Source organism: Streptomyces sp. NPDC051286, assembly GCF_044455345.1.
GTDB lineage: Bacteria > Actinomycetota > Actinomycetes > Streptomycetales > Streptomycetaceae > Streptomyces.
In genome coordinates, this window is the sequence record NZ_JBITER010000020.1 from 1 (window position 1) to 115,343 (window position 115,343).

90 protein-coding genes and 7 pseudogenes are annotated in these 115,343 nt (G+C 68.9%); 42 read left to right on the top strand and 55 right to left on the bottom strand.

Going from position 1 to position 115,343, the window contains the following annotated elements; translation table 11 throughout:
• Positions 1-641: 641 nt before the first annotated feature.
• Complete coding sequence (locus ACIBB8_RS20860; RefSeq protein WP_398954352.1) at positions 642-1,925, top strand: phosphatase PAP2 family protein; 1,284 nt, start codon at positions 642-644, stop codon at positions 1,923-1,925.
• Positions 1,926-2,415: 490 nt separating this feature from the next.
• Here the strand turns inward: ACIBB8_RS20860 and ACIBB8_RS20865 are convergent, their stop codons facing one another.
• Genes ACIBB8_RS20865 through nthB form a run of 3 tightly spaced genes read right to left on the bottom strand, consistent with a single transcriptional unit; the run spans position 2,416 to position 4,057 of the window.
• The gene (locus ACIBB8_RS20865) at positions 2,416-2,778 is read right to left on the bottom strand and encodes a nitrile hydratase accessory protein (protein ID WP_398954156.1); all 363 of its coding nucleotides are present in this window, start codon (positions 2,776-2,778) and stop codon (positions 2,416-2,418) included.
• Positions 2,775-3,374: a nitrile hydratase subunit alpha gene (gene nthA / locus ACIBB8_RS20870; RefSeq protein ID WP_398954158.1), complete on the bottom strand. Its 600-nt coding sequence runs from the start codon at positions 3,372-3,374 to the stop codon at positions 2,775-2,777. The genes ACIBB8_RS20865 and nthA overlap by 4 nt, the downstream gene beginning before the upstream one ends.
• Complete coding sequence (nthB, locus tag ACIBB8_RS20875) at positions 3,371-4,057, bottom strand: nitrile hydratase subunit beta (protein ID WP_398954160.1); 687 nt, start codon at positions 4,055-4,057, stop codon at positions 3,371-3,373. The genes nthA and nthB overlap by 4 nt, the downstream gene beginning before the upstream one ends.
• 671 nt (positions 4,058-4,728) lie before the next feature.
• Here nthB and ACIBB8_RS20880 point away from each other — a divergent pair.
• Complete coding sequence (locus ACIBB8_RS20880) at positions 4,729-5,109, top strand: NUDIX domain-containing protein (RefSeq protein ID WP_398954162.1); 381 nt, start codon at positions 4,729-4,731, stop codon at positions 5,107-5,109.
• 133 nt (positions 5,110-5,242) lie between these two features.
• Here the strand turns inward: ACIBB8_RS20880 and ACIBB8_RS20885 are convergent, their stop codons facing one another.
• From ACIBB8_RS20885 to ACIBB8_RS20915, 7 genes are all read right to left on the bottom strand, one after another.
• The gene (locus ACIBB8_RS20885) at positions 5,243-6,169 is read right to left on the bottom strand and encodes a sugar kinase (RefSeq protein ID WP_398954353.1); all 927 of its coding nucleotides are present in this window, start codon (positions 6,167-6,169) and stop codon (positions 5,243-5,245) included.
• A gap of 71 nt (positions 6,170-6,240) precedes the next feature.
• On the bottom strand, positions 6,241-7,110 hold the full coding sequence (locus tag ACIBB8_RS20890; protein ID WP_398954164.1) for an SMP-30/gluconolactonase/LRE family protein: 870 nt from the start codon (positions 7,108-7,110) through the stop codon (positions 6,241-6,243).
• The gene (locus ACIBB8_RS20895; RefSeq protein ID WP_398954355.1) at positions 7,107-7,754 is read right to left on the bottom strand and encodes a bifunctional 4-hydroxy-2-oxoglutarate aldolase/2-dehydro-3-deoxy-phosphogluconate aldolase; all 648 of its coding nucleotides are present in this window, start codon (positions 7,752-7,754) and stop codon (positions 7,107-7,109) included. The genes ACIBB8_RS20890 and ACIBB8_RS20895 overlap by 4 nt, the downstream gene beginning before the upstream one ends.
• 384 nt (positions 7,755-8,138) lie before the next feature.
• A complete protein-coding gene (gene dgoD, locus ACIBB8_RS20900) occupies positions 8,139-9,284 on the bottom strand; it encodes a galactonate dehydratase (protein ID WP_398954166.1) in 1,146 nt (381 codons plus the stop codon).
• On the bottom strand, positions 9,281-10,024 hold the full coding sequence (locus ACIBB8_RS20905) for a FadR/GntR family transcriptional regulator (RefSeq protein ID WP_398954168.1): 744 nt from the start codon (positions 10,022-10,024) through the stop codon (positions 9,281-9,283). The genes dgoD and ACIBB8_RS20905 overlap by 4 nt, the downstream gene beginning before the upstream one ends.
• A 40-nt stretch (positions 10,025-10,064) precedes the next feature.
• Positions 10,065-10,823: an SDR family NAD(P)-dependent oxidoreductase gene (locus tag ACIBB8_RS20910; protein ID WP_398954357.1), complete on the bottom strand. Its 759-nt coding sequence runs from the start codon at positions 10,821-10,823 to the stop codon at positions 10,065-10,067.
• Positions 10,824-10,867: 44 nt separating this feature from the next.
• Entirely contained in the window at positions 10,868-11,389 is a 522-nt protein-coding gene (locus ACIBB8_RS20915; protein ID WP_398954170.1) for a hypothetical protein, read from the bottom strand.
• 1,138 nt (positions 11,390-12,527) lie between these two features.
• On the opposite strand from ACIBB8_RS20915, the gene ACIBB8_RS20920 reads away from it, so the two are divergent.
• Positions 12,528-13,613 (top strand): PP2C family protein-serine/threonine phosphatase, encoded by a 1,086-nt coding sequence (locus tag ACIBB8_RS20920; RefSeq protein ID WP_398954172.1) that lies wholly within the window; start codon positions 12,528-12,530, stop codon positions 13,611-13,613.
• A 934-nt stretch (positions 13,614-14,547) separates the two neighbouring features.
• Here the strand turns inward: ACIBB8_RS20920 and ACIBB8_RS20925 are convergent.
• Both ACIBB8_RS20925 and ACIBB8_RS20930 read right to left on the bottom strand, forming a co-directional pair.
• On the bottom strand, positions 14,548-14,889 hold the full coding sequence (locus ACIBB8_RS20925) for a hypothetical protein (protein ID WP_398954174.1): 342 nt from the start codon (positions 14,887-14,889) through the stop codon (positions 14,548-14,550).
• Positions 14,890-15,566: 677 nt separating this feature from the next.
• Positions 15,567-16,982: a glycosyltransferase gene (locus tag ACIBB8_RS20930; RefSeq protein WP_398954176.1), complete on the bottom strand. Its 1,416-nt coding sequence runs from the start codon at positions 16,980-16,982 to the stop codon at positions 15,567-15,569.
• A gap of 763 nt (positions 16,983-17,745) precedes the next feature.
• On the opposite strand from ACIBB8_RS20930, the gene ACIBB8_RS20935 reads away from it, so the two are divergent.
• Positions 17,746-19,029: a DUF6056 family protein gene (locus ACIBB8_RS20935; protein ID WP_398954178.1), complete on the top strand. Its 1,284-nt coding sequence runs from the start codon at positions 17,746-17,748 to the stop codon at positions 19,027-19,029.
• Between the two features lie 256 nt (positions 19,030-19,285).
• On the opposite strand, the gene ACIBB8_RS20940 is transcribed toward ACIBB8_RS20935, so the two are convergent.
• The 3 genes and pseudogenes from ACIBB8_RS20940 to ACIBB8_RS20950 all read right to left on the bottom strand — a co-directional run.
• Entirely contained in the window at positions 19,286-19,735 is a 450-nt protein-coding gene (locus ACIBB8_RS20940) for a HEAT repeat domain-containing protein (protein WP_398954180.1), read from the bottom strand.
• Positions 19,732-20,982, bottom strand: a complete 1,251-nt coding sequence (locus tag ACIBB8_RS20945; RefSeq protein WP_398954182.1) for an IS256 family transposase — start codon at positions 20,980-20,982, stop codon at positions 19,732-19,734. Before ACIBB8_RS20945 ends, ACIBB8_RS20940 begins: the two co-directional genes overlap by 4 nt.
• A 124-nt stretch (positions 20,983-21,106) precedes the next feature.
• Positions 21,107-22,291 (bottom strand): annotated as a pseudogene (locus tag ACIBB8_RS20950) (APC family permease); the annotation flags it as partial.
• Positions 22,292-22,771: 480 nt separating this feature from the next.
• Between ACIBB8_RS20950 and ACIBB8_RS20955 the strand changes: the two are divergent.
• Positions 22,772-24,049, top strand: a complete 1,278-nt coding sequence (locus tag ACIBB8_RS20955; protein ID WP_398954184.1) for a PIG-L family deacetylase — start codon at positions 22,772-22,774, stop codon at positions 24,047-24,049.
• On the opposite strand, the pseudogene ACIBB8_RS20960 reads toward ACIBB8_RS20955, so the two are convergent.
• Both ACIBB8_RS20960 and ACIBB8_RS20965 read right to left on the bottom strand, forming a co-directional pair.
• A pseudogene (locus tag ACIBB8_RS20960) lies at positions 23,951-24,268 on the bottom strand (transposase family protein); the annotation flags it as partial. The gene ACIBB8_RS20955 and the pseudogene ACIBB8_RS20960 overlap by 99 nt on opposite strands.
• Positions 24,160-24,804, bottom strand: a complete 645-nt coding sequence (locus ACIBB8_RS20965; RefSeq protein WP_398954186.1) for a dihydrofolate reductase family protein — start codon at positions 24,802-24,804, stop codon at positions 24,160-24,162. The gene ACIBB8_RS20965 and the pseudogene ACIBB8_RS20960, both read right to left, overlap by 109 nt.
• Before the next feature lie 436 nt (positions 24,805-25,240).
• Here ACIBB8_RS20965 and ACIBB8_RS20970 point away from each other — a divergent pair, with 436 nt between their 5' ends.
• Positions 25,241-26,188 (top strand): ion transporter, encoded by a 948-nt coding sequence (locus tag ACIBB8_RS20970; protein WP_398954188.1) that lies wholly within the window; start codon positions 25,241-25,243, stop codon positions 26,186-26,188.
• Positions 26,189-26,583: 395 nt separating this feature from the next.
• On the opposite strand, the gene ACIBB8_RS20975 is transcribed toward ACIBB8_RS20970, so the two are convergent.
• Positions 26,584-28,995 (bottom strand): ricin-type beta-trefoil lectin domain protein, encoded by a 2,412-nt coding sequence (locus ACIBB8_RS20975; RefSeq protein ID WP_398954191.1) that lies wholly within the window; start codon positions 28,993-28,995, stop codon positions 26,584-26,586.
• Positions 28,996-29,422: 427 nt separating this feature from the next.
• Between ACIBB8_RS20975 and ACIBB8_RS20980 the strand changes: the two genes are divergently transcribed.
• Positions 29,423-30,232, top strand: coding sequence for a DeoR/GlpR family DNA-binding transcription regulator (locus ACIBB8_RS20980; RefSeq protein WP_398954193.1), 810 nt, complete (start codon positions 29,423-29,425; stop codon positions 30,230-30,232).
• A gap of 252 nt (positions 30,233-30,484) precedes the next feature.
• Here the strand turns inward: ACIBB8_RS20980 and sigJ are convergent, their stop codons facing one another.
• Positions 30,485-31,336, bottom strand: coding sequence for an RNA polymerase sigma factor SigJ (gene sigJ / locus ACIBB8_RS20985; RefSeq protein ID WP_398954195.1), 852 nt, complete (start codon positions 31,334-31,336; stop codon positions 30,485-30,487).
• Positions 31,333-31,911 carry a carboxymuconolactone decarboxylase family protein gene (locus tag ACIBB8_RS20990; RefSeq protein ID WP_398954197.1) on the bottom strand — a complete coding sequence of 193 codons (579 nt, stop codon included), beginning with the start codon at positions 31,909-31,911 and terminating at the stop codon, positions 31,333-31,335. The genes sigJ and ACIBB8_RS20990 overlap by 4 nt, the downstream gene beginning before the upstream one ends.
• A 65-nt stretch (positions 31,912-31,976) precedes the next feature.
• On the opposite strand from ACIBB8_RS20990, the gene ACIBB8_RS20995 reads away from it, so the two are divergent.
• From ACIBB8_RS20995 to ACIBB8_RS21040, 10 genes and pseudogenes are all read left to right on the top strand, one after another.
• On the top strand, positions 31,977-32,243 hold the full coding sequence (locus tag ACIBB8_RS20995) for a hypothetical protein (protein WP_398954199.1): 267 nt from the start codon (positions 31,977-31,979) through the stop codon (positions 32,241-32,243).
• Positions 32,244-32,417: 174 nt separating this feature from the next.
• Positions 32,418-32,933 (top strand): annotated as a pseudogene (locus tag ACIBB8_RS21000) (oligopeptide/dipeptide ABC transporter ATP-binding protein); the annotation flags it as partial.
• A gap of 103 nt (positions 32,934-33,036) precedes the next feature.
• Positions 33,037-33,849 (top strand): ABC transporter ATP-binding protein, encoded by an 813-nt coding sequence (locus ACIBB8_RS21005; protein ID WP_398954201.1) that lies wholly within the window; start codon positions 33,037-33,039, stop codon positions 33,847-33,849.
• Positions 33,850-34,186: 337 nt separating this feature from the next.
• A complete protein-coding gene (locus tag ACIBB8_RS21010) occupies positions 34,187-34,906 on the top strand; it encodes a cupin domain-containing protein (protein WP_398954203.1) in 720 nt (239 codons plus the stop codon).
• Positions 34,903-35,967 (top strand): hypothetical protein, encoded by a 1,065-nt coding sequence (locus ACIBB8_RS21015; protein ID WP_398954205.1) that lies wholly within the window; start codon positions 34,903-34,905, stop codon positions 35,965-35,967. Before ACIBB8_RS21010 ends, ACIBB8_RS21015 begins: the two co-directional genes overlap by 4 nt.
• A complete protein-coding gene (locus tag ACIBB8_RS21020; protein WP_398954207.1) occupies positions 35,964-37,160 on the top strand; it encodes a hypothetical protein in 1,197 nt (398 codons plus the stop codon). The genes ACIBB8_RS21015 and ACIBB8_RS21020 overlap by 4 nt, the downstream gene beginning before the upstream one ends.
• On the top strand, positions 37,157-38,068 hold the full coding sequence (locus ACIBB8_RS21025) for a hypothetical protein (RefSeq protein WP_398954209.1): 912 nt from the start codon (positions 37,157-37,159) through the stop codon (positions 38,066-38,068). The genes ACIBB8_RS21020 and ACIBB8_RS21025 overlap by 4 nt, the downstream gene beginning before the upstream one ends.
• Positions 38,069-38,167: 99 nt before the next feature.
• On the top strand, positions 38,168-38,704 hold the full coding sequence (locus ACIBB8_RS21030) for a hypothetical protein (RefSeq protein ID WP_398954211.1): 537 nt from the start codon (positions 38,168-38,170) through the stop codon (positions 38,702-38,704).
• A gap of 82 nt (positions 38,705-38,786) precedes the next feature.
• Positions 38,787-40,562 carry an asparagine synthetase B family protein gene (locus ACIBB8_RS21035; RefSeq protein WP_398954212.1) on the top strand — a complete coding sequence of 592 codons (1,776 nt, stop codon included), beginning with the start codon at positions 38,787-38,789 and terminating at the stop codon, positions 40,560-40,562.
• A 37-nt stretch (positions 40,563-40,599) separates the two neighbouring features.
• Positions 40,600-41,961: an aldehyde dehydrogenase family protein gene (locus ACIBB8_RS21040; RefSeq protein WP_398954214.1), complete on the top strand. Its 1,362-nt coding sequence runs from the start codon at positions 40,600-40,602 to the stop codon at positions 41,959-41,961.
• A gap of 45 nt (positions 41,962-42,006) precedes the next feature.
• Here the strand turns inward: ACIBB8_RS21040 and ACIBB8_RS21045 are convergent, their stop codons facing one another.
• Positions 42,007-42,690, bottom strand: coding sequence for a YoaK family protein (locus tag ACIBB8_RS21045; RefSeq protein ID WP_398954216.1), 684 nt, complete (start codon positions 42,688-42,690; stop codon positions 42,007-42,009).
• Positions 42,691-43,258: 568 nt separating this feature from the next.
• Between ACIBB8_RS21045 and ACIBB8_RS21050 the strand changes: the two genes are divergently transcribed.
• The 4 genes from ACIBB8_RS21050 to ACIBB8_RS21065 all read left to right on the top strand — a co-directional run bounded on the left by ACIBB8_RS21050 (position 43,259) and on the right by ACIBB8_RS21065 (position 48,871).
• Positions 43,259-44,698, top strand: a complete 1,440-nt coding sequence (locus ACIBB8_RS21050) for a cytochrome ubiquinol oxidase subunit I (protein ID WP_398954218.1) — start codon at positions 43,259-43,261, stop codon at positions 44,696-44,698.
• The gene (locus ACIBB8_RS21055) at positions 44,695-45,693 is read left to right on the top strand and encodes a cytochrome d ubiquinol oxidase subunit II (RefSeq protein ID WP_398954220.1); all 999 of its coding nucleotides are present in this window, start codon (positions 44,695-44,697) and stop codon (positions 45,691-45,693) included. The genes ACIBB8_RS21050 and ACIBB8_RS21055 overlap by 4 nt, the downstream gene beginning before the upstream one ends.
• Positions 45,694-46,152: 459 nt before the next feature.
• The gene (gene rox, locus ACIBB8_RS21060; protein ID WP_398954222.1) at positions 46,153-47,580 is read left to right on the top strand and encodes a rifampin monooxygenase; all 1,428 of its coding nucleotides are present in this window, start codon (positions 46,153-46,155) and stop codon (positions 47,578-47,580) included.
• 316 nt (positions 47,581-47,896) lie between these two features.
• The gene (locus tag ACIBB8_RS21065) at positions 47,897-48,871 is read left to right on the top strand and encodes an alpha/beta fold hydrolase (RefSeq protein ID WP_398954224.1); all 975 of its coding nucleotides are present in this window, start codon (positions 47,897-47,899) and stop codon (positions 48,869-48,871) included.
• A gap of 166 nt (positions 48,872-49,037) precedes the next feature.
• On the opposite strand, the gene ACIBB8_RS21070 is transcribed toward ACIBB8_RS21065, so the two are convergent.
• From ACIBB8_RS21070 to ACIBB8_RS21085, 4 genes are all read right to left on the bottom strand, one after another.
• Complete coding sequence (locus ACIBB8_RS21070) at positions 49,038-50,240, bottom strand: alpha/beta hydrolase (protein WP_398954359.1); 1,203 nt, start codon at positions 50,238-50,240, stop codon at positions 49,038-49,040.
• 546 nt (positions 50,241-50,786) lie between these two features.
• Positions 50,787-52,358, bottom strand: coding sequence for a N,N-dimethylformamidase beta subunit family domain-containing protein (locus ACIBB8_RS21075; RefSeq protein WP_398954361.1), 1,572 nt, complete (start codon positions 52,356-52,358; stop codon positions 50,787-50,789).
• Positions 52,359-52,522: 164 nt separating this feature from the next.
• On the bottom strand, positions 52,523-53,815 hold the full coding sequence (locus ACIBB8_RS21080; RefSeq protein WP_398954227.1) for a hypothetical protein: 1,293 nt from the start codon (positions 53,813-53,815) through the stop codon (positions 52,523-52,525).
• Between the two features lie 74 nt (positions 53,816-53,889).
• Positions 53,890-57,282 (bottom strand): PQQ-binding-like beta-propeller repeat protein, encoded by a 3,393-nt coding sequence (locus tag ACIBB8_RS21085; RefSeq protein ID WP_398954229.1) that lies wholly within the window; start codon positions 57,280-57,282, stop codon positions 53,890-53,892.
• Positions 57,283-57,946: 664 nt separating this feature from the next.
• Between ACIBB8_RS21085 and ctaD the strand changes: the two genes are divergently transcribed.
• A complete protein-coding gene (gene ctaD, locus ACIBB8_RS21090; RefSeq protein WP_398954231.1) occupies positions 57,947-59,677 on the top strand; it encodes a cytochrome c oxidase subunit I in 1,731 nt (576 codons plus the stop codon).
• 6 nt (positions 59,678-59,683) lie between these two features.
• Positions 59,684-60,046, top strand: coding sequence for a hypothetical protein (locus ACIBB8_RS21095; RefSeq protein WP_398954232.1), 363 nt, complete (start codon positions 59,684-59,686; stop codon positions 60,044-60,046).
• A 531-nt stretch (positions 60,047-60,577) separates the two neighbouring features.
• Here ACIBB8_RS21095 and lpdA read toward each other — a convergent pair.
• The 4 genes from lpdA to ACIBB8_RS21115 form a co-directional block, all read right to left on the bottom strand.
• Positions 60,578-61,990 carry a dihydrolipoyl dehydrogenase gene (lpdA, locus tag ACIBB8_RS21100; protein ID WP_398954234.1) on the bottom strand — a complete coding sequence of 471 codons (1,413 nt, stop codon included), beginning with the start codon at positions 61,988-61,990 and terminating at the stop codon, positions 60,578-60,580.
• A 378-nt stretch (positions 61,991-62,368) separates the two neighbouring features.
• Positions 62,369-63,589 carry a cytochrome P450 gene (locus tag ACIBB8_RS21105; RefSeq protein WP_398954236.1) on the bottom strand — a complete coding sequence of 407 codons (1,221 nt, stop codon included), beginning with the start codon at positions 63,587-63,589 and terminating at the stop codon, positions 62,369-62,371.
• Between the two features lie 12 nt (positions 63,590-63,601).
• Positions 63,602-64,984 carry an NAD(P)/FAD-dependent oxidoreductase gene (locus ACIBB8_RS21110; protein WP_398954238.1) on the bottom strand — a complete coding sequence of 461 codons (1,383 nt, stop codon included), beginning with the start codon at positions 64,982-64,984 and terminating at the stop codon, positions 63,602-63,604.
• The gene (locus ACIBB8_RS21115) at positions 64,981-65,190 is read right to left on the bottom strand and encodes a ferredoxin (protein ID WP_398954240.1); all 210 of its coding nucleotides are present in this window, start codon (positions 65,188-65,190) and stop codon (positions 64,981-64,983) included. The genes ACIBB8_RS21110 and ACIBB8_RS21115 overlap by 4 nt, the downstream gene beginning before the upstream one ends.
• A gap of 762 nt (positions 65,191-65,952) precedes the next feature.
• Here ACIBB8_RS21115 and tkt point away from each other — a divergent pair.
• Positions 65,953-68,151 carry a transketolase gene (gene tkt / locus ACIBB8_RS21120; RefSeq protein WP_398954242.1) on the top strand — a complete coding sequence of 733 codons (2,199 nt, stop codon included), beginning with the start codon at positions 65,953-65,955 and terminating at the stop codon, positions 68,149-68,151.
• An 84-nt stretch (positions 68,152-68,235) separates the two neighbouring features.
• On the opposite strand, the gene ACIBB8_RS21125 is transcribed toward tkt, so the two are convergent.
• The 7 genes from ACIBB8_RS21125 to dnaK are packed head-to-tail and all read right to left on the bottom strand — an operon-like array spanning position 68,236 to position 76,638.
• Positions 68,236-69,939 carry an FAD-dependent oxidoreductase gene (locus ACIBB8_RS21125; RefSeq protein WP_398954244.1) on the bottom strand — a complete coding sequence of 568 codons (1,704 nt, stop codon included), beginning with the start codon at positions 69,937-69,939 and terminating at the stop codon, positions 68,236-68,238.
• A gap of 39 nt (positions 69,940-69,978) precedes the next feature.
• The gene (locus ACIBB8_RS21130) at positions 69,979-70,242 is read right to left on the bottom strand and encodes a UBP-type zinc finger domain-containing protein (protein ID WP_398954246.1); all 264 of its coding nucleotides are present in this window, start codon (positions 70,240-70,242) and stop codon (positions 69,979-69,981) included.
• A complete protein-coding gene (gene clpB, locus ACIBB8_RS21135) occupies positions 70,239-72,866 on the bottom strand; it encodes an ATP-dependent chaperone ClpB (RefSeq protein WP_398954248.1) in 2,628 nt (875 codons plus the stop codon). Before clpB ends, ACIBB8_RS21130 begins: the two co-directional genes overlap by 4 nt.
• Positions 72,857-73,240: a chaperone modulator CbpM gene (locus ACIBB8_RS21140; RefSeq protein WP_398954250.1), complete on the bottom strand. Its 384-nt coding sequence runs from the start codon at positions 73,238-73,240 to the stop codon at positions 72,857-72,859. Before ACIBB8_RS21140 ends, clpB begins: the two co-directional genes overlap by 10 nt.
• Positions 73,237-74,211, bottom strand: coding sequence for a DnaJ C-terminal domain-containing protein (locus ACIBB8_RS21145; protein WP_398954252.1), 975 nt, complete (start codon positions 74,209-74,211; stop codon positions 73,237-73,239). The genes ACIBB8_RS21140 and ACIBB8_RS21145 overlap by 4 nt, the downstream gene beginning before the upstream one ends.
• 6 nt (positions 74,212-74,217) lie before the next feature.
• Positions 74,218-74,739 (bottom strand): nucleotide exchange factor GrpE, encoded by a 522-nt coding sequence (locus tag ACIBB8_RS21150; protein ID WP_398954254.1) that lies wholly within the window; start codon positions 74,737-74,739, stop codon positions 74,218-74,220.
• A gap of 9 nt (positions 74,740-74,748) precedes the next feature.
• The gene (gene dnaK, locus ACIBB8_RS21155) at positions 74,749-76,638 is read right to left on the bottom strand and encodes a molecular chaperone DnaK (protein ID WP_398954256.1); all 1,890 of its coding nucleotides are present in this window, start codon (positions 76,636-76,638) and stop codon (positions 74,749-74,751) included.
• Between the two features lie 289 nt (positions 76,639-76,927).
• Here dnaK and ACIBB8_RS21160 point away from each other — a divergent pair, with 289 nt between their 5' ends.
• The gene (locus tag ACIBB8_RS21160) at positions 76,928-78,709 is read left to right on the top strand and encodes a PucR family transcriptional regulator (protein WP_398954257.1); all 1,782 of its coding nucleotides are present in this window, start codon (positions 76,928-76,930) and stop codon (positions 78,707-78,709) included.
• 304 nt (positions 78,710-79,013) lie between these two features.
• Here the strand turns inward: ACIBB8_RS21160 and ACIBB8_RS21165 are convergent, their stop codons facing one another.
• Positions 79,014-80,180, bottom strand: a complete 1,167-nt coding sequence (locus ACIBB8_RS21165) for a hypothetical protein (protein WP_398954363.1) — start codon at positions 80,178-80,180, stop codon at positions 79,014-79,016.
• A gap of 340 nt (positions 80,181-80,520) precedes the next feature.
• Here ACIBB8_RS21165 and ACIBB8_RS21170 point away from each other — a divergent pair, with 340 nt between their 5' ends.
• From ACIBB8_RS21170 to ACIBB8_RS21180, 3 genes are all read left to right on the top strand, one after another.
• The gene (locus ACIBB8_RS21170; RefSeq protein WP_398954259.1) at positions 80,521-81,195 is read left to right on the top strand and encodes a formylglycine-generating enzyme family protein; all 675 of its coding nucleotides are present in this window, start codon (positions 80,521-80,523) and stop codon (positions 81,193-81,195) included.
• 395 nt (positions 81,196-81,590) lie between these two features.
• On the top strand, positions 81,591-82,040 hold the full coding sequence (locus ACIBB8_RS21175; protein WP_398954261.1) for a DUF2871 domain-containing protein: 450 nt from the start codon (positions 81,591-81,593) through the stop codon (positions 82,038-82,040).
• A 569-nt stretch (positions 82,041-82,609) separates the two neighbouring features.
• The gene (locus tag ACIBB8_RS21180; protein ID WP_398954263.1) at positions 82,610-84,109 is read left to right on the top strand and encodes a glutamate synthase subunit beta; all 1,500 of its coding nucleotides are present in this window, start codon (positions 82,610-82,612) and stop codon (positions 84,107-84,109) included.
• Between the two features lie 139 nt (positions 84,110-84,248).
• Here the strand turns inward: ACIBB8_RS21180 and ACIBB8_RS21185 are convergent, their stop codons facing one another.
• On the bottom strand, positions 84,249-85,664 hold the full coding sequence (locus ACIBB8_RS21185; protein ID WP_398954265.1) for a DEAD/DEAH box helicase: 1,416 nt from the start codon (positions 85,662-85,664) through the stop codon (positions 84,249-84,251).
• A 331-nt stretch (positions 85,665-85,995) separates the two neighbouring features.
• The gene (locus ACIBB8_RS21190; RefSeq protein WP_398954267.1) at positions 85,996-86,559 is read right to left on the bottom strand and encodes a PadR family transcriptional regulator; all 564 of its coding nucleotides are present in this window, start codon (positions 86,557-86,559) and stop codon (positions 85,996-85,998) included.
• Positions 86,560-86,615: 56 nt separating this feature from the next.
• Between ACIBB8_RS21190 and ACIBB8_RS21195 the strand changes: the two genes are divergently transcribed.
• Positions 86,616-87,017, top strand: a complete 402-nt coding sequence (locus ACIBB8_RS21195) for a nuclear transport factor 2 family protein (protein ID WP_398954269.1) — start codon at positions 86,616-86,618, stop codon at positions 87,015-87,017.
• A gap of 79 nt (positions 87,018-87,096) precedes the next feature.
• On the opposite strand, the gene ACIBB8_RS21200 is transcribed toward ACIBB8_RS21195, so the two are convergent.
• The 4 genes and pseudogenes from ACIBB8_RS21200 to ACIBB8_RS21215 all read right to left on the bottom strand — a co-directional run bounded on the left by ACIBB8_RS21200 (position 87,097) and on the right by ACIBB8_RS21215 (position 91,300).
• Positions 87,097-87,492, bottom strand: coding sequence for a DUF2267 domain-containing protein (locus ACIBB8_RS21200; RefSeq protein ID WP_398954271.1), 396 nt, complete (start codon positions 87,490-87,492; stop codon positions 87,097-87,099).
• A gap of 96 nt (positions 87,493-87,588) precedes the next feature.
• Positions 87,589-87,984 (bottom strand): annotated as a pseudogene (locus ACIBB8_RS21205) (Hsp20/alpha crystallin family protein); the annotation flags it as partial.
• Positions 87,985-88,222: 238 nt separating this feature from the next.
• Entirely contained in the window at positions 88,223-89,443 is a 1,221-nt protein-coding gene (locus tag ACIBB8_RS21210; RefSeq protein ID WP_398954272.1) for a cysteine desulfurase-like protein, read from the bottom strand.
• A 237-nt stretch (positions 89,444-89,680) separates the two neighbouring features.
• Positions 89,681-91,300, bottom strand: coding sequence for an APC family permease (locus ACIBB8_RS21215; RefSeq protein WP_398954274.1), 1,620 nt, complete (start codon positions 91,298-91,300; stop codon positions 89,681-89,683).
• A gap of 354 nt (positions 91,301-91,654) precedes the next feature.
• Here ACIBB8_RS21215 and ACIBB8_RS21220 point away from each other — a divergent pair, with 354 nt between their 5' ends.
• From ACIBB8_RS21220 to ACIBB8_RS21250, 7 genes are all read left to right on the top strand, one after another.
• Entirely contained in the window at positions 91,655-92,800 is a 1,146-nt protein-coding gene (locus ACIBB8_RS21220; RefSeq protein ID WP_398954277.1) for an ATP-binding protein, read from the top strand.
• Positions 92,797-93,207 (top strand): roadblock/LC7 domain-containing protein, encoded by a 411-nt coding sequence (locus ACIBB8_RS21225; RefSeq protein WP_398954279.1) that lies wholly within the window; start codon positions 92,797-92,799, stop codon positions 93,205-93,207. The genes ACIBB8_RS21220 and ACIBB8_RS21225 overlap by 4 nt, the downstream gene beginning before the upstream one ends.
• Positions 93,204-93,584 carry a DUF742 domain-containing protein gene (locus tag ACIBB8_RS21230; RefSeq protein WP_398954281.1) on the top strand — a complete coding sequence of 127 codons (381 nt, stop codon included), beginning with the start codon at positions 93,204-93,206 and terminating at the stop codon, positions 93,582-93,584. Before ACIBB8_RS21225 ends, ACIBB8_RS21230 begins: the two co-directional genes overlap by 4 nt.
• Positions 93,559-94,149, top strand: coding sequence for a GTP-binding protein (locus ACIBB8_RS21235; protein WP_398954282.1), 591 nt, complete (start codon positions 93,559-93,561; stop codon positions 94,147-94,149). The genes ACIBB8_RS21230 and ACIBB8_RS21235 overlap by 26 nt, the downstream gene beginning before the upstream one ends.
• 9 nt (positions 94,150-94,158) lie before the next feature.
• Entirely contained in the window at positions 94,159-95,526 is a 1,368-nt protein-coding gene (locus ACIBB8_RS21240) for a cytochrome P450 (RefSeq protein ID WP_398954284.1), read from the top strand.
• Between the two features lie 657 nt (positions 95,527-96,183).
• Complete coding sequence (locus ACIBB8_RS21245) at positions 96,184-96,882, top strand: cytochrome P450 (RefSeq protein WP_398954286.1); 699 nt, start codon at positions 96,184-96,186, stop codon at positions 96,880-96,882.
• A 51-nt stretch (positions 96,883-96,933) separates the two neighbouring features.
• Positions 96,934-97,698, top strand: a complete 765-nt coding sequence (locus ACIBB8_RS21250) for an enoyl-CoA hydratase/isomerase family protein (protein ID WP_398954289.1) — start codon at positions 96,934-96,936, stop codon at positions 97,696-97,698.
• 193 nt (positions 97,699-97,891) lie between these two features.
• Here the strand turns inward: ACIBB8_RS21250 and ACIBB8_RS21255 are convergent, their stop codons facing one another.
• Together ACIBB8_RS21255 and ACIBB8_RS21260 are read right to left on the bottom strand one after the other, a co-directional pair.
• Positions 97,892-98,350 (bottom strand): hypothetical protein, encoded by a 459-nt coding sequence (locus tag ACIBB8_RS21255; protein WP_398954291.1) that lies wholly within the window; start codon positions 98,348-98,350, stop codon positions 97,892-97,894.
• Positions 98,347-101,304, bottom strand: a complete 2,958-nt coding sequence (locus ACIBB8_RS21260; RefSeq protein WP_398954365.1) for a hypothetical protein — start codon at positions 101,302-101,304, stop codon at positions 98,347-98,349. The genes ACIBB8_RS21255 and ACIBB8_RS21260 overlap by 4 nt, the downstream gene beginning before the upstream one ends.
• Positions 101,305-101,325: 21 nt before the next feature.
• Here ACIBB8_RS21260 and ACIBB8_RS21265 point away from each other — a divergent pair.
• Positions 101,326-101,409: pseudogene (locus tag ACIBB8_RS21265) on the top strand (DUF779 domain-containing protein); the annotation flags it as partial.
• Positions 101,410-102,035: 626 nt separating this feature from the next.
• Here the strand turns inward: ACIBB8_RS21265 and ACIBB8_RS21270 are convergent.
• From ACIBB8_RS21270 to ACIBB8_RS21305, 8 genes and pseudogenes are all read right to left on the bottom strand, one after another.
• Entirely contained in the window at positions 102,036-102,230 is a 195-nt protein-coding gene (locus ACIBB8_RS21270) for a hypothetical protein (protein ID WP_366691268.1), read from the bottom strand.
• 134 nt (positions 102,231-102,364) lie between these two features.
• Entirely contained in the window at positions 102,365-103,255 is an 891-nt protein-coding gene (locus ACIBB8_RS21275; protein ID WP_398954293.1) for a phosphatidylinositol-specific phospholipase C/glycerophosphodiester phosphodiesterase family protein, read from the bottom strand.
• A 329-nt stretch (positions 103,256-103,584) separates the two neighbouring features.
• Positions 103,585-104,700: an acyl-CoA dehydrogenase family protein gene (locus tag ACIBB8_RS21280; RefSeq protein ID WP_398954295.1), complete on the bottom strand. Its 1,116-nt coding sequence runs from the start codon at positions 104,698-104,700 to the stop codon at positions 103,585-103,587.
• On the bottom strand, positions 104,697-105,884 hold the full coding sequence (locus tag ACIBB8_RS21285; RefSeq protein ID WP_398954297.1) for an acyl-CoA dehydrogenase family protein: 1,188 nt from the start codon (positions 105,882-105,884) through the stop codon (positions 104,697-104,699). The genes ACIBB8_RS21280 and ACIBB8_RS21285 overlap by 4 nt, the downstream gene beginning before the upstream one ends.
• Positions 105,881-106,846: an NADPH:quinone oxidoreductase family protein gene (locus tag ACIBB8_RS21290; protein ID WP_398954299.1), complete on the bottom strand. Its 966-nt coding sequence runs from the start codon at positions 106,844-106,846 to the stop codon at positions 105,881-105,883. Before ACIBB8_RS21290 ends, ACIBB8_RS21285 begins: the two co-directional genes overlap by 4 nt.
• Positions 106,847-107,100: 254 nt before the next feature.
• A pseudogene (locus tag ACIBB8_RS21295) lies at positions 107,101-107,478 on the bottom strand (beta-N-acetylglucosaminidase domain-containing protein); the annotation flags it as partial.
• 41 nt (positions 107,479-107,519) lie between these two features.
• Positions 107,520-107,948, bottom strand: a complete 429-nt coding sequence (locus ACIBB8_RS21300) for a TIGR03668 family PPOX class F420-dependent oxidoreductase (protein WP_398954301.1) — start codon at positions 107,946-107,948, stop codon at positions 107,520-107,522.
• A gap of 87 nt (positions 107,949-108,035) precedes the next feature.
• A complete protein-coding gene (locus tag ACIBB8_RS21305) occupies positions 108,036-108,860 on the bottom strand; it encodes an LLM class F420-dependent oxidoreductase (protein ID WP_398954303.1) in 825 nt (274 codons plus the stop codon).
• A gap of 506 nt (positions 108,861-109,366) precedes the next feature.
• Here ACIBB8_RS21305 and ACIBB8_RS21310 point away from each other — a divergent pair.
• From ACIBB8_RS21310 to ACIBB8_RS21320, 3 genes are read left to right on the top strand one after another with little or no spacing between them, the layout of a single operon-like run.
• Positions 109,367-110,779 carry a rhodanese-like domain-containing protein gene (locus ACIBB8_RS21310; RefSeq protein ID WP_398954306.1) on the top strand — a complete coding sequence of 471 codons (1,413 nt, stop codon included), beginning with the start codon at positions 109,367-109,369 and terminating at the stop codon, positions 110,777-110,779.
• 51 nt (positions 110,780-110,830) lie between these two features.
• Positions 110,831-111,190, top strand: a complete 360-nt coding sequence (locus ACIBB8_RS21315; protein WP_398954368.1) for a rhodanese-like domain-containing protein — start codon at positions 110,831-110,833, stop codon at positions 111,188-111,190.
• The gene (locus tag ACIBB8_RS21320) at positions 111,187-111,969 is read left to right on the top strand and encodes a sulfite exporter TauE/SafE family protein (protein ID WP_398954308.1); all 783 of its coding nucleotides are present in this window, start codon (positions 111,187-111,189) and stop codon (positions 111,967-111,969) included. Before ACIBB8_RS21315 ends, ACIBB8_RS21320 begins: the two co-directional genes overlap by 4 nt.
• Before the next feature lie 27 nt (positions 111,970-111,996).
• On the opposite strand, the gene ACIBB8_RS21325 is transcribed toward ACIBB8_RS21320, so the two are convergent.
• A complete protein-coding gene (locus tag ACIBB8_RS21325; protein ID WP_266978054.1) occupies positions 111,997-112,275 on the bottom strand; it encodes a metal-sensitive transcriptional regulator in 279 nt (92 codons plus the stop codon).
• A 120-nt stretch (positions 112,276-112,395) separates the two neighbouring features.
• Here ACIBB8_RS21325 and ACIBB8_RS21330 point away from each other — a divergent pair.
• Positions 112,396-112,922, top strand: a pseudogene (locus ACIBB8_RS21330) (rhodanese-like domain-containing protein).
• Between the two features lie 76 nt (positions 112,923-112,998).
• On the opposite strand, the gene ACIBB8_RS21335 reads toward ACIBB8_RS21330, so the two are convergent.
• Positions 112,999-114,294, bottom strand: a complete 1,296-nt coding sequence (locus ACIBB8_RS21335) for an alpha/beta fold hydrolase (protein WP_398954310.1) — start codon at positions 114,292-114,294, stop codon at positions 112,999-113,001.
• A gap of 384 nt (positions 114,295-114,678) precedes the next feature.
• Here ACIBB8_RS21335 and ACIBB8_RS21340 point away from each other — a divergent pair, with 384 nt between their 5' ends.
• Positions 114,679-115,134, top strand: a complete 456-nt coding sequence (locus ACIBB8_RS21340; RefSeq protein ID WP_398954312.1) for an SRPBCC family protein — start codon at positions 114,679-114,681, stop codon at positions 115,132-115,134.
• Positions 115,135-115,343: the final 209 nt, after the last annotated feature.

The window sequence follows — 115,343 nt, forward strand, 5'->3', positions numbered from 1 at the left end:
GACGGCAGCCGCCTGATAGCCACACCCAGCACCCCTGGGCGACCCAACCCTACGAATGGCTCGATCAACCCGATCAAGACGGTAGAGCCGCCTGAACCAAGAGCGGTCGTGATCCGCTGGTCCATGAGGCCCTGGAAGGGCCGGACAGCTGGGCGTTGCGACCAAGGACGAACATACCGACAGCCACGGTCGACGTGACCGTTGTCCCAGGCTTCGTCACGAAGGGAGAACTGAGCGCTGTATTCGGCGTGTTGGCGGTATGCCAACGCCTCTGCCCACGCCGCCGCCTCACGGCTCTTTGCAGACGCTTCAAGGCCGCTGGGTAGCCCGGGTCGCCCTCGACGCCGCCGGGCGTTCGAGAGTTCCGTGGTCATTCCCGAGACGCTGGGCCATCGAGCCAGGATCGACGGGCCGTCGCACCACCCGCGACCATCGACCCACCCGCACCACCCCGATAGCATGTTCGAACTCACGACGAGCGCCATCGCCCGTCCTTCACCGGAAATCCATGCGTCCGGCACGAAGAGTGTCTTTAACCAACGTCTAACAAATCGGCCAAACAATTGATACCTATAGCATCGCGGGTTCTTTCACGAAGAAAAAACAGAATTACGTTCGCCGTGTGGCGTCAACCACGGGCGATACTGTGGGCCACGGCGGCGACGGTGACCCTCGGATTCCTCATCGCGTTGGAGATCGCCGCGCGTCACTACGGCCTACCGGGACCGATCACCACCCAGGCGCAAGAAGTGGTATTCGCCCCCCAATCGGGTTTCCTGTTGTACGCCAGCATGGCACTGATGATGGTGGTGCTCACCTGGCGACAACGGTTCATCGCGGCTGGTGTCGCGATCGGCATCGACCTCACCTTCCTACTGGTGCGGTGGGCGGCCGACGCCAAAGTGACCGACGGTCACCCCTTCGGCAACGGCGCGTTGTGGGTGATTTTGGGCTATGCGGTCATCGCGCTCACGCGCCGCACGGGCCGGGAACGTGTGTTGCTGCTGAAGGGTGTCGGGCTGGGCCTGCTGCTGGTGACCGGCCGTAAGACTGGCGACACCTGGCTACTCATCACGTCGAAGACGCGCCCGGAGGTGCTTGACCAGTACGTGGCAACCGCCGATAACGCGCTGGGCAACCCGTCGTGGCTGGTGGGCCGGATCGTCACAGCCACTGGCCCGATCGGCACCCATTTTCTCGACTACGTCTACACTCTGCTTCCGGTGGCCGCGGTCGTCGTCACGGTGTACCAGCTACGTAGCGTGGCGGTCGAGCGTCGCTTCCCGAGCCACCATCTGGTGCGCACCTTTCTGGTCATCGGCCTCCTCGGGCCGGGCATCTACATGATCTTCCCCGTGGTCGGGCCGATCTTCGCCTACGGCGCCGACGGCGGGCACTGGGCGGTGGCCAACCTGTGGCCGGACACGCCGCCGCCGATCACTACTCCGCACCACATGCCATTCGACGAGATCACTCCACGCAACTGCATGCCCAGCCTGCACACAGCGTGGGCTACCGCGATCTTCATCCATTCCCGCAAGGGCCCACGGATTCTGCAATTCGCAGGCGCGTGCTGGCTGATTGCCACGCTCGGTGCGACGCTGGGCTTCGGCTACCACTACGGCGCGGATATCGTTGCCGGCGTGGTGTTCACGTTTACGATCGAGGCGGCGCTGCGGTCGCTCGAACGTGGCTGGGACCGGTCAGGAATCCAGCTGGTCACCTACGGTGCAACGGTCTTCACTGCACTCTTGGTGTCATATCGCTATCTGCCGATGGAGATGGCCGAACATCCGTGGGTGTTTGGGCCACTTCTTCTTCTGTCGATGGCCTCAGTGGTCCACAGCTACGTACGGACCACCAAACTGTGGGAATCGAAGGCCGCACCAGCTCCGCAACCGGAACCGCAACCCGAACTGGTTTGAGTCATGTTTCATCGAGAAGCGTGCAAGCTCCAGGTGCGACTCATAGATCACGTGACTGTGCGTCGTTGCCAACCAGCAGGCTCCCGAGTAGCGCTTCAGACCCTTTTACCAGCGAAACGTCCGTCACTGAGTAGCCGGATCTGAGATCCCACACTTAACGAACCTGGCGTTGCGCTGAGTCGGCCGCGGTCTTCGGCATCTCGAAGTCCGCGGCCGACCGGATCATCGACCAACCATTCACTGAAGCGCCGGAACCGCCTCGGCCACCGATGAGGCTGCGCGTCCACTGAGCCGCAGACGAGCCACGTAGAGATCCTCGGCTCGCGCCCCTTCTGGTGCGGCGGCATCCGGGTGTCGCGTACGTGATCACGGAGTAGCTGGACGAGAACCATGTCGGTCAACTGCTCACCGAGTCGGTGTGCGAGCCGGCGTTCCTCTGTCTGCCCCAGCATCTCCCCCGGCATCCGCCGTCGGCGGAGGTCGCTGCGGATCAGTGTGAGTGCGGATGCTCGTGATCGTGACGGTGGTCATGGCCCTCGGGGCGCTGCGCCAGGGCCTCGGCGCGTGCGATGACCTCGTCCGTGGACACGGTGCGCAGGTCGACGAGCACGTCCTCCAGGGCACCCAGCCAGAGCAGGTAGTAGTTGTAGGGCTCCTCCCGCGCCGACGCACTCTCCCAAGCAGCGACCCGGGCGATCAACGCGGCCTGGAATTGCGGCCAGGCGAACGCGCCCGCCTCGTACAAACTGACGGCCATGCCGAAGGCACGGCTCTCCCACGGCTCGGCGAACACCAGCTCGCCGTTGGAGCGGGGCGGTGCAGTCGGGCCCTCGATGTCCAACGGCGCGCTCATGAGGCCTTGACCTTCGCCACGCCCACCATCGCGTCCCTCGTCACCAGCGGCACGAGCTCTTCCTCGGACAGGTGCTCGGTGCCGGCCGGACGTTCGGGCAGCACCAACCAGCGCACTTCGCTAGTGGAGTCGCGGACGGTGATCCGCACGTCGTCGGGGAGTTCGAGTCCCATCTCGGCCAGCACCGTCCGCGGCTCCCTGACGATCCGAGCACGGTAGGCGGGGTCCTTGTACCAGCTCGGCGGCAGGCCGAGCACCGGCCACGGGTAGCACGAGCACAGCGTGCAGACCACCACGTTGTGGGTGGTCTCGGTGTTCTCCACGACGACGATGTGCTCACCCTGCTGCCCCGAGAAGCCCAACTCCTTGATGGCGGCGGTGCCGTCCTCGAGCAGCCGCCGTCGGTACTCCGGGTCGGTCCACGCCTTGGCGACGACCTTGGCCCCGTTGAGCGGGCCCACGTTGGTCTCGTAGGTGGTGATGATCCCGTTCATCACCTTCGGATCGATCAGGCCCCGCTCGGTGAGCAGTTGCTCGAGCGCCTCGGTGCGCAGGGCCGCAGGTAGCCTCTCGCCCGGTCCGCCGATGGTGGTCATGAGGTTGCCTCCAGGTAGCTCTCGTACAGCTCTGCGGTGAGCGCGAAGGGTTCGGCGTCGGCGCCCCACAGCTCGTTCGAGTCGAACCGCACCGAGTAGACGTGCTGCGGGTTCTCGCCCAGGAAGTGCGCGTTGGTGTCGGGCAGCACCGCGGCAGGCTGGATGAGCTCAACGATGCCGGTATGGCCCCGCACATAGCCCGGCAGCCGAGTGTGCCCGGGCGGCGACATGTCCTTGGCGCGCACACGCTCGCCGACGGCGAAGACCGGGGCGGCGTCCACGGTGCGCAGCCAGCCCTCGGCGGTCGGCGTGTAGTCGGGCCGGGCGGCCTCCGGGATCGGCGGTTCCTCGACGCGTTCACCGCGCAGGTTGCGGGCGCGGGCGTCGATCGCGCCCGGCGCCAGGATGGCGCTGTCGGTGAGCATCAGCTCCCCGGCGTTGAGCCAGCGCCCGTAATAGCCGTCGTCCAGGTAGGCGGCTCGGTCCAGACGCTCCAGCGCGTGCCGGAAGGCGTCCGTGTTGATGCCGCCGCACGCAACGCGACTGGAGAGGATCGCAAGCGCAAATGCCTTGCGCTGCCAGGACTCCTCGAAAACAGGTTCATCGCATCTCGGCGGATGAACGGGACCCCATCCCTGGGTTCCCCCCATATCGGCAATACCATCCATCACATAAGCTCTCATATATCTGCAATGGTGGACATATTCACTGGAATTGTACGCGGATGGAGCTCTCGGCGTCGCGGCATCGGCCGCATGTGAACCCGCCCGGCGGCAGGAACCAGCCGCACGAGGAGAGCAGCGTCGCGTGACAACGAAGTAGTCGAGCCTGGTCAGAGCACTGAAGTCGACTGACTTCAGTGCCGAAGGACAGAGCTGCTGTCCCCTGCCATCCCATCGTGTCCTGTCTCCGTAATGTGCAGGCAATCCCGCTCTTCTGTAGGCATGTGCGCCTCCGTCCCGGTCATCTGCAGGTCTTCTCCGCCCTGCATACCGACAGCGACGACGGCCGAGGCCCGTCCAGCACCGTGGCACCGCGCGAGCGGCTCATCCGGCTACGGGACGAGGAGCCCATCGCACCCCCAGACGCGGGTGCTCACTCCGCAGCTGAGGAAGGACCTGCTCACCGGTCACGGCTTCACCGTCGAAGCAGTGGACCTGTTGCGGGCGCCGCACGACGACAGCCCCGTCGTGATCCAGCTCGTCCGGGCAAGGCGCCTGCCACGTCGGCAGCCGACTCGTATCTCCAGCCGCCCTCGCACGCACCGAGCGCCGGTCCCGCACGCGGCCGTAGGGGGTGGGAGCCGTCGTCGTCGGCGAGCAGGGTCCGCTGCTCGGCCGGCACCGCCGAGGACGTGGGAACCCCCCGGGTCACGGTGGAACCCGGTGAGAGCTTCGAAGAGGCTGTCATGCGCGAGCTGGCCGAGGAAGCGGGTCTCGCAGCAACCGGTCAGGACGTCCCCCTCCTGGGGACGCTGGTCGACCGCGTGGACGATGTGCTGCGCGTCACCGTCGGCGCCGTCGTCAGAGCCTGGGAGGGTGGACCCGCCAACCAGCCGCGCGAGTGTGTTGGCGACTGGAGGTGGTACAGCCTGGTCGCCCTCCCACAAGGGCTGTTCGTCCGCTCCGCTCAGATCCTCACGACCTGGCGTCCGGACCTGCCCATCGATCGCCCCCCGGCGCACTTCACCCCGTTCCGCACGGGCACCACGACAGGTCGCACTTCCGCGTCCTGACGTCAAATGTCAGTACGGACGAACTCAACGAGTCTCAAACGCACTTGATGGTCCCGGCGGTGGGTGACCGGGCCGGGCGGCGGAACTGCCAGGCACCGGTACGGACTCGGCGACGGGTGGCCGGATCGCCAGGTCACCCGCCTCCTGACCATTCCTCGGGCGCCGCGTCCAGTAGCTCAGCCAGGCGAGCGCGGTCCGGCAGCGGGCCGTGGTCGCCGGTGACCCGCAGCGCGGCGCCTGCCGTGAGATGCCCCAGCCGCAGCGCCCGCACGGTGTCCTCGCCGCGCAGCAGCCCGGCGAGGAACCCGGCCGCGAACGCGTCACCGGCGCCCACCGGTTCGACAACCTCGACCCGCGGCGCGGGCACGGTGTGGACCCGCGAGCCGTCGAAGGCCGTGGCCGCCCGCCCGCCGTCCTTGACGACGAGGATGCGCGGTTCCGGCAGCAGGTCCCGCACGGCCCAGACGTCGGCCAGTCCGCCTCCCCACAGGGCCTGGGCCTCGTCGAGGCCGACGAACGTGATGTCCGCCCGCCGGGCGAGCCCGAGCAGGACGGAGGCCGCCGTACCGTCCGTCCACAGTGCGGCCCGGTAGTTGACGTCGAAGCTGACGGGGCAAGGGCGTTCACCGGTCGCCGGCTCCAGCAGCGCGGTGACCAGATCCCGGCAGCCCGCCGAGAGCGCCGGGGTGATGCCGCTGAGGTGGACGAGCGCGGCGGTGCGCACGGTGTCGTCGTCCAGAAGGTCCGGGGTCAGGGCCGAGGCGGCGGAGCCGCGGCGGTAGTAGTGGACCCGGGTGCCGTCGATGCCGGGGTCCTTGACGAGCAGTCCGGTCGGGCGGTGCCGGTCGGTGCGTACGCCGCTGATGTCGACGCCGGACGCGGCCACTTCGGCGCGGATCCGGCGTCCGAACGGGTCGTCACCGAGCGCGGAGACCCAGCGGGCGGGCACCCCGTGGTCGGCGAGATACATCGCCACATTGGACTCGGCGCCCGCGATCCGGACCCCGAGCAGACCGGCGCCGTCCAGCGGGGCGGCGGGTTCCGGGACCAGCGCGGCCATGGTCTCACCGATACAGGTCACCGGTCCCGGGGCGGGCCGCCCGCCGGTTTCGCGAGACGCGTGGATCGCGGTCACTCGGCCCTCCCGGGTCGGTAAGGGGAATGCGGCAGGCCGGGCACCCCGACCCGCACAGCGAAGATGGCACCGTCCATCGGTCCGGGTGCGGCGAGGCCGTGCCGGGCGCTGGTGACGTACAGGGTGTCCCCGTCGAGGCACAGCCCGGCGGGCTGCGTCGCGGGGAACCTGATCTGCTGGTCCAGAGTGCCGTCGGCGCGGTAGCGGTGGACGGTGCCGGAGCCCCAGACCGCGGCCCACAGGGCTCCCTCGGCGTCCACCGTCATGCCGTCGGGGCTACCTCGGTCGAGCACGGCGAAGGTGTCCGGCGTACCCGGCAGCCCGGTGCCGGGGTCGACCGGGTAGCGGCGGATGACCCCCTTCGCGCTGTCGGCGAGGTACATCACGGTGCCGTCCGCGCTGAACGCCGGGCCGTTGGGCACGGTGAGGCCGTCCAGCACCCGGATCACCGTGCCGTCGTGGTCGATACGGTAGAGCGAGCCCGCCCCGTCCTCGGCGCCGTAGGCCATGCTGCCGGCCCAGAATCTGCCGAACGGATCGGCCGTCGCGTCGTTCATCCGCATGGCCGACGCGGCCCCGTCCTCCGGTCGTGAGAGCCACTCGGTCCGCCCGTCCAGAGAAATCAGGCAGACCCCCGTTCCGGCGGCCGCGATCCAGGTGCCCGGGCGTCCGTGGACGCTGGCGACCGCCCCCAGGGGTACGGACAGCCTGGCGAGTTGCGTCAGCGGAGCCTTGCGGTCCGCCGGTCCGGCCAGCAGCCGTCCGGTGAGGATGTCTACGAGGACGATGCCACCATCGACCGCGCGTATCCCTTCCCCGAGCCCGAGCCGGTCCTGCCAGCACACGGCGGGCGTACCGGCGGTCATCGCCCGGGATCCGCAGGGGCGGTGGCACGTACGGTGTCGCGGAAGGCGCGGGCCCGCTCGCGGAGCGCGTCGAGGCTGCCACCGTCGGCCGCGTCGCCGATGAGCGGTGAGCCGACGCCCACCGCGACGGCGCCGTGCGCGAGATAGGTACCGGCCGCATCGGCGTCCACTCCCCCGACCGGCACGAACGGCGCGTCCGGGAACGGGCCGCGCAGCGCCTTCAGATATCCGGGGCCGCCGGCCTGCGTCGCGGGAAATATCTTGAACGCGTCCGCGCCGAGCCGTAGCGCGGCAACGATGTCGGTCGGGGTCATCACCCCCGCGAGCACGGGCAGCCCGAGGCGCTTGGCCTCCGTGACAGCCGCGCAGACGGCCGGAGTGACAACGAAGTCGGCTCCCGCGTCGCGTACCGCCTGTGCGTCCTGTGCCGTGAGAACGGTGCCCGCGCCGAGCGGAGCACCGGACCCGAGGGCGGCGCGGGCCCGGCGGAGGACGTCGAGTGTGTCCTTGCCGCTGAGGGAGACCTCGATGAGCGGGAGGTGCTCCTCGGCCAGGGTCAGTACGGTCCTGAGTGCGGCGTCCGCGTCGTCGCCGCGCACGATGGCGACGATCCGATGGGTGCGCAACTCGGTCAGCAGATCCACGTGCGAGTTCCCTTCCCTCTCTGTATTGCTGTCACTGTGTCTGTTTCCGGCTCTGTCTCCGCTTCCGCGGTCACGGTGAGACGCCGGCGGACCTCGCCGCTGCGCGGTCGCCAGATCGAAGACCGGGCCGAGCATGGGCTCGACCCCGACGGACCGGTACGGCTCCTGGTCGGGGAAGCCGCCCAGGTTGCGCCAGAGCGCGACGGACACCGGCCGGCCCTCGGCCTCGACGGCCATCCGCAGAGTGGCCGCGCCGTCGTGGACGCACACCGGAGCGGCGCGGCTCGCCGCGGTGCCAGAGCCATTCGCGGCCGGCGGCCCGCAGCGACGTCCACCGTCCGCCATGGACCGGGGCGGTCTCGATGCCGACATAGGTCAACGTGCTCACCACTCGGCGAAAGCGCCGTCGTCGTGCCGCCACACCGGATTGCGCCAGGCGTGTCCGGTCCGGTCGGCCGCGCGCACGGCGTTCTCGTCGACGGTGATGCCGAGCCCCGGCAGGAGCGTGCGCTGCGCCCGTCCACCGACGAAGCGGAACGGGCCGGTGTCGACGACGTACGACAGCAGGTCCGCGTCCCTGTTGTAGTGGATGCCCCGGCTCTGCTCCTGGATGAGGAAGTTCGGGGTGGAGAAAGCGATCTGGAGACTGGCGGCGAGCGCGATGGGGCCGAGGGGACAGTGCGGGGCGAGCTGCGCCCCGTAGGTCTCGGCGAGCGAGGCGATGCGGTGGACCTCGGAGATGCCCCCGGCGTGCGAGAGATCCGGCTGGGCGACCGCGATGCCGGCAGCGAGCGCGGGCAGGAACTCGGCACGCCCGTAGAGCCGTTCGCCGGTCGCGATGGGTACGGAGGTGGCGCCGACGAGCGCGGGCAGCAGGTGTCCCTGTTCGGGAAGGAGGGGTTCCTCCACGAACAGCGGGTGCAGGGGCTCGATGGCGTGCAGGACCCGGCGGGCGCCGGCCGGTCCGAACCTGCCGTGCATGTCGATGGCGACATCGCGGCTGGGGCCGAGCACCTCGCGGGCGGCGGCCACCCGTTCCACCACGGCGGCGGTCTCGGCGGGGGTGGTGAGGGGTGAGGTGCGGCCCGCCGCGTTCATCTTCACGGCCGTGAACCCGGCCTCGACCTGCGCGGTGATCTCCTCGGCGAGCTGGGCGGGTTCGTCGCCGCCGACCCAGGCGTAGACCCGGACCTCGTCGCGGACCGGGCCGCCGAGCAGAGCGTGCACAGGTGCGCCGTACGCCTTTCCGGCGATGTCCCACAGGGCCTGGTCGATGCCGGCGACAGCGCTGGAGAGTATCGGGCCGCCCCGGTAGAAGCCGCCCTTGCTGAGCACCTGCCAGTGGTCCTGGATGCGCAACGGGTCCTGGCCGACCAGGTATTCGGCGAGGACGTCGACGGCAGCGCGGACGACCTCGGCCCGCCCCTCGACCACGGGTTCGCCCCAGCCGACGACTCCTTCGTCGGTCTCGATCCGGCAGAACAGCCAGCGCGGCGGTACGAGAAAGGTCTCGATGCGGGTGATCCTCACCGGGCCCCGGCCCCCTCGTCGTTGGCCGGTTCGGTGCCGTGGGCGCGGTCCAGGTCGCGTACGGCCTGGTCGAGCAGGGCCCGCATGGCGCGTTCGGCGGCAGCCGGGTCCTGGTCGTGTACGGCGTCCAGAACGGCACGGTGGCTCGGAACGGGGTCCTCGCCGTGCAGCGAGCTGTGCACGATCTCGTCGCGGTGCGCGAGGCCGGACTCGATGACCATCTCCATCCGTTCGAGCAGTTCGTTGTGGGTGGCCGCGAGGAGCGCGCGGTGGAAGGCGAGGTCCGCCTCGACCGCATGGGCCGCGCCGCCCTCCTGCTGGCCCATCGCGGTCAGGGCCGCTTCGAGCGCGTCGAGGTCGGTGTCGGTGCGGCGTTCGGCCGCCAGCCGGACGGCGGCCGGCTCGATGATGCCGCGCACTTCGCCGAGGTTGCGCAGCAGCGCCAGGTCGGTGCCGGAACCGGTGCCGCCTGCGAACTGCCAGCGCAGAACGTCCGCATCCAAGAGGTTCCAGTCGCAGCGGGCTCTCACGTAGGTGCCGCGCTTCTGCCGGGCGTCGACCATCCCTTTGGCCGCGAGCACCTTCAGGGATTCCCGCAGGGCGGTCAGGCTGACGTCCAGCTCGCCCTGGAGCGCCACGAGGTCGAGTGTCGCCCCTTCGGGGATCTCGCCGCTCAGCACCCGGCGCGCAAGAGTCTCCACAGTCTGGCCGTGCACTCCGCGGCGCGCGTATGGCGTCATGTCTGTGTGCCTTTCTGATCTGCGATGGGTACGGCGGCGGTCAGGCCGAGGCCTTGACGACGGACCAGCCGCCGTCCACGAGCAGGCTCGACCCGGTGATGTAGGACGCTTCGTCGGCGGCGAGGAACGCGATGGCCGCCGCTGCCTCCTGGGGGGTTCCGAAGCGCTGTGCGGCGGTCTCGGTGACGCTCTTTCTGCGGTCCTCCTCCGAGACCCGGTCCCATGCCGCGGTGAGGATGGGACCCGGCAGCACGGTGTTGATCCGCACCTCGGGTCCGTACTCCACCGCGAGCTGTCCGCACAGGGAGAGCAAGGCGCCCTTGGACGCCGCGTAGGCGGAATGTCCGGGGATGCCCTTGTAGGCGTGGACCGAGGAGGTGAGCACCACGGCGCCGCGGCGTTCGCGCAGGTCGGGCAGTACGGCCCGGAAGCCGAGGAACGCGCCGGTGAGGTTGACGGCGAGCTGGCGCTCCCACGATCCGAGGGTCATCTCGTGCGCGGGGGTGACATCGACCGTGAAGGCGTTGCTCACCAGGACACCGACAGGGCCGAAGGTGTGCGCCGCCGAGACAATCCGTTCCCAGTCGCCGTCGTCCGCGACGTCCGCGCGGACGAAGAGGGCCCGGCCTCCCTGTGCGCGGATACCGGCGGCGGCGCTCTCACCGGGACCTGCGGCAATGTCCGCGAGGATCACCGCGGCGCCTTCCGCGGCGAGTCGTTCGGCGGTGGCCGCGCCGATGCCCGAGGCGGCTCCCGTGACCACGGCCACCTTTTCGGCGAAGCGGGTGTTTCCGTTCATGGGGCGGGTCGACTCCTCGGTGTTCGTGAACGCTGTCGGCGACTTCATTGACGGTTCCGTCGAGCAGACGGCTCCTGCCTGACCAGGACGACGGGTTCCGCTTCGTCCTGCGCGGTCCAGGCGAACAGCGGTCCGCCGTGCAGCAGATGGACCCCGCTGTGGACCGTCTTGGTGTGCTGGTCGGTGCAGCGGGCGGCCGAGTCGCTGACGTCGAACAGCAGGTCCTTCATGGCGTGCGACTCCGCGACGGATCGCGGGCACGAGGTGCAGAGGCCCGGCGGGGTGGCGGAGGTGAGGTACATCGGCAGGTGCGTACGGAAGGTCTCCGAGGCGACGGCGTTGAGCGAGCCCTTCGCCCCGCCCCGCTTGTTGAAGGCGTCGACGACCTCCTGCGCCGCCGAATTGGCCTGCGGCAAGGAGAGGTTGGACTGCAGGGTGACCGCACCGCCCGAGGCGCCCTTCCCGTGCGTCGTCGACGAGGCGGCGCAGCCGCTCATCAGCGCGGTGGCGCCGCCGGCCGCGGCACCCGCGAGGAAGCTGCGGCGGCTCCGTGCTGTGGTGTTCATGGGACTTCCTCTGCGCCCATGGAAGGGGGCCTGTGGCCCTGACGGCCGGCCCCTCGTTCGGCTGATACAGCGTGACGTGGCAACCTAGTCACCGTCAAGATTAATTACTAATTTATTTTCCAGGGCGTTGACCAGGTACTTTTCCTGCCCTGAGGCAAGGCCACGCCACGGAAAACCGTGAGCACGGCGCCGTCCGGCCCGGACACGACGCTGGGCTCCCCGTCGAAGGCCCCGCCGGCGAAGCGCTTCCCCGGGAGCCAGTCGCCCCAGCCGTCGCCCATGGCGTAGGTGCGCTGCCAGGGGGGCGTAGTCACCGGCACGTGCGTAAAGCCGTACCTGCTCCCCCGTCGGCGTCGAGCGTGGCTGCTGCTCATGGCCCCGCCCAGCGACGACCGCTCGGACCGGTTGCCGAACGCGTCGCGCACCCGGGTCACGACCGAGTCGTCGTCGGTGCCCGGACGAAGACGTCCATGTCTCCCTGCCCGGCCAGGTCGGCGACGGGCGATCCCAGCGCGTGGGCCCGCCGAGATCGGTGGTCCGCGCGTCCCGGCGGCCGTCGCGCCAGGCCTGCTGCCGCAGCGAGCTGTCCGCACCCCGGGTGAACACACTCAGCCGGTCGCCGTCCCGCACCATGGCGGGGCTCGCGTCGGACCGCACCCCGACAGTGGCGCACTGTGCGGACTCGGCCGACGGCTGCCACCCCCGATCCGGCAGTCGCCGGCCCTGCCCGACGTGCCGGAGCACCGCCTCGCCACCCCGGGCGAGGAGACTCCGCCCTTCGGGAACCGATGGCGCCCACCACTCACACCTGCGGACGCCGCCGCCTCCCGGCAGACCGACCCCGCACAAAGGTCCTGACATGCCATGGGCTGGAGCAATGGCCGACCCGAAGCGCCGCAACGCAGCAAGATGGACCTCTCGACCACCTCATGTGCCAGGAGTCCCGCGTGTACAGGCTGTGTGAGTGGAGCCACCAGGAGCGCCGTCCGCGTGCAGGCCACACAGTAGCTCCGTCCTGCGACCGGGCAGCGTCCGTACTCGCGCCGCTCACTCCGCGACGGAGTGAGCGGTGAGGTGGCCGGGCCGCCGCGGAGCAGCGAGCGGCTCGGCAGTGCGGCCTGGCGATGGGGGCCCGCAGGTGCCGGCCGCGCCCGCCTGGATGCGCTGGCTGCCCGCCTTCTACGTCGCGGGCATCCTGGTGCTCGAACCCGTTACGCCCGTGGAGTGGCCGGTGAGCTTCATGCTCATCGCTCTCCCCGTGATCGCAGCCTTCGCCCACGGCCCCGCTGCCGTCGCCGCCGTCACCGTGTTCGCGATCGCCTTCGAAGCGGTCCTGGCCGGCACCCCGTGCTGCGCGGGCCGCCCGGTGGCATACGTGTGGGAGCGCCACTACGTGGCCGCCTACCTGTGCACCGCTCTGCTCGGCGTTCTCGGAACAATCCTGGCTGCCCACCGCGTGCGCCGGGAACGCACCCTCGCCACCGTGCGTTTCGTGGCCGAAATCGCGCAGCATGTCCTGCTCAGCCCGGTCCCTCACCGCATCGGCCCCCTTCTGGTGGAAGACCTCTACCTGTCCGCCGCCGCGGAAGCACGCATCGGCGGTGACCTGTACGAGGCCGTCCCCACCACGTACGGACTCCGCCTCGTCATCGGCGACGTCCGTGGCAAGGGACTAGCTGCCGTCGAGACGGCCGCCACCCTCCTCAGCGCCTTTCGCGAGGCCGCCCACGACGAACCCGACCTCGCCGCCGTTGCCCGCCGGGCGGAGACGAGCATGAATCGCAGGGCCGCCCGCCTGGCCGGAGACGACGTGGGGGAGCGCTTCGTCACTGCTGTCTTCGCGGAGATCCCCCGCCAGCACGTGGTCCGCATCGTCAACTGCGGCCACCCCCCACCCCTCCTCATCCGCTCCGACGAGGTCACTGAACTGGAGACGGCCGACCCCGCACCGCCCCTCAACCTCGGCATGCTCCTCACGGAGGCCTACCGCGTCGACGAATACCCATTCCGCCCCGGCGAGCAGTTGCTGTTCTACACCGATGGCGTCACCGAGACACGCGACCCCACCGGGGCCTTCTACCCGCTCCGCCAACGTGTCCTCTCCTGGGGCCTCCTCCAGCCGCGGGAACTCCTCGATCGTCTCCATCACGACCTCCTCATCTACAGCAACAACCGCCTCGACGACGACACCGCGGCCCTCGCCGTCTACCACCTGCCCGACTAGGAGGCACTGAAGATCTTCGTGGATCGGCCCGGGGCGTCCAGTGCGGTGCATCGCAAGGCGGAGAATCGTCCTCGTACTGGACGTACGTGGGCGACTGACGACAACGCAGCGAGGTGCCGTTCCAGGCGTTCCGGGCCCACGAAGACCGGCAGGACAGGACCTAAGGGCTGTCCTGTCATCCCTGGTGGATCAGCGCACGGCGTCAGAAGCGGTGCATCGCAAGGCGGAGGAGCACCCTCATACTGGGCGCATTCGGGCGTTCCGACAACGCGGCGAGGTGCCGTAGCTGTCGTCGTGCGCCCACCAGGGATGACGGGACAGCCCTTAACGTGGCCCCCCGGTGCGTCCACCCTCCATTCCAGGTTCCTTTTCTTGATCAATTCGAAAGCTGAGTCGCGTGTGCGAAGGAAGCACAGGGCGTCTTGCGGGCTGACGACCAAACGCCATCCGCATCGGATGGGTCGCACCGGGTACCCCGGTCGCATTCACCCTGGCCGGCGCTGCCGTCGCGCGCCTCCCACGCGGATTCGGCCTCTGCGCGGCAGCTTGAGCCGGGATCTGACCCTCTCTCGGGTCGACGTCAGGACGCGCTCGCAGCCGAGACCGACACCTCAACTACACCTGAGGGAGGCGGCCACGCCGTAGCCGGCGGAGCAGGGAGCGCTGTTTGTGACGTGGGAGGTTGGAAAAGACTCACTCTTGACCATCACCGGATGACTTGTTGTCCGCAAGACTGTCCGGCTTCCTGCGGGGCGCGCCTGACCCGATGCGAGAGACTCAGACTTTCTCCGGCCGCCGGTTCGAAGCGTGTGCAGTCCGCCCGCTGCCCGGGCGTGGCTATCAGGAACAGCCGACGGCAGCGGCCGTTTGCGTTCAGGTGGAGCTTGATGATGAAGCCGCCGCGTGAGCGGCCGAACCACCCTTGAGCCATTTCTCATTTTTCGGTTCGCCGGATCCAGTGGGACCGGCGTTGACGAGGCGCAACTGAATTCGATTGAACCTCGCCGGATTCCCGGGCTTCCGTAACGGGGCGATCCGTCGGGACTCTGAGGCTGCCTACGGTGTAATCCGTCGCTGCAATGCTGTTCACGAGCTGGTCTTCGGTGAAATTCTCCGAACCGGGAACATGTGGGATGAAGCCGACGAGCACGCCTTCGCTGACGATCTCCGCGTCAAGACCGGCAGCTCCGTCAAGGTCCCACAGAGCTTCAAGATCTTCGTCGAGCACGACCCTGATACCGAACTCGTACACGCCTGCCTCGACCACATGCGCCATGACTCCGCGAGCGCGAAGTCTCGACACCATCCGATCTGCACGATCTGACTCCATACGCGTACACCTCGTCACTCCGGGCTCAGCGAAAACGGCAGGTCGCTCGCTGCGTCAACGCTACTCCGCAACAAATCCATCCGTCCATCAGCTAAACGTGACGGCTCCCGTCGGCGCAATGCCCTTCAACGCTTTTGAAGCAGCGGTACACGATTGACTCGCAGTCGGTGAAGAAATTCCGACAGGATTCCTCATCTCATTTTCACCAAATCAAGGAGATTCCCCGGACCCATTCCGAGTACGCGGGCCCAGCCTCAGCCACCCAACAAGTAGATTCTCTTCCGAATTCATTCGAAGGCTTTCACCATGATCGATCACCGACCCCCTTATCATTACGCTGCGGAATTAAATTTCTCCACGCCCGGCCGCGCCCGGACCCCGGGAAAATCGCCGCCGGGATGTCACCGTGTCCAGCGTGCGAGGAACGGTCACCTACGGGGCAGCGCTGAGCCCATCGGTGTCGTCGGATGGCCTGGCTCCGTTCGGGGAAACCGGGGCGAGTAGGTGATGCGCTTGAGGTGGTACCACTGAGCAACGCACTTGGCCGGCCACGGCCTCTGACCGTGCCGGCCGAACGGTTCGGCCAGTTCGCTGACCGAGACCGGTGCGGCGCGGGTTCCCGATCAGCGGGCCCGTTGCTGGGCGAGGGCGGTGCCGGAGTTGATGGCCCATCGAGCGAGCAGGAACGAGAGCGGGGTGGCAAGGAGTCCCGCCGCCAGGGCGGCGACGTTCTTGCCCATGCCCAGGGTATGGACACCCGCAAAGAGGAGAACGCCGGTGAGCACGAGGTTGACGAGGCTCGAGACGGGGTACCGGAAGAATCCGTGCCACGTCGGTTTCGTACGGCAGGTGATGTACGTATTGAGGAAGAACGACCCCACGATACTGACCGCGAAACCGATGACGTGGGCGATCAGATAGGGGATCCATCGGTTCAGGGAGGCGTACACCGCCAGATAGACCCCCGTATTGACGATTCCGATCGACGCGAAGACGAAGAACTGGCGCACGGTGCGCCCCTTGGACGATCCGATCGCGGAGGCTCCCGCATCCGTCGCTGACAGCATGTCGGACGGATGACGGTCCGCAATGGTGTGGCGTTCCTCCCGCACACTTACCTCCGTCTCGCGCACCACGTAGAGCGGCCGGTGCTTCGTTTCGCGGTAGATGCGCCCGACGTACTCACCGATAATGCCGAGCGTGGCCAGCTGGACCCCGCCGAGTGCTACAACAGCGGTCAGCAGGGTGGCGAATCCGGGGACGCGCACACCGTGCAGGGCGACGTCGATGACGATGCATAGCGCGTACGCCAACGCTGCGGAGAAGAGCGTGAGACCGATGTAGACGGCCAGACGCAACGGTCGGCTGTTGAAGGAGATCAGACCGTCGATGCCGTAGTTGAGCAGGCGTCTTCCGCCCCATTTCGAGGTACCGGCGGCGCGGCTGACGTTGTGGTAAGTGAAGCTGACGGTGTCGAAGCCGATCCAGGAGAAGATGCCCTTGGAGAACCGGTTGGCTTCGGGCAGGGCGAGCACCGCTTCGACGGCAGGACGGGAGAGCAGCCGGAAGTCTCCCTCTCCGTCGGTGATGTCGACATCCATCCAATGCCCCATCGCACGGTAGTAGGCCGTGCTGACGACGCTGCGCAGCACGCCGTCCCCCGAACGGTCCCGACGCGCGACGACCTGGTCGTAGCCGTGCTGCCGCAGCTCCAGTATCCGGGGAACGAGTGAGGGTGGATGCTGAAGGTCGGCGTCCATGAGAATCACGGCGTCCCCCCGGGACATACGCAATCCCGCAAGCATCGCGGCCTCCTTGCCGAAATTCCGGCTGAAGGAGGTGTAGCGAACCCGCGGATCCGCGGCAGCGAGAGCGCGCAGCTGCTCCCTGGTCGCGTCCCGGCTGCCGTCGTCGACGTAACAGACTTCGAAGCTGCGTCGAGTCGTTTCGAGGACGACAACCAGTGTTTGGTGAAATCGCTCGATCACCTCGTCCTCATTGAAACAGGGAACTACGATCGAAACCTGGCACTCTGTCATTCGGATCCCTGGCAGGTGTGGTCACGGCATCTCGGAAGCATGCTTCTGTGTCCTCTTGATGCGTCTCAACCCGAGGCATCGTCAAACAAATTGTGCAGGCCCCATCGTTCTCCGCGATGCCTTCCGGCCGAATCACGCCACGGGATGGCACCGAATGGGTGAAGCATCCGTCTCGTCGCTGCCCGAACGGTCCTTGGTGATGCGCCTGGCCGGTCTGCTCCTGATTCCTCCCTGCTCCGTTGCAGTGTTCTTCGAGCAGAGAGTTGTGCAGACTCGGCTCTGTTCAATGGCACGTGCGCTCATGTTCTGCTGAACTGTGTGGCACTCAGCCGTCTTCCGGGGCGGTTCGGAGCTGTCCGGCCCTGTTTGCCCTGACCGCTGCCGGTGAACAGTAGTGCCCGGCCGGACAGCGAGGGGGCGTGGGCTGTGGGGGCCGGCGTTTCCTACCGGTTTCGGCGCCCCGAGGGCTGACACGCCGGAGCGAGCTGGTCCCGACCGCGCCGGCCTGTGGGCGGGCCCGGACGCGAGGGCCGCGGCGCGGTGTCGGACCCGAGCGAAAGGAATACCGGTCGTGGAACGTCCCCCAGGTGAATCCGTTCAGGAGCGACGGAGGGACGGTGTTCCGGACCGCGGGGCAGCTCGGTGGTGGGGATCTCTGTGGGTCGGTTCACTCGCGATTCTCCCCGTCGCTCTGCTGGCGGCCGCGGCCTGGTTCGGCCGTTGGGTGCGTCCATCCGGTGATGACTGGTGCTTTCTGCCCGTCGTGCGTGACGGGGGGCTGTCCGCGATCGTCGGGAAGTTCTACTACCTGGACAACGGGCGCATCATGAACGCTGTGCTGGTCTGGTGCTATGCGCGATTCGGTGTCACCGGGCATCAATGGTTCGGCCTGATCAGCGGTGTGCTGATGCTCGGGCTCCTCTGGGCCGCTGTCGCCGGTGCTCTGCCCAGGGCGGGTATGACGGTGCCACGGGGAGTCCCCCTCCTGTTGGCATCAATGGTGACAGTGATTTTCCTGTTCGGGTCCCCCAACACCTACAAGACGTTCTACTGGCCGGCCGCGTCCGTCTCGCACACCCTGCCGCCCGTGTTCGCCTGCGCTGCGGCCCTTCCCCTTCTGCGGGCCACATCACGACGGGGCAGAGGTTTCGCGCTGCTCACTGTCTTCGTGGCGGGGCTCCTTATGGGCACGCTGTCGGAGGAGACCTGTGTCGTCGGTGTGGTCGTACTGAGCTGCTTGCTGCTGATCAGCGGCCGGGTCTTCCCGCAGGAGCGACGTACCTTCTTCCGCGGCTGGTGCATCGCAGGGATCACCGGAATCGTCATCGGAAGCCTGGTCCTCCTCGGTTCTCCGGGCTCACGGCATCGGCGTGAAAGTCACCATGCCGCGACGATACTCACTCCCGAATCGCTCCTCGGTTCGCTGCGCGGTTTCGCGCACATCGCAGCCATCATTCTCACGACATGGCAGTACCTGGGGGCCTTCGTGGCCGGCCTCCTCCTGGGTCTGCTGGCCCGACAGCACGAAGGCCGCCTTCCCTCGATGAGAAACGGGACGCTGCTCGCCTGGACCGGCGTCTGCGCCCTCCTCGTCTCCGGCTACCTGTGCACGGTCATCACCTACCCGGCCTTCGGGAAGACCGTCGCGACGTCCACACGACTCTGGAACGACTACCTGCTCCTCTATATCCTGCTGCTTGTCCTCGTGGGCGCCCTCCTCGGTCGCGCGTGGAGAGAGCGCGGGCGCCCCACCGGGCCGCCGCAGGCCGCCGCCGCAACCATGTACGCCCTGGTCTGCCTCGCGCTTGCCGTCTCTCTCGTGCATCTCGGCGCCGACATGGCGGTACGCGCTCGGAAATGGGACCACCAGGATCACTGGTTGCGCAGCCAGTCCGCAGCCGGCGCGAAGGTACTCCCCTACACACGGCTGCCCATCAGCAAAATGACAGAACCGTTCGCTGACGACGGACGCAAGGCGTGGCCCGCGTCATGCGTGGCCCGCTACTACCATGTGGAACGCGTGTTCTCGGCGACAGAACTCCCCTGAGCATCGGCACGGGCAGACTGTACGGTCCGAGCACGGGCGGCGCACAACGACCTCACGTACTGCTCAACCCGCGGTCAGTCCGACGGCAGATGAAACGGGACCGAGGTAATGACGATCTTGGGCAGTGGGCGCAGAGCACGGCGCAGGCGGATGGCCGTGCGACTGTGCAGGAGCTGGTGTCGCCGCCGCGAGGTGATGATCTCTGGGACAATCACCGTAAGGGTGAGTTCTGGATGCTGTCGGCGAAGAGCAATAGTCAAGAGTTGTGGTTGGGGCTCTCCGGCTTGGTTGCGGTGATCTCGGCTGCCGCGAGCCGGGCTTCTTCTCGCACCTCTGGGTCGGGGTGGTGGAGGAACGGCTCGATCAGCGGGCTCGCCAGCGGGTCGTGGGTGGCGCCGAGGATGTAGAGGGCGTGTTCGAGGAGTTCACGCTCCATCGTCGGCATGTCGGCGGTCAGCGGTTCGACGAGGTCCAGGGGCAGGCTGTGGTGGTTGAACGCTTCGCTGATCGAGTTCAGTGCGGACTCGCGGACCTTGATCACGGGTTCGTTGATGGCCAGGCTGACCAGGCGTCCGACGACGAGGCGGGTGGTGTCCGCGTCGAGTGTGGTGCCGCGCAGGAGGTCTCCGAGGACGTCGGCGGCGACGTCGCGACGGTTCGGATCGCGGTCGGTCAGTGCTTCAAGAGCGGCAAACATCTCGTTCATGCCGCCACCTCGGACCGCTCGACCAGGACGCCGTTCTCGAAGCGTGCGCCAGCGCGGACCAGGGGCACCAGGTGGGCTCCGGTGATCGCGCGCCACCGCGCCTGAGCGGACTCGACCAGCTTGAACACCATCGCGAGCGCGGCCGCCGGGCTGCCCGCACCGCGAGTGACCTTGGTGCGGAGCTTGACGGTCGAGAAGGTCGACTCGATGGGGTTCGTGGTCCGCAGATGGATCCAGTGCTCTGCCGGGAAGTCGTAGAACGCGAGCAGTTCGTCCCGGTCGTCGGTGATCTTCGCGACCGCCTTCGGGAACTTGGCGCCGTAGGTCTTCGCGAACGCCTCGATCGCCTTCTCGGCGTGGCCGCGGTCCTCGGCGTTGTAGATCTCCTGCATGGCCTTCGTCGCCCCGGGTTGGGCGGACTTGGGCAGGCAGTTGGTGACGTTGCGGGCTTTGTGAACCCAACATCTCTGCGGCCGTGCGGCAGGGAAGACCTCGGCGAGTGCCCGCCAAAGGCCCATGGCGCCGTCGCCGACCACCAGCTCGGGGTCGCGCATGCCGCGGCGGCGGCAGTCGCGCAGCAGGTCGGCCCACGACTCGGTGGACTCCCGCAGGCCCTCGGCGATCGCGATGAGCTCCTTGGTGCCGTCGAGTCGGACGCCGAGCAGGACCAGGACGCACGAATGGGCCTGGCCGAGGCGGACCTTGGGGTGCACGCCGTCGGCCCAGACGTAGACGTAGTCGCGGTCGGACAGGTCACGGGTCTGGAAGGCGGCGTGGTCGTCGCTCCACTGCTTGGTCAGCCGGGTGACGGTGGCGGGCGATAGGCCGGCGGTGCCGCCGAGGAACTGCTCCAGGGCCGGGATGAAGTCCCCGGAGGACAGTCCGTGCAGGTAGAGCAGGGGCAGCACCTCGGAGATCTTCGGCGACTTGCGGCACCACGGCGCGAGGATCTTCGAGGAGAACCGCTTGCGCTCGCCGGTGGCGTCGTCGACGCGTCGGTCGTTCACTCGTGGGGCCCTGACCTCGACCGGGCCGGCGGCGGTGACCACGGTGCGGGTCCGGTGGTGGCCGTTGCGCACCACCAGCCGGCGCCCTTGCTCGTCGGTCTCCGCGGTCAACTCGGCTATGTACTGGTTGACTTCCGCCTCCAGCGCGGCGGCCAGCATCCGGCGGGCGCCTTCGCGGACGATCTCGTCGATCAGGGAGCCGGACGGGGTGGAGCCGTCGTCGGTGACTACGCTGAGCACGGGCGTGCCTTCCCGACCCGCGCTGCGAACGCGGGCCTACTCGGAGACCATCAAAGGATCATTCGGGAAGGTACGCCCTCCGCGTCCCTGCCGGAACCGATCCACAGGTCTCCAGCATTGCTCGTCGGCGAAGTGCCTCAAGGTAGCGGACCAGGGGTGCGACGACCGCGCGGTAAGGAGAGACAATCACCTCCAGCGGGAGATGGTCGCCCCACAGTGACCAGTAGTCGCGGAAGCGCTGTGCTTCGTCCTCGGCGACGCTGATGTGCAGGGCGAGAACAGGCTGCTGGAGTGAGGCGGCGTACGCAAGTGCGCGCATGCTGGCGAGGTCCAGCGTCGCGATGGCGACGACGCACAGGTGACGGACCTCTTCGGGGAGTTCTTCGCTCTCCCGGTTCATCTCGGCGGGAGGAATGCCGTGTTCGTGCTGGACCGGGGGCTGCCCTTGCGCAACCGGCCCCGCAAGGGCGTGTGCGGGCAGCTCGATGGCGTGCGGATGCAGTTGAAGGGCGGCACGGGCGGCTTCGTAGTGCCGCCGGATCCGAGTGGTCGCCAAGAGGAACAGCACGACAGCGACGATGGCCACCCAGGCACCTGAGGTGAATTTACTGATGCCCGCAGTAATGAACACAACCGCCGACAGCAGCGCGCCCATGGCATTGAACAGCAGACTCTTGCGCCAGTGGCGACTTCGCCGTCGCCACCAATGGACGACCATTCCGGTCTGCGACAGGGTGAAAGCGAGAAAAACACCGAAAGCGTAGAGCGGAATGAGCGAGGCGGTTTGGCCGTTGAAGGCAACGAAGACGAGGGCGGCGGTAACGGACAGCATGATGATCCCGTTGCTGTAGGCCAGACGGTCGCCCAATCGCATGAAGATGCGTGGTGCGTAGTCGTCGCGCGCCAGAAGGGACAGCACCCGAGGGAAGTCGTTGTATGCGGTATTCGCCGCGAGGAGAAGTACCGCGGCCGTGGCAGCCTGAATGCAGACGTACATCCACCCCGAGCCGAAGGTCAGACGCGCGAGCTGGGAAAGAACGGTCTCGCGGGCGCTCGGCACCACGCCGGTGCAGTAGATGAGGACGACGATTCCCGCGAACATCGCAATGAGCAGGCCGACCATCCAGGTCAAGGTGGTGCGGGCATTGCGCCACTCGACGGATCTGAACGCCGGTACGGCATTGGAGATCGCCTCGATCCCGGTCATCGCCGTGGCCCCCGAGGAGAAGGCACGCATGATCAGGAGCAGGCCGACCGTCTCGGTGACGGGTACGGTCGGTGCGAGACGCGGCTGAAAGTCCTGGTTGGCCCATGGGTATGGCCTTCGGTGGACGGCTGGTTGCTTCACGTGCGCTGGGGGTCTGTTCAGTCGGGCAGATTCGTGGCGTAGATCCACTTCACTCACTGGATATTCGGCCGTTCCGGCGAGTCGGTCGTTTTGCGCAGTCCAACTACCGGTACCCCTATGAGTTGTGCGCTTCGGCGAAGCCCAAGGGACCTCGCGGGGGTGTCACACTCGCGACCACGATTCGCCCCGGACCACCCCCGAGCCTGGACAAGATGCGACCCAAAAGGATGAGAAGGGCGGAGTGGTCGAGTGGAGTGCACGAAGGGCAACAAGAGAAGTGGCTCTGCGCACCGGCTGATTCCCGCTACGGCGCTGGTGATTTTCGCAATTCTGGGATCATCGTGCTCTTCGAGTGATTCCCCTCTCGCAAACAGGGTCGCGGGCCCCACGTCGCACCAGACGTCGAAGGCTGCGCAACAACCTCATGGATGCCAACGCACCATGGTCGGTGTCGCGCATCCCGACGACGACCTCTACTTTGTCGACCCGGAGATCAGGAAGACGATCCATGCCGGATGCGCGGTCACCACCGTTTATCTCACCGCGGGCGATGACGGGAAGAGCTCACAGGCAGCCCGGAACTACGTCGTGAGAAGAGAGAACGGGGTGCGCGCGGCCTATGCGGAGCTTGCAGGGGCCCCAGATCGCTGGGCCGAGGGCAGCACACGGGTCAACGGCCGCAGCATCAGATCCTTCAGCCTCGAAAGCGGTTCGCAATCACCCGTCAAACTGGTCTTCCTGGGACTGCACGACGGCCTTCCCCACGGACAGGGAAGTGAGAGCATGCTCAAACTGTTCCTGGCAACCCGTAAACGGATTCAGCTGTTCCAAAGCATGGAAAGCTACACCGAGGACCAGCTCCTTCGAACCCTGTCCGACCTCGCCCGGCAGGAAAGAGCGCAACGTATTCTCACGCTGGACTACGACAACGCTTCCTTCGCCTTCGGCCTCCGCGGCAAGGTCGACCACAGCGATCACGGCATCGGAGCCAGATACTTCAGAAAAGCCGGATACCTCTCCGGCATCCCCGTCGCGTCCTATCTCGGATACACCGTGTCGTCACTTGAACCCAACCTGCTCCCTGCGCAAGTGGCTGAAAAGGAAGCGGCTGTCAGACGCTACATCGCGCATACCAATTGCCATACCAAGAGCATTTGCACCCTGACCGGGACCTACAAGGGGCCGCTCCCACTCGACGATTCGGACTGGGTTCATCGTCAGTACCAGCAAGAGCACCGGAACCCGCGCCTCGGAGAAATCATCGGAGACATTGGGAGAACTACCGAGTTCAGCAGCAGGGATCCGGAGCAGTGCCTCGAAGCGGTGAACAAACAGACGAAGTACGACGCAGTCCGGATCAACAGCTGCAATGGAACCAGCGCACAGAAATGGGAAATCAGGAACGACGGAACGATCAGAACAAGACTTTACAGAGGATATTGCCTCACCGAACTGACCAGCAGCGCCGGCCTGGCGCTGTGTGACGCATCACGCCCAGAACAGAAATGGGCTCCCCAACCGTGGAAAAGTACCACCTGGAAGCGCACGGCATGGCGAATCGCGGGAGAGAAAGGCATGTGCCTCTACCAGAACGACCGCTCACTCCCCCCTCACTGGAATTCAAGGACGGTGCAGCACCCCCGACTCGGTCTCGTCAGCTGCAACAAGCAGCCTGAGCCGGAGCTCTATTGGCGCTGGACAGCAGGAACGGCACAATAACGTTTTCTGGACGCCGATGCCGGCGCCGGTGTAGCCGAGGTCGGCCAGGGTGGGCAGGCCGTCGGCGGCAGCGCGGTAGAGCGCGGGTAGCGCGTGGATGCGGGCGGCGGTCAGGCCGTGAACCGAGCCGGGCTCGACGTCGGATACCCGCAGCGGGGTGCCGTCCGGAGCAGCGATGAACTGCAGGTTCCCGGCGAAGTGTTTGGCCTTGCCGGAGTACCAGAGGTCGGTGCCCTGCTCAGTGGTGCCGGTGACGGCGTCGCAGCGAATGAGGGTGCACGCACATCTGCGGCGTTGCCAAAACGGCCTGATAGCTCCGCTATGAGGCCGCTTCGGCGCCTTGCAGCTGCACGCACGGCCGCCTCTGCGGCGAGAGCCGCGCCGCCGATGGCGATGTCGCCCTCCCCCGGCTCGGCTCGCAACCGCTCGATCTCCTCCGCCAGGCCGCCGGAGGCCAGGCGGGCATTGCCCTTCACCGCGGACAGCGTGGTGGAGAACACCACCTTTGGCAGAGGATTCCAGAGCGCGGCCCACTCGAGCATTGAGTCGTCGAGCGATGGATCCTGCTCGGCGGTCTCCCAGTACAGCATCGTCTCGTACAGCCGTCGTCCCAACAGGTGGACGCCGACCTGTCGAATCTCGTCGATGGAGAAGCGAAAGACGTCCTCGTCGGGCGCCGTCCAGTCGAAGCCGCCGTCCGGCCCGACGATGTAGCCATCAAGTGAGCTGGCCATCGAATAGGTCACTTTGCGCATCAGAAGTCCTCCTCGGTGACGGGTTCGACAGTACGACCGCCAAACGCCGCAGGGCTCATCGCGACTCGCGGGATCCCCCTGAGGCGAGTCACCTCACGAGCTCATCTCGTAGAGAAAACCTCAATGACCCAAACATCACATAGAGGACCCAGCGCAACGCAATCAGACGTGGCGACGTGTCGAGTTGACGCGTGGCGTCTTGTGCCGCTGAGACAGGACTCGATACGGCGATCTGTTGACTGGTCCCCTCTGTCGGTGAGCCCGGGCTCATTCCGGCTCCCGAGGATCGGACGTTGCGTATCCAACAAGATCAATAGAGGATGCGGAGGCGGCGGAAACGGGGTGTTGCCCGGTCAGCCGTGTTCACGGGCGAGGCCTGCGGACGCTGCGGAGGCGGCGGCCGGGAACAGTGTGCTGCACGGAGGAACAGAGCAGGATGACGGACGGCGGCCCCACGGCCCGAGTGACCCCAGCCCGGGTATCCCTGGCGCGCCGGTGCCGCGCCCTCACGGAAGCGCGCTGGTTCGCCGTCACCGTGTTCACCCTGATCCTCACCAACGCCGCGCTACTCGGCCTGGAGACCTACAGCGGACTGGTTGACGACTGGCACCGGTGGCTTCATCTTGCCGAGCACGCCTGCGTCGCCGCCTTCACGGTGGAGATTGTCCTGCGCCTGGCCGCCCACGCCGACCGCCCGCGCTCCTTCTTCCGCGATCCGTGGAACCTTTTCGATCTCGTCGTCGTCCTCAGTGCGTTCCTGCCCGTCGTGCGGGAGAACACCACCGTGCTACGGCTGTTGCGGCTGGCCCGTGTTCTGCGTTCAGCCCGCTTCCTGCCGCAGCTGCGCGTCTTCCTGATCGCGGTCGGCCGCAGCCTTCCCGGCACACTCAGCTTCCTGGTCGTGGGCGCGCTGCTGCTGTACGTCTACGCGATGGTGGGCTGGGTCTTCTTCTCGCACCACGACCCCGAGCACTTCGGCTCAATCGGTCGCGCCGTCCTCACCCTCTTCCTCCTGATGACCCTGGACGGCATCGGTGACGCCGTCCGCACCGGCCTGGAGATCTCCCGCTGGAGCATCGTCTACTACGCGTCCTACGTCCTGCTCGCCTCCTTCGTCCTGGTCAACGTCCTCATCGGCGTGGTCATCACTTCACTCGACGAGGCACGGGACATGGAGACGGAAGGGCCACCGACGCAGCAGGGACCGGAGGACGCGAATCTGCTGCGAGAACGCATCGCCACTGCCCGCCGCGCCCTCGACGACCTCGAGGACGAGCTCGCCCACGCGGCTGTGCACTTCACAACATCCGGCGAAGAGCGGGAAGTCGTCGCAGCCCGGCCGCTGGCAGGAAGGGCGCCGGCATCACGAGTGGGACACCAGTGACCTCTACGGCGAGTCGGAGCCGATGCCGGCTGTGATCGCCGACTTGAGGTGGCGGCGGCAATACGTTTACGCAGCGGGGGCAGCACGCCAGCCTGAGGTATGGGTCGCTCGGCAAGGGTGGAGGCAAGCTCTGTGCCGGTCAGGATGCTTGCGCTCGCCGACTCCGCCATCCCAGTACAACCACTCCGCTTCTGCCCCCGCCCACACCAGCAGATGACGGCATAACAGCCAAAGTCCGCGCACCGCCTTCTCGGATCCCCAAGCACGATCCGGTCCATCAGAGAAGCAGTTCAGCGGACACCACCCCTGGTGTCCGCTGAACTGCTGGCTCAGGCCCATTCAACGGCATCGAGGTCGAAGGACGAGCTCACAGACCCATGGGTACGAGCGGACGGCTACGGGAGCGTCCACCGCTGGTTGGCACCGCCAGTGCAGTCCCAGATCACCAGCTGGGTGCCGTTGGTCGTCGTGGATGCGGGGGCGTCGAGGCAGCGGCCCGACTGAACGCCCTTCAGGGTGCCGTCGGGCTGTGGCGCCCACTGCTGGTTGGCGCCGCCGGTGCAGTCCCACTGAATCACCTGCGTCCCGTTGGCGGTGCCCTGGCCGGTGACGTCCATGCACTTGCCGTTGTGGGTCAGGGCGCCGTTGGACCAGGTCCACACCTGCGCGCTCCCCCCGTTGCAGTCCCACAGCTGCACCGGGGTGCCGTTCGCGCTGGAGTCGTCCTTGGCGTCGACGCATTTGTCGGCCAGGCCCGAGGTGATCGGGCCGACGTGGGACGAGACCGTGCCCGGGGCGAGGGCGAAGTTGTCGAACTGGTCGGTCTGGTATCCGGTCACGCCGAGGCCGGCCTGCCCGTTGGTGTAGCTGGAGTCGGTGGCGGTGCCGACGGTGACGCCGTCCACCACTGCTGAGAGGGTCGAGCCCTCCAGGGCGAACGCGACAGTGTGCCAGCTGCCGGTGCCGAGCGCGGTGGTCCTACCGCTGGCCAGGGTGGTGAAGGTCCACTTGGCGTTGCTCTTGTCGATGGACCAGGCGCCGGTGTCGCTCACGCGCAGGTGATAGGCGTTCAGGCCGTTGTTGTTCTTGGCCTGCTGGTTGACGCGGCCGAGCAGTTCGACGCTGCCTTCCTTCTCAAGCATGGTGTCGACGGTGACGGTGTAGTTGCTCCACGTGCCGTCACCCATGAACGTGTACGGGGCGTTGTAGGGCTCGTCGGTCCATCGGATCGGCGTCGTCGGGGCCATCTGGCGCAGGCAGGTTCCCGAGCGGCCACCACCGCAGGCCACGGTCTGGAACGCGCCGTTCATGTCGGAGAAGTACTTCGGCGATGTGGTGGTGGCGGGTGTCTCGAAGGTGTCCGCATACGGCAGGTCGAGTGCGCCGGGTGCCGGCGGGGTCGCGGTGCCCTTGCCCTGGCCGGTCGTGGTGGTCACGGTGTAGACATAGCCGGGCTGGAGAGTGAGGTTGAACTTGCCACCGCGCGGGGTGATGTCCTGCTGGCGGACGAACCAGCTCGCCGAGTCCCCCGACTTGACGTCGGTGGCCCAGACGTGGACCCGGCCCTTGGACAGGCCGCCCTTGACGGTGAACCCGGCGCTCTGGGCGTCGGTGGCGTCCATGGTCTCGATGACCGTGCTGTAGTCGGAGTTGTTCGTCGACTTCATCGTCACGTAGCTGCCGTTGGTGCGGTTTCCGCCGAGGTATCCGCCCGCGGAGTCGATGTAGTGCCAGCCAGGTTGGGTGAACTGTGTGGTGTGCGCGGTCACCCATGCGGTCTTGCCGATTTTGTAGTTGCCGGACCAGGGCTGGTTGGCGATGGACATCCCGTCGGTGGAGAAGTTGAGGTTCGGGTAGAGCGCGGCGATGACCGGCCAGTTGAAGTAGGCCGTCATTCTCCCGTCGAGGTAACCGCGGTTGATCGACCGCGCCACGGCGGGCGCGCCGGCGTCGGTGTCCTGGGAGCCGTTCTCGCTGGCCCACAGCGGCTTGCCGAGACCCTGTGCCGTGGCGGTGCTGGAGCAGGTGGTGTAAGCACCCAGGTAGCCGCACGGATAGTGGACGCCGACGACGTCGACAGCGTCGTTGAACGCCGGGTCCTTGGCCATGTCGTCCGCTACTTCCCAGCCGCTGTCCGAGGCGACGACCTTGGTCGCATACCCGCGCGAGGTGAGTGTGGCCTTGAGTTCCTTGTACCAGGCCTCGTCGTAGCCGCGCTCGTTCCAACCGCCGAGGTAGTCGATCGTCAGGTCGTGCTTCGCCGCGCAATCCATATAGGACATCAGATAGTCGATGGTGTCCTGGGACCAGAAGTTGCCGCCGCCGATCCAGCCGGGGGCGCCCCAGGACAGCGCGGCAAGCTTGATACCGGGGTTGCGGGCCTTGGCCTGCTCTGCCATCCACCACTCGTAGCCCTGGTTGCAGTCGACGGTGCCGGCCGTGTGCATGTGACTGGGCTCGGCGCCGTCGGTGGAGTTGGTGTCGCCGCCGATCTCCAGCTTGAGCAGTTGGAGCGAGGCGCCGTAGCCGGGCTTGAAAAGGTAGTCGAGGAGATCGCTTCGCTGCGGCTCCGGGTAATCGGCCAGGAGCCGGGAGTTTCCGCCGCCGCCGGAGATGGCGCCGACACCGTCGAAGGCCAGGCCCGGCTTGGTGCCGTCGATGGTGATCGAGGTCTGCGGCGTGACCGTGGTCTGCGGCGTGGGCGCGGCTTGCGCGACGGTGGGAGCGGCCAGGCCGGTGAGCGTGCTCAGCAAGAGGCTCGCCACTGTGGCGAGCGTGCGCCAACGACGCACTGGTCCCCGAGTCATGCTGACTCCTTCGGGATTCGGATGCCTGTGAGCCCACGGCGCGCTGAAGACCTGAAGAGAACCCGAACTGCCGGGAGAATCACGCCGCATCCCCACGAGGCGCATGGGCAGGAAGTTGCTCGAACACGCCAAATATGAAGTCTGAATAAACAGATGTCAACGGTTAGTAACAGAATCGCGCACAGCTGTGCAGGTGAGCCGTAACGCCCCGACAGGGGCACTGCCGTGATTGCCAGCCGTCCGCACGCACGGCCGGCTGCGCACACGATGGGTGCCGGCCGGATCGGCTGACGAGGTCCGCACCGGACGGCCGGGGTCACGTTGCCCTGCCTTGCGGTAGTCTGCATTTGTTGAATTGTGATGCTTTCCGTGTGTCTACCATGACGTTCATGGTGGAGTCGACACACAGACGATCAGGGATGGGCTTGTGACGGACGCAGGACTGCTCGCACCCCAGCGCAGGGCACTGATTCTCGACATCGTGCGCCGCGAGGGAGCCGTGCGTGTGGCCGACCTCGTCGACCAGCTCGGGGTCTCGGACATGACCATCCGCCGCGACCTGGACGCCCTGGCCCGCGCCGGCTCCGTGGAGAAGGTGTACGGCGGCGCCGTGGCGACATCCGGGACCACCGCCGACGAGCCGGGGTTCGAGGCCAAGTCCAGACTCGAATCCACGGCCAAGGCGGCCGTGGCCACGGCCGCGGCCGCCCTCGTGGAACCGGGAAGCGTGGTCGCAATCTCCGCGGGGACGACGACCTACGCCGTGGCGGAGCGACTCCTGCACGTCCCCCGTCTCACGGTGGTGACGAACTCACTGCCCGTCGCCGATCTCCTGCGGGCCGCAGGCCGGGAACAGGGCGCCGCTGCTCCGACACTGCTGCTGACGGGCGGCGCCCCCACCAGGTCGGCCGCCCTGGTCGGCCCGCTGGCCGACCAGGCCATCCGCTCCTTGCATGTGGATCTGCTGGTCATCGGGGCCCACGGCGTGTCCGAGCACGCGGGTCTGACGACTCCGAACCTCGCCGAGGCACAGACCAACCAGGCCTTGATCTCCTCCGCCAGGCGGGTCGCCGCGGTCGCGGATCACAGCAAGTGGGGCGTCGTGGGCCTCAGCCGGTTCGCCGCCCTGGCCGAGATCGACTACTTCGTCTCGGACGACGGCCTCGACGAACAGGCGCGGTCAGTGCTCACCGAGTCCGTGGGCGAGCTGATCCTCGCGGACACCAGCAGGCCCTGACCACTCCTCCGCTCCGACCGCCGCGGTTCAGTGCGTCTCGACGCTGCCGAGCCGTAGGGCACCGCGCCCGTCATGCCGTCGGTGGCGCACACCGTGGGCCGGTAGTTCCGTTTGCGGGATCGTCCCGATGCGGCTGCGACCGCGTCCGTACGAGTGCGCCCTGTCCTTCGGCGTCCGGCCACTGCGTGGTCGTGAGTGATCCAGGCGGTCCACGCCACCTGGAACACTCACAACGCCAGCGCAGCAGCGGGCTTACCTGGCGAGTTCGGCCGGTTCATCCAGCCGCGTCAGCTTCCGCGGGTTTGCCATCGCATGGATCCGGGCGACTTTCCCGTTTTCCACCACGAGGCTCACCGCGGCCAGTCGGCCGTCGATCTCGATCCGGCCCGCAGGCGCGCCGTTGAGCCACACGGCCGACACCACCCGGTCCGGTCGAGCGAGCATCTTCGCCACGAGTTCGGCCCCGTGGATCGGAGCCGGAGCCGCGGCCGCAAGCCCGCCACCGTCGGCGATAAGAACCACGTCCGGTGCCATGACGTCCAGCAGTTCCTGCAACTGGCCCGTGCGCAGCGCGGTCAGGAACCGTTCCACCACGGCCTGCTGCTCCGACCGGCTCACCTGCACCCGCGGCCGCCGAGCAGCCACATGCTCGCGTGCCCGCCGCGCGATCTGCCGCACTGCGGCCGCGGACTTCCCGATGGCCTCGGCGATCTCGCCGTACGGCATCTCGAAGACCTCGCGGAGCACAAACACTGCCCGCTCGGTGGGCCCGAGCGTTTCCAGCACGGTCAGCATCGCGATCGAGACGCTCTCCGCGAGCTCGGCGTCCTCGGCGACGTCGGGGCTGGTCAGCAGCGGCTCCGGCAGCCACTCGCCGACGTACTCCTCGCGGCTGCGCGACAACGTCCGCAGACGGTTGAGCGCCTGCCGTGTGACGGTTCGGACGAGGTAGGCCCGCGGGTCACGCACCTGCGACCGGTCGACATCGGCCCACCGCAGCCAGGACTCCTGCAGCACGTCCTCCGCGTCGGCCGCCGAACCGAGCATCTCGTAGACGACCGTGAACAGCAGGCTGCGATGGGCGACGAACGGGTCCTCGGTCATGCCGTCGATGCCACGCCGGACGTCTCAGGACACGCGGCCAGCGGAATCTCGCAGGCATCGGAGTAGCCCTGCGACGTGATCCCGTGCGCCGTATTGCACCTGGTCGCCATGTTGGCGAAGCCGATGACCGTGGTGAGTTCGACCAGCGCCGCCGGGCCGAGCCGGTCGAGCAGACGCTTCGACAGCTCGTCGGTGACGGTCGGCGGCGTGTTCGTCATGGCCTCGGCGTACTCCAGCACGTCGCGCTCCAGCGGCGTGAACACCTCCGACTGCCGCCAGCGCGGCACCTGGCTCGCCTTGGCCAGGTCCAGGTCCTGGTTCAGCGCGTGGAAGTAGTTGACGTCGAGGCACCAGCTGCAGCCGACCTGTGCCGCGACGGCCATGTGCGCGAACGTCTTGAGGCTCGCTTCAGCCGCGTCCCACTGGCCCACCTTGGCCGCGAACTCCTTGTTGGCCTCGGCAAGTTTGGGGTTGTTCCACAGCACCTCGTCGGGCTCGGGCACGGCGCCGAGGTGCTTGATCATGTTTTCCCTCATCTCGGTGGGGAGCTCCGCCTTCGGGATGCGCAGTGTCATGGTGTTCTCCTTATCCGTTGGCCTGTCGGCCTGTTCGACATGAAGACACCAGCGGATCCACGAATGTGACAACCACCGCCATCGCGCATGGACCGTCAGCACGCACAGGCCCGTGGCCGCTCTCGGAGACACCCACCCGAACACCCAGCATCCTGGACGGACGGGCCGCATGGGACCTGGTGCCGCCGGTCATCATCGCCGAGAACTTCACCGCCGCGATGACCCTTCCATACCTCGACGGCTGCGGCTGCGCCGCCGCCAACAGCGGTCTGAGCTTTGTCGACCCGCACGCGATGCGCGGCCATGTCACACGGCCGGCAGCGCTCATGTGAACGGCTTGGACGACGCCGGCAGCCTGCTCCCAAACAATCCGGCCAACCCGGTAGTCCTGGACCGCGACATCTTCACCGCGCCGCCGGAGGAGATCGCCGAGGCACGGGTCCTGCGGACGTACGCGCGCCCTCCTCAATCCGCTGCGCAGCGTCGGCGACTTCCTCACCGAAGGGCTGCGCGCGGCCGGCAGTCCCGCCGCCGCGGCCGGCGCACGGGCCGAGGAACTCCTCGACGCCGTGGGCATCCGCGATCCACGGGGCGCGCTGCGCCGCTATCCACACCAGTTCTCCGGCGGAATGCTCCAGCGGGTGGTCATCGCCGCGGCTCCGGCGGCCGAGCCCGCCCTGCTGGTCGCCGACGAGCCGACCACCGCCCTCGACGTCACGACCCAGGCGGAGATCATCGCGATCCTCACCCGGCTGCGGGCCGATCAGGGCACCGGGCTTCTCTTCGTCACCCACGACCTCGAACTGGCCTCGGCCATCTGCGACCGCGTATACGTGATGTACGCGGGCCGGATCGTCGAGACCCGGGACACCGACGAACTGTTCGACCGGCCCCGCCATCCGTACACGGCGGGACTCCTCGCCTGCACCCCCCGCATCGAACCGGGCGCACCGGCCCCGCGGCCCATCCCGGGCCGCCCCGTCTCCCTGGCCGAGGCACCTTCGGGGTGTGCCTTCACGGCCCGCTGCGCCCACGCACAACCGCGCTGCTCGGAGGAGCCTCCGTACTGGCGCGGTACGGCGACGAACTCGCCGCGTGCCACCGCTCCGACGAAGGGATCACACTGTGACCGGCACGAAGAAGGGGCTGGTGGTCGAGGGGCTGCGCAAGCGGTACGGGGACCATGCGGCGGTCGACGACGTGTCGTTCACCCTGGCACCAGGGGCTTCGCCGGCAATCGTCGGGGAGTCCGGCAGCGGCAAGACGACGACTGTACGGATGCTGGTGGGCCCGGCACGGCCGGACGGCGGCACCGTCCGCCTGGACGGCCGGGACCGCTCCGCCCGCGCCCGAAGCCGGGCCGAACGGCTCGCGCGCGCCCGCGAGATGCAGATGGTCTTCCAGGCTCCGTACCTCTCGCTGGACCCACGGGTGACGGTCTCCGACGGCGTCGACGAGTTGCTGCGCCTTCACACCCGGCTGGACGCGGCCGCCCGTCGCTCGCGGGTCGCCGAACTCCTGGACCAGGTGGGCCTCGGCGAACGGGAGGCCGGGGCCCTGCCCCGGCGGCTCTCCGGCGGACAGCGCCAGCGCGTCGCCGTCGCCCGGGCCCTGGCGGTCGAACCCCGCGTCCTCATCCGCGACGAGGCGGTCGCGGCGCTCGACATGTCCATCCAGGCACAGATCCTCGACCTGCTCGCCACGATCCGGCGCGAGTCGGGCATCGGCTACCTCTTCGTCACCCACGACCTCGCCGTGGTCCGGCACATCGCCGACGTCGTCCTGGTGCTCAGGTCGGGCCGAGTCGTCGAGGCGGGCCCGACGCATCGCGTGCTGGACACCCCGGAGCATCCGTATACCCGTCTGCTCCTCGACTCCGTACCGCGTCGCGGCTGGGACCCGAGCCCGGCGACGGCCGGCCGCCGCGCCCTCGACTGACGTGGTCCGGCCGTACACAGAAGCGTCCACACAGGTGCCGGCCTCGTTCCGCAACAGCCGACCGTTCGGCGTCACGCCACAGCGCTCGATGTGCGTACGGAGCATGCACACGAACGGTGTTGGGACGGGCACAGGTCGCGTGCTGCAACCGCGCCGCTTCCACAAGTGCACTTCGTGGTCTGCGCGGTCATCCGTCCACTCCGTGCCACGCGCGTTCGTCCACCGTTTCCTCGCGCTTTGCCCAAGAGCCAGTCCAAAGGCTCCCGTTGTTATGGATCAAGGCCATACGATGCGCTTGCGAAGCGCGCGCCGCGCACAGGAAGACGGGGGAGGCGCGATGTCCGGAAGACCGCATGACGGTATGTCCGACGCCATGCCGGGCGGAGTATGGGGCACGCTCCCCGGCTCCGTGGAGCTGTACCACCTGAGGCTGGACGGTAGCATCGGGCTGGCCGACCGCGAGGGCGCCCGCGAGCTGGGACCCGAGCGGGAGTTTCTCCGCTTCATCGATGACGGGCAGTTCGCCCACTACCTGGTGGGCGACGCGGCAACCTCCCCCGAGCGTCCCTCGAACGCCACGGTCAAACTCGGTGTCGTGGGGCCGCGCAGCGCCTTCACCCCGCATGCCCACGGCGGTGAACACTTCGTCCTCAGCCTCGGCCACGCGGCCTGCGGCCTCTACGACGCGGACCGCGACCTGGTTACCGAAGTCCCGCTGAGTCCCGGGATGTTGATACGGATTCCGGAGATGATGCCGCACTCCTTCGCGAACAGGGGCACCGATCCGCTGACGATCCTCGCGGCCAACACCGGTTACGGGATCGACCACGAGGACTACGCGATCACCGCCGGGGAGGCCGAGCGCCGCGCCGCGGGCGACACCCCCACAGCCGGCCAGGTGGCCGTAGCCGCCGCAACCGACTATCGCACCCTCGCCGCCGCCCTGCGCGACATCGAGCGGCATCAGCAGGACCGCGGCATTACCACCACCACCGTCCGCGAGCGCCTGGCCGCACGACTGCGCCGTGTGGCCACCGCACTTGAGGTCCGCCGGTGATCTGTCCACACTGCGAGAAGAACCTGCTCCGCAAGGAGCGCCCCAACAACACCTGCTCCCACTGCGGGCGCACGTACGCGCTCGACCCCAAGACCAACTCCCTCGGCCTCAGCGACCTGCGGGTGCGCAGGATCGCCGTCAAGGTGACGGAGGAGGGCAGGATCGCGGTGACGCCGGACCAGTTGTGGTACGCGCTCTCGCGCAGGCGCCTCAAAAAGGGCACGTTCGCGCCGGGGTGTACGGAAATCTCACTCTTCGTGGGCCTGATCGTCGGCGTCTTCAGCATCTTCACCGGGTCCGTGCACCTGGCCCTCATCGCGGGCACCCTGCTGCTCGTCGCCGCGGGCTTGGTCCTCGCACGAGCCGCCGGTGCGGGCCGGGGCTTCCCGGTCATGAGCCGTGCGGCGTTCCGTTCGGAGGCGCTCGCGCCCTGGCGATACGTGTACGGCGGGTTGCCGCCCGGGGTGGTCGACGACGCCCCTCCCGTTCCCTCTCCGGCCAGGACTCGCGCGCCCTCCGGTGCTGAGCCGGGGGCCGTACTCCTGTGCCCCGACCGCTCCATCACGGCCTTCCTCGACGCCGACGGCCTGCCCGCCCGTTACGGGATCGCGCTCGCCGAGGATCTCGACGCGGTCCGCGCCCTGTCCACGCGGGGCCCGGTGATCGTGCTCCACGACGCCGACGCGCACGGGGAGCTTCTCGTCCGGCGCGTCCGCGCGGATCTCGGGCAACGCACCGTGATCAACGCCGGGTTGCCGCTGCGCACGGTCCGCGGTCTGGCGCAGGCCGTGCCCTACCGCGACAAGGAGGGGAAGCCCGACAGAGAGACCATGGCGCTCCTCACCGAGCTGGGCGAGTTCACCAAGGCGGAGCTGAAGTGGCTGGGAAAGGGTTGGTGTTTCCCGCTCGTCGGCATGCCCCCCGCCCGGCTGCTCGCCGCCGTCACCCGGGTCGCCGAACAGGTCACACGGAGCGTCGATCCGGAGCGGCGTCGCGCCGCGTCCGTGGGGTTCATGACCTGGCCGGGTCCAGGGGCTCAGGACCACGCGGGTGAGCAATGATCTGCCCCCGCTGCGCCGCCTCGCTGACGGCCAAGCAGCGCAACGGCAGAATGTGCGCGCAGTGCGGGAAGCGCTTCGCGCTCGACCCCGCGGTGCACGGCAAGGGTATGCATGACATCCGTATCCGGGGCATCGCGGAACGCGCCACCGACCACGGCCGCCTGAAGATCACCCTCACCCAGCTCTGGTACCTGTCCCGTAGCCGTAACTACGCCTGGGCCGGGCGGGATCCGCAGGGTGTGCCGGCGAGAATCCGCTGGCTCGTGGCCCTGCCGGTGGCCGCCGCCCTCGTCGCGTGCGCCGTCCTGACCGGCGGAGTGCTCGCGGTCCTCGCCGGCGCCGCCGCGTGCGCCTGCGTCGTCGTCGCGTCGTCCATGCGGCACCGTCCCGGCCAGTCGCCCCATGCGCAGATCATTCCCGCCGAACAGACCTTCCGTGACCTGATGAACGGCTCATGGTCGGCGGTGTACGGGGGGCTACCGGAAGGCGTCGTCGACGACGCCCGCCCCGTGCCCCGGCCGCGCGGAGCGAACCGCTCCGGTGCGTCCGTTCCGGTGTCCCCGCCCAAGGCCGCGATCCTCTGCACGGACCGCGTGGTCGCGCTCTTCCTCACAGCCAATGGCATCCCCGCCCGTCTGGAGGCCGTCCTCGTGGAGGTCGCCGACGCCGACGGAACCAAGGGGCGCCCCACCGTCCTGGCGGCGGCGCTCAGCGCGATCGCCCAGTATCGCAGCGGGCTCCCGGTAGTCGTCCTGCACGACGCCGATCCGCAGGGTGCCCTGTTGGCGCCGCTCATCCGTGGCGCACAGCCCGACCGGGTCGTGGTGGACGCGGGCCTCCCCGTCTCCGCGGCCAGGAACAGACTGGGCGTCGTGCGGCTCGTCCGGCACGATCGGCTCGCCGACGCGGAACAGCTCCGCACGGTCGCGGGCCTGCCCGAGGCCGACGCGGAGTGGCTCGGCGAGGGCTTCTGGAGTCCGCTCGCCGCCGTCACGCCGCGCGTCCTTGAATCGATCGTCGTACGGGCGGTGGAACGGGCGCTGGCCGCCCCGCGGCCCACCCACCATGAGGCCCTCACGCACGGCTTCCTCACCTGGCCGCAGGCGCCACGGTCCCCGAGGACCTCGCGGGCACCTGGCACCCGCCCACCCGGCACCGGCACGTACAAGAAGAAGGGCACCAGCTCCGCATGACGCCGCGACGCCTCCAGGCCCCCGGAATCGGGACCTCCACGGCTCGGGACCCCCGTACCGGCCCCGGGCCGGGCGCCCGCCTCCTCGACCTTGCGATCACCGGCGCCGCCGCGCGCGCCGCGGGCCCGGGCGGCATCAGGTTCACGGAACGGCAGCTCTATTACGAGACCTGCCGTGTCCTGAGCCCGGCCGCGACCCTGCTCCCCCGCATCCCGCGTACCCCGGCCCCTCCTCTGCGGCTGCCCACGTTCACGCGTGCGCTGGAGGCACGGGGCCGGGAGGCCGTGAAGGGGCTGCTCCCACCGGTCCCGTCCGCGCCGTCACGGTCTCTGTCCGCGCCCGATGCCGCCGAACCCGACCTCTACGCCTACGGGCTCCCCCGTCTTCTCGTCTGCCAGGACGGCTCGATCGCCCGGATGCTGCTCGCCAACCATGTGCACCTGGAGGCGGCTTGCCCCGTCCTCGCGGCACCCGACGCCCTGCCGCTCGACCCGCGCCTCGTCGCGGCGCTGGAGCGGGCCGAGGGTGCGACGGTCCATGTGCTGCACGACGCGAGCCCGGCAGGCGTCGGGCTCCCGGCGCAGGTCAGGGCCGCTCTCGGCCCTGTCCCCGGCGTGCGGGTCGCATCGATCGGGCTCGTGCCCCGGCATGCGGCAACCCTGCGCCTTCCGACCGGCCGCGGCCCGGCACCGGATCCGCCGCAGGTGCCCTGGCCGCCCGGGCTGCGGCCCGAGGAGGCCGCATGGCTGGCGCGGGGACGGTTCACGCAGGTCGCGGCCGTGTCACCGCCCCGCCTGGTGCGTACGGTGCTGCGCCTCACGCGGGGACCGCGACCGCCCCGGAATTCCATGTGGTCCGACCTGCGCGGGCTGCGCACCACGGGTTTCCTGACCTGGCCCGCCTCGTGATCCGCCGCGTCACCCGCCCGTGAACCGCGCGGCGACTGGTCCCAACGAGCCCCTCTTCCCGCGGCCACGACCGCCCCACAGACCCGAGGAACGCAGACGATGATCCGACCTCAAGAGATCGGCTACTCCGACGAGCTGCTCGCCGACGGCAGCGTCCACCGGCGTTACGAGGACGGCCGGCAGGAGTGGCGCCACCGCGAGAGCTCCTCCCCTCACCTCGTGCGCTGGCACGACAACCGGAATGCCTCCGGCACCGACGAACTCCTCGGCAACCACATCGTCAAGCGGGTCCTCGCCGACGGCACGGCGACATACGCCCGGGACATCGGATACGGCCGCACCCTGTGGGGCCGCGGCGAGACGGTGATGGTCAACCGGACGTCGTTCGGCGGCAGGATGGGCGTCATGCTCGCGGGCCTGGGCATAGCGGGCCTCGCCATCACCGCCGCCCAGCTTCCGCCGCTGAGCATGAGCCCGGAAGAGGAAGAGGAGCTCCGCCAGCAGCAGGCGCAGAGCCAGTCGGCGTCCTCGGGCGACTCGGGCGGGGGCGGCGATTCCGGTGGCGGCGGGCCGGACGACTGGGACGCGGGCTGGGACGACGGCGGCGACACCTGGAGCGACGACGACTTCGGCTGAGCCTGCCGCGTAGGCACCACCAAAAGCCGTAGGAGCGGCGGCAGCAGTACGGAACACGGAACACCGAGGAAAGGAGCCGTTCATGGCACGCTTCTGCGTCTGCCTGTCCCCGACCACCCGGCAGGCCCGGGCCCATGTCGAGGCGATGGGTGCGGCCGGGACCGGCCGGGCATCCGCGGACGTCCCCGGGGCTGCCCTGGGGCGGATCGCGAACGAACCCGGCCGCGCCGACGGCCCGTTCACGGCATTCGGCCTGACGGCGATAGGCGAGGTCACCCTCCACAACCGCCCGGCCCTCCTGTCCGCGCTGCATGCCGAGGGGACCCCCGTACCTGCCCGCTGCTCCGACGGTGAACTGCTGCTGCGCTGCTGGGCGCGGCTCGGCGACGCGGGAGTGGCGTTGGCCGAAGGCATGTTCGTGCTGGCCGTGCTGGACGGCACGGACCTGATCCTGATCCGCGACCACGTGGGCGCCCGGACGCTCTTCTACGCCCGCGCCGAAGGATCTTGGGCGGCCTCGACCTCGCTGCGGGCGCTGCGGCGCTGGCCCGCGCTCGGCACCTCGATGAATCTGTCCGCGGTCCGTTCGTTCCTCACCTTCGCCTATCTGCCGGGCGAGGAGACGCTCCTGACGGGCGTGCGGGAAGTCCTGCCCGGGCGGGTGCTGCGGCTGGCGGAGGACGGCGCGGTCACCGAGACCGTGCACTGGGAGCCCCGCGAGCACATCGCGGAGCCGGTGCCGCAGGATCCGACGGAGCATGTCCTGGCCCTGCGGGCGCTCCTGGAACAGGCGACGGCCGAGAGGCTCCCGGAGGCGGAGCCGGCAGCGGTCCTTCTCTCCGGCGGGATCGACAGCTCCCTCGTCACTGCGCTGGCGACGAAGCTCCACAGCCATCCGGTGCACACGTACTCGATCAGTTTCGGCGACGAACTCCCCAACGAGCTGGGCTACTCGGGCCTGGTGGCCGCCCACTGCCACACCCGCCACCGGGTCCTGAACGTGTCGGGGAAGACGGTCGCCTCACGGCTCGCGGAGGCGGCTGCGCTCCTGGACAGCCCGGTGGGCGATCCGTTGACGGTCCCGAACCTGTTGCTCGCGGAGACCGTGGCTGCGGACGGCGCGTCGGTGGTCCTCAACGGCGAGGGCGGCGACCCTGTCTTCGGCGGCCCGAAAAACCTGCCGATGCTGGTGCAGGAAATGCACCGTGAAGCGGGGGCGCCCTGGGACGAGGACCGGGCGACGGCGTATCTGCGCTCGTACCGCAAGTGCTGGACGGACCTCCCCACGCTACTGACCCCGCAGACGCTGGACGCACTGCGGGATGCCCCGCGCCCCCAGCGGTTCGTGGAGCCTTATCTGACACCGGGCGTCGACAGCCCGCACCGCATGGGCCACCTCCTCAACCAGCTCCTGCACTGCAATCTTCGGACCAAAGGCGCACACCACATCCTGACCAAGGTGGAGCGCCTGACGGCGTCGCAGGGCATCGAGGGCCGGTCACCGCTCTTCGACCGCCGGGTCGTCGACCACGCGTTCGCGACGCCGCCGACGTACAAACTCCGTGGCTCCGCGGAGAAGTGGATCCTCAAGGAGGCCGTGCGCGACCTCCTCCCGGACACAGTCGTCGACCGCCCGAAGAGCGGGATGCGGGTGCCGGTCCAGCAGTGGCTGACGGGTCCGCTGCGCGACCTCGGAAACGATCTGCTGCTGAGCCGGCAGTCGGCCGACCGGGGCCTGTTCCGCCCGGACACGATCCGCGCCTGGATGAAGGGCGAGGGCACGCTCCTGCCCCGTCACGGCGGCAAGCTGTGGCTGGTGCTGACACTGGAACTGTGGCTGCGGTCATACGCGTTGTGAGAAACGAGCAGCAGGAAGCGACGAGCGGGAAGCAACGATGAACACGGAACTCACCGACCCTCGCACGGGTCGTCCTCGCGGCACCGCTCCCGTGTCCCGCGAGCCCGAGGTGGCTGCGGCCGTGGCAGCAGCCCGTACGGCGCTCGGCCCATGGAGCGCCCTGACCCCCAAGGACCGGGCGCGGCGCCTGGACCGGCTGGCGACGCTGATCGAGGACAGCGCGGCGGAGTACGCGGCTCGTGAGCGGTCCGGTACGGGCAAGCCGGATGCGGAGACGGCGGGCGAGATCGAGCAGGTGGCGGATCTGTTCCGCTTCTACGCGACGGCGGCACGGACCCGGACAGCCCCGGCGGCGGGCCGACTGGTGACCGGGCACGAGAGCTGGGTGCGCTGGGAGCCGATGGGCGTCGTCGGGGTGATCGTCCCTTGGAACTACCCGCTGATGATGGCGGCCTGGCGCTGCGCCCCGGCACTCGCCGCGGGCAACACGGTGGTGGTGAAGCCGGCGGAGACCACCCCGGACACGCTGGAACTGCTGGCGGAGCACGCCGCGCGGACCCTGGGCGAGGGCGTGCTCCAGTCCCTTCCGGGAGACCGGCGGACAGGCCGGCTGCTGGTCGAATCCCCGGTGGACATGGTCGCGTTCACGGGCAGCGGGCGGGCGGGCCTGGGTGTGGCGGCGCGGGCCGGGACGCGCCGGATCAGCCTGGAGCTGGGCGGCAACGCCCCGGCCGTCGTTCTCCCGGACGCCCCGGCGGACACGTATGCGTCGCTCGCGGAAGCGGCCACGTACAACGCGGGCCAGAGCTGCGCGGCGCCGGCCCGGGTCATCACGCTCACGGAGAACTACGAGTCGACGGTCGCCCGTCTGACGGAGGCGATGGGGGCCCGGCTGGCAGGCCGTGACTTCGGCCCGCTGAACAACCCTGACCAGGTGGCGCGTTACGACGCCCTGGTCGCCTCCTCGGCCGCGAAGCGACTGCTGGTGGCGGACATCGCCACCTCGCCCGGCGAGGAGCACGGCCACTGGCGCGCGGCCCTTGTCCTGGCGGATCTCCCGGACGACGACCCGGCGGTCACCGAGGAAGTCTTCGGACCGCTCCTCACGGTCCAGCACGCGGACACGGTGGAGGCAGCCCTGGGCCTGGCAAACAGTGTTCCCCAGGCCCTGGCGGCCAGTGTCTGGACGACCGACCTCGGCACGGGGCTCGATCTCGCGGCCCGCCTCGACGCGGGCGAGGCCTGGCTCAACTGCCATCTCGTGCAGACGGCGGAGCTCCCGCACGGCGGGCGCGGCTCGTCCGGCCACGGTACGGACTTGAGCATGCTCGCACTTCAGGAGTACCAACGGCCCAAGACGGTGACGGTGCGGCTGACGCCCGGCCTGCGCGAGAGCTGAGGCAGAGGGCCACCGTGTGACGGGGCAGGCAGGCCGGGAGAGACGTTAGTGGGGCACTGGGCGCCGGAAGGACAGCGTGAGGGCCGACGTCAGCAGCGCCAAGGGCAGGGCCAGAGCAGCCGCCCGTGCGTGGGTGACAAGAAGCGCTGCCAACCCTGCCCCTGTCGGCAGCATCACGATCACCGCAATGTTGTATCGCTCAACCTCTTTTCTGACGGCAAGTGCAACCAGCGCGCCGGTGAGCGCGCCAGTCATGTAGGTGGTCGAGAGATTCGGCCCGCCGGCGACACGGATCATGCCGCCCTGGCAGCCCATGCACACGGCCATGGCCGCCAGGAGAACCAGTTGGCCGGTGCCGGCTGGCTTGCCGTCCAGAGCGGCCCAGGCCGGCATCGCACCGGTCATGACGATCACCTCTGCGAGCAGTGCGATCCGGGCACCGCTCCATCGTGAACGGCCCGGGAGGGAAGCAACCAGACTGCCGAGAAGCACGCCGCAGGTGTACGCGATGATCGCCAGTGCCGCGTGACCGGCCAGCAGCGCGTCGTGGGTGGCGATGGCGAGACCGAACAGAGCAAGGTTCGCGGTCATCACACTGGTGAACACACCGCCGAGGGTCATGAAGCTGATCGCGTCGACCGCTCCCGTCGCCATGGCCAAAAGCAGAACGGGAAAGGAGGACTTGAGGTTTCGTGGCTGAGCGAGCCACAGCTCGGGGGCCTGCGTCATGCATCGACTCCACATCGAGGTCGGATTCATGTGTGCACCGCAGAACGTCCGACACTGCGCGGCAGAGTCGGTACGGACGTCATCGGGCTGTGCGCGGCGCACGGCGAAGCCGGACACTGCGCCGTGAGTCTAGGGCCTGTTCTGAGTTCCCCGTCGTTCGCGCGAAGCGCGGGCGCAGCGGCGGTCGGTGCGTGCGATCGGCGTGCGGTGTCGCAGGTCATGTGGCGGAGCCACCTGTCCTGCGGGGCCGTGCGGCGAGCGTGCGTGCCGGGCGTCGGGGCGCAGGCGGGGAACTCAGAACAGGCCCTTAAGGGTTGTCCCGTCATCCCTGGCGGGGCAGCGCGCGGCGTCGGATGCGGTGCATCGCAAGGCCGAGGGGCGTTCGCATGCGGGATGTATGCGGACGTTCCGACAACGCGGCGAGGTGACGTAGCGGCGCCGCATCAGTCGTAGACCGCCAACGGACGTGACGTGGCCGGACCCCACCCCCTGGGCCGACCGGGTGGAGTGTCCGCACTACCCGTGTCGGACGACACCAGCGTCGTCTCTGCGCCAGAACCATGCGGGGATGCTGTCCCCTTTTGTCCCTTGCCCGCTCACCTTGCACGCCTTGGCCTCGGCGGGTGATCCGCCACAACTGCTTCCCGCACGTGAGCAGATGGCCTTCACCCTCGGCTTCCACATCATTCTTGTGCCATTTGGTGTAGCTCTGACCTCCCTCATGCTGATCGCGAACTACCGCGGACTGCGCCACGGCGACCATGACGCCCTTCTCCTCGCTCAGCGCTGGTCGAAGGTCGCTGCGGTTCTCTTCGCTGTGGGCGCCGTGACCGGCACCGTACTGACGTTCGAGCTTGGCATCCTGTGGCCGGGCCTGATGGGCAGGTACGGCGCCGCTTTCGGCTTCCCCTTCGCCATCGAGGGGATCTTCTTCTTCCTCGAGGCGATTTTTGTATCGATCTACATCTACGGCTGGAAGAGACTGCCGCCGTGGGTCCACTTCTGGACCGGTGTGCCGGTCGCACTGTCCAGCATCGGCGGAGCTGCGGCCGTCGTCGCTGCGAACAGCTGGATGAACCAGCCCGGCGGCATCACCGTGCGGAACGGACATGTGGTGGAAGTGGAGCCGGTCGCGGTGTTCTTCAATGGAGCCTTCTGGTTCGAAACGGTCCACATGCTGCTTGCGGCATACATCGTGGCGGGCTTCATGGTGGCGGGCGTGTATGCGGTCGGCATGCTGAGGGGGCGGCGTGACCACTACCACCGTGTCGGTTTCCTCACCGGTTTCCTGGTGGCGGCTGTCGCGCTGCCCGTGCAGATCTTCGTTGGCGACCTGGTGGCCCGGCAGGTGTTCACCAAGGAGCCGGCAAAGTTCGCGGCAATCGAAATGCTCCCGACTACTGGGACTCACGTGCCGGAGACAATGGGCGGGATCCTCGTCGATGGCCGGGTGAAGTACGGGCTCCAGATCCCTGACATGGCATCCCTGCTGGCCGGCTTCAGACCGTCAACGGAGATCCATGGGCTCGACGCGATTCCTGAAGCCGTTCGGCCGACCGACCGCGGCGTCAGCATCGTGCATCTGGCGTTCGACGTGATGGTGGGCACTTCGTTCGTACTGCTCGGCCTGGCGGTGTGGTTCGGGTGGCTGTGGTGGCGGCGGCATGAAGTACCCCAAAACCGCTGGTTTTTGCGTGGCGCCGCGCTCAGCGGGATCGTTGCCCTTGTCTCGCTCGAAAGCGGTTGGGTAGTCACTGAGGTCGGCCGACAGCCGTGGACTGTAGTCGGGTATTTGCTCACCCGGGATGCCGTGACCACGCAAGGAAACCTCTGGTTCTTCTTCGCCGTTGTCCTGGCCCTCTACCTGGCCGTCGGAAGTGGCGTCCTGTTGGTTCTGCGCTCCATGAAGCGGCGCTGGAGAGAGGAAGGCGATGCGTCCGTCAACGTTCCCTACGGTCCTTCCAAGCCATTCGCCGAGGCCCGCGCCGGAGAAGAGCGCCAATCATGAGCAATGCGGTCGCACTCATCATGTTCGCCGGCGTCATCGCGTATGCGTTGTTCGGCGGCGCCGATTTCGGTGCGGGTTTCTGGGATCTGACAGCTGGCCAGGCAGACCGCGGCAGGCAGCCCCGACACTTGATCGACGTGTCGATCGGCCCGGTATGGGAGGCAAATCACACGTGGCTCATCTACTGCTTGGTCATTCTATGGACCGGTTTCCCCGCAGCGTTCACCGCGATCACTTCGACGCTCTATCTTCCTCTCGCGTTCGCGGCACTGGGAATCGTTCTACGGGGCTCGGGGTTCGCCTTCCGGAAAGTCTCCTTGCGTACCGCTGAACAGCGGGTCTATGGAGTGATTTTTGCTGTCTCCTCGGTCCTGACGCCCTACTGTTTCGGCAGTGTGGCCGGGGCCATCGCGTCAGGCAGGGTTCCGTCACAGGGGAACGGGAACGCGGTGAGCTCTTGGATCAATCCCACCTCAGTTCTCGGCGGGGTTCTGGCGGTACTCGTATGCGCCTTTCTGGCCGCTGTCTATCTGACACAGGCTGCCAGGAAGCAGCAGAGTGCGCGGCTTGAAACGTACTTCCGTCGGCGCGCACTGGTTGTCGCCGCTGTCACAGGCGCGGTCAGCCTGGCAGGTGTTCTGGTTCTGCGGTCGGATTCGCCCCGGCTCTTCGATCAGCTCAGTCACCGCGGTCTGCCGCTGATGATTGTGGCGGCACTGAGCGGAGTAACCAGCCTTCTCCTGCTGGGAGCCGGAAGGTCCCGCGGCTTGCGCGGGACAGCAGCGGTTGCGGTGGCCGCTGTCGTGGCGGGCTGGGGGGTGGCGCAGTATCCCTACCTGCTGGGGACGCATGTGCCGATTGCGGACGCAGCCGCACCGGACTCGACGCTCTGGGTTCTTGTCGGCGTCGCATGTGCTGCTGTGGTCCTGATCGTTCCTTCGCTGGCCCTTCTCTTCAGCATGTATGAGCGTGGGCGCCTGGGCACACACACGTGAAGAAGACTCTCTGCCGTGCAGGGCGCTGTGCTCGACAGGAATTGAGGCTGGGCCCCGTGCCGCCCAAGGTGATGTCGGCGAGCTCGTTGGCGCTTGCACGCCGACGCGGTTCACCCACGTCGCGCCCACAGCTGCCGCGGGAGTGCGGTGTCCACAGCGGACGAAAAAGCAAAGGCAAGGAGGTTGCCCACTCCTTGCCACTCTCAACATATAGCGCACCGGGGGCCTTGCGGCAAGACCCGGGTCGTGCTGCAGAATCTCCAGCCGAAGCCAGAACCTGCGCAAATCAGGGTTTCGCGAAATACGTGCGCTTTTGGCGGCGTATGGGTCGCACGGGACGTCGAACCGTCGGTGGGACTCGCCGTGCGGTCGCCGGCGCTCGGCGTCAGAGGTGCGGGTGCGCGCCGCCGGACTGCGTGGAGCAGCTGGCGAAATGCAACCTTGGTGAATGGGGTTTTCATGATTGACGTGATCGTTGCCGGCGGCGGGCCGACCGGCTTGATGCTGGCCTGCGAGTTGCGGCTGCACGGCGTGCATGTGGTCGTGCTGGAGACTGACGCGGAGCCAACCAGGCAGGTTCGTGCGCTCGGCCTGCACGTGCGCAGTATCGAGGTGATGGACCAGCGTGGTCTTCTGGAGCGGTTCCTCGCACTCGGCAAGCAGTACCCGATTGGTGGTCTCTTCGCCGGCATCCGAAAGCCGCCGCCGGACCGGCTGGACACCGCCCATTCCTACATCCTCGGCATCCCGCAGACCGTCACCGGGCGCCTGCTGACCGAGCGCGCCGTCGAGCTCGGCGCCGAGCTCCGGCGCGGCTGCGCACTGGTCGGGCTGAGCCAGGACGAACACGGGGTGACCGCCCAGCTGGCCGACGGCACCGGGCTGCGCTCGCGTTACCTCGTCGGCTGCGACGGCGGCCGCAGCACGGTGCGCAAGCTGCTCGGCGTCGGCTTCCCCGGTGAGCCAGCCGGAGTCGAGTGGCTGCTGGGCGAGATGGAGGTGGCCGTCCCGCCGGAGACGCTGGACGCGGTGGCGGCCAAGCTCCGCACAACGCGCCTGCGGTTCGGCCCCGCGCCCCATGAGGACGGGGTGTACCGCTTCGTCGTGCGCGCCGAGGAAGTGGCCGAGGACTGCAGGGTGCCGCCGACCCTGGAAGAGTTCACACAACGGCTGCGGGAGATCGCCGGCACCGATTTCGGCGTGCACTCACCGCGCTTCCTGTCCCGCTTCGGCGACGCCACCCGGCTGGCCGAGCGCTACCGGGTCGGCCGGGTGCTGCTGGCCGGTGACGCGGCGCACACCCACCCACCGATGGGCGGGCAGGGCCTGAACCTCGGCATCCAGGACGCGTTCAACCTGGGCTGGAAACTTGCCGCCGAGGTGGGTGGCTGGGCACCGGAGGGGCTGCTGGACAGCTACCACACCGAACGGCACCCGGTGGCCGCCGACGTGCTGGACAACACCCGAGCGCAGACCGAGCTGCTGTCCCCCGAGCCGGGTCCCCAGGCAGTGCACCGCATGCTGTCGGAGCTGATGGACTTCGAGGACGTGAATCGGTACCTGATCGAGAAGATCACCGCGATCGGCGTCCGCTACGACTTCGGCGAGGGCCACACACTGCTCGGCCGGCGGCCGCGGGACGTGGGACTGAAACAAGGGCGCCTCTACGAGCTGATGCACGGCGGCCGCGGGCTCCTGCTCGACCAGACCGGTCGGCTCTCGGTGGCGGGCTGGGCAGATCGGGTCGACCACGTCGTCGACGTCAGCGAGGAACTGGACGTACCCGCGGCGCTGCTGCGGCCGGACGGCCACGTGGCGTGGGTCGGTGACGATCAGCGGGGTCTGCTCAGCCAGCTGCCCAGGTGGTTCGGCGCTGCTGCCGGCTGAGCGCGCAGTTGTGGCTCGCCAGGGACGCGGTGGTGCTGGTCCGGCCTGTAGGCCCGCACGATCGAGGTGGTGGTGACGATACGGGCGGGAGCCCAGGTGGCGAGCACGTCGGGTGGTAGGCCGAGCGCTTCCTGAGTGCGGCGTTGACCGACAACCGGTGCTCCGCCCTGGGGAGCAGGTCCTGGCATGCCTGGCGAGGCCGGCCCTTCACTCCGATGCCCCGCCCCTTTCGCCCTGTCGGACTGTGCTGCCGGGCCCGGCGACGCCAATGGGTGAACGCTGAGGTGCTGTTGGCCTCAAGGGAAGCGAGAACAGGATGACCGCATGGGCGATCTCCGGCACACGGCGTCGAATACTGCGCGCGCACGTCACCGTCGCCGGATGTGCACTGGCCCTGTGCGCGTCCGCGGCGGCTCCGGCTGCCGCGGAAGGCGACACCACCGTCACGAAACCCACCGTGGTCCTGGTGCACGGCGCGTTCGCGGACGGCTCCAGCTGGAACGGGGTCATTTCACGCCTCGAGCGCAGCGGCTGCACCGTCATCGCGCCCGCCAACCCGCTGCGCGGCCTGTACAACGACTCGGCCTACATCGCCTCGGTACTCGACAGCATCAAGGGCCCGGTCGTCCTTGTGGGCCACTCCTACGGCGGCGCTGTGATCAGCTCGGCCGCGGCCGACAACCCCGGGGTGAAGTCGCTCGTGTACGTGTCGGCGCTGATGCCCGACGTGGGCGAGAGCAGCATGTCGCTGGCCGCGCGGTTCCCCAGTGAACTGGGCACCGCCACCAGGTCCGTCCCGTTCCGGGAGAGTGGCCGCAGCGGGACCGACCTGTACCTCAAGCGCGACAAGGTTCACCAGGTCTTCGCCGCCGACCTGCCGGTGAGCGAGGCGAATCTGCTGGGAGCCACCCAGCGGCCTGCCGCTACGACCGCGTTCTCCGAGAAGGCCAAGGTCGCGGCCTGGAAGCACATCCCGTCCTGGGCGCTCGTCGGCCGGCAGGACAAGACCATCAGCCCGGATCAGGAACGCTTCCAGGCGAGGCGCGCCGGTTCGCACACGGTGGAGATCAACTCCTCCCACGTGTCCTTGATCGCACATCCCGCGGCGGTGGCCGACCTGATCCTCCAGGCGGCCGGGGCTCCTTCCTCGGCCCGGCCGTCCCGAGCGCTCGCCGGGACCGCGAATGGCGTCCGCGCCAAGGCCGCTCTCGCTGGTTTCGCGGGAGTGTCCCTGGCCGTCGGCGCAGGGGCCGTCCTCCGCGGCCGTCGGCTGCGACACACCCGCCGCTGACGGCGGCCGACACGGCGCGCCCCTCACGCGTCCTGCTCTTCGGGGCCGACGAGCGGCAGCGCGCCGAGCTGTGCCCCGTCTCGGCTCGCAGGTTCACTCCAACAGTGCTGGATCTCCGTCGTCGCGGCGGCACTCACCGAGCTGACCGCAGCCCACGACGGCGTCCTCACCGCAGATGATCCACGCTCCGCACCGGGGCACCCCGGTCCGGCTCGACCCCATCGATCGGATGCGCCTCGCGGGAGCTGCCCGACCCGCGTGGGGACGTCATTTCGGCCGTCAGCCAGCGGAACACCTGCGGCACTTGGCGTTTCCACACTCTGAGAGTGTGCGGCCCGCGCGCCTCGACCACGACCACCCGCGTCGGGGGCGCTGCCGCCTGTCGCAGCGCGAGGCCGTCACGGTAGCCGTCGTTGCGCCGGCCCGAGAGGTACAGCGCGACGCGCGGCGGTGTGGTGGCGTGGCGCAGGATCCACAGCGGATTGTTGACCCGCCGCAGCTTCGGGTCCGCGCCCGTGAGGGAGACCCGCTCGGCGGCCGGGTCGTTGTAGCCGGAGAGGCCCACGGCGGCCCGGTACCGGTCGGGGTGGGCGAGCGCCATCTTCACGGCGCAGTGCGCCCCGGCCGAAAACCCGGCCACCGCCCAGCCTCTCGCACGGCTCTGCGCGCGGAAGGTGTCGGTCACCATCTGCCGGACGTCCACACTCAGCCAGGATTCGGCGTCCACGACACCCGGCACGTTGGCGCACCCGGTGTCCTGGCCGGCCAGCAGATTGGTGCGCGGCTCCACGAGGATGAACGGGGCGATCTCCCCCCTCCGCATCCCGGCCTCCAGCTGCGACTGCACCCGCAAGCCGCTGAACCACGCCTTCGCCGATCCGGGGAAGCCGCCGAGGAGCTCGACCACGGGGAACTTCCGGTTCCGGAAGGCCGGCTGGTTGTACTGAGGCGGCAGCCAGACGTACACCTCGCCACGCACCCCCGACACCCGACCGCTCAGCCGGGTCACGCGGACGCCCGGGCCCATGCGGGCGTCATGCACCGGACTGAAGTCCTGGAGGACCTTCGGCTCGTTCGCCGGTCGTTTGTGGTCCCCGAGTCCGTCGCGCCCGAGGTCCGGCGCGGCGACGATGTGTTGTCCGGTGCCAAGCAGGTCGGCCCAGCTGTCGTACAGGCCGTTGGCGTTGTTGACCATCACGAAGACGCTCAGCACGGCCGACGCCTGCGCGAGTACGACCATCGCCAGGCGCAACGCGCCGCGCGCCAGGGCGGGGCCGCGTACCCGGCTCCACAGCAGCAGGGGCAGCAGCACAGTGACCACGGCCAGCGCGATCGTGGTCAGGGAGAAAGGTGTCCCGGTCAGGCTCATCACGCCTGGGAGGATGCCGTACGCACTGCACTGGTTACCCGCTTTTCCACCTTTTTACGTCGAACGCGACAGTCCGGGGAACGCCGTGTTGACGCGAGAAACTATCGGCCCGTGTCCTCCCGGCCCGGTCTCCCTGCGCGCGGGGGCTCCGACGCGCCGGTGCGCTGCCCTCCCCGGACGAGTCGGCAGGCGGTCGCCCAGCGGGTCAGTTCATGGCGGTTCGAGAGCTGGGCCTGCGCAGGCCGGATAGCCCCGATGACGTTCTCGGCGGCGTCGGAGACCGCAGGGGAAGTATCCGGACGGGGCGCTCGGACCCTGTCCCGGCCAGTCGGAGACCGCAGGGGAAGTATCCGGACGGGGCGCTCGGACCCTGTCCCGGCCAGTGGCCGCACTGCTCGCCTGCGCCCTCGGCACCCGTATCGGTGTGCGCCCCATCGTCACGGCCGGTGCCTCCCTGCTCTCGCTGGGGCCGCTCGTTCGGCACCATGGCCCGGATGCGGAGGACGACGAACGTCTGCGGAACGCCATCGGAGACGGCGGAGAAGTTCACGGTGGCGGCGGCGGGTAGAGGGTGCTCGCATTGCTCCGGGGCTTCGGCCTGTTCCTGCCGCACGGGCCCGCCGCGAACGCTCGGATCAGGTTCTCCGTCGTGCGGGTGACGAACCGCCCGGTGCGGGCGTCCATTCCGTGGTTGCGTCCGTTCTCCCCAGTTCCGGCCATGAGGGCCTCGACCCATCGCATCGTCCCGGAAGCGAAGACGCCCGATCCGCTCGGCACGGTGTAGTACGCGGAGTCTGAATGGCTTGGCATGCCTTTGTAAAAGAGCGGGGAGTGCGCAATGACCTCAAGCGGCGCGGGGGTGGGCATCCCCGGCATGACCCGGTCGTACTCCACCCCGACCAGATGGTCGAAGGAGTCTCCGCGCCTGACCCCGGTCCCTTCGAAGAGCCAGTGGTCGTCGGCATGGACCACATACGGGGCGTCGACGGGATAGCCCTCGTAAAGGACGCCGATGAGGGAGGATTCGGGGTCGGCTCCGGGTGGCTGGCGGAAGTCATGTGTCGGCAGGGCCGGATGATCAGTGAGGTACGGGTCTGCCCGATAGTCCGTTTTGTAACAGACCACCGTGCGTGCGTCGCCAGTGGGCCCCCGCTCCAGTCTGATCCGGCGGAAGCAGGCGTTGGCGCCGAGGAAGGCCACGTTGGTACCGGAGTCACGCGCCCGGGTCACGTGGTCCCGTTGCTGTGGGCTCCAGTACTCGTCGTGGCCCAGGGAGAGCGCCGCACGGGCGCCGTGAAGGACGCCGGGTTCGCGGTGGACGTCCACCCCCGTGGTGTAGGCGAGGGGAATTCCCAGCCGCTCCGCGAGAACGACCACCGCCCTCTCGTAGACCATGAACTTCTCGGCGCCGCTGCGGTCATAGGGCCGGTCGAAGCTGACAGCGAGCGACCGTGTCCCGTACGCACCGTCCTCGCCCTGATAGAGGCTGTACCCGCCCCAGGCGTTGTACGCCTGCCAGGTCGACGCCGCGTGCATCAGCACTGTCCTGCCCGCGCCGGACGCCGAACGGACGATCAACGGCACATAGCGCTGGTGGCCGTTGTCTGCCTCCAGTCGGAGCAGGTACGCACCCTCCGGCCAGCCATCGGTGCGTACGCCGAGCGTGCGCTTCCAGTCGGCCCGCACGGTGCGGGTGACCTCCAGCAGCCGGGGCCGGGCCTGGACCGTGCCGGCGATACGGCGGGAACGCCACACCAGGCGCGCCTGGTGTCCCCCGTACCAGCCGACCCGGTAAGCCGAGACCCGGAAACCGGAAGCGGTCGTGGAGACGTACAGACCGAACTCCTCGCCCGGCAGCACGCTGACTCTGTCGGTGTATCCCTGGACGGCCTCGGGCGTTCCCTCCGAACGGATACGCCAGTCGGGGTTTCCCGCGCGGGTCCGTTCACCGTCTCCGGTGGACCGGGTGGCACCGGGCGGGGTGGTCTCGGTGCGGGGCCCCTTCGCTACGGAGGAGCTGCAGCCGGCCGCCAACGCACCAGCCACGGCAACAGCGAGGAAATGCCTGCGCTCCAGACGACCCGGCGCCCCGTCGTCCTGCCGCTCGGCCCGCTCCATGTGATCCGCCAAGTGTTCCCGTCGGCACCGTCACAGCCGATCGTCCCCCGGCACGCGCTCGCGGACGAGCCGAATCGGGCACACGGGTCAGCGCCCGTGGTGAGGGGCCGCCTCGGAGACCGAGGACAGGCACGTGGACGCTCGCCGCCGCTCCTTGCCTTGGATCACGATGCGAGGACGCGGCCGGCGGCGACTGCTGATGCCACGGTGCCGCCGATGACGACGGCCCAGGCAGCGACGAGCGGGACGCGGGTGCTCCAGGTACGCAGCGCGGGCGAGGTCGTGGCTCGGGCGAGGAACGCGTCGCGACCGCGTAGTACCACAAGGCCGACGCCGGTCAGGGTCAGCGCCATGCCGGCACCGAACGCCGCCACCATCGCGATGGCCGCGCCGACCCGACCGGTCAGCAATCCACTGAGGAGGACGAGGAACGCCGACGGGGAAGGGAGCAGGCCGCCGGATGTGCCGAGCAGGAGGATGCCGCGCCAGGTGAGCAGAGACGTGGACGTCGGGATGTGGTGGCTGTGGTCGTGGTGGTGATCGTGGTCATGCCCGTGGTGGTGGCCATGGCTGTGGCCGTGCTTCCGGTTGGTCAGGTGGCGCCGGAGCAGGCCGATCCCCACGGCGACCACGACCAGGGCTGCGGTCAGCTGAAGCCAGTTCGTCACCGCTGCGATGTCCGGTGCGTGTTGGGCGGCGAGCCACCAGCCCACGGCGAGTACGGCGACCGATGCCGTGTGCATGACGGCCACGATCGCGCCGAGCCACACGGCGTCCCGTGCCCTGCCCTGGCCGCCCACGAGGTACCCGGCCGCGAGCGACTTCCCGTGACCAGGGGCGCAGGCATGGAAGGCGCCCACCGCTGCGGAGACGAGAAGGGCCAGTGGCAGCACGACTCCGTGGTCCAGCAGTGCCGTAAGGTCTGTGGTCCATATGGTCGCCGGCCCCGTGGATGAGGTGGCGGCGGAGCTGCCGGCTCCGCCGAGGGCGAGGGTGAGGGTGGGGTCGTTCGCCGTGTGCAGGCCGCCGCCGCCCTTCTCGGTCACGGAGATCGTGCGATAGGCCTGGTTGACGTCGGTCAGCGCGGTGATGGTCAGGGCGACCGTGTCCACGGGTTCGGGGCAGGTGTAGTGGATCAGGGCGCCCTTGCTCGCGAGCTGCAGGGTGTCCACTGCGCCCAGCCGGCACTCACGCGCGTGCTGACGCACGGTGATGTGCGAGCCGAGGTAGGCCGCGTCGTCCCCCCTGGCCGCCTGGTGCAGGACATCCAGGTCGTTGCGCTGGGCCGACCAGGTGATCTCGACCGTGCGGCCTTCGGCCTTGACCTGGGCGACCGGCGGTGTGCCGAAGGGGTGGGCCTCGGCCGTGCCTGCGGCGCCGAGCAGCGCCAGTGCGGCGGCCAGGCCGATCAGCAGGAGACGGGCGGCGTGGCTGCGGGTGGTGCGGAGGGTGTGCACAGTGGTGGTCCCGTCGGGAGTGGAGCGCCGCGAGTTGCCTCCCCTGGCGGGGGAGGCAACTCGCGGACGGTTGATCAGTGGTCGTTACCGCGCAGGTGGCGGGCGGCCAGTGCGTGGAGCGTGCCGTCGTCGGTGAGGGCGAAGACCCAGTCACCGCTGACGGAAAGCGCCGAGGTCACGCCGGCGCCGAGGTTGTACTCGGACAGCAGCTTGCCGGTGGCGCGGTCCAGGACGACCAGGCGGCCGTCGCGGGTGCCCGCGTACACCAGGTCCTTGGTGACCAGGGCGTGCATCGCGGGCGAGTTGAGGTCCCCGCTGCACCCCACGGGGCTCCTGCCGGGCTGGTAGCCGACCTTGGTCTCCCAGATCGGCTTGGACGGGTCGGCCGCGGTGGTTTCGTAGGCGCGGACGGCGCCGTCGCGGCCGGCGATGTAGGCGGTGGTGCCCCAGATCGCGGGGCTGGTCAGCGGGGCGGGGCCGCTCTCGCCGCAGCCGCTGCCGCCGCCCAGCGGGGACTGCCACTGCACCGCACCGGTGCTGAGGTCGTGCCCGCGGACGCCGCTGTTCGTCATCGTCACCAGCTGCGGGTCCCCGTCGGCCGGGTCGGTCAGGGCCGGGGAGGAGTGGCTGGCGATGTCGCCGTTGGTGTCCTTCGCCCACAGCTGGCGGCAGCCGACGAGGTCCATGGCGACCACCGTGTTGCTGGAACCGGTGTGCAGGTAGGCGATGTCGGAGCCGGGCCGGCGGACCGCCGTGCTGTGGAACTGGCCCCAGCTCGTCGCGCCGTTGAAGCCGCCCAGCAGTTCACCGGACTTGGCGTCACGGCACTCGATCTTGCTCCAGTTCTGGTAGATGGCGACGGTGCGCGACTCGGCGTTCAGGTCGAAGACGGTGACCGGACCACCGGCCCGGCCGTACCGGCGGACGGTGTCGCCGTGCTGCTTCTCGTCCTCGATCGCCTGCCAGACGACGTGGCCGTCCTCGGCATCCAGAGCGTAGATCCGGCCGACGGCGGTGGTCAGGTAGACCTTGCCGTCGTGGTAGGTCGGCGCCGACTCGGCGTCGCCGTCCAGGTAGGTGCGCCAGATCTCGCGGCCGGACTTGACGTCGTAGGCCAGCATCATGTGGTGCGGCGAGTCGAACGCCCTGGAGGAGACGATCACCTTGCCGTCCGCCACGACCGAACCGTTGAGGTTGAACTGCTCGCCGGTGTTGGCCGCCCACTGCAGGTCGAGCTCGGCGCCCGGGTCGTCGGCGCTGGCGGAGCGACCCGCCTCGTCGCGCCCCTGACGCAGCCAGTCCTGGCCGGTCTTCGGCTCGGCGATCTTGCCTTCGGGCGCCACCGTGAAGGTGTTGGTGACGGTGGGCCACGCCTTGCCGCGGGTGTCGACCGCAGTCATCTCGGCCGTGTAGGTGCCCGGCTGCATGCCGGGGAGGTTGCCGCTGACCCGGGTCCCGGAGGTCCGGGCAGCCGGGCAGGGCTCCGGGGTGCCGCCGGGGGCCGTGTAGCAGTTCTCGATACCGGTCTTGCGGACCTTGGTGCCGAACTTCATCCGCTCCTTGTGCCACGCAGTGTGGCCGCGTGAGTCACGGATGGTCAGTGAGGCCGTGTCCGGGGTGCGCCCGGCGTCCTCGGTGTACAGCTCGATCGGGATTCCCGCGCTGTTGCCGTGCACACTGCCCTGCGCGGGGCTCACCAGCGCGACCGCGTTGCGGACGTCGAACTGGCGGTGGGTGCCCATGACGTAGCCGGTGTCCTCGTTGCGCTTGGTGCTCGGGTCGTCGTAGATGCCCTTGAAGTCGAGGATCTTGAAGTCCGCGCGGGCACCGTCGATGCCGTACTCGCCCTGGTTGTTGATCTCAACCGAGCGGTTGAAGGCACCACGGCGGTACTCGGCCTGCTGGTTGTGGCCCGCGGCGAACATCCGCACGTCGTACTTCGACAGCTCGTCGACGGTCGGCTGCATGCCGGCCCCCGGACCCCACTGGGTGAACAGCGAGCGGTGTGCGAAGACCAGCACCTGCTTGCCGACGGCGTGGCGCTTGAGGTCCTCGCGCAGCCAGTCCAGTTGCGGCTTCAGGCCGCTCGCGTCGTAGTTGTCCTCAAGGACGACGATGTGACGGCCGTTGCGGTCGAAGCTGTACCACTCCGGGCCGAGGTTGCGGCGGTAGTACTCCAGGCTGCCGCCATAGCCCTTGGAGGTGGCGGTGCCGCCGACGTCGTGGTTGCCGACCAGGGGGTAGAAGGGCATGCCGAGCTTGCCCTCGGTCAGGCCCTTGCGCAGGATGTCGTAGCCGCGCTGGCGCCGCGGCTCCGCCGCGTAGTCGGTCACGGTGTTGTCGCCGGTCGTGATCGCCATGGTGGCGCCGTCGACCTCGGACATCGCCTCGACCTGCTTGGGCCACCACTTCGACGCGCTGTCGGCGGCGCCGTCCGTGGTGTTGCTGACCTCGATGTCGGAGTTCATCACCCACTTCTCGGTGGGGTTGGCGGCGTTCTTGTCCTTGACGAGGGCGAAGTCGATGCCGGAGCCGCCCTCCTCCGGGACCTTGTGGAAGAACTGCGGGATGTAGTCCTCGCGCAGTGCGGGGGTGTAGCCGTTCGGGGAGACGATGTTGATGAGGTCGGTCTCCCGGCGGGTCGGGTCGATCTCAAGGCTGTAGGAGCCGTCGGGGCCGGTCGTCGTCCAGATGGCGCCGTCCGTGACGTCGACCCCGGGTATCGGAGCCTCGCCCGGGTCGCGCTTGCCGTTGCCGTTGGTGTCCTCGAAGACCGTGCCCGTGACGGTGACCGTGTTGGCGGTCGCCGCTGCATCCTCGAGGAGCGGGGCCGCCGCGGCCACCTGGGGAGCCAGGCAGGACAGCGCCACCACGCCGACGGTGGCCAGCTTCACCGGCTTGCGGTTGGCGCGGACCTTGGCGGCCAGCTGTGCGAGCTGGAGCCGTCCGGTGCGGATCTGCCACACCGCGAGCAGCAGCGCGGCGGCCAGCGCGATGCCGAGCGCCACCACTGCCCACGGGAAGGTGGGGAGCGCGTGGGCACCCGACGCGTCGACAACGGGGGTCTGCGCGTTGGCGTTGGCCGTGGTGCCGTCGAACTCGGCGACGACCTGGGTCAGCCCGCCCTGCTTCAGCATGGCGCTCAGGTCGAGCTTGTCGACCTGGCAGTTCCACGCGAGCTCGATCACGACGCCGCCGGGGACGCCGCCGGAGTCTCCGGGGACACCGGAGCCGGTGGCGGGGCAGCTGGAGGTGCTCAGCAGGTGCGAGGCCCAGGCCCCCGCGTTCTGCGGTGACACCACGTCACGGTGGACGATCAGCCGCCCGCTGGTGACGTCGTTCTTGGTGGAGATGATGAGTTCGCCGTGCTGCGGCGACACATGCGCCGCAGCAGGTGGTGCACAGAAACACAGGATGAAGTAGAGCAGCGCAAGGCCAATACCAGCTGCTCGTCGGAGGGATCTCATGGTCACGGAGGCTAGCTTGACTAGACAACTTACCGGTCCCGGAAAGCGCGATCTTCATCGAACGGTCCACGGGAATTCACGCGTGGGCGCGTGAGGGCTCCCATGGCGGCGCCGCCCGGCGCCGGTGAGCCGCTCAGGGTCCCTTCTTCCAGCCCGTCGGCTGACCCTGCCGTCGCGCGGCGGCCGGCCCGTTCACCTGGCGTGCCGTCGCCGCATGCCCCGGCCTGTACACCAAGGTGGAACGTCCGATCCGCAACCGGCTCCAACCTTGAGCAGGATCCCGGGATCCCATGCGCTCGAGGTGCCGCGCGCCACGATGGACGCCCTCATGGCCTGGGTCGAGCCAGGGGCGCCCGCCGGCGCATCACCATCGGGGATTGCCTCAAAGCGCGGACTCATCAGTACTCGGCCGGACACGCCGACGAACAGTTCGCGGGGGCGGACGGCGTGGGCGGGAACGGCTTTGGCGAGATACTTCCTTTTATAGGAAAACAATTCCCTTCTGCTCGCTCCGCCTTGGGCATATGAAAGCGCAATCGACCTGGGTGCGACCCTGATCTCTACTCCGATCGGCCGAATGCCCAGCGGCTCACTTCGCCGGCCGGGACCTTCTCGCCTACAGTTCCCGCGTGGCCGGTATGCCGTCGGCCGAAGGAGCGTTGAAGTGGCGAACAGGGTCACCGTCGGACCGGCTGATTCCGACGATTCATACGAGGACGAACTGCCGGTAAAGCAGAAGCGGCCAGGCAGCATCGTCGTGAAATGGGCGACGACCACCGATCACAAGACGATCGGCACGATGTACCTCATCACGTCGTTCGCGTTCTTCGTCATCGGCGGTGTGCTGGCGCTCCTCATGCGCGCCGAGCTGGCCCGCCCCGGCACGCAGATCCTGTCGAACGAGCAGTTCAACCAGTTGTTCACGATGCACGGCACGGTCATGCTGCTGATGTTTGCGACGCCGCTGTTCGCCGGATTCGCGAACTGGATCATGCCGCTGCAGATCGGCGCGCCCGACGTGGCGTTCCCGCGGCTGAACATGTTCGCGTACTGGCTGTATCTCTTCGGCTCGATCATCGCCCTCAGCGGCTTCATCACCCCCCAGGGTGCGGCCGACTTCGGCTGGTTCGCCTACTCCCCGCTCACGGACGCCGTCCGTTCGCCGGGCGTCGGCGGCGACCTGTGGATCATGGGCCTGGCCTTCTCCGGCTTCGGCACGATCCTCGGTTCGGTCAACTTCATCGCCACGATCGTCTGCATGCGTGCACCCGGCATGACGATGTTCCGGATGCCGATCTTCGTGTGGAACGTCCTGCTGACCGCCGTGCTGGTCCTGCTGGCCTTCCCGGTGCTCGCCGCCGCGCTCTTCGCGCTGGAGGTGGACCGCAAGTTCGGTGCGCACGTATTCGACGCGGCCAATGGCGGCGCACTGCTCTGGCAACACCTCTTCTGGTTCTTCGGCCATCCAGAGGTGTACATCATCGCCTTGCCGTTCTTCGGGATCGCCTCCGAAATCATTCCCGTCTTCAGCCGCAAACCGATCTTCGGTTATGTCGGTCTGATCTCCGCGACGATCGCCATCGCGGGCCTCTCCATTACTGTGTGGGCGCACCACATGTACGTCACCGGCGGTGTGCTGCTGCCGTTCTTCTCATTCATGACGTTCCTCATCGCGGTGCCGACCGGCGTGAAGTTCTTCAACTGGATCGGCACAATGTGGGGAGGTTCGGCCTCCTTCGAGACACCGATGCTCTGGACCGTCGGCTTTCTCGTCACGTTCCTCTTCGGTGGTCTGACCGGCGTCATCCTGGCCTCGCCGCCGCTGGACTTCCACGTCTCGGACTCCTACTTCATCGTGGCGCACTTCCACTACGTCGTCTTCGGCACCGTGGTCTTCGCGATGTTCGCCGGATTCCACTTCTGGTGGCCGAAGTTCACCGGCAAGATGCTGGACGAGCGGCTCGGCAAGATCACGTTCTGGACGCTGTTCGTGGGCTTCCACGGCACGTTCCTGGTGCAGCACTGGCTCGGCGCGGAGGGCATGCCGCGTCGTTACGCGGACTACCTCGCCGCCGACGGCTTCACCCTGCTGAACACGATCTCGTCCATCTCCTCGTTCCTCCTCGGACTGTCGATGCTGCCGTTCTTCTACAACGTGTGGAAGACCGCAAAGTACGGCAAGGCGGTCGGCGTCGACGACCCGTGGGGCTACGGCCGCTCGCTGGAGTGGGCAACCTCCTGCCCGCCGCCGCGGCACAACTTCCTCACCCTGCCGCGGATCCGCTCCGAATCCCCGGCGTTCGACCTCCATCACCCGGAGATCAGCTCCATCGAGGAGATCGGCAGACATCCGGCCGCCTCGGCGGCAGCGGCGCCGGGGAGTGAGCAGGAGTGAGGACACGTGCCGGAGGACAGCGTGTTCGTGGGGGCTGACAGGGAGGACGACGGCCCGCTCGCTTGGCTCGGCGACTGCCTCGTGTCGACTGCGGAGGACGAAGCGGCGCGCCGCCAGGCCGCCCTCTTCGCTGAGCGACTGCCCTGGCTGACGGCTGCTCAGCGGGCCGAAATCGAACGTGCCTTCGCCGCCGACTGGGCTGCCGCTTCGCGGGCGATCGACGCCCGGGTTTCCGCCCGGTCGGCCGAACTCGTCATCGAGTACGCCACCCGCTACCGGTTTCTCAGAACGCGCTGCCTGCTGGCCGTCGCGGCCGGCATCGGCGTGGTGAGCGGCGTCCTCGGCGTTGCCCTGCTCGTCGCCCGCTGACGTCCGCCCTCCCGGACCGGCCCGGCCCGGCCTGTGAGCCGAGACAGGATGGTGGACAGGGGGGCGGGTGCCACACCCGTCAACTGGTTTCGCCGGTGCGACACTCATCGCCGGTGCCCCGCTGGGTTCAGCTCCCGCCGCATCACGGGCCGCCGGACACATCTGAACGCGTAGGTGAGCGCAAGCAGCTCCTACCTCCCGGCCAGACGACCGCCCACCTCGGAATTCCGGAGCCTCCGAGCCCGGGAAGCGCGCCACGCAGGTGCCGGCTCCGCGGCCGCGACGCAGGCCCGGGCCGCGCTCGCTGACGTAGTCCGCACCAGCGGAGAAAGGGCGGACCCGCTGGCAGGTTCCCGGGCGGGGCGCATCCACGTTCGGCGATCCCGGGTACCGAGCCCGACTGGAGTTGTTCGGGGGGACATGCTGCAGGCGGTGGCGGGCGAGCTGCCGTCCGGGGCGGTTTCATGGCTCGCCCCAGCCCCCGGGGACGGAGCCGACGGAGTCCGGGGGCAAGCGTGGGGCGCCGCCTTCTCACATGTTGATCATGTGCCCGGCAAGTCCGTGCACGGCCTCCTTGACCGCCTCACCGAGCGTCGGGTGGGCGTGGACGTTGCGAGCGACCTCGTGGACCGTCAGGTCCCACTGCTGAGCCAGGGTGAGCTCCGGCAGTAGTTCGGTGACGTCCGGGCCGATGAGGTGGGCGCCGATGATCTCGCCGTACTTCGCGTCGCTGATCAGCTTCACGAAGCCGGTCGTGTCGCCCAGGCCGTGCGCCTTGCCGTTCGCGGTGAAGGGGAACTTGGCCACCTTGACGTCGAAGCCCTTCTCGCGCGCCTGCTCCTCGGTCCAGCCGAAGCTCGCGATCTGCGGCTGACAGTAGGTGGCACGCGGGATCATCGGGTAGTCGAGCTCCATGGTTTCGGCTCCCGCGATGGTCTCGGCCGCGACCACGCCCATCGCCTCGGCGGCGTGCGCGAGCATCAGCTGCGCGGTGACGTCGCCGATCGCGTAGATGTGCGGCACGGATGTGCGACAGCGGCCGTCGACATCGATCGCGCCGCGCTCGGTGATGCGTACGCCTGTGCTCTCCAGACCATAGTCGGTGACGTTCGGTGTGAAGCCGATCGCCTGCAGAACCTTGTCGGCCTCCAGGACCTGCTGGGCGCCGTCCTTGCCGGTGACCGTGACGCGGACCTGCGGGCCGGACTCGTCGATCGAATCGACGCGGGTTGAGGTGAGCACGCCGATGCCCAACTTCCTGTACTGCCGAGCCAGTTCAGCGGAAACGTCCACGTCCTCGAGCGGCGCCATCCGGTCCAGGAACTCAACGACGGTGACCTTCACGCCGTAGTTGTGCAAGACATACGCGAATTCGACACCGATGGCGCCGGCGCCCGCGATCAGAATGGACTGCGGCAGGTCCTCGGCAAGGATCTGCTCTTCGTACGTCACCACGCGCGAGGTGCGGCGGGTCCCCGGCAGCAGCTTCGGAGTCGCTCCGGCGGCGATGATGCAGTGGTCGAAGCCGATCGTCTGAGTCGAGCCGTCGAAGAGGGCCACGTCGAGCGTGTGCGAGTCCACAAACGTGCCACGGCCGCTGATCTCCGTGATCCCGTTCTTCTTCATCAGGTAGTGGACGCCTTTCACTCGGCCGTCCGCGACACGGCGACTGCGCCGGAACGCCTCGCCGTAGTCGAAGGTCACCTGCCCTTCGACTTTGATACCGAAGGTCTTGGCCTCGCGTGTGACGATGTGCGCCAGCTCGGCGTTGCGCAGCAAGGCTTTGGTGGGGATGCAACCGACGTTCAGACAGACGCCGCCCCAGTATTTGGCCTCGACGACGGCGACGCGCTTGCCCAACTGGGCGGCGCGAATGGCGGCAACATATCCGCCTGGGCCTGCTCCGAGTACAACGACGTCGAAGCGCTCATCCTGCTCATCCATGGACATTTCCTTTCTGATGGGGATCGGCCGGGCCTGCGGTGAGAGCCGGCTCATCCTGGTCGAACAGCCTGTGCACCCAGCTCGGCGGCTGTGGTTTCCGACACCCGTGCGCAGCAGGAATATCACCCGGAAGGCAATGCGGGCGATCGCGTGACCGGCCACCTCGTCGATCACCTTTTCCACCACATGTCCGAGGCGGTCATCGGATCTTCCGGTGACCGCCTCTTCGCGTACGGACCTCGGCCCGCAGCCTCGCTCTGCACATCACCGGCCCCTGCCGGACGTCACGGGGTGAGATGGTTCCGGGCCGCACGAGGCCGAACCCGACGCACCGATCGGGCACTCCCCCATCGGTGGCCGGTCGGGCGCGGCGGCGGCCTACGCTCGTGCGGCGCGGTCGATCAGCAGATGGCGGGGACCTCGCAGCACGGGGCTGCGCCGGTACGGAGGCGGGTCCTCGACCAGACGGGGGTCGTCGAGGTGGCGGAGGAGCGCGTCGAGCGCGATCTGCGCCTCGATACGGGCGAGCGGGGCGCCGAAGCAAGTGTGGATGCCGCTTCCGAAGCCGAAGTGCTGATTGTCCTCGCGCATCGGGTCGAACCGGTCGGGGTCATGGAATCTCAGAGGGTCCCGGTTGCCGGAAGCCAGCACGAGGATCAGGGGTGCGCCCTTGGGGACGGTGATGCCCCCGACCTCGATATCGGTGAGGGGCGTGCGATGTGGCAGAAAGTGGACAGGGGGCTCGTAGCGCAGCAGTTCCTCCACCGCTTGCGGCATGAGTTCGGGCGCGGTGCGCAGCTGCTCCAGGATGTCGGGGTGGCGCAGCAGGGTGAGCATGCCATTGGTGATCAGGTTGACGGTGGTCTCGTGACCGGCGACGAGCAGCAGTACCGCTGTGGCCATCAGTTCCGGATGTGTGAGACGGCCTTCGGGGCCTTCGTCATTGGCAAGGGCGGAGAGCAGGTCCCCGGACGGGTGGCCGCGGCGCTCTTCGGCGAGTGCGCCCAGATAGTGCGCCATCGCCAGCCGTGCCTCCTGGGCCGACCGCCGACGCTGCTCCGGGTCATCCCCGGGCGTGGGGTCGAAACCGGCGATGATCGCGTTCGTCCAGGCGCGGACCCGGGGCACATCCTCCTGGGGCACGCCCAGAAGCCGACAGATCACGGTGACGGGGAGGGGGTAGGCAAAATCGTCGACGAGGTCGATCCGGTCCTTGTCCTGGAACGAGCGGATCAGTTCCTCGGCGATGCGGGTGATGTCACCGTGCAGGGCGTCGATCCGTCCTGGGGAGTGCGGCGGGCCGAAGGGGCGCATGGCGAGGCGGCGGAGCCGGTCGTGTTCGGGGTCGTCGACACTGATGAAGGCCGGCGGCAGTTCGTCCGTCCTGGCCAGAGCCACGTCCGGGTCCTGACGGTTACGGAGGTCCGAGCTGATCCGTGGATCATGAAGCAGAGCGGCGATCTCGTGGTAGGTGCCCACCAAGTAACTGCCGTTGTCCTGTCGTACCACCCCGCTCTCGCGCAGTTCCGCGTAGAGCGGATACGGGTCGGCGCGGTTCGCGTAATCGGTGATGCGCTCAAAGAGAGTGTCCGGGGGCATGCGTGGGGCTCCTCATCGACGGTGGGTGGCGGTCGGGGACGGTTCGTTGCGCACCAGAGTCAGGTGCCTGTCCGGCAGATGACCGGTGAGAGCCACGGTCGGGCCGTGCGAGAGCAGCTGCGGGGACGGCACGTCGGAGGGGACGGGATCGGACGAACCGGGCCGGTCGGCGGCACCGGGCGCGGGGGGAAACGGTGCCGCCGTCTCGATGAGGTACTGGTAGTACTCCAGCCACTTGGCGCGGTTCACACTGACCGCCGCGGTGATGCGCCCCCGGTATCCGTAGACGGCGACGAAGCGATCCTCGCGCAACGATCCCTGGGCAATGGCCACTTGATCGGAGAAGGTCGGTACTCCCACGGACTTGATGTTCAGCCCGAACTGGCTCGACCAGAAGGCGGGAACGGCCAGGTGCGGTCGCCTGCGTGGGCCCGGGCTGATCATGTTGTGCGCCGCCACCTCGGCCTGCGCAACGGCATTGCCCCAGTGTTCGAGGGACAGCATCTGGTACTCGAAGAGCGGGTGCGGGAAGCGTGCCACGTCTCCGGCGACGAAGACATCGTCGGTGACGATCCCGTACATGTCGAAGGCTCGGCACCCCGCGTCGCACGCGACGCCACGGGGACCTGCGGCCAGGCCTGATCCATCAAGCCATTCGGTGTTGCGGAGGGCGCCCAGGGCGACCACGGCGACATCGGCGTCGATCCGGCCGCCGTCGGAGAATTCGGCGCCGGTGAGCCGGCCGTTACGGCTCTTCAGCGCGGTGACGGTCACGCCGCAGCGGAGGTCGACTCCGTGCGCGCGTTGCAGCTTCCCGGCATAGGTTCCGAGTGTCCCGCCGAGCGCGCCGACGAGGGGCGAGGGTCCGCGTTCGGCGACCGTTACGTCGAGACCGCGCTCCCGGCAGGCGGAGGCGATCTCCGAGCCGATGAATCCGGCGCCGATCACCAGCACCCGGCGCGGTCCGGCGTCGAGACGTTCGGCGAGGCGGGCCGCATCGTCGTTCGTACGCAGGGTGAGTACGCCGTCCAGGCGGGCTTCGTCGGCGTTCGGCCAGGGTCGGGCCCGGGTTCCGGTGGCGATCAGCAGCCGGTCGTAGGCGAGTTGTTCACCGTCGGCGAGGATCACCCTCTTCTCGATCGGGTCGACCCCATCGGCGCGTACACCGAGCTTCCACCGGGCGTCCACCGCACGACGGCTCGGCAGCGCGACGTCCTGCGCGCGCACCCGCCCGAGCAGCACCTGCTTGGACAGTGGTGGCCTGTCGTACGGGGGGTGCGGCTCCTCCCCGACCAGGGTCAGCGATCCGGCGAAGCCTCCCTCGCGCAGCGTCTCGGCGGCGCGCAGACCGGCCAGCGACGCGCCGACGACAACGATCCGGCCCTCGCCGATCACGAGGCGCCGAGGCCTGCCGGCTCGCCGACCGTGATGGCCTGTACCGGACAGGCTGCCACCGCGCGTCGGACGCGCTCATGCTGATCGTCGGGCACTCTCGGCCTGAACATCAGGGCCTCCTCGCCATGCAGTTCGAACACCTGGGGGGCGAGAAACACGCACTGCGCGTAACCCTGGCACCGATTGAGGTCGACAACGATCTGCATTCCGGCCCACTCCTCCGTGCCACCGTTATCCCTGTCCTATTACCTGCCGGAGTGCGACGCCAACGGTGCTGGGCCGTGCGGGTTCGCACCGGCCGACCGATCAGGAAAGGCAGTGGCCGCAGCAGACCGTGCGCCAGGGACACACCGGTGCGATGCGCCAACGGCGCACGATGACACTGTCGGCCCGCACACCGCCGGTCGGGCCGGCGCTGCGGTGTCCGAGGGAGTCATCGGCCCGGCCCATCGGTTCGCGGGCCTTCCGCCGGGAGACGTCCGTCAACGGCATGTCGTGGCATTCAGCCAGGGTGACGCCTGTTGATAATGACGCGTCACGGCAGAGCGGCGATGGGAGCCCGATGCGGGGCCGACAACTGCGCGTCGGACGTGCTGGTGCCCCTGCTCGGAGCAGTGAGCGCATGCGGTCGTACCGGCGAGCACAGCGGGGACGCTTCAGCCCGTGCCAGGGGTTCGAGCGGTTCCTGGCGGCCGCGGGCGGCCGCACGGCCTTTGCGTCGGCGCGGCTCACCGGCGTCCAAGCCTGCGGGCGCTGCGCATCGGTCGTCCGGCATCGAGGCCCGGCTGCCTCTCCCCTCTCGTCCGGGGCCATCAGGAGTCCCGCCGCACGGCGTCGGTCTCCGGTGAAAGCAGCCGGGTGCGGGGCCGTTCCGTCCCCCGTAAGCGCGGATACGCAGGCCAGCGGTGTGGCGCTGGGGCAAACCGAGGCGCCCACAAGGTCGTCGAAGCAACCAGAAAGGCAGTGCCATGGATGAGCGACAGGCAGCCATCGGAATCATTGCAGGTCGTGATGCGAAGCTCGCACTTCCGGTCGCGGAGACGGTGGGCTGGGGTCCGCTGGATGTACGAGCGGTGGACACCGTACGCGTTCTGGCCGCTGACGCGGTCCAGAAGGTGGGAAACGGTCATCCGGGAACCGCGATGAGCCTGGCCCCGCTGGCCTACCTGCTGTTCCAGCAGGTCATGCGCCACGACCCTGCCGATGAGCAGTGGCTGGGTCGCGATCGATTCGTGCTCTCCTGCGGGCACTCGAGTCTCACTCTGTACATCCAGCTGTACCTCAGCGGGTACGGACTGGAGCTGCGGGATCTCGAGCAGCTCCGTACCTGGGGCTCCGCAACACCGGGGCATCCGGAATACCGCCACACCCGGGGTGTGGAGGTCACCACGGGCCCGCTGGGTCAGGGGCTGGCCGCCGCGGTGGGGATGGCGCTGGCGGCACGGCGCGAGCGCGGGCTGCTGGACCCCGGCGCCCCGCCGGGTGCGAGCCCATTCGACCATCACGTGTACGTCGTCGCCTCGGACGGCGACCTCATGGAAGGTGTCACATCGGAGGCGAGTTCGCTCGCCGGGCACCAGGAACTGGGCAATCTGGTCGTCTTCTACGACTCCAACCACATCTCGATCGAGGACGACACCGAGATCTCCTTCAGCGAGGATGTCGTCGCGCGCTACTCCGCGTACGGATGGCAGGTGCAGACAGTCGACTTCACGCTCACGGGCTCCTATGTCGAGGACGTCGACGCCCTCTCCGCAGCGATCACGGCCGCCAAGCAGGACGCTTCACGACCGTCCATGATCGTGCTGCGTACGGTCATCGGCTGGCCCGCGCCCACGAAGCAGAACACCGGAAAGGCCCATGGCGCAGCACTCGGTGACGAAGAAGTCGCCGCCACCAAGGCCTTGCTGGGCTTCGACCCGGGTCGGAGCTTCGTCGTGGAGGATGAAGTCCTGGCGCACGTCAGAAAGGTGCGGGAGCGGGGCGCTGCTGCCCGTCGCCAGTGGGAGAGCGTGTATGAGAGGTGGCGCGCTGCCCATCCTGACCGGGCCGCGCTGCTTGACCGGTTGCGCGACCGGCGTCTGCCCGACGGCTGGGCCGACAAGCTGCCGATTTTCCCCGCCGACCCTGCCGGAATGGCCACCCGCAAGGCATCCGGCGAGGTACTGACGGCGCTGGCGCCCGTCCTGCCCGAACTATGGGGTGGGTCCGCCGATCTTGCGGGGAGCAACAACACCACGATGAAGGGGGAACCCTCTTTCATCCCGGTCGCCAAGCAGACGGCCGAGTGGAAGGGCAATCCCTATGGGCGGACGTTGCATTTCGGCATCCGCGAACACGCCATGGCCGCGATCCTCAACGGCATCGCGTTGCAGAGTCTGACACGTCCCTACGGCGGCACATTCCTCGTCTTCAGCGACTACATGCGTCCGGCTGTCCGTCTGGCAGCGCTCATGCAGCTCCCGGCCACCTACGTCTGGACGCATGACTCCATCGGGTTGGGCGAGGACGGGCCCACCCATCAGCCCGTAGAGCACCTGGCCGCGCTACGGGCGATTCCTGGCCTCGACGTCGTACGGCCGGCGGATGCGAACGAGACCAGCGTGTGCTGGCGCACCATCATCGAGCATCAGGACAGGCCCGCCGGTCTCGTGCTCACCCGGCAGCCGCTGCCCGTCCTGGAACGGGGCACCGGCACCCATGCCCCGGCCGAGGAAGCGGCCCGCGGCGCGTACGTCCTCGTGGACTGCGCCGACGGACAGCCCGACGTCGTCCTTGTCGCGACCGGCTCGGAAGTGCACATCGCCCTGCAGGCGCGTGACCTGCTGGCTGCCGAAGGGTACGAGGCACGCGTGGTGTCCATGCCGTGCCGGGAGTGGTTCCACGCCCAGCCCGCTGCCTATCAGAACGCGGTACTGCCGCCCGCTGTGCGCGCCCGCGTGAGCGTCGAGGCGGCCGTCGGTCAGGGCTGGCGCGACATTGTGGGCGACGCGGGCCACATCGTCAGTCTGGAGCACTTCGGCGCCTCCGCCGACTATCAGCGCCTCTACCGGGAATTCGACATCACGCCGCAGGCTGTGGTTACTGCAGCCCTCAGCAGCATCCGTGCGGCCTCCGGCCCGGTGCAGCCAGGTGGAGAGCGGCCCGCCCGGGCCTCCTGGACGTAGGGCCTTCCAGACGCCGTGACCGCGAACTCTCCCGGCTGACGACCACCTGCCGGAGGGCAAGCCGGATGAACGTCACCACGTTGTTCACCTCCGGGTCGTCGTGGCCTTCGTCGCATGTCGGCGTATGCCTGGAGAGCCCACCCCCCGGAGGTGCTCGTGCACCTGGCGGACCGCCATCGCGCCCTCGCCCACCGCGGAGGCCACCCGCTTGACCGAGCCGCTGCGGACATCACCGACAGCGAAGAGTCCCGGGAGACCGGTCTCCAGGGCGAGCGGGGCACGGGCGAGGTGGCGCCAGAGGTTCGCGGGGACGTCGACCACGTCCGGACCCGTGCGGATGAAGCCGTGCGGGTCCAGGTCGACGGCCGTGTCGAGCCAGGAACTGGCGGGGCGCGCGCCGATGAAGACGAACAGGGCGCGCGCTGCCAGCAGCTGCCGTTCGCCGGTTCTGTTGTCCTGGACGAGAACGGACTCGACCCGGTCGCTGCCGGTGACTTCCCGGACCTCGGTGTGCATCATCACATCGATCCGGGGGTGCCGTTCTATCCGGTCGATCAGGTAGCGGGACATGCTGTGGGCGAGGTCGCCACCACGTACGAGCAAATGCACTGCGGGCGACTGACGCGCCAGGAACAGCGCGGCCTGGCCGGCGGGGTTGCCGCCGCCTACGACGACCACGGGGTCCATACGGCAGTTTCTCGCCTCCCAGAGGGTGGCTGCGTAGTGGACCCCCGCTCCTTCGAGCCGTTCGACGCCGGGCGCGGGCAGACGCCGGTACCGGGCGCCGGTGGCCACCACGACGGTGTGGGCGGAGATCGTGGCGCCGTCGGTGAGCGTCACGACGTGGGACCCGTCCCGCTGTTCCAGGACTGCGGCTTCGGCGGGGACCGTGATCCGGGCGCCGAACCGGTCGGCCTGGATGGCGGCGCGTTCGGCGAGTTCGGTGCCGGAGATCCCGGCGGGGAATCCGAGGTAGTTCTCGATCCGGGAGGAGGTTCCGGCCTGACCGCCGGTGGCCACAGCTTCCAGGACGACCGTGGCCAGTCCTTCGGAGGCTCCGTACACGGCCGCGGCCAGACCTGCGGGTCCCGCGCCGACCACCAGCAGATCGCAGACGGCTTCTGTGGGGGTGTCGGAGCGCAGGCCTGTCACCCGTACCAGCTCGGCGTCGGTGGGGTTGCGCAGCACCCGGTCGTCGTGCCAGACCACCACGGGGGTCTCTTCGGGTGTCACTCCCATACGGCGCAGCAGCACCTCGGCCTCGGTGTCCTTCTCCAGATCGATCCAGCGATGCGGGAGCCGGTTGCGGGCGGCGAACTCGAGCAGCCTCCGGGTGTCCGGGGAGAACGCGGAGCCGATGATCCTGAAACCGGTGGCCATCCCGGCCGGCAGTGTCCGACGCAGAAGGCAGGCGCGCAGGATGAGGTCGCCGAGCGCGGGTTCGCGGACGAGCAGGTCGCGCAGTTCGGCCGAACCGACTGCCAGGACCTCACCGGGGGCACGGACCACGGCGGTGAGCAAGGCGGCCTGCCCTTCCAGCAGGCCGAGCTCGCCGAGGAAACTGCCGGGGCCATGGAGCTGGTAGGTCCTCTCCCGACCGCCATGGCCTTTTACCACGGCCACCGTGCCGCTCAGGACGACGAAGAACTCCTGACTGGGCCTGCCCGCCTGATAAAGCAGTTCGCGTTCGACGGTCGGCCACCGCTGTCCACAGGCGCTCAGCGCCTCGATCTGGTCATCCGTCAATTGTGGGTACGCGTCGTACGACGTGGGCGTTTCAGCGGTCACGGTGCACTTCCCTTGGGGTGGAGATGAGGACGGGAGAGCTCAGACCATGGCTTCGTGGACGAAACACCAGCGCCAGTCCTCACCGGGCTCGAAGGACTGCACGATGGGATGTCCGGTCGTGGCGGCATGTCCGCGGGCATGGCGCATCAGGGAGGAGGCGCAGCATCCGGCATGGCCACAGGTGAGACGGAGCAGCAGATGGACCCAGGAGGAACCGAGGCGCAGGCATTCCTCACGTCCCTGCGGGGTCGTCTTGCCGCAGGTGCCGCAGCGGGCGGTGCGACCGACCGGGGAGGCGCTCATGACGACTCCTTCGGCTCGTCCCGGAGCGTGAAGGTCAGTTCGTCGTCCTGGGCGTCGACCAGGATCGTCACGCCCTCGGTCGCCTCGCCGCTGAGCAGCGCGCGGCCGATCCTGGTCTCGACCTCGTGGGAGATGAAGCGGCGCAGTGGACGGGCGCCGTAGACGGGGTCGTAGCCTTCGGCGGCGATGAGACGGCGGGCCTGTTCGGTAAGGACGAGGGAGATGCGCTGGTCGGCGAGGCGACGGCGCAGCTCATCGAGGAGCAGGTCGACGATTTGTTCAATCTGCGCCAGGCCGAGCGGGTGGAAGAGGACGATGTCGTCGACACGGTTGAGGAATTCGGGGCGGAAGTGGCTGTTGAGTTCGCCCATCACGAGTTCCCGTACCTCGGGCTTGATCTCGCCGGCGTCGGTGGCGTCCTCGAGCAGGTACGGGGAGCCGAGGTTCGAGGTCATGATGACGACCGTGTTGCGGAAGTCGACGGTTCGCCCCTGGGCGTCGGTGATCCTGCCGTCGTCCAGGACCTGGAGCAGCGTGTTGAACACGTCGGCGTGAGCCTTCTCGATCTCGTCGAAAAGGACGACGGAGTACGGCTTGCGGCGCACCGCCTCGGTGAGCTGGCCGCCCTCCTCGTAGCCGACGTATCCGGGCGGTGCACCGACGAGGCGGCTCACGGTGTGCTTCTCCTGGTACTCGCTCATGTCGAGACGGATCATGTTGCTCTCGCTGTCGAAGAGTGCGGCGGCGAGGGTCTTGGCCAGCTCGGTCTTTCCGACGCCCGTGGGGCCCAGGAAGATGAACGAGCCGATCGGCCGGCCTGGGTCGCGCACTCCGGACCGGGCCCGGATCACCGCGTCGGCGACCAGCTGCACGGCCTCGTCCTGGCCGATGACCCGCTCGCGCAGGATCTCGTCCAGGCGCAGCAGTTTCTGCCGTTCGCCTTCCTGGAGCCGAGTGACGGGGATACCGGTCCAGGCGGAGACGATCTCGGCGATCTCCTCGGCGGTGACCACCTCGCGCAGCAGCCGTGTCTCGCCCTGCTTGACGGCGAGCTGTTCCTCTTCGGCGGCAAGGCGGCGTTCGAGCTCGCTGATGGTGCCGTAGCGCAGCTGGGCGGCGCGGTTGAGGTCGTAGGCGCGTTCGGCCTCCTCGGCCTCCTGCCGGGCGCGTTCCAGTTCCTGACGCAGTTCCTGGACGCGGCGGATGGCCTGCCGTTCGGCCTCCCACTGGGCATGCTTGGCGTCCGCCTCGCCCCGCAGGTCGGCCAGTTCACGGCGCAGGTCGTCCAGGCGGGCACGGCTTGCCGGGTCGGTCTCCTCGGCCAGGGCCGCCTCCTCGATCTCCAGCCGGGTCACCCGACGGGTGAGTTGGTCCAGTTCGGCCGGCATGGAGTCGATCTCGGTGCGCAGCCGCGCGCACGCCTCGTCGACCAGGTCGATGGCCTTGTCGGGGAGGAAGCGGTCGCTGATGTAGCGGTGGCTGAGAGTGGCGGCGGCGACCAGCGCACCGTCCTGGATCTTGACGCCGTGGAAGATCTCCAGGCGCTCGCGGATACCCCGCAGGATGGAGATCGCGTCCTCGACGGTCGGCTCGTCCACAAGGACGGTCTGGAAACGGCGTTCCAGGGCGGCATCGGACTCGATGCGCTTGCGGTACTCCTCCACCGTGGTGGCGCCGATCATGTGCAGTTCACCGCGGGCCAGCATCGGTTTGAGCATGTTGCCCGCGTCCATGGCGCCCTCGGCGGCGCCGGCGCCGACGACGGTGTGCAGCTCGTCGACGAAGAGCAGGATCGAGCCCTCGGCACCCTTGACCTCCGCCAGGAGGGCCTTGAGGCGTTCCTCGAACTCGCCGCGGTACTTGGCTCCGGCCACCAGCGACCCCATGTCGAGCGAGAACACCGTCTTGTCCCGCAGCCCCTCCGGTACGTCACCGCGCACGATCCGCTGGGCCAGACCCTCGACGATGGCGGTCTTGCCGACGCCGGGTTCACCGATCAGGACCGGGTTGTTCTTGGTCTTGCGGCTGAGGATCTGGATCACCCGCCGGATCTCTGCGTCCCGGCCGATCACCGGGTCGAGCCGACCGGTGCGCGCCTCCACGACCAGGTCTCGGCCGTACTTCTCCAGAGCCTCGTAGGCGGCTTCCGGGTTGGCGGAGGTGACCCTCTGGTGGCCACGCACCTGGGTGAGGGCGGCGAGGAAGGTGTCCTTGGTGATGCCCTGTTCGGCGAGCCGCCGACCGGCGGCGGTGGCTGAGCCCTCGTCCACCAGAGCCATGACCAGGTGCTCGGTCGAGACGTATTCGTCCTTGAGGCGTTTGGCCTCCTGCTCCGCCGTGTCGAGCAATCGGGCGAGGCGCTGGGTGACCATCACCTGGCCGGGGGCGGCCCCCGGCCCGGTGGTGCGCGGGCGCTTGGCGAGATCGGCTTCGACGGCGCCCCGCAGCGCGGCCGGGTCGGCGCCGGCGCCGGCGAGCAGCCGGGTCGTCAGGCCATCCTGCTGGTCGAGCAACGCCAGCAGCAGATGCTCCCCGTCGACCTCGTTCTGGCCGAGCCGCACTGCCACGCTCTGCGCTTCCTGCAGCGCTTCCTGGGACTTCTGCGTGAGGCGGTTCATGTCCATGACGTTCGCTCCTCGGCGGCTCGTTGGCTGCTCCGCAGCGCCCTCTCCAGGTGATCGATACGGTCGAGCAGGTCCAGCACGACCCCGACGGCCGCGTAGTTGAGCGACAGGCCGGTCCGCAGTCGCTGCACGCGGGCGATGGCCGAGGGAGCGGTGGTACGGAACCACAGTCGCCCGTGGGCGTCCCGCTCTGCGTCCAGCAGCCCGAGGGCTACGAAGCGGCGGACCAGGTCGGGCGAGAGGCCGCTGCGTCGGGCGACACCGGCCAGGGACAACTCGTAGGGAGTGATCCGGCAGATCCGGACCAGGGGATACTGGGCGACGGCACGGCCGCGCGCGGCGTCTTCGGCGGGAGAACGCTGATCGTCACTCATGCCTGCTTCCTCGGATCGAAGGTCGAGACCCCGGCCAGCTCCTCGAACAGCTCGCGTTCGCGCGGGCTCGGCGACGAGGGCACGATCACCTGGATCTCGGCGTAGAGGTCACCGGCGGAGCCCTTGGGGTGGGGCATCCCCTCCCCGCGCAGCCGCAGCCGCCGGCCGGTGGAGGTACCCGGGGGAACGTGGACCTTCGCGGTGCCGCCGGGGCCGGTGACCGGCACGGTCGCTCCCAGGACGGCCTCCCAGGGGGTGACCGGCAGATCGACGTGGATGTCGCGACCGGTGAGCCGGTACCGGGGGTGGGGGGCGATCCGGACCACAAGGTAGAGGTCCCCCGCGGCGCCTTGACCCCGGCCCCGGCCTCCCTCCCCCGCGAGCCGGATGCGCTGCCCGTCGATGACACCCGCGGGGATGTTCACGTCATAGCTGCGCTCCACGCCCGGGCCACCCAGGGTGATCTTCCGCCGGCCGCCACGGTAGGCCTCTTCCACGGTGAGGGCGAGCTCGGCCTCCTGGTCGGCGCCGGGTACCGGCCCCGGCCCGCGGCCCGCCCGGCCGCCGAACACACCCCCGAAGAGGTCCTCGAAGTCGAAGCCGGCGGTGTCGAAGTCCCCTTCCGTCCAGACCCGGGCGCCTCCGCGGCCCGTGCCCCGGCCGCCCTGGAAGGGTCCGCCGCGGTACGCTCCGGCTCCGGCCCCGCGGAAGCCCTGTGCCGCCGCGACCCGCTCGTCGTAGTCCGCCGGGATCTGCCGGAAGTCGGGGCCGAACCGGTCGTACCTGGCCCTGGTATCGGGGTCGGAGAGGACTCCGTACGCCTCGTTGATCTCCTTGAAGCGCTCCTCGGCGGCCGGGTCCTTGTTGACATCCGGGTGGTGACGCCGGGCCAGGGTACGGAATGCCTGCTGGATCTCGGCCGTGTCGGCGGTCCGGGAGACGCCCAGCACCTCGTAGTAGTCGCGTGCCATGGCGGGTTACTCCTGCTTTCGGCTGACCGCTACCGCCGCCGGTCGCAGTTGGCGGTCGGGGTCGCCGTAGCCGGGGCGCAGCACCTGGACGACGGTTCCCGGGGCGGTGTCCGGGTCCTCGACCACGGAGACCACCTCGTGCAGCACGGGATCGAAGGGGACACCGGTCTCGTCGTGGCGCGGATAGCCAAGGCCTCTCAGCACGTCCAGAGCCTGATCGCGTACCGCCTGAACACCGCGGACGATCGTTTCGGGGTCCGCGTCGGCGTGGGCGAGGGCCAGTTCGAGGTTGTCGACGACCGGAAGCCAGGCGGCCGTGGCCCTTGCCCGTTCCGCCTCCAGCTCCCGGGGGCGGTCGCGGGCATACCGCTTGCGGAGGTTGTCCAGATCGGCGAGGGCCTGCCGCCACCGGTCCTCCAGCTCCTCGGCGCCGAGGGCCGACGGGCCCTGCGGTGCGGGTGCCTCTTCCAGCGGATGCTCCGTCCGGGCTGCGTCCTCGGCGGGAGGTGCCTGGTCGTGTTCCGACATCACGCCACCTCAGCCCCGGTCGAACTCGGCGTCGATGACGTCGTCGCCACCGGAGGGCCCGCCCGAGGCGGACGTCGCGCCCTGGTCCGCGGTCTGTGCCGCCGCGGCGGAGTGGGTGGCCAGTGCGGCGTAGATCTGTTGGAGTTCGGAGTTGAGGGCACGGGCGCGCTCCACCGGCGCCTCCTCCTTGACGGCGGTACGCGCCTCCTCGATGACCATTTCGGCGCGGGCGCGCTCGTGCTGCGGCGCGGCGTCACCGAGTTCTCCCAGCCGGCGCTCCACCTGGTACGCGGCGGCGTCGAGTTCGTTACGGGCGTCGACGGCCTGGCGCAGCGCCTGGTCGGCGGTGCGGTGGCGCTCGGCCTCCTCGATCATCCGATCGACCTCGGCCTGGTCGAGGTTGGATCCCTCGCTGATCGTGATCGACTGTTCGGCGCCGGTGTCCTTGTCCTTGGCGCCGACCTTGAGGATGCCGTTGGCGTCGATGTCGAAGGTGACTTCGATCTGGGTCTCCCCGCGGGGGGCGGGCCTGAGGTTCTCCAGCCTGAAGCGGCCCAGCACCCTGTTGTCGGCGGCCAGTTCGCGTTCGCCCTGGAGCACCACGATGTCGACGGCCGGCTGGTTGTCCTCGGCCGTGGAGAAGACCTCGGACCGTCGGGCGGGGATGGTGGTGTTCCGCTCGATGATCTTCGTCATGACGCCCCCCGCGGTTTCGACGCCCAGCGAGAGCGGGGTGACGTCCAGCAGGAGGACGTCCTTGACCTCGCCCTTGAGCACCCCGGCCTGAACGGCGGCGCCCAGTGCCACCACCTCGTCCGGATTGACGCTCATGTTGGGGTCCTTGCCGCCGGTCAGGCGCCGTACCAGAGCCTGCACGGCCGGGATACGCGTCGAACCACCGACCAGGATGACCTCGTCGATGTCGTTGTCGCTGATCTTCGCGTCGCCCATCGCCTGCTTGACCGGGGCCAGGCAGCGCTCCACCAGATCCGCAGTGACCTGTTCGAAGGTGGAACGGCGGACGGTCTCGGTGAGGTGTTTGGGCCCGGAGGCATCCGCCGTGACGAACGGCAGACTCACCTGGGTCTGGGTGACCGAACTCAGTTCGGTCTTCGCCTTCTCGGCCGCCTCGAACAGGCGCTGCAGGGCCTGCGGATCCTTGCGCAGGTCGATGCCCTCGGTCTTCTGGAACGTGTCCGCCAGATAGTCCACCAGGCGGCGGTCGAAGTCGTCGCCGCCCAGATGGGAGTCGCCGGCTGTGGACCGTACCTCCACCACGCCGTCGCCGACGTCGAGGATGCTGACATCGAAGGTGCCACCGCCGAGGTCGAAGACCAGGACTGTCTCATGGCCCTTCTTGTCCAGACCATAGGCCAGGGCTGCGGCGGTCGGCTCGTTGATGATCCGCAGAACCTCCAGGCCGGCGATCTTTCCCGCGTCCTTCGTGGCCTGTCGCTGAGCGTCGTTGAAGTAGGCCGGTACGGTGATGACAGCCTCTGTCACCCGCTCTCCGAGCGACTTCCCCGCGTCCTCGGCCAGCTTGCGCAGAACCTGCGCGCTGATCTCCTCCGGCGCGTACTGCTTGCCGTTCACCTCGAAGCGGGCCACCCCGCCCGGTCCCTCGACCACGTCGAAAGAGACCGCCTTGGCCTCCTCGGGGACCTCGTCGAAGCGACGGCCGATGAAACGCTTCGCGGAGGTGATGGTGCCCTTGGGATTGAGGATCGACTGCCGGCGTGCCAGCTGTCCGACCAGCCGCTCGCCGGTGTCGGTGAAGGCGACCACCGAGGGGGTGGTCCTGGCTCCCTCGGCATTCGGGATCACGGTGGGCTCACCGCCCTCCCAGACCGCGATGACCGAGTTGGTGGTGCCGAGGTCGATACCTACTGCCTTGGCCATGGGATTCTCCTCCGTCGCGGCACTGACCGAACGCCGCGGCTGCCGGGATCACCGTCCCGCTCGCGGCCACACATGGGGAAAGGGTGGCTCGGTGGCGCACGCGTTTCCCTGCCCCGGCAGGACCAATCCGGGCCTGCCCGCCCGTCCCGCGAGGTCAGGACGTGGGCAGGGCCGACTGAGGTGGTCCGGCGCCGGGCGGCGTAGCGTGAAAGGCGGAGAGCTGCTGTGTCGAGACACGAATGGATCTCCGATGGATGCTGTCCGCTCCGGATCATCGACGGTGTGTGCGGTGCGTCCGATCCCGCAGCGCTGGGCCGGCCGGCACACGTTCCTCCGTCTCACCACGGCGATGTTCGACGCCACCGACGAACGTGAGGTGGTGCAGGCGGCCATGGCGGCGATCGCCGTCACCGGGCCGTTCGCGGCAGAAGCGGCCTATGCGGCTCACCACGGCGTCGCCCAGCGGTGTCGCCCGTGTTCCGCGGCCGGCTCCCGTCATTCCCGGCCGGGCATCCTGGCGGTGAACGCCACGGTGGCCGAGCCCGCCGTCGCGGACGACGACCCGACGGCCACCGACGGCGTCGACCGGTGGATCGGTGCGCTGGACGGCCGCAGCGGGCGCTGGGACGGCCAGGACGGCCACTGCCTGTGGGCCCTGGCGCTGCGCCACCGCGCGCGATGTCTCGGCTACCTCGTCGTTCGGATACTGGACACCCCCTCGGCCGACGAGACCGCCGACGCCGAGCTGCTCGCCCGGCAGGCCGCAGCCGCACTCGCGGGACTGAACCGGCCATGGGAGAAGCCCGCCCGTGCCGAGAGGGAACAGTGGCCGACGGCGGAGGAACCCGGACCGGGGGGCGATCTCAGCGCCACCGTGTCCGCGCTTTCGTACCAGAACGCCTTCCACCGAGCCCTCACCCGTGTCGGGGCCTCCGGCAAGGGTGAGAAGGGGATGCTCCAGGCCCTGCACGATCACACGGGGTTCTCCGCACTGACCGAGGATCCCTTCGGCAATCTGCGGGCATGGGCAGGCCCCGGCCGCGGTGGACCGCGCCCCGGATCGGCGAACCGGCCCCGGGACGAGCTGCTGCGGCAGATGCGGCGCGGGCAGGGCGCGGTCCGCGACCGGGACCGACTGGTCGTCCCCATCGAGGCGGCGGGCGACCTGCTCGGACTGGTCGCCCTGGTGGACCCCGACCGCCGTGCGGGGAAGCTGGACACCGCTGCTCTGGAGGAGACGGGCCTGGCCCTCGCCCCCGAGCTCTCCCACGAACGCGCTCTCGCCGAGCTGGAGCCGAGGCTGCGCCACGACCTGGTCGAAAGACTGATATCCGGTGAGGCGACCGACGGCGTGTTCGTCCATGCGGCCGCCCTCGGTCACGACCTGCACGGGCCGCACCGCATCGCCGTGCTGCAGTGGGACGGAGCAACGGAGGAAGTGACGCTGGGCGACGCCGTCGTGCGGGCGGCCGAACGCCTGGGACTGGATGTGCTCATCGGTGCCCGAGAAACCACCACGGTCGTCCTGGTGGCGGGTCCCGATCCCGGGGATGCCTTGTACCGAGCCGTCGCGCAGGACCTCGGCACGGCGGCCGGGGCCGTCGGCATCGGCAGCCGCTGCGACCTCTTCACCGAACTGCCCCACTCCTACGACCAGGCCGTCCGTGCTCTCACCGTACGGCGCAGATCTCCGGAACCGCACGGCAGCACCAGCTTCGAGGACATCGGCATCTGCCGCATGATGGGAACCGGGGACGGCGAACGGGAGACCGACCGCTTCGTCAGGGAATGGCTCGGAGCTCTTCTGGAGTATGACGCCCGACATCACACCGACATGGTCACCACGCTCTCGCACTACCTGGAGAGCGGCGGCAGCTACGACGCCACAGCTGATGTTCTCCAGATCCACCGAAGCACCGTGCGCTACCGCCTCCGGCGCATTCGCGAGATCACCGACCACGATCTCAGTGATGTCGAGACCCGGCTCAACCTGCACGTTGCCACGCGCATCCGCAACGTTCTGGGCAGACCGGGAACGGCACGAACATCGTCTCGTCAGACGTCGCCGTGACTGCCCTCGGGCGCGAGGAGCACCACCCCGCTGGCGCTTGTCGGGGTGCTGCCGTGTCGTGTCCGCTGCGGAGCCCATCCCACGCCACAGACGTTCCGGAACCGATGCTTCTGTGGCTGGTTCCGGCTGATCACAGCCGGAACCAGCCACAGATCTGCGCGCGACGCCGCGAGTCGCCGCCCGTTGCGCGTCCGGGTCGGTGCCGCAGCAGACCCAGCGGTTGACGCCGTTCTCGACATTGTCCGTGGTCACGCAATGCTCGGCCGTGCGGCCTCGCGCAGGGTACCGGCGCGCCCGGCCTCGGCTACTGCTTCCAGCTCGGCGGCTGGGCAGGGTCGAGGGTCCGCCATTCGGCGAGCACCTTGGGGTCCTGTGCGTCGAGCCAGTCGGTCAGTTCGCGGAAGGACACGCACCGCACCTCCTTCTGCGGGCAGACCTCCCGCATCACGTCCTCGACGGCGTCCATGTAGATCCCGCCGTTCCAGTTCTCGAAGTGGTTCCCGATGAACATCGGGGCACGGCTGCCGTGCAGCACCCGCGCGAACCCGGCGAGGTACGCGTCCCGGGTCTCCTTTCGCCAGTCCTGGTACTTCGCGGGATCGCCCTCGGTGCTGCCCTCCGACTGGTTGTAGAGGAAGTTGAAGTCCATGGAGAGAACCTGGAATTTCTTGCCCGGGAAGGGCAGCATCTGCAACGGGAGATCCCAGATGCCGTTCTTCTTCGACGGCCAGATCTGGAAGTCCCCCGGCGAGCTCGCGTCGTAACGCCATCCGAAGTCCTTGATCGCGGGAAGCAGGGTCTTCTGGCCCTCAAGACAAGGAGCCCGTCCGCCGACGACCTCGCGGGTGGGGTCGAACGGAAGCGGATCGAGATCCTTGTAACCCGTGTTGGTCTTCCAGTTCTGCACGAAGGAGTAGAACTCGTCGATCTCCTGGCTCCACTCCGCCCTGCTCCAGTCACCGCCCCCCTTCTTGCCGCAGAAATGGCCGTTGAAGTGGGATCCGATCTCGTGGCCGTCCTTCCAGGCCCGGCCGAGCTGGTCCAGCGTCATGCGGATGTGCTCACGTGTCGGGTAGGAGATGGCTGCGGAGCCGGCCTTGTGCCGGGGCGGCAGATACAGGCTGCTCCGGTCCTTCGGAAGCAGGTACATGCCGGTGAGGAAGAACGTCATGTGCGCGTTGCTCTCCTTCGCCACCCTGCGGAATCGCGACATCATCCGGTCGTCGCCCTCCAGCGCGCCGTCCCAGGAGAACACGACTAACTGCGGAGGTTTCTGGCCAGGCTTGAGCCGCTCGGGCTTGAGCTGACCGGGCTGCGGGCCCGTGTAGGAGGTCGAGCCGTCTCCCAGGATCCTGACCTTCCCATCCCATCTCACGCCCGACGGCGGCTTCCCGGCCGGTGATAAAGCGGGGCGCTGTGGGGTCGAGCCGGTGCAGGTCATGCGCATCCTCGGGTTCAGCCCATGGGGCAGCCGATCGGAAGAAACCACCCGGAGGATGGCCGCACGCGCTCCGCCCTCACCGACCTCACCACACCAAAGGCCAAAGCATGACCGAGAGTCGCGCCGCGAAGTCACGTAAAGATAACAGGCCGGGGAAGAAGCAACGTGCCCCGACAGACGGCCACTGGACTCACGCGGCCGCGCCGCCGACAGCGGACGGACAGAACGGAGTTCCGGCCCGTTGGAGGGCTGAAGTCCCCTATCAGGCAGCGCTGGTGTCGGCCGACAATCTGGTTCCGGAATTTCCGCGGCCCGACCCACGGGCAGCTCCGAGGCGACGACGATCACGCCCCGGTACGATCGCCTGCTTATGGACGTGAACGCAGGAATCGAGTTGATCGCCATTCCGCCGGGACGGGTGACGCTGTCGGACCGGCGAACGCAGCGGAGCTGGTCGACCGAGCTCGCGCCTTATCGGCTGGCGGCGTTCCCGATCACTCAGGCGCACTATGCGCAGGTCACCGGTCAGCGCCCGAGCAGCGCCCAAGGAGACCGGTTGCCCGTCGAAGGCGTTTCCTGGTGGGACGCGGTCCGATTCTGCAACACCCTTTCCCAGCAAGAGGGGTTGGCAGCCGCCTATCGCCTCTGCGCTGACGCCGAAGGCATCGAATGGGACGCATCTGCTGACGGGTACCGACTGCCGACCGAGGCCGAGTGGGAACACGCATGTCGTGCCGGTACGACCGACGCGCGGTACGGGCAGCTCGACGAGATCGCCTGGCACCGCGGCAACTCCCGCGAGCGGATTCACGACGTGAGCGGCAAGCAGCCCAACGCGTGGGGCATGTACGACATGTTGGGCAACGTGTGGGAGTGGTGCTGGGACATCTACGATGCCGAGGTCTACGGCAGCTACCGGGTACTGCGTGGCGGTGGATGGTTTGACGAGCACTGGAGTTGCCGGGCCTCGGTGCGGCGCCGCAGCCACCCGACCTTCCGGATCGACGACGTAGGATTCCGCATCGCGCGTTCCGTGCTGCGCTGAGGTGCGTCATGTGCGGCGACTGCTTCGCCCGCAGGAGCGGCTGAGTGGTGCATCGGCGCCGATCCATGGGGTGGAGCGCCTGCTGTGCCCGGCCGAGGACGGATCGTCCGGGCGTCCGGCGGGACCCGGCCGAGGGAGACGCTTCAGCGCCGGCTGCGGAAGGCACGACGCAGGTCGGCGACCTCTCCGGCGCTTTCACTGCGGCAGTCCGGCGCCGAGCAGGGCTGCCGCCCGGGTCGGGGAGACCGGCGCATCCCTGGAACACCGCAGGGGCGGGCGAGGGCCGCTCTGCCCGGCTTTGTGCGTTCTCCCGAACCCGGCAGACAGCTACACCGCAGAATGATTCAATGACCCCCGTCGAAGCGTCACTTGATCGGCAGGGGGCTGGCACAGAGATGCGGAAGTCGTACGTAGCGGCACACGTCTACATGATTCTGGGAGTGATCTCCGGGCTGTTCTACCGGGAGTTCACCAAGGCCCACGACTTTCGGGGCGACACGCAACTGGCGGTCATGCATACCCACTTGCTCGCCCTGGGCATGCTGGGCTTCCTCATCGTCCTCGCCCTCGACAAGCAGTTCCAGCTGTCCGGGACGAAACTCTTCACCGCGTTCTTCTGGTTCTACAACGCGGGCATCGCGATCACCGTCATCATGATGGGCGTCCACGGCATCGAGACAGTGCTCGGCAAGCATGTCCCCGAGGCCGTGCCGGGAATCGCCGGCCTGGGCCACACCCTGCTCACGGTTGGGCTCGTCCTGCTGTTCGTCCTGCTCGGCAAGCGGCTCGACAAGCCCACCACGGCAGGGACCACGGAGCCGGAGCCGGCGAAGACTTCCACCTGAACCGCCGAGGCCGGGGAGACCCTCGTGGAGGCCGTCGCGCGCAAGGTACTCAGGTTTCTCCCCGCTCGGAGGGCACTGAAGATCTTGGCTGGGCTCCCGACGCCTTGCACACACATCTGCGGCGTTGCCAAAACGGCCTGACAGCTCCGCTATGAGGCCGCTTCGGCGCCTTGCAGCTGCACGCACCAGACGCCGCTCGCTGATCCGGCCAAGATCTTCAGCCCCCTCCTAGGCCGTGTTTCGAACGTCCCGCCTGCCTCGCGCCGCCCGGCACGCCCGCTTGCCGCGTCAGCCACAAGTTCTGGTAGCTCGCCCCCCAAGCTCTCAGCTCCGGTCGAACAGGGGAGACCCCGTCCCAGGACGTCCGGCCGCCTTGCGATCGCACTCACCGGACGACGCTCCTCAGGGGAACCAGATGCCCGGAGAGTTCTCGGTCCACGACCTGATCACAGGAGCCGCGCAGGACCGCCTGCAGGAGTCCCGGAGCCCGCAGGCCGATGAAAGCGGTAGGAAGCAGGCGTAGGCTGACCAAAACGCCGGTACACCGCAAGGGGCAACGGAGGCGGCGCATGACCGACCCTTTCGGCTTCCTCAAAGTTCCCCGCCGACCGGCCCCGGCACGCCCCGTCGATGAACGGCTGAGCGACTGGGACGAGGTCTACGCGGGCCAGCCACGCCTTCCGCTCGTCTCCGAGCAAGCGGGGCGCTGCATGGACTGCGGCATACCGTTCTGCCACCACGGCTGCCCGCTGGGAAACCTCATCCCCGAGTGGAACGCCTACGCTGCACGGGCCGACTGGCGGGCCGCCGCCGAGCGACTGCACGCAACGAACAACTTTCCGGAGTTCACCGGGCGGCTGTGCCCGGCGCCGTGCGAGGACGCGTGCGTGCTCACCATCAACGCCGATCCAGTGACGATCAAGAACGTCGAACAGGCGATCGCCGACCAGATCTGGGCGCGCGGGTATACGCCACCGCAACCGCCCGAGCGGCTCAGCGGGAAGACCGTCGCCATCATCGGCTCCGGACCCGCCGGACTGGCGGCAGCCCAACAGCTCACCCGCATCGGTCACACCGTCGCCGTCTACGAGCGGGCCGACCGCATCGGCGGACTGCTGCGCTACGGGATCCCCGCATTCAAGATGGAGAAGCACCACCTGAACTGCCGCATCGAACAGATGCGGGCCGAAGGAACCAAGTTCCGCACGGGTGTGGACGTCGGCAGCGATCTCGATGCCGCCGAACTCCGAAGACGTCACGACGCGGTGGTCGTCGCCGTAGGGGCCAGGGGACAACGTGAGCTGCCCGTCCCCGGTCGCGAGCTGGACGGCATTCATCAGGCCATGGACTACCTGACCCTCGCCAACCGGGTCGGGGAGGGCGACTACGTCTCGCCTCCCGTCACCGCCGAGGGCAAGCACGTGGTGATCATCGGCGGCGGGGACACCGGCTCGGACTGTCTCGGCACCGCCCTGCGCCAGGGCGCGAGCTCCGTGGTGCAGCTGGATATCAATCCGGAGCCCGGCGAGACCCGGCGGGACACCGAGCCGTGGCCCACGTATCCGAAGGTCTATCGGATCTCCCATGCCCATGAGGAGGCCCGGGGGCGGAAGGGCGCGGATCCAAGAGTCTTCGCCTCCGCCACCCTCCGTTTCGAAGGGGACAAGGCCGGCCACGTGCGCGGACTGCGCCTGGCAAAGGTGGAACCCGTGGTCAGAAGGCCGCGGCCGGGCACCGAGCATCTGATGGCGGCCGATCTGGTCCTGCTCGCGCTCGGCTTCTACGGTCCCGAACGGGGCACCGGAATCATGAAGCAGCTGGGGCTCACCCTGGACAACCGGGGGAACTTCGCCCGGGATGCCGCATTCGCTGCCGAGACGGTCGAGCAGACGGTCCGCACCAGGACGGACGGAGTCTTCATCGCCGGTGACGCGGGACGTGGCCAGTCCCTCGTGGTGTGGGCCATCGCGGAGGGCCGGTCCGTCGCGGCCGCGACGGACCGGTTCCTGAGTGGCTCCACGGTGCTGCCTGCCCCCATCGCGCCAGGGGACCGGCCTCTGGCGGCGTGAGCACCCCCGGCGTGGCCGTGCCGGTCGGGACGGAACGTGGCTCAGGGCCGGCCGGAACGCCTCGATGGTCCGCCCGGCTCGGCACGCACATGCAGGCGGTCGTTGTCCGCGGTCCGCCCACTCCCCGGTCCCGGCCCCGCTACGAGCCGCGGCGCACCCGTGCGGCCTTGCGGGCCTCGGCCATCTTGCGGGCCTCGTCTCCGCGGCGGGACCCGCCACCGGCGCGCCCGGAATCACCCCGGGCCGTACCCATGCCACGGAACGGGGCGTGGCCGCCGGCGGGACGCGCCGCGGCTGGACCGCCGTCGAGAGGAGGGCCGGACGGGGCACGGGCACCGGTGATCCGGCTCAGTTCCGCCTCACCCGAGCGCACCTTGGTGATCTTCGGCGTAATACCGGCGTCGGCCATCAGCCGGCTCATGTCGCGGCGCTGGTTCGAGAGGACCAGGGTGACGACGCTGCCGGATTCACCGGCACGGGCGGTGCGCCCGGCACGGTGCAGATAGTCCTTGTGGTCACTCGGCGGATCGACGTTGACCACCAGGTCGAGGTCGTCCACGTGCAGGCCCCGGGCCGCGACATTGGTGGCCACCAATGCGGTGACCTGACCGTTCTTGAACTGTGCGAGGGTGCGCGTGCGCTGGGGCTGGGACTTGCCGCTGTGCAGCGCGGCGGCTCGCACACCGCTGGCCCGCAGGTGCTTGGTCAACTGGTCGACCGCGTGCTTGGTGTCCAGGAACAGGAGCACCCGTCCGTCCCGGGCCGCGATCTCGGTCGTGACGGCGTACCGGTCGGCGCCGTGGACGGTCAGTACATGGTGTTCCATCGTCGTCACCGCCCCTGCCGACGGGTCGACCGAGTGGACCACCGGGTCGTGGAGGTAGCGGCGGACCAGGAGGTCGACGTCGCGGTCCAAGGTTGCCGAGAACAGCATCCGCTGGCCGTCGGGGTGCACGTGGTCGAGCAGTTCGGTGACCTGGGGCAGGAAGCCCATGTCACACATCTGGTCGGCTTCGTCCAGGACGGTGATGCGCACCCGGTCCAGGCGACAGTCCTTGCGCTCGATGAGGTCGTGCAGGCGTCCGGGCGTCGCAACAACGACCTCGGCCCCGGCCCGCAGTTCGCCGGCCTGCCTGCCGATCGAAATGCCGCCGACCACCGTGACCATCCGCAGCTTCAGCTCCCGGGCGTACGGCGTGAGGGCCTCCCCGACCTGCTGAGCCAGCTCCCGGGTCGGTACGAGGATCAGCCCGAGGGGCCGTTTCGGCTCCGCTCGCCGGCCTGCGAGCCGCGTGAGCAGCGCCAGACCGAAAGCGAGGGTCTTGCCCGACCCGGTGCGGCCCCGGCCCAGGACGTCCCGGCCCGCGAGGGAATTGGGCAGCGTGGCCGCCTGGATCGGGAACGGGTGGTTCACGCCAAGGCCGGTGAGCGTCTTCAGCAGGGCGGGCGGAAGATCCAGGTCGGCGAACGAGGCGGCCGCCGGCAGGGCCGGGGTGATCGTCTCCGGCAGGGCGAACTCATCCTGCGTGGTGTCCGTGCGAGCTGGATGCTTCATGACGAGCCTTCCTCGATGTGCGGCACGTATCGAGGAATTCCCGGCAGGCGGAGAAGCCGGCAAACCGCAAGAACGGGCGAATGACGATGATGGGATCCGACCAACGGTAGCAGCCCGGGCCCACCAGGAGCGCGCCACCTCGATCAGCCGTCGGCGGACCGGCCAGGCGTGGGGAACGGCGACGGACCCGGGCCCTTGCACCGGCCGGCTACACTCGCGCGCCCCGGCCGCCCGCTCGACGCCGCACAGGACCTTGGCGTGCGGCGCGCCCGGGATGACTGCTCCGCCGGTCGTCGCTCACGCTCCCACCGGCTGACGGGACACGCCGGGTCTAACGGGACACGCCGCTGCGCTGCTCCAGGGCGTGCAGGGCCTGCTCGGCCCATGTGATGTTCTCCTGCTCGAAGACCCGGCCCCGCATGAGGGTGAGGTAGGGGCCGATGCGCTCGGCGTGGGCCAGGTACTCCTGCTCCGTCCGCCCGTCGAGCAGGCGGTCCCGGAGCCGGTCGTAGCGGGCGAGCTTGGCCCTGGCCCACTCCCGCCGCTCGGTGATGGCCGCGCGCACGGCGTCGGGGTCGCCTTCATCCAGGGCGTGCACCTTGACCATCAGCTCGTCGCGGATGGCCGTGGGCCTGGGCAGCTCGGCGGTGAAGTCGCGCAGGGCCTGGCGTCCGGCCGCCGTGAGGGAGAACAGCCGCTTGTTGGGACGCCGCACCTGCTGGACGAGCCGGGCCTCGATCAGGCCGTCGGACTCCATCCGATCGAGCTCCCGGTACAGCTGCTGCGGGGTCGCCATCCAGAAATTGGCCACCGAGGCGTCGAAAACCTTGGCCAGGTCGTACCCGGAGGCCTCGCCGTCCAGAAGTGCCGCGAGTACCGCATTGCGCAATGCCATGGCAGCAGCCTAACATCCGCACCTAATCAACTATTTGCCTAGGAGAGGTGGCCGGGATGCATCCCTTCCGCAAGGCGGTCGAGGCCGGGGACCACGCCGCAATCGAGGCTCTGCTGGCCAAGAACGTCGTGTTCACCAGCCCTGTGGCGTTCAAGCCGTACCCCGGGAAGGCGATCACCGCGTCAATCGTGCGCGGCGTCTCGCGGGTCTTCACCGACTTCCACTACGTACGGGAGATAGCGGGAGCCGACGGCCGCGACCACGCCCTCGTCTTCAAGGCGAAGGTCGGCGACCGGGAGATCAACGGCTGCGATTTCCTGCACGTCGACGAGGACGGCAAGATCGACGACTTGATGGTGATGGTTCGCCCCATGTCAGCCGCACAGGCACTGGCGGCGGCCATGGGCGCCGAGTTCGAGCGGATCACCCGGGAAGCGACGGAGGCGATGGGCGCCTGAAGGAGCGCGCTCATACGCTCGCCGTCGGGCTCCCCGTCCTGCTCCGGGTACGGCTCGGCCCGCAGTTGCGCGCCGACGCTCAGGTCGGCTCGGGGCAGCCGAAGAGGAGCCCGTAACCCGCGGGCAGCTGCAGCAGGATGCGACGGGTGAGCTCTTCACCGGCCGCGTCCGCGACGACGCTCAGCACGGCGCCGACGTCCCACGTGGCGGTCTGTTCGGTAGCTCCCTCGATCCAGGCCGCGGTGGCCCGTACGAATTGCTCCGAGGACAGCGGTTCGGTCGCCGGCAACGGGTTGAGCAGAATCAGGGCGTACGTTTCCGGTAGCCGGGCGGCAAGCTCGGACCGTTCTGCGCCCACCAGATGCGCGCCCAGCAGTGCCAGGACGACGCGGGCCGCGCGTTCCGCCTCCAGCCTGGTGCTGTACTCGCCGCGTTCCTGAACCCGGTCCAGGAACGCTTCCCACCTCAGAGTCATCGCAGTTGTCCCCTTCGCGAAGGGCGGAGGACGGGACCGGAGGAAGGAGGAGAGCTCCGTCCCGGCCTCCGCCGCCGAGTACAGGTGGGACCCCGCTCAGCCGTTGATCTCCATGCGCGCCGCATGTCCGCCGATGGTGATCTTGCAAGGCCTGGCGCGCTCGGCGATCGGGATAGGCAGGGTCAGCACATCCGCGTCGTAGTCGGCGTCGATGTGCCCGGTACTGAGGCTGCCGGCGAGCACGACCCGGCGGAAGAACACACTGAGCGGACGCTCGGACCGCTCCACCTGCACATCCTCGGCCTCGGCCGTCGGCCGGCGCTCGGCCTTGACCGTCAGCATGGTGCTCTCCACATCGATGTCGATCGCGTCCGGCGGGACACCGGGCAGATCGAACGCCACCACGTAGTGCTCACCCTCACGATAGGCGTCCATCGGCATCGCCGAGGGCCGCAGCCTGGCGCCGCGACGGAGAAGTTGCCCGGTGAGTCGTCATTTCCGAGGAGGCACCGTGCCCACAGCCGCCGAGCCCGACCCGCTCCGGGACCTGGATCCGGGCGCGGCTTCCTTCCTCGCCGCGCAGCGGCGCCGGAGGCCATCGGCGCAGCGGTACGCAGCGCCCGCACCGCCGGCGAGGCGCCGTGCGGTTGCGGTACAGAGCCCGACCAGGCCATGGCCTCTCCTGCTGCTGCGCGAGGTACCCGAACAGCTTGCGGGCGGGCCGCCCGCGTCAGCCGCCGGCGGGCGAGGTGCCCAGAAAACCGGACAGGGCGTCCAGCAGCCGGTCGACATCCTCGGCGCTGTTGTAAGGGGCCAGACCGATCCGCAGTCCGCCCTCGTCCCCCAGTCCGAGCCTGCGGGATGCCTCCAGCGCGTAGAACGAGCCGGCCGGAGCATCGACACCTCGCTCCGCCAGATATCGCGAGGCGACGGTGGCGCTTCGGTCCGCCAGGGTGAGCAGCAGGGTCGGCGTGCGGTGGGCGGCCCGGGAGTGCACGGTGACACCGCCGAGGGCGGCCAGCCCTTGCTCAATACGGGCCCGCAGGGCGTCCTCGTGGGTCTCGATCGCCTCGAAGGCGGCGAGCAGCTGTTCCCGGCGGGTGCCGTCGGTGCTGGGGGCCAGCCCGGCGAGGAAGTCCACCGCAGCGCGGGCACCGGCGAGCAACTCGTAGGGCAGCGTGCCCAGTTCGAAGCGCTCGGGAACCGCGTCGGTGGAGGGCAGGAGCTTGTCCGGCCTCAGCGTCTCCAGCAGCTCGGGGCGGCTCGCCAGCACGCCGAGGTGCGGGCCGAGGAATTTGTACGGCGAGCAGACCAGGAAGTCCGCGCCGAGGCCGGGCAGGTCGACAGCGGCGTGCGAGGCGTAATGCACCGCGTCCACATGCAGCAGTGCTCCGGCCCGGTGGACGAGGTCGGCGACGGCCGGGATGTCGGGGCGGGTGCCGATCAGGTTGGACGCTGCGGTGATGGCGACCAAGCGGGTGCGCGTGGAGAGCACCTGTGCGATGTCGTCGGTCGTCAACTCACCGGTGGCCGGATCGAAGTCTGCCCAGCGGACGACGGCGCCCACAGTCTCGGCCGCCTGGATCCAGGGGCGGATATTGGAGTCGTGGTCGAGCCGGCTGACGACCACCTCGTCGCCGGGGCCCCAGTTCTTGGCGAGGGTGCGCGACAGGTCGTAGGCGAGCTGGGTGGAGCTGCGACCGAAGACGATGCCCCGCGGATCGGCACCCAGCAAATCGGCCAGCGCACGGCGGGCGCCGGTCACGACAGCCTCCGCATTGCGCTCGCCCTCGGTGGTGAGGCCGCGGTTCGCCAGCGGGTTGGCCAGTACGTCCGCGATGGCGTCGATCACCGGTTGAGGTGTCTGGGTGCCGCCGGGGGCGTCGAAGCGGGCGGAACCCGACTTCAGGGCGGGGAACTGGGCGCGGACAGCGTCGACATCGAAGCTCATGTGTACTCCTGTAGGCGAGATGACGAGGTGAGCGCCACGGTACGGGGCGCGGGAGCACGGCTGCCGGGGCGGGGAGCCCTGCGGGCCGGGACCTCGGCGGCGAGGGGCCGAGGTACGGGGCTCTCCCCTTCCGCATGTCTGCCGCCGGCCCTTCGGGATCCCACGGCAACGCCCGGCAAGGACACTGGTGTCGAGCTTCAGGCCGGCACAGAGGGGGTACGGCACATCGTGATCCGCTCAGACGGACGGCGCCGCGGCCGGACCGGCCGGAGCGGTCCGCAGATGGTCGACGCCCGAACGCACCGCCCATACGAACACGATGAGCGCGACGGCGCCCACCGTGACGGAGTCGTACGGCGCCGGCAAACGCCCGGAACCGCCGAAGGTGCCGAGCCGGGACAGCACGGTCAGTCCGGCCAGGTAGCAGATCAGCCAGGCGCCCTGCCGCAGTTCATGACGCGGCTCAGGCCCCTCGGTTTCGCGCCGCTGCACCAGGAACAGCGGGACACCGACCAGGACGAGCGGCAGCGCGAGGCGCAGGTCGTGCCAGCCCGACCAGAAGATGAACTCGCTGGCGACGATGAAACTGACCGGTGCGATCCAGTGCACCCCCGGCGCTTGTCCTTCCGTCCGCGGCACCCCCCGCTCCCGGTCGTGTGCCCGGAACACCGCGACGGCGACCGCCGAAGCCGCGTAGATGAGCAGATACATGTCCCCCATCACGCTCACGATGTCCTGCCAGCCGCCGAACGGCAGCAGGAAGACGATGATGACCGCGAGGTTCAGGACCAGTGCCCGGTGCGCCATGCCGGACCGGGCATCGATCCGCATGAAGAAGCGCGGCAGCAGGCCGTTCTTGGCCAGGGCATACGTATGCCGGGCGTCGATCGCCACCCCCACATAGGCCGAACCACCCGGGGAGATCACCGCGTCGGCGTAGAGCAGCGTGGCCAGCCAGTGCAGATTGAGCACCAGGGCGAGCTGCCCGAACGGCGATTCGAAGTTGACACCCTGCCAGCCGTGGGTCAGCAGGGACTCGGGCACCGTGAACAGGAAGGCGAGTTGGAGCGCGAGGTAGACCAGCACGGCGAGACCGATTCCGGTGAGCACGGCCGCCGGCACATTACGGCGCGGATTGCGGGCCTCACCCGAGAAGTCGAGCGGGGCCTGGAAGCCGTTGACGGAGTAGACGATGCCACCACCGGCGAGAGCGGTCAGGCATGCCGCGTAGCCGTACGGTGCGAAGCCGCCGTGGTCGGTGAGGCGACCGGAATGCGTGCCCGACAGGAACAGCGCGATGACCGTGACGACGGGGACCGCGACTTTGAACAGCGACACCAGGTTGTTCAGCCGCGCGAACATCCGCACGGCGAACCAGTTGAGCGCCGTCAGCAGAACGCTGAGCCCGACCGCCACGCCAAGGCCGGAGACGCTCAGTCTGCCGCCGCTGTGGAGCCCCGGCAGGTAGTGCGCGGCGTACTGCATGATCGCGCTGATCTCCGCCGCGGTACCGCCGACCGAGAGCAGCACGGACCAGCCGATCACCGTGCCGACCAGTCGCCCGCTCGCGTACAGAGGCCAGCGCACGGTGCCGCCGCCCTCAGGACGGGTGGCCCCGAGCTCCACCATGACCAGGGCCAGCAGGGCGCACAGCGCACCCGCCGCAATCCAGGAAAGCAGAGCGGCCGGTCCCGCGGTCTGGGCGGCGTACATGGCGGCGAACAGCCAGCCGGAGCCGAGGATGTTGGAGAACCCGATCGCGGTCAGGCCCCAGAATCCGAGATCTTTGCGGAGCCTGCGCTCCTCAGCCAGCACCGCCGGGGTGGCGAAGGACTCCGGTGGCGGGCTCTGCGGCACGTGGCACACCTCCTCAGGCAGTCAGGATCACCAAGTCCCCATATGGGACACCTTACTGAATTGCCGTCAGTTGGAAAAAATGGCACAAACCCGCTTGATCATCATCCCTTCGGATGATGCTAGGATCGCCCAAGCTTGCCTGGCGGCACCAATACCGCTGTGACGCACATTCAATGAAGCGTCGGCCCAGACTTCCGCCACATTGGGGAGAGTTATGCCATTAGCCGGGCCTTTCAAGGCGGCCGGGCAGCAGCGGACGCGCGGCTGCTCCCGTGGGACCGAAGTCACGGGCACACGCCGACGTGCCTTCCAGAAGTTCTGCATCCGGCGGCCCAGTCATCCAAAGAGAGCCTCATGACTCAATACTTCCAGGATCCAGCACTGTGGGCATTGATCGCTGGAACTCCTGTCGCCGCAACCGTCATCGTTCGTGGCAGAAGAACGAATTCCACTCTACGTAGGGAAAAGCTGGAACTCACCCAACACTACTCTGCACTCGAAGAGCATTATGCGGAATCCGTACAGGAAGCGAAGGAGCGGGCCGAGGAGGACACCAAGACCGCTCTGAAGTCCGCCATGCGCACGCTGCAGGGTCTCGCCAGTGAGCAGCAATTGGCGATCACGAAGCTGCAGGAGAAGTACGGCGAGCTCCAGGTTCTCCAGGACCTCCTGGACATCGACCACATGAATTCGCAGTTCGCGCGGCGCGCCCAGTCGATAGCCGTGCTCTGCGACGGCTGGCTCGGCCGGCAGCGTGCGGCCGCATCGCTCTACGACGTGGTGCGCAGCGCGAAGGGCCGTATTCGCCATTTCACGCGTGTCGAGATCCGGACCCAGAGCAATTTCGCCATCGTCAGCCGGGCCGTGGAACCGGTCGCGCTCACCCTGGCCGAACTGCTCGACAACGCCACGAGCTACTCTGCGCCGGAAACCACGATCGAGATCAACATCCGGGCCGTGCCCAAGGGTGTCTGCATCGTTGTCGACGACGCCGGTGTCGGCATGAACGAGGAAGAGAAGAGCCGGGCCGCCAAGCTTCTTTCGAGCGAGCGCTCCCCTGGTGTCTCAGGGCTCGGAAACCCGCCTCAGTTCGGATTCACCGTGATCGGCGTGCTCGCGGCACGCTACGGATTCACTGTCTCCGTGGATTCGGCTTCTCCGTACGGCGGTGTACGGGCGGTCGTACTTCTCCCCGATGAACTCCTCACGTCCATGCCGGAGCCCGACATCAAGCCCGAGGCGAAGGAGAACCCCCCTGTGAGCGAGTCTTCCCCGATGCCGCCCGAAGTGGATTCGACAGAATCCTCGACCACCTTCGGAGGCCTGCCGAAGAGGCGCCGACGAGGCGCCGCCATTTCCATCGTGCCGCCGGCCGGCAGCGGGGAGAGCCCGGCACGATCGACCGAGCAGATCGCCTCAGTCATGGGGGCATTTCAACGGGGGACACAGTCAGGACGACGCACTAACAGCGCCAGCAGCGAAGGGCATGAGGCTCAGTGAACTACGACCTGTCATGGATGCTTGACAGCGCTTTGGAGGTGCCCGAGGCGCGGCACGCCATTCTCGTCTCCGCCGACGGCCTGCTCATGGCCCGCTCGAAGGATGTCGGGAAGGACCATGCCGATACCGTCGCTGCGGCGATGAGCGGCATGCAGTCCCTGAGCCGTACCGTGGCCGATTTCTGCGGAAGGCCGCCGAGCGACCGGCCGACATGGCGTCAGACGCTTGTCGAGTTCGAGCACGGCTGGGTCTTTCTCATCTCGGCCGGCGAAGGGGCTTACCTCGCCGTGTCGGCCTCCCCCGAGGTGGACATGGCCGAGATCACCTTCCGCATGCAGCAGCTCGTCGGCCAACTCGGCAAGGCACTGACCAGTCCCCCTCGCGAGATTGCTGACACCAAGGCATGACGACACCGGACGACCCCGTGCTGGGACCGGAAGCATCACCCTTAGTACGTCCGTATGTGATCACCAATGGCCGCACCCTGCTGAGCGGGGAAGATCTGTCACTGATCACCTTGCTCACCGTGGCCGAAGGAGCTCCCCGGAGCGAACTGCTCGACCCTGAGAAGCGCCGTCTGATCGAGCTGTGCTCGGGTGGCTATCTCTCGGTCGCGGAGATCGCCGGGCACACCCAGCTTCCCGTGGGAATCGTCAGACTGCTGCTGTCCGACCTCATCGACAGCGGATATCTCTGTACGCGCAAACCCATTCCCAGCGCGGAACTTGTCGACCGTCGCATACTCGAGGAGGTGCTGCATGGCCTTCAAGCAAGATTCGGATGACGGGGTCTACCTACGCGATTCAGTGCAGACTGCGGCGAAGATCCTCGTCGTCGGTCATTTCGCCGTGGGCAAGACCACGTTCATCGGAACCATGTCCGAGATTCCCCCCCTGCGCACCGAAGAGGTCATGACGCAGGCGGGTGAGGGGATCGACGATCTCAAGGGCACCCCGGGAAAGTCCACGACCACCGTGGCCATGGACTTCGGCCGGCTGACGCTCAGCGAGAACCTGGTCCTCTATCTCTTCGGAACACCCGGGCAGCAACGTTTCGTCCAGGTATGGGAGGACATGTCCCGGGGCGCACTCGGCGCCTTGGTGCTCGTCGATCCCGAACGCCTCGAAGAATCCTTTCCCATCATGGATCTTGTCGAGCAGTACGGAATCCCGTACACCATTGCCGTCAATCGGTTCACCGACAACCAGAACCACCAGGATGCGGAAATACGGGAGGCTCTCGACCTCCTGCCCGAGACGCCACTCGTCACCTGCGATGCGCGTGACCAACGCTCGTCGGCGAATGCCCTCATCGTTCTCGTCCGTTACCTACAGTCGCGCCTTTCCTAGGAGTTCGGCATGCACCACCATTCGGAGGCCCAGGCCCCACCGCCGGGCTGCCCGGCCCATAACAGCGGCAAGAGTGTCCCTCTGCACGGGCCCGAATTCGCCGCTGCTCCGGATGCCTTCTACGGGCACCTTCGGGAGTACGGCCCGGCGGGCCCCGTCGAGCTGTCCCCGGGTGTGCAGGCGTCGCTGGTCACCGACTACTCGGCGGCGCTCCATGTGCTGCAGAACCCCGACGTCTTCGCCCGGGACTCACGCCGTTGGCGTGCCGTGAACGAGGGCCTGGTGCCCATGGACAGCCCGGTTCTTCCCATGATGCTGTACCGGCCCAACTGTCTGTTCACCGACGGCGCGGAGCATATGAGGCTGCGCCAGGCGGTGACCGATTCGCTGGCCCGGGTCGACACGCATCGGATGACCCGACACGTCGACCGCGTCGCCGCTTATCTCATCGCCCAGTTCAACGGCCGGGGCCGGGCCGATCTGATCACCGACTTCGCGCAACTGTTGCCGCTGCTCGTCTTCAACGACCTCTTCGGCTGCCCCGCAGAGATCGGCGACCGTCTCGTCTTCGGTATCTCCTGTCTCTTCGACGGCGTGGACGTGGAGCAGGCGAACCAGATCCTCACGGAATCCCTGTTCGAACTGGTCGCGCTGAAGCGGGCCGAGCCGGGCGAGGACGTCACCTCCTGGCTGATGCAGCACGAGGCCCGGCTGACGGACGAGGAGATGATCCATCAGCTGGTGATGCTGATCGGGGCGGGCACGGAGCCGACCCAGAACATCATCGCGAACGCCCTGCGACTGCTGCTCTCCGACGACAAGTACGCGGGCGGTCACCACTCGGCCGGTCTTCTGGTCGAGGACGCCATCAACGACGTCCTCTGGAACAGCCCGCCCATCGCCAACTACGCCGCGCACTACCCGGTGCACGACGTGGACCTCGGCGGGGTGCAACTCGCCGCCGGCGATCCCGTCCTGATCAGCTTTGCCGCGGCCAACACCGATCCCGCCCTGTCCATGAGCCGGCAGACGCTCAGCAAGCGGGCCCACCTGGCCTGGGGTGCGGGGCCGCACGCCTGCCCGGCCAAGGATCCCGCCCTGCTGATCGCCGTCCAGGCGATCGAGAAGCTGCTCAACAGCCTTCCGGACATCGACCTGGCCGTGCCTGCCGACATGCTGTCCTGGCGGCCCGGGCCGTTCCATCGCGCCCTCAAGTCGCTGCCCGCCCGATTTACCCCGGAACGCAGAGAAAGGCGCGCGGCCGCGCCCTCCGCCACGGCAGTCCGGACCCCGGAAAATGCCCCGTTCCGAGACAGCGGAAACGCGCCGCAGAAGGGTAGCTGGTGGAGCGGATTCCTGGCCTGGTGGAAGGTGTGACATCCACAACACACCCCCGCGCCTTTACCGTCGCATGAACGTTCAATCGCATGGGTAGGCAGGGTTAGTAAATCCTATTTGATCTTTTGAAAGGGATTCCCTGTGGAGCTCTCTCTGGCTACCCCACCGGTCGACCGGCGTTCCATTGCTTCGCTATTCTCGCAGCTTCGTACGCCGGGCGGCCAGGCAAATCCATTGCCTTTCTATGAAGAACTCAGGGCAATGGGTGATGTCATTCCGGCCCCCTGGGGCGGGCACCTGGTGAACACCCACACCCTCTGTGACCAGGTGCTCAGGGACAGATCCTGGAAGGTACCCGGCAGCGAGTGGCGGACTCGGCAGGAGGATGTCGCCCGCTGGGACGCCCCTGCTTCACGCCAAATGGCCGACACTCTCCCCATGCTCAATCCTCCGCATCACACCAAGATGCGGAGGTCCATGGGCAATATGTTCGACCGAAAATCGATCGAAGTCATGCGAGAATCCGTCGACCGCATTACCGGGCGATTGCTCGACCGCCTCACCGATGAACTAAGTCATGGTGAAGCCGATTTCTGTGAACTGGTTACCGAGGAATTGCCTGTCACCGTGATCGGTGAATGGCTACGTATATCACCGGTCGATTATCCGCTCCTTCGTTCACTCACGCACGATCAGGTGTTCACCCAGGAACTCTTCCCGTCCCGGAGGCAGCTCGCGCTGTCCGACGCGGCGACCCACGGCCTCCGGGAGTACTTCACGGCTCTGGTCCAGGAGCGCCGCAGGGCCCCCGGGGACGACCCGGTCTCCGCCTGGCTGCGGACCTGGGACGGGCTCGAGGCCGACCGGGCCGTCGCGGACGAGGCGGTCTACTCCCTCGCGCTCTTCGTGCTCCTGGCCGGCCTGGAGACGACTTCGCACGTCCTCTCCACCATGGTGTGGCTGCTCCATGAGCACCCCCAGCAGCTGGAGTGGCTGCGTGCGCACCCCGAGCACATACCGAGCGCAATCGATGAAGTCCTGCGCTACGACGCGCCGATCCACATGATCAGCCGAATCGCCCCCGAGGACACGACGCTTGCCGGAGTGCGCGTCCACAAGGACGAGATGGTGCAGCTCATGGTCGGCGCCGCCCATCACGACCCGGCGAAGTATGACGACCCCGCGCTGTTCAATATCCACCGCAGGGCCTCGCACCTCAGCTTCGGCGGCGGCGTCCACTACTGCCTCGGCGCGCCATTGGCCCGCCTGGAGGCGACCTCACTGCTGACCGCTCTGCTGGAGCGGCTGCCCGGCCTGCGCATCAGTGGCTCTCCCGTCTGGGCGCCGCGCGTGGCCTTCCGGCGTCTCGCGAAGCTGACGGTGGCCCAGGCCTGAGGCACGGCCCCGAACACACGCGGAATTCAGAGCACAAGGAAGAGAACGAGCATGCCAGAAGACTTCAAGACCCTTCGCGTCACGGCCGAAGGGCCGGTCCTGCGGGTTCAGTTGGACACCCCCGAGACGGGCAACGCGCTGTCCGGGCGGGTCCTCGATGAACTCCTCACCGTTCTGGCCGCGTTGGACGACGACCCCGGAATCCGGGTGCTGGTCCTCTCGGGCGCGGGGGACAACTTCTGCCTGGGCGGAGAGCGGAGCGAGTTCGCCGAGCTGCTCGCCGCCGCCCCCGGCGGTGCGGGCCTCCACGCCCTGGGCAACAAGGCGCGCCGGGTGTGCGACGCACTCGCAACCACTCATGCGGTCACCATCGCCCGGCTGCACGGCGGGGTGATCGGAGCAGGCCTGGGACTCGCGATCTTCTGCGATCTGCGAGTCGGGGCGGACACCTGCCGGTTCCGCATGCCGGAGCTGGGCCTCGGCGTTCCGCCGGCCTGGGGCGGGGTCCTGCCCCGGCTGCTCGCCGAGTCGGGGGCTGCGAAGGTCCGCGAGCTGATCCTCACGGCGGACAACTTCGATGCCGTTCGAGCGGCGGAACTCTCCATACTCCACAAGGTCGTCCCGGAGGACGAACTCGACAGCACCATCGTGCGGTGGACCAAGCCGCTGGTCCGCAGGTCGCCCGCGGCGCTGCGGAGCGCCAAGGTCATGCTCAACGCCTACGCGGGCGCTGCACGTCTCGCGGACGCCTCGCTCTTCGACGCGGAGCTGCTGACGGCCTCGGTGTCGGCGGCGCAGGCGGCGCGGGCGCGCTGAGCTGCCGGACCACCAAGACAGGAGTGAGGCCCGGCACCGCGTCGCGGTGCTGGGCCTCACTCCTGTGAACGGTCGCCCTCCCCGCCCGTCAAGCGTCGCAACACCGGGCGTGTTGCCGGCCGTGGTCGCCGGAAGCCCCGGCGGCACCTCCTCCGAGACCACGTGAGCGGTTTCCGGCGACAGGTGAGCCGGGTCAGGAATCCTCGGGGCATGGCGCCTCTTCGGGGACTCCCTGCGGCAGCATTTCCTTCTCGGCCTCGGTGAAGTCCCGGGCCACCGCCCTGCACAGCTGCTCGGCCATCTCCCTCCCCCGCAGGTCCAGCGCCAGGTACCAGCCCTCTCCCGCCACGACGATGCGCCCGTCCGACACGACGGCATCACCCCTGCCGATCAGGGTGCTGTGGAGTTCAGCCACGAGTTCGCCCTTCTGCAGGTCCCAGAAGCGGAGTGCGTCTCCTGCCTGCTCCTCGGTCACAGCGCGCCCCTGGTCGAATCCGACCGTATTGGGCAGGGATTCATTGCCCAGAGCTATCGCACGCCCGACCCGCGTGCCGCGATCGGCGTCCCAGGACCGCAGCTTGTGGTCCGACCCGAGGATGGCCAGGCGCTTTCCGTCCGGCGTGTAGGTCAGGTAGGAGTGGTACTCCTTCATGCCCCGGTACTCCTCTCGACGGTGCCCGAGGTGATGAGGAGGCGTCTCTTCCGGGAACTGGAGTCCCAGACCTGTATCTCCCCTTCCTGGATGGATTCCCGTGTCAGTACAGCGACTTCGCTGGGGTGTCCCGGCCGGACGGCCAGCTGGCCGGTGGCTCCGAAGATGTCCATCGGTCGCCGCTGCCTCTTCCCGACGGTGAGGGGCCGGCCCGTCATCCGTCCGGTGGCCGCGTCGAACCGGGCCAGGAGGCCGTCCGCCGTGAGCACCGCTATGCCAGTCCCCTTCACCGGCTGGACGGCGTCGATCACATGCGTGGAAGGGGCACCGCGACGGTCGCCGGGGAGAAGGAGTTCGATTCCCCGGCCGCTCCCGGAGGCTCTGTACGCCCTGAGCCCTCCGGTCCCGGTCCAGGCGACGATCCACCGTCCGTCGGCGGTCCACAGAGGCGGCACGGATCCGTCGACCGCGACCTTCCTGACCTCGCTGCCGCCGCGGAACGTGTCCACGACCTCCGACCGCGTGTCGCTCAGTCTGGCCAGCCGCCGGCCGTCCGGCGACAGGGCGGACGTGGCGCCGTCGTCATCGGAGACGCCGTCGGTGGCGGGCAGGTTTGCCGGCTCCGCCCGGGCGACCACCATTCCGTCGGTGACCGGCGCGATGACGGTCAGCCCGCCGCCCGGCCGGGGCAGTACGGCCAAGTCCGCTGTCCCGCCGCCCACCAGCTCCGCCGCGAGGTCGGGCAGCCTGGTCCGGTGAACGGCACCGGTGCTGAGGTCGGTCAGCCGCAGGTCCTGGTAGTGACCCGCATCGGACGTGTTCAACGTCTCCACGGTGTACCGACAGGTGCTGTCCACGGAGGAGTCGAGCTCCCGCCGGAACGACGTCACCAGACTCGGTGAGCGACCGGTGCCCAGTACCCGTGTCTCCCCCGCCGGATCGGTCGCCTTCGGGCGGACCCGCCGGGTACCGGGCTGCTGAAGCACGGCCGTACCTTCGCGGACGACGGTGTACAGGAGCTTGTCGCTCTTCGGGAACGCTCGCACCTCACGGCCCGTGCTCAGCTCGCGGAGGACCACCAGGTCCTTGTCAGGGCCGGTCGAGCTGCCCGACAGGACGACCACGTCGGGGTCGGCTGTGAAAGCTGCTCCACCCCACTGGTCCTCCCGTGAGAGCCCCGGGTCCACGGGTACGGCACGGCCCGTGCCGACATCCCAGGCGGCGAGGGTCCCGTCCCGCCGTGCGGGTGGCCCGGTGATCTTCTCGTAGTACATGAGCAGGCAGAGCAGCCGCCGACCGTCGGGGGTGAAGGACAGCTTCGTTCCATTCACCTTGCGCCCCTCGGCGCCCTTCGCACGCAGCGTGCGCGGTCCGGGCAGTCGGTCCGGGCGGGTCAAGTCCCAGACAAGCACGGTGCCGTCGCCCGTGACCGCGGCGTAGCTGGTCCCGTCGGCACTGAGGAGTCCGGAGAACCCGTCGCGCGGCGTACCCCTCAGCCGCCGCTCGCGCGGCTTGCCTTCGAGGAGGCCCGTCAACACCGTCACCGTGCTGTGGTGGGAGCCTTCGGCCGATGCCTTCACCACGATGGTCCGCCCGTCCCGCGAGACCCCCATGCCAGTCATTCCCTGGGTGATGCCGGAGGGATGGCTCCCGACAAGGTACTGCCCGACAACGTACTGGCTGAGCAACGCACCGTACGCCTCGTCCGTCGGGCGGGTGTGCCAGGCGGCGAGCGCGAGTTGCAAGGCCGTGGCGGGTTCCTGGCCGTTGCGAAGCTCCACCGTCCGGGCCAGCACCTGGGATGCCTGGGTGCGCAGGTGGGACTGGATGTCGCGGTTGGTCTTCAACGCTGCCACCACGCCGGAGACCGCGACCAGCAGGAGGAACGCCAAGAGCGCCACCGCGCCCTGCCTCAGGTGTACGCGGTACCTGGCGCGGGCGATGCTCGCCTCGATGAAGCGGCGCTCAGCGGGGGTGATGTCCTCGGGCTGCTCTTTGAGCCATGTCTCGGCCACGGCCAGTGGGCGGTCCCTCAACAGGCCGCCGGTGGATTCATGGTCCTGCTGCCACTCGTCGAGCCGTCTCCGTACCTCTTCCTGCCAGGCGCGGAACGCGGCCGTCGGTGTGAGCCATACCGCCAGCCGCTGCCAGAGCCGGGTCAGCGCCTCGTGGGCGAGGTCGACGATCTCCTCGCCGTCCGGGGTACGGCCACGGACGAGCAGCTTGGTGGGAACCAATCGGTCGGCGAGGGCGCGCAGTTCGGGGGCGAGGTCGGTGACACGGGCCGGCTTCCTGGTGAAACCCCCACCGTCGTCGGGGCGGACCAGTTGAGCGAACAACCGTTTTGCCACGGGTACTTCCGAGGGTTCCACCTGGGCGTCGAAGGCGTCGTCGGCGTAGCGGGCCAGCGCACCCGCAACACCGCCCAAGTCGTCGTAGGCGGCGTGCGTCAGCATCGAGCGGGTCCGCCGCTCCCACAGCCGGGTGAGGGCGAACTCGACCAGAGTCATCCGCCCCGGTTCATTCCCGGCGTCCGCCACGATCCGCTCGGGGAGTCCCGGCTCGAACCAGAGAGCGGGTACGGCGTCGACGGGCGCCGTGATCGCCCGGTGCAGCGCGGTTCCCGACAGCGGCGCCAAGAACACGGTCGCGGCGCTGAGCAGGTCCGCCGTCTCTGCGGTCACCAGTACTTCGACGGACTCCGCGCGGGCCGTGGCGATCACCCGCACCGATCCGGCGCCGGGTATTCCCTCTCCGCTCACGGCGACCAGAAGCGTGAACAGATGGCGGGCCGCGTCCGGCTCCCCGGCCGCGTACTCCTCCAGCTGGTCGACGAAGAGCACCAGACCGGCCGGCCCGGTCCGTTCCAGCAGTCGTGCGCGCAGTCCGGTGACGACTCCTGACGGTGCTCGTCCGTTCTGCTGGGTGCCGGACCCGCGGAGCAGACCGGCCAGCTTCTCCGCCTCCGCGAGCCGGTCGACCTCGCCGAGGTCCGGTTCTCACTGGAGGCTCCGGAGGGGGTGCGGTTCCTGATCCGTTCGCGGCTCGTCGGTGGCTGATCCGCGTGGGCCGGTGGCGGTCTCCGAGCCGTGGACAGGACAGAATTTCGGCGCCCCTGTCCTGGGGACGGCGCTGGGAGCCGACTGTCCCCCATCGCCCCAGAGCCTGTCGGGTGACCTTCGACCAGAGAGCGGACGCGGCGTTGTGCATGCGCTTCCAAGGCGCCGAGATGGCCTTGGATGAGATCTCCCCTGCTCGAACGAAGCTGAGAGCTTACGGCCCGGTGCACGATAGCGAGTGGATCAGCGAGCGGCGTCATGCGGCTTCGAATCCAAGGCGGAGGAGGGAGGCGACGCGAAGGGGGCCCCTCCCATGCCTTCAAGGCCATGGGGAAGTCGTCGACTGACGACAACGCCGGAGGCGGAATCACATGACACCGGGAGCCCGCTCGCTATCGTGCACCAGGCCGTAAGGGAAGGAGCCCGCGTCCGCCCCGTCAGAGGCCGCCCGACAGGCTCTCAGACCGTTACGCGCCCCGGCGGCTGTCGCCCCGGTTGATCGGATCGTGCGCCTGGGATTCACGGACGACCTCCAGCCTGCCGGTACAGGCCCGGGTCCGACGTGCTCCGGCCCGCTCTGTGCTCACCGGGGGAATCGGAACGTGTCACAGGCAGGCGGGAGGGCGTCAAGGCTGGAGGCCGCTGACAACATTCGCCGTGGCCGTCAGTCCCTCCTGGATGCTCGGCCCCATGCTCGTACCCGCAAGGAAGAATCCGAGCATCGCGCAGACGATCGCATGCGAGATTTTCAGTCCGCCGTTGCGGAGAAAGAGCACCGCAAGCATCAGCAGAAGCAGCACCAGTGAGATCGAAATGGCCATGGCCAACCTCCTACGCCGCGCCGGAATGCGGCATTCGGCCGCCAGTGTGGCGTAGCGGAGGGACCATCCGGCGGACTGGCATGCCCGCCATCCGGGTGTTGACTGGCTGTCACCACCTCGGGCCGCACGGCCCGTCAGACGCTGCCCCGGGCACCCCCGTCCTTCGCGCGGAGGAAGAGCTCCAGCCCCGCCAGGTCGTCCGTGTTCAGGTGGTCGACCCCGGCGGCCAGCAATTCGGACCAGACGGCGTCCCGCTCGGGGCCCGCCACGTCGGGCGTGGCCCAGAAGCGCACACGCCGGCCCTCGCGATGGGCGGCGGTGACGAGGGCGCGGAGCCTGTCCCGTTCGGCGGCGGGAAAGGCACCGGTGCCCAGCCAGCTGAAGCTCTGGGTCCAGTTGCTGCTGATGAGCGGGATGAACGAGGCGGTTGCCGCAGTGCCGATGTCGTCCAGCCGGCCGTCGTAGAAAGCGAGGCGGGTGCGCTGTGCCTCCATGGGAACGCGGGCGGCCCGGTCGCCCGATATGACGGGGGTGACTGCGCCTGCGCGGACCCGGCCGTCGTGGTACGAGGTCAGCATCCGACGGTAGCGCTGAAGCTGCCGGTCGAGTTCGAGGTAGGCGGCGGCGCCGTCCGTCTTGATGTCGATGAGCAGCTGTACGGGGTCTCGGTGGCCGGGGTACACGGCTCCGTGGTTGGCCTTGACCCTGGCCAGCAGCGGGTCGAGATAGAGCGACGCGAGGGTGCGGGCGGGGTCGAGATCGGAGACCTCGTGAGCGACGAGGAGTTCCCCGTCCACGAGAAAGATGTCCGCTTCGACGCTGGTGAACCCGTGGGAGAGCGCGTCGTGGAGGGGGTGCGTATGCAGGTAGTCGTTGTGCGCGTGAGCCCGCCGGAGGGGGCGGGGGTAGTGGCGGGCGACTGCGGCGGGCTCCGCGGCCGCGGCCGGCTGCAGGGGTATGACTGCGCCTGCGGCGACCGTGGCAAGAGCGGTGGTGACGACGCGGCGGCGGGTCGGGAACGCCATGGGTTCTCCCGGGATCAGGGTGCGGACCGGACGGGCGGACCCGACCGAGTATGTGTCCTGGGCACCCCTGTCGGGCAGCTACCTGCCAAGAGTTGATCGGGGCGTCGCCCGTCCGTCGACTGGTGTTCCCCGGCCGGGCCGGGTTCGTCCAGCACCGATTGGCACCGCCGCGGTTCTGGTCGTCGCCTCTGGTGCAGCTCCACAGGCTCAGCTGCGCCTCGGCACTGCCACCGGAAAGGAACGGCCGGCAACCGCCCGCCGGGAACGCCGTAGGGGCGGGGCTGCCTGGCATCCTCGCCCCATGTCCCTTTGTTCGCCAGGAAGTTGCTCTACGGCGCGGGCAGCTCCATCAGCTCGGCGATGGCCTGACGGTGGTGCCCCGCCGTGCCGTACGCGATCGAGTCGGCCTTGGCCCTCTTCAGGTACAGATGCGCGGGGTGCTCCCACGTCATGCCGATGCCTCCGTGCAACTGGATGCACTCCTCCGCCGCACGGACCGCGACCCCGGAGCAGTACGCCTGCGCCACGGCCACCGCGAGCGACGTGTCGGGGCTGCCGGACGCCAGGGCGTCCGCGGCGTTGCGCGCGGCGGCGCGGGCCGAGACGACCTGGAGCCAGAGCTGCGCCATCCGGTGCTTGAGCGCCTGGAACGAACCGACGGGCCGGTTGAACTGGTGCCGTTCGCGGGTGTACCGGACCGTCTCGGTCAGGCACCATTCGGCGAGACCGAGCTGCTCGGAGGCGAGCAGTCCGGCACCGGCGAGCAGCCCCCGGCTTACGGCGGGGCGCGCGGCCTCCGTGTCCGCGAGGCGGGTGCCGGTGGCTGCGGTGAGGGTGACGGTGGCGAGCGGGCGGGTCAGATCGAGTGCGACGAGCGGTTCGACGGTGACGCCCGTGGCGGCGGCCTCGACCGCGTACAGGCCGTCGCCGGTCGGCACGAGCAGCAGATCGGCGGCGGCCGCGTCGGCGACCGCGGTGACGGTCCCGTCCAGGGTGCCGGTCACCGTCACGGTCCCGGCTGTTGCGGAGAACGGCACGGCGAGGACCGCGACCTTGCGGCCCGCCGCCAGCTCGCCGAGGAGTTCGCCGACCGGTCCGTCCTCCGTCCCCAGTGCGAGGAGCGTCTCGGTGGCGACGACTGCGCTGGTCAGATAGGGGGCGGGGGCGACGCTGCGGCCCAACTCCTCCAGGACCACCGCGGCCTCGCGATGGCTTGCACCCTGGCCGCCGAACTTCTCCGGCACGAGCAGCCCCGCGGCACCGATGTCCGCGCCGAGGGCCTTCCAGAGCTGCGGGTCGTACGGCGTGTCCGACTCGATACGGGCGATCACCGTCGGCGCGTCGGCCCGGTCGGCGAGCAACGACCGTACGGAGGCCCGCAGATCGTCCTCGGCGTCCGAGTACAGCAGATCGGGCGCCAGGGCCTCTTCGGTCCATGCTGTCATCGGGACAGGTCCTTCCAGGCGACGTCCTTGTCGTTGCGCGGCTCGGCGGGCAGTCCGAGGACGCGTTCGGCGACGATGTTCAGCAGTACCTCGCTCGTACCGCCCTCGATCGAGTTGCCCTTGGACCGCAGATAGCGGTAGCCCGCATCGCGTCCGGTGAAGTCGACCAGCTCAGGGCGGCGCATGGTCCAGTCGTCGTACAACAGCCCCCCCTCGCCGTGGAGTTCGACCTCCAGGCCGCTGATCTCCTGGTTGAGACGGGCAAAGGCGAGCTTCATGCCGGAGCCCTCGGGGCCCGGCTGTCCGGCGACGAGTTGCTGACGCAGCCGCTCACCGGCGAGCCGGGCGACCTCGGCTTCGACCCAGAGGGTGAGCAGGCGCTGGTGGAGATCGTGGGTGCGCAGTTCGGGATGTTCGCGCCAGGTCCTGGCGACGGGGCCGATCATGCCGCCCTCGCGCGGGATGCGGGATCCACCGATCGAGACACGCTCGTTCATCAGGGTGGTCCGGGCCACCTTCCAGCCGTCGCCGACCGGTCCGAGCCGCCTGCTGTCGGGGATGCGTACGCCGGTGAGGAAGACCTCGTTGAACTCGGCCTCGCCGGTGATCTGGCGCAGCGGCCGCACCTCGACGCCCGGGTCGGTCATGTCGCAGATGAAGTAGCTGATGCCACGGTGCTTGGGCAGGTCCGGGTCGGTGCGGGCGATGAGGATCGCCCAGCGGGCCAGATGAGCGCTGGACGTCCAGACCTTCTGCCCGTCGACCACCCAGTCCTCGCCGTCCCGGACGGCGCGGGTGCCGAGGGCCGCCAGGTCGGACCCGGCGCCCGGCTCACTGAAGAGCTGGCACCACACCTCCTCGCCGACCCACAGGGGTCGCAGGAAGCGCTGCTTCTGCTCGTCGGTGCCGAAACCCAGGATGGTGGGGGCCGCCATGCCCAGGCCGATGCCGATGCGGCGCGGGTCGTTGTCGGGGGCTCCCGCGGCAGCGAGTTCGGCGTCGACGACGGGCTGCAGCGAGCGCGGTGCGTCGAGTCCGCCGAGCCCGGCCGGGTAGTGGATCCAGGCGAGTCCGGCGTCGAAGCGGGCCTGCAGGAAGTCGGTCCGGTCGGTGGTGGCCGGGGGGTGGGCGGTGAGCAGTTCGCGGGTGAGGCGGCGGAGTTCGGCCGCGCCCACGGCCGTCATCGGGCACTCCCCGGAAGGACGACGATCCGGCCGGTGCTCGCGCCGTCGGCGACACGCTGAACGGCGGCCGCCACCTCGTCGAGTGCGACACGCTCGCTGATCAGGGGCTTGACGACGCCCTGCGCCGCGAGCGCGGTGAGCTCCTCGTGGCAGGCGCGCACCGCAGCCGGGTCCTTCGTGTTGTACAGACCCCAGTGGAGTCCGACGATCGAGTAGTTCTTGACGAGGGCGTGGCCGAGCGCAGGGGTGGGAATGCCGCCGCTCGCGAATCCGACGACGATCACCCGGCCCTCGAAGGCGACGCACTTGACGGACTTGGTGTACGCGTCGCCGCCGACCGGGTCGTAGACGACATCGGCCCCGCGTCCGCCGGTGAAGTCCTTGACCGCTGCGACCATGTCCTCGGTGCGCCGGTCGATGACCAGGTCACAGCCGAGCTCATGGGCGGTCTTGCCCTTCTCGGGGCCGCCGACGACACCGATGACCTTGGCCCCGGCGGCCTTGCCGAGCTGGACTGCCGCACTGCCGACTCCGCCCGCCGCTGCGTGCACGAGAAGAGTCTCGCCCACCTGGAGGTGCGCCCGGCGGTGCAGTCCGAACCAGCCCGTCTGATAGCCGATGTGCAGGGCAGCCGCCTCGGCGTCGCCCAGGGCCTCCGGGGCCGGCAGGAGCGCCGCCTCGTCCGCGACGACGTACTCGGCGAAGCCGCCGTTCGGCAGGGCGGGGGTGGCGAGCACCCGGCGCCCGTCCGGGGTCACACCGCAGATCTCCACGCCCGGGGTGAACGGCAGCGGCGGCCGCACCTGGTACTGGCCGCGGCAGAGCAGTGCGTCGGGGAAGTTGATGTTCGCCGCGAGCACCTTGAGGAGCACCTGCCTGTCGCCGGGCGTGGGCCGGTCCGTCTCTTCGAGCCGCATCACCTCGTTCGGCTCACCGTTCCGGTGCACTCGCCATGCCTGCATGAGGGGCCTCCACGACACTGTCGGCATTACCACTGCTTCGGGGCATACTAAGCGGTCGCTTGCCTCTCTGGGAACAACCCGTCCCGGACCGTTTCGACCGGACCGGGACATGACTGCGCGCCCGGCACGCCCCGGGCGGTACGGGGATGCCGGGCGCGCGGCCGGCCGGAGCAGGGCCGGCCGGGGTCATGGGCCGCCGAGACGGCCCCTACCGGTTCAGCCGACCACCAGCTCGGCTATCTGAGGTGCGGCGGACCCGGCGCGTACTCCTTGAGCCCCCGCAGCCACGAGGCACGCTCGTCGTACGCGGCATCGTTCCAGGAATAGTCAGCGACCGTGTAGAGCGAGAGCTTGGAAGCGTACGGCTGGATCATCGGGTTGGCGGTGATCCCGGCCAGCTCGCCCGGCAGCCCCATCTCCCGGCCGTTGAACGGGCCGAGCAGCAGCCGGTTGGTGACGTAGTCGTTGACCAGGTAGTTGTCCCAGGTCAGGATCGGGTGGTTGAAAACCGTGCGGGCGGCCTTGGCCTGGGCGACGGTCATCGTCGGCGCGATGACGCCCACACCTGTCCACTCGACGAGGACATTGGGGTCGAGCTGCTCGGCGAGCGCCTTCTTGTAGGCGGTGGCCGAGATCGTGGGCCGCAGGCCGGAGCGACTGTCGGCCACGCGGCTCAGGACGCGCGCCAGCCGCTCCAACGCAGCACCGAGACTTCGACCATCGGTCCGCCGGGAGGACGGTCGGCGTACTGCCGGTATTTCGCCGTGAGCAGGCCGACGCGGCGGGCGGCCTCGGGGAAGCGGTCCGGCGGAGGGAGTACGCGGGCCTCGCCGTCGGCCCGCACCCACCACAGCCGTTCCCAGTCCTCCTCGTAGTGGTCGGCGAGCAAGCAGACCGAGGGGTTGGCGGCGATGTTGGCCAGGCGTTTCAGCCGCATCGTCCGCTTCGGCTTGTGGTCCACGACCAGCATCACGGTGTCGCCGTCCAGGGCGAACACCACCGGCACCAGGTGCGGGCGAGAGTCCGTGTCGATCGTCGCGAGGTGGGCGACGCGGGCCGCGGCGAACCTCTCACGCGCCTCAGCGCTCGTCAGAGTAGGCATCGCACCCCTTACGGCGGTCGCGGAAGTTACGGTGGTCGCGGTTTCCGGATCGGTACCTCATCCCTGGGCGCAGTGGTTTCCGGCGTCTCAGCGGTACCGGGCAGCCACTTCGACCAGCCTGTCGAGGTACTCCAGCGTCTCCCGTTCGGGCATCGTCGGCACATAGAACAGCAGCCGTTCGACGCCCAGACGGCCGTAGCCCTCGATCTGCTCGGGGTCGTCGGGAGCCGCGTACACCGTCACGGGCACCTCTCGTCCGGCACGTGCGCGCAGCCGCTCGATCTGCGGACCGAGCTCCTGCGGCGACACACCGAGGGCCAGCCACGCGTCTCCGAGCTGTGCCACCCTCGGGAACGCGCCCTCGCCGCCACCGACGTAGATCGGCGGATGGGGGCGCTGCACGGGTTTGGGCCACGCGAAGACCGGATCGAAGTTCACGAACTCGCCGTGGAACTCGGCCTTCTCCGCGGTCCACAGCTCTCGCATGGCGCGCAGCCGCTCGTCGGTGAGCCGGCCACGGGTCGAGGGGTCCGTGCCGTGGTTCCTCATCTCCTCACGGTTCCAGCCGACACCGATGCCGAAGATCACCCGGCCGCCGGAGATCAGATCGAGCGAAGCGACTTCCTTCGCGGTGATGATCGGGTCGCGCTGCGGGATCAGCGCGATGCCGGTGCCCAGCAACAGCCGCTCGGTCACCACGCCGATCGCGGTCAGGGCCACGAAGGGGTCAAGGGTGCGGTAATACATCTCCGGCAGCTCACCACCGCCCGGGTAGGGCGTCTCACGGTCGGCCGGAATATGGGAGTGCTCGGCGATGAACAACGAGTCGAAAGCACGTTCCTCGAGGGCTGTTCCGAACGAGGTCGGGCTGATGCCCTGGTCGGTGATGAAGGTCGAGACTCCGAATTTCACGGCTGCTCCGTCGAGGCCTGAGAATGGGAAGGAACGGGTGGCACAGATCTGTTGACTACCCGCCCCGGGCGATCCCGCTCCCAGGACCACCCGGGAGAACCAGCACGGCGCACGGTTCCGGGCTTCCCGGTTCGCAAGAACGCGGCGCGTGCCTCCGGACGCGTCTCGGAGGCCCCGCCCGTCCCGGAACCGCCGGCGTGGTGTCTCCCGAGGGCCCCCGTGCCGACGTCCGTGCACGGGTGCCCGCGCACACGCGGCAACGCTGCCGAGCGGACGATCAGCCGGCTCACGGTCTACCGCCCGGTCGCCACCCGCCACGACAGGAGGGCCTGCGAGTGGCGAACGCGTCGGCGACCTCGCGCCGCAGAGCCGGGCGGGGCAGGGCGGGCGACAGCCGTCTGCCGACCCGTACGTCACAGGGAAATCCAGAAATACCCCCCTGGGTATTAGTGCTAACCTTGCTGAGAGATACCCCCCGGGGTAAAATGCACCGAAGGAGTCATGCCGTGTTCTTCGTCGACACCCTGGAGACCGCCGGCCTCGGCAACCGCAGCTACCTGGCGGGCGGCCGGCACTCCGCGCTGGTGGTGGACCCGCCTCGCGACATCGACCGGGTCATCGCCGCGGCAGCACGGCGTGGCGTGCGGATCGCCCTGGTCGTGGAGACACATCTGCACAACGACTACGTGACGGGCGGCCTGGAGCTGGCGCGTGTCACCGGGGCCCAGTACCTGGTGCCCGCCGCCGCGCTGGTCTCCTTCGACCGGGTTCCGGTCGCCGACGGGGACACCGCCCCGATCGACGAGGGGCTGACGGTGCGCGCGATGGCCACCCCCGGGCACACCCCGCACCACACCTCGTACGTACTGGAGGAGGACGGCCGCGCGGTGGCCGCCTTCACCGGCGGTTCGCTGCTGATCGGCGGCGTGGGCCGGCCCGACCTGGTGGAGCCCCGGCTGACCGCGACGCTGGCCCGGGCCCAGCACGCCTCCGCGCACCGGCTCGCCGACGAGCTCGACGACTCCGTTCCCGTACTGCCGACCCATGGCTTCGGCAGCTTCTGTTCCTCCGCACAGGCCGACGGGAACACCACGACGATCGGCGCCGAGCGGGCCCGTAACGACGCGCTCGTCAAGGATGTGGACACGTTCGTCGCCGAACTGCTCGCCGGACTGGACGACGTCCCCGCCTACTACGCACACATGGGCCCGGCCAACGCCGCGGGTCCCGATCCGGTCGATCTGACCCCGCCCGCCCCGGCCGACGCCGAGCAGATCGCGCGACGGCTGGCCGCGGGTGAGTGGGTGGTGGATCTGCGCAGCCGGGTGGCGTTCGCCGAGGGGCATGTCGCCGGTTCGTTCAACTTCGAAGGTGAGGGGCAGCTCGCCACGTATCTCGCCTGGCTGATCCCGTGGGGCAGGCCCGTCACCCTGCTGGCGAGCAGCGCCGCCGACGTCGCGCACGCCCAGCGCGAGCTGACCCGGGTCGGCATCGGCCGCCCGGTGGCCGCGGCGACCGGTGACCCGCGGTCCTGGGTCCGCGCGGCGGAAGAGCTGCACTCATTCCGCAGGTCGGACTTCGCGGGGCTGGCCGCGGCACGCGAGCGCGGCGAACAGCCGGTGGTTCTCGATGTCCGCAGGGACGCCGAGCGCCGCTCCGGTGCGCTGGCCGGGTCGGTGCACATTCCGGTGCACGAGCTGCCCAAGCGGCTGGCCGAGGTGCCGGGCGGAGTGGTGTGGGTGCACTGCGCAGGCGGGATGCGGGCAGCCATCGCGGCGTCGCTGCTGGACGCCGCCGGGCGCGAGGTCGTGGCAGTCGACGACGGTCTCGGCGCGGCTGAGGCGGTCGGCCTGACGCTCGCGGATCCGGCAGCCGGTGCCCCCGACGGGACGAGCGGCACCGCGCCGGCCACCGCCTGACCGTCGAACTCCCGGCCCGTACCTCTGGAGCACTTTCCCATGTCTTCCCTGATGTCCTTCTTCGGGCGCGGCCCCGGCCGTGTCACCCCGGCCGAGGCCCTCCGCCGGACCGCCGATGGTGCGGCGGTTCTGCTCGACGTACGCGAGACCTCCGAGTGGAAGGCCGGACACGCCCCGGGCGCCGTCCATCTGCCGCTCTCCCGGCTGGCTGCCGGGCAGTCGCTGCCCGCTTCGGCGGCGGGCCGCCCCGTGGTGGTCATCTGCCGTTCCGGCCGCCGGTCCCGGCAGGCCGCCCGCATCCTCACCGGACGCGGTACCGAAGCCGTCGATGTCACCGGCGGCATGACCGCCTGGGCGGCCGAGGGGCTGCCTGTCCGGGACCGTCACGGAGCTGCGGGCACCGTCGCATGAGCACCCTCATCCTGGCCCTGACCGCCGGTGCCGTGGTCGGTCTGGCACTGGGCGGGCTGGGCGGCGGCGGCAGCGTCCTCGCCGTTCCCGCGCTGATCTATCTGCTCGGGTTCACCCCTGCCGCGGCCACCACCGCAGCCCTGCTCATCGTCATCGCGACCTCCCTGACCGGGCTGGTCGCGCACGCCAGGGACGGTCACGTCCGCTGGCGGACCGGCGGCCTCTTCGCGGTGGCCGGCATCGTGCCGGCGGCGGTGGCCGGGGCGCTGTCGGTCCGGATTCCGGCGGGTGTACTGACAGCGGCGTTCGCGGTGCTCGCGGTGGTGGCGGCCATGCGGATGATCCGGCCGCGGGCGCCCGCGCGGCACGAGGCGGCTTCGCCCGCGCCGAACGCCCCGGGCCCCGCCGACCGTACGGGCGCCGGGCGGGCCGTCGGCGCCGGGGCCGGTCTCGGCGCCGTGACCGGGTTCCTCGGGGTCGGCGGAGGATTTCTCGCCGTGCCCGCGCTGGTCACCGTCCTCGCCGTGCCCATGACGGCGGCGGTCGGCACCAGCCTGCTCGTTATCACCGTGAACTCCACGGCCGCTCTGGCCACCCGCCTCACCACGCCCACCTCGCTGGACTGGGCGGTGATCGCCCCCTTCACGGCGGCGGCGGTCCTCGGCGCGTGGGACGGTAAGCGACTGGCCACCAAGGTGTCCACAGCCGCACTCCAGCGGATCTTCGGCGCTGCGCTGCTCGCCGTGGCCCTCTTCATGCTGGTCGATGCCGCAGCCTGAGCCACGGCACCGACCCCGGATCCGGGCTCAGGCCAGCGAGAGAAAAAGCTTCTCCAGCCGGGCGCGCATCTGGTCCCGGTCGGCCGGTTCTGCGCCGTCGTCGGCCATGCAGTGCTGGAGGCCCGTCGCGATGATCGCGAAACCGGCCCGGTCGAGCGCGCGCGAAACGGCTGCCATCTGCGTGATGACGTCCTCGCAGTCCCGGCCCTCCTCGATCATCCTGATGATCGCGGCAAGCTGGCCCTGAGCGCGGCGAAGGCGGTTGAGTACCGACTTCAGTTCGTCGGCCGCCATGTCTATTTCCACACATCCTCCTCCGAATACCCCAAGGGGTATCCTACCTCTCCGGGGTACGCCCGGAGACGAAAGGAAACATCCCTCGTCACCAGCCCCGCCTCCCTCTCCCCCGCCCAGGCCGCAGCCTGGATCGCGGAGTTCACCGTCGTCGACGTGCGGGCGCCTGGCGAGTACGCCTCCGGGCACGTGCCCGGGGCGCTGAACATCCCGTGGACCGTCTCGATGAGCCGCTGCCCGCCCTGAAGGCGGCAGCGGCCCGCGGCTCCCTGCTCGTGGTGTGCGCCTCCGGCGCGCGTTCCACCCGGGCCTGCGACATTCCCGCCGCGGCGGACATCGACGCCGTCACGCTGTCCGGCGGCACCTCCGCATGGGAGGGCGAGGGCCACGACCTGGACCGTCCCGTCGGTGCCCGGGCAACCTGGCCGACGGAGCGTCAGGTCCGGTTCGCCGCCGGTTCGCTCGTGGTGGCCGGTCCGCTCGCGAGCCGGCGCTTGCCGGCCGCGCGCTGGCTTTCGGCCGGCGTCGGCTCCGGTCTGGTCTTCTCCGCGGTCACCAACACCTGCGGAACGGCCGCCGTCCTGTCGAAGCTGCCGCACAACCGGGCCCCACGCTCGGCTGCGGACTTCGACGCCACGCTGGACGCCCTGCAGGGCTGAAGCGGTCCGGCCGGACCCGCACGGCAGGAGTCGGCCACGCTACCCTCGTGACCGGCTCCTGCCGTGAACAAGCAGGTCAGAGCTCGTCCCGGACAAGGGCGAGCAGCCGGTCCAGCACCCGCGGTCCCCCGGCGCGCAGCCCGTCGTGCTCGAACTCGTTCGTCACCCAGGTACGCAGTCCGCGAATCGCCGCGGCGGTGCGCAGCGCGTGCTCGGTGTCGACGTACATGTCGTCGTGATAGACGGCCGCGGCCACCGGTACGTCATTGGCAGCGAGCCGCTCGGTGTCGTACAGCTCGGGCCAGTCGGTACGGGAGGCGAGCAGTTCGGCGGTCTCACGCAGCGGACGCAGGGCCGGGTCCACATCGAAGTGCCAGGGGTGGATGCTCTCGCCGGTGAAGAGCACGGGCGCGTCGCCGGCCAGGGCGGTGGCGGCGTCGAACTGCGGGAATTCGGCGCGGACCCGCTCGGCGGACCAGCCGGTGGGCTCCTTGCCCTGGCCGTAGATCGCCTCGTGCATCAGGGCGTACAGCGGATGGCCCGCAAACGAGTTGGCGGTACGCACGGCCTCCTGGAACGTGTCGGAGAGCTCGGTGCCCAGCGGTGTACGGACAAAGGCGTTCTCCAACAGGTAGTGCAGCTGATGGCTGCCGCTTTCGCCGCCCAGCATGATGCCGAGGGACTGGAATCCCTCGGGCGTCAGGCGGTGTCCGGCGCTCTCCGGGCGGTGCTCCAGGAGATACGCGGCAATCTCGCGGGCGCGCTCGACGTCCTGCGGGTAGCGGGCGTAGTGGGCAGCGACCTTCCGCTCGATCCGCGGGTACGCGGCTCGGTACACGTCGTCGGCGTGAGCGTCGAGCGAGGGCAGTCCGCCAGTGATCAGGACGGCCTGGAGCCCTTCGGGAGCAACCGACAGATAGCGAACCGCACAGAAGCCGCCGAACGACTGGCCGAGCACGGTCCACGGGGCGCCGCCGGTCAGCTGCGGCCGGATCAGCTCGCAGTCGCGCACGATGTTGTCGGACCGGAAATGGGCGAGATAGTCGGCCTGCTCACGGGGGCCGCCGCGCAGCGGAAGAGTCTGCCGGTTGGCCGGTGTGGACAGCCCGGTGCCGCGCTGGTCGAGCAGCAGCACCCGGAACTCCTTCACCGCCCGCCCCAGCCAGGCCTCCGTACCGACGAAACGACGGGCACCGAAGCCGGGGCCGCCCTCCAGGTACACCAGCCACGGCAGCTCGTCGTCGACCCTGCCGCTCGCGACGGCCTCCCGGCCGAAGATCTCGATCTGCTCGCCGCCCGGATCGGCGTGATCGAGCGGGACGGTGAAACGGCGGTCGGTGAGAACGACGCCGGGCTGCCGGTAACTGGTCAAAACGCGCTCCTGAATCAGACGTATCGCCGACAGTTCAGCACACGCCCGTGACTTCGTCAGTCCCGGCCCGTGTGCGACGCGCCCGGGGGGCTTCTCAGCACTGTCATGACCCGGTTCGAGCAGGTCAGCAAGGTCTATCCGGACGGTACAACCGCGGGCGCCGACCTGGTCGTCCGCGATCACCAACCGCCGGGACGGAGGCGTGCCCGGTGCGGCCGCCGCCGCTTCCATCGGGTGACCGGGCGGGTCCATTGCCTTCCGCCATTCAACCTGCCGCCCGCCTCCGCCGGACTTATGATCGCCATCCCGCGCCTTCGCGGGCCTGCGTTCAGCTGCCGCACTCCGCAGCCGGGGCACCACTCATCAGGGGGACGAGGAGAGGCCATGGGCACTCAGTTCGAGGCGACAGTCGAGATCGACCGACCGATTGCCGAAGTCTTCGCTTATCTCGCCGACGGCGAGCACGATCCGGAGTTCAGCCCGCGAGTGCAGCGGATCGACAAGTCGCCGGCCGGGCCGACAGCGGTGGGGACGGTCTTCCGGAGCACGGTCAAGGACGCCGGCATGAAGACTCAGCGGGAGGTCGGGATCACCGAACTCGTAGCCCCCACACGCATCCGCTGGGCGGAACGCTCGAAGAACCTCGTCACCGCTGCCACCGGCGGCTACGACCTCGAGGCCACGGCCGACGGAGGGACCCGGGTGCGGATCTTCAACGTCCTGGAGGGCCACGGCATCGGCAAGCTCCTCGTCGGCTTCGCCGCCGGTGCCGCGCGCAAGGACGCCCCTGCGTTCGGGCAGCGGATCAAAGCGGCGGTTGAGGCGTCGGGCGCCCGTTGAGAGCGCTCGCTCCGCGTATCACCGATCCCGACGACCAGTCGGCCAGCGCCACGAACACCGCATAGGCACAGCTCACCGCTGCGGGTGCGGGGGCAGCCGGCACCGGACCGCGGCAACCCGACTCGCACGCCACAACAGGACCCGGCGCGCCGAGGGGCACGGTCCGATCGATCCGGACGCCCCGCTTCTACGCTGTTTCCATGGGGATG

What these genes read in the sequence shown, in the direction of transcription:
- ACIBB8_RS20865 (WP_398954156.1), bottom strand. Translation starts at nt 2,778, where the DNA reads ATGAGCGCGCCGTTGGACATCGAGGGCCCGACTGCACCGCCCCGCTCC.
- nthA (WP_398954158.1), bottom strand. Translation starts at nt 3,374, where the DNA reads ATGACCACCATCGGCGGACCGGGCGAGAGGCTACCTGCGGCCCTGCGC.
- nthB (WP_398954160.1), bottom strand. Translation starts at nt 4,057, where the DNA reads ATGAGAGCTTATGTGATGGATGGTATTGCCGATATGGGGGGAACCCAG.
- ACIBB8_RS20885 (WP_398954353.1), bottom strand. Translation starts at nt 6,169, where the DNA reads ATGGCCGCGCTGGTCCCGGAACCCGCCGCCCCGCTGGACGGCGCCGGT.
- ACIBB8_RS20890 (WP_398954164.1), bottom strand. Translation starts at nt 7,110, where the DNA reads ATGACCGCCGGTACGCCCGCCGTGTGCTGGCAGGACCGGCTCGGGCTC.
- ACIBB8_RS20905 (WP_398954168.1), bottom strand. Translation starts at nt 10,024, where the DNA reads ATGACGCCATACGCGCGCCGCGGAGTGCACGGCCAGACTGTGGAGACT.
- ACIBB8_RS20910 (WP_398954357.1), bottom strand. Translation starts at nt 10,823, where the DNA reads ATGAACGGAAACACCCGCTTCGCCGAAAAGGTGGCCGTGGTCACGGGA.
- ACIBB8_RS20915 (WP_398954170.1), bottom strand. Translation starts at nt 11,389, where the DNA reads ATGAACACCACAGCACGGAGCCGCCGCAGCTTCCTCGCGGGTGCCGCG.
- ACIBB8_RS20925 (WP_398954174.1), bottom strand. Translation starts at nt 14,889, where the DNA reads ATGGCGCATGTGGTCGAGGCAGGCGTGTACGAGTTCGGTATCAGGGTC.
- ACIBB8_RS20930 (WP_398954176.1), bottom strand. Translation starts at nt 16,982, where the DNA reads ATGACAGAGTGCCAGGTTTCGATCGTAGTTCCCTGTTTCAATGAGGAC.
- ACIBB8_RS20940 (WP_398954180.1), bottom strand. Translation starts at nt 19,735, where the DNA reads ATGAACGAGATGTTTGCCGCTCTTGAAGCACTGACCGACCGCGATCCG.
- ACIBB8_RS20955 (WP_398954184.1), top strand. Translation starts at nt 22,772, where the DNA reads ATGGTCGGTGTCGCGCATCCCGACGACGACCTCTACTTTGTCGACCCG.
- ACIBB8_RS20965 (WP_398954186.1), bottom strand. Translation starts at nt 24,804, where the DNA reads ATGCGCAAAGTGACCTATTCGATGGCCAGCTCACTTGATGGCTACATC.
- ACIBB8_RS20970 (WP_398954188.1), top strand. Translation starts at nt 25,241, where the DNA reads ATGACGGACGGCGGCCCCACGGCCCGAGTGACCCCAGCCCGGGTATCC.
- ACIBB8_RS20975 (WP_398954191.1), bottom strand. Translation starts at nt 28,995, where the DNA reads ATGACTCGGGGACCAGTGCGTCGTTGGCGCACGCTCGCCACAGTGGCG.
- sigJ (WP_398954195.1), bottom strand. Translation starts at nt 31,336, where the DNA reads ATGACCGAGGACCCGTTCGTCGCCCATCGCAGCCTGCTGTTCACGGTC.
- ACIBB8_RS20990 (WP_398954197.1), bottom strand. Translation starts at nt 31,911, where the DNA reads ATGACACTGCGCATCCCGAAGGCGGAGCTCCCCACCGAGATGAGGGAA.
- ACIBB8_RS21010 (WP_398954203.1), top strand. Translation starts at nt 34,187, where the DNA reads ATGTCCGGAAGACCGCATGACGGTATGTCCGACGCCATGCCGGGCGGA.
- ACIBB8_RS21020 (WP_398954207.1), top strand. Translation starts at nt 35,964, where the DNA reads ATGATCTGCCCCCGCTGCGCCGCCTCGCTGACGGCCAAGCAGCGCAAC.
- ACIBB8_RS21025 (WP_398954209.1), top strand. Translation starts at nt 37,157, where the DNA reads ATGACGCCGCGACGCCTCCAGGCCCCCGGAATCGGGACCTCCACGGCT.
- ACIBB8_RS21030 (WP_398954211.1), top strand. Translation starts at nt 38,168, where the DNA reads ATGATCCGACCTCAAGAGATCGGCTACTCCGACGAGCTGCTCGCCGAC.
- ACIBB8_RS21035 (WP_398954212.1), top strand. Translation starts at nt 38,787, where the DNA reads ATGGCACGCTTCTGCGTCTGCCTGTCCCCGACCACCCGGCAGGCCCGG.
- ACIBB8_RS21040 (WP_398954214.1), top strand. Translation starts at nt 40,600, where the DNA reads ATGAACACGGAACTCACCGACCCTCGCACGGGTCGTCCTCGCGGCACC.
- ACIBB8_RS21045 (WP_398954216.1), bottom strand. Translation starts at nt 42,690, where the DNA reads ATGACGCAGGCCCCCGAGCTGTGGCTCGCTCAGCCACGAAACCTCAAG.
- ACIBB8_RS21050 (WP_398954218.1), top strand. Translation starts at nt 43,259, where the DNA reads ATGCTGTCCCCTTTTGTCCCTTGCCCGCTCACCTTGCACGCCTTGGCC.
- ACIBB8_RS21055 (WP_398954220.1), top strand. Translation starts at nt 44,695, where the DNA reads ATGAGCAATGCGGTCGCACTCATCATGTTCGCCGGCGTCATCGCGTAT.
- rox (WP_398954222.1), top strand. Translation starts at nt 46,153, where the DNA reads ATGATTGACGTGATCGTTGCCGGCGGCGGGCCGACCGGCTTGATGCTG.
- ACIBB8_RS21065 (WP_398954224.1), top strand. Translation starts at nt 47,897, where the DNA reads ATGACCGCATGGGCGATCTCCGGCACACGGCGTCGAATACTGCGCGCG.
- ACIBB8_RS21070 (WP_398954359.1), bottom strand. Translation starts at nt 50,240, where the DNA reads ATGAGCCTGACCGGGACACCTTTCTCCCTGACCACGATCGCGCTGGCC.
- ACIBB8_RS21075 (WP_398954361.1), bottom strand. Translation starts at nt 52,358, where the DNA reads ATGGAGCGGGCCGAGCGGCAGGACGACGGGGCGCCGGGTCGTCTGGAG.
- ACIBB8_RS21085 (WP_398954229.1), bottom strand. Translation starts at nt 57,282, where the DNA reads ATGAGATCCCTCCGACGAGCAGCTGGTATTGGCCTTGCGCTGCTCTAC.
- lpdA (WP_398954234.1), bottom strand. Translation starts at nt 61,990, where the DNA reads ATGGATGAGCAGGATGAGCGCTTCGACGTCGTTGTACTCGGAGCAGGC.
- ACIBB8_RS21105 (WP_398954236.1), bottom strand. Translation starts at nt 63,589, where the DNA reads ATGCCCCCGGACACTCTCTTTGAGCGCATCACCGATTACGCGAACCGC.
- ACIBB8_RS21115 (WP_398954240.1), bottom strand. Translation starts at nt 65,190, where the DNA reads ATGCAGATCGTTGTCGACCTCAATCGGTGCCAGGGTTACGCGCAGTGC.
- tkt (WP_398954242.1), top strand. Translation starts at nt 65,953, where the DNA reads ATGGATGAGCGACAGGCAGCCATCGGAATCATTGCAGGTCGTGATGCG.
- ACIBB8_RS21130 (WP_398954246.1), bottom strand. Translation starts at nt 70,242, where the DNA reads ATGAGCGCCTCCCCGGTCGGTCGCACCGCCCGCTGCGGCACCTGCGGC.
- clpB (WP_398954248.1), bottom strand. Translation starts at nt 72,866, where the DNA reads ATGGACATGAACCGCCTCACGCAGAAGTCCCAGGAAGCGCTGCAGGAA.
- ACIBB8_RS21140 (WP_398954250.1), bottom strand. Translation starts at nt 73,240, where the DNA reads ATGAGTGACGATCAGCGTTCTCCCGCCGAAGACGCCGCGCGCGGCCGT.
- ACIBB8_RS21145 (WP_398954252.1), bottom strand. Translation starts at nt 74,211, where the DNA reads ATGGCACGCGACTACTACGAGGTGCTGGGCGTCTCCCGGACCGCCGAC.
- ACIBB8_RS21150 (WP_398954254.1), bottom strand. Translation starts at nt 74,739, where the DNA reads ATGTCGGAACACGACCAGGCACCTCCCGCCGAGGACGCAGCCCGGACG.
- dnaK (WP_398954256.1), bottom strand. Translation starts at nt 76,638, where the DNA reads ATGGCCAAGGCAGTAGGTATCGACCTCGGCACCACCAACTCGGTCATC.
- ACIBB8_RS21170 (WP_398954259.1), top strand. Translation starts at nt 80,521, where the DNA reads ATGGACGTGAACGCAGGAATCGAGTTGATCGCCATTCCGCCGGGACGG.
- ACIBB8_RS21175 (WP_398954261.1), top strand. Translation starts at nt 81,591, where the DNA reads ATGCGGAAGTCGTACGTAGCGGCACACGTCTACATGATTCTGGGAGTG.
- ACIBB8_RS21180 (WP_398954263.1), top strand. Translation starts at nt 82,610, where the DNA reads ATGACCGACCCTTTCGGCTTCCTCAAAGTTCCCCGCCGACCGGCCCCG.
- ACIBB8_RS21185 (WP_398954265.1), bottom strand. Translation starts at nt 85,664, where the DNA reads ATGAAGCATCCAGCTCGCACGGACACCACGCAGGATGAGTTCGCCCTG.
- ACIBB8_RS21190 (WP_398954267.1), bottom strand. Translation starts at nt 86,559, where the DNA reads ATGGCATTGCGCAATGCGGTACTCGCGGCACTTCTGGACGGCGAGGCC.
- ACIBB8_RS21195 (WP_398954269.1), top strand. Translation starts at nt 86,616, where the DNA reads ATGCATCCCTTCCGCAAGGCGGTCGAGGCCGGGGACCACGCCGCAATC.
- ACIBB8_RS21200 (WP_398954271.1), bottom strand. Translation starts at nt 87,492, where the DNA reads ATGACTCTGAGGTGGGAAGCGTTCCTGGACCGGGTTCAGGAACGCGGC.
- ACIBB8_RS21210 (WP_398954272.1), bottom strand. Translation starts at nt 89,443, where the DNA reads ATGAGCTTCGATGTCGACGCTGTCCGCGCCCAGTTCCCCGCCCTGAAG.
- ACIBB8_RS21220 (WP_398954277.1), top strand. Translation starts at nt 91,655, where the DNA reads ATGACTCAATACTTCCAGGATCCAGCACTGTGGGCATTGATCGCTGGA.
- ACIBB8_RS21230 (WP_398954281.1), top strand. Translation starts at nt 93,204, where the DNA reads ATGACGACACCGGACGACCCCGTGCTGGGACCGGAAGCATCACCCTTA.
- ACIBB8_RS21235 (WP_398954282.1), top strand. Translation starts at nt 93,559, where the DNA reads ATGGCCTTCAAGCAAGATTCGGATGACGGGGTCTACCTACGCGATTCA.
- ACIBB8_RS21240 (WP_398954284.1), top strand. Translation starts at nt 94,159, where the DNA reads ATGCACCACCATTCGGAGGCCCAGGCCCCACCGCCGGGCTGCCCGGCC.
- ACIBB8_RS21250 (WP_398954289.1), top strand. Translation starts at nt 96,934, where the DNA reads ATGCCAGAAGACTTCAAGACCCTTCGCGTCACGGCCGAAGGGCCGGTC.
- ACIBB8_RS21255 (WP_398954291.1), bottom strand. Translation starts at nt 98,350, where the DNA reads ATGAAGGAGTACCACTCCTACCTGACCTACACGCCGGACGGAAAGCGC.
- ACIBB8_RS21270 (WP_366691268.1), bottom strand. Translation starts at nt 102,230, where the DNA reads ATGGCCATTTCGATCTCACTGGTGCTGCTTCTGCTGATGCTTGCGGTG.
- ACIBB8_RS21275 (WP_398954293.1), bottom strand. Translation starts at nt 103,255, where the DNA reads ATGGCGTTCCCGACCCGCCGCCGCGTCGTCACCACCGCTCTTGCCACG.
- ACIBB8_RS21280 (WP_398954295.1), bottom strand. Translation starts at nt 104,700, where the DNA reads ATGACAGCATGGACCGAAGAGGCCCTGGCGCCCGATCTGCTGTACTCG.
- ACIBB8_RS21285 (WP_398954297.1), bottom strand. Translation starts at nt 105,884, where the DNA reads ATGACGGCCGTGGGCGCGGCCGAACTCCGCCGCCTCACCCGCGAACTG.
- ACIBB8_RS21290 (WP_398954299.1), bottom strand. Translation starts at nt 106,846, where the DNA reads ATGCAGGCATGGCGAGTGCACCGGAACGGTGAGCCGAACGAGGTGATG.
- ACIBB8_RS21300 (WP_398954301.1), bottom strand. Translation starts at nt 107,948, where the DNA reads ATGCCTACTCTGACGAGCGCTGAGGCGCGTGAGAGGTTCGCCGCGGCC.
- ACIBB8_RS21315 (WP_398954368.1), top strand. Translation starts at nt 110,831, where the DNA reads ATGTCCTTCTTCGGGCGCGGCCCCGGCCGTGTCACCCCGGCCGAGGCC.
- ACIBB8_RS21320 (WP_398954308.1), top strand. Translation starts at nt 111,187, where the DNA reads ATGAGCACCCTCATCCTGGCCCTGACCGCCGGTGCCGTGGTCGGTCTG.
- ACIBB8_RS21340 (WP_398954312.1), top strand. Translation starts at nt 114,679, where the DNA reads ATGGGCACTCAGTTCGAGGCGACAGTCGAGATCGACCGACCGATTGCC.